Below are 115343 nucleotides of genomic sequence, written 5' to 3' on the forward strand. Positions count from 1 at the left end.
GCTGGTGGACGGCATGCAGCGCGTCCAGCGCCTGGCCGACGAGTTGCGGGTCGGTCGCTCGCGCAAGCGTCTGCTCAAGGTGGGCGTGCCGACCAGCATGACCCAAGAGCTGTTGCCGAAGATCGTCGCCGATTTTCTCAAGAGCCACGAAGACATTGTCGTCGAGTTGCTGACCGGCTCTTACGACATGATCGAGCGGGCGGTGCTTGATCGCTCGGCAGACCTGGGATTCGTGCGATTACCCACCGACCTGCCGGACTTTGACATCGAGCCGGTGCTGGAAACCGAAGGCGTTTGTGTGATGCCGGCGGATCATCCGCTGACCCGCCACACGTTCATCGAAGTCCAGCATTTGCGTGACGTACCGCTGGTGCTGCTGGGTCGCCAACGCGCGCTGCGAGCGGAGCTCAACCAAGTCTTTCGCGCGGCGAACCTGACCCCGCAAGTGCGGATCGAAGTGCACTCGGTCGGCGCGGCGTGCAGCTTCGTCGCCGAGGGTCTGGGGGTCTCGATCGTCAATGGTTTGCTGGCCAGCCACTTCGCTCACCTGCCGATTGTCACCCGGCCGTTTCGGCCTGCCCTGCCCTATGCATTTGGCTTGGCATTCCGCCACGACGAGCCGCGCCCAAGCATTGTCAGTGCCTTTGCCGAGCACCTCAAGCGGCGCCTCAGCGAGTCGTGCGCCGCGGGTAAATGATGACAAACGCATAGCTCAACCCGTTCCGCGCATAACGTTGTGGCCGGCAAGCGTTTGGCCTAGTGTCCGCCTCACCAACAGCCGACACCCAAAACAATAACCGCGAGGACCTCCCTGCCAGTCAGGGCAAGAATCATGAGCGAACTACAGATCACTCTCCCCCCGCCGAGCGCCGCCTCCACGACAGTGGACTCCGGCAAAACCGGCCAACGCAAACCCATCAACCCGGCGATCATCCTGCTGAGCATCGTCTTGCTCGCGGTCGCATTCACGTATGCGGTCAGCTCCGGCACCTTCCAGCGCCAGAACGCGCTGGTGGTGCCGGGTTCCTATCAGGTCCTGGAAAAGAGCCATTCGCTGACGCAGTTGTTCTCCCTGGAGCCGCGCAAAACCAATGACGCCGTGGCCCGACCGGTGTCCCTGGTCGAAGGCTTCATGGCCATTCCCCAAGGCATCGAAAAGCGTGCAGCGCTGATTTTCATGGTGCTGTTCATCGGTGGCATGTTCGGCGTTCTGAACAAGGCCGGCGTGATCGACGCCGGCCTCGAACGCTTGCTGGGGATGACCCGGGGCAACATCTACGTGCTGGTGCCAATGCTGATGCTGGTGTTCTCGGCCGGCAGTACCTTCATGGGGCTGGCCAAGGAATTCATCCTGATCGTGCCGCTGATGGTGGCCATGGCCAATCGACTGGGGTTGTCGAACCTGATCGGGCTGGCCATCGTGTGTATCTCGGTGAAGATCGGCTACCTGGCTTCCATCACCAACCCTGTGGCGCTGTCAGTCGCGCAACCGATGGTCGGCTTGCCGATTTTCAGCGGCATGAGCATGCGGATCGCGGCCTACGCCCTGTTCCTGAGTGTCGGTATTGCTTTCGTGCTGTGGAGCATCCACAAACAGGGCTTCGACGCCAGCGCGAAAATCAACTTCGAACACAAACCGTTGCCGATCCGCCACCTGTTGAACCTGCTGGTTCTTGGCAGCGGCATCGCGTTCATGGTCTTTGCCTCAACCCGCTGGCAGTGGAAGTACCACGAGCTTTCGGCGTTCTATCTGTTGTTGAGCATCGCCTTCGCCGCCATCGCCGGTCTTGGCGCCAGTGCCACTGCAAACGCGTTCGTCGACGGCATGAAAAAAGTGCTGATCGCCGGCGTGCTGATCGGCCTCGCAACCGCGGTTGAAATCATCCTCACCACCGGACAGGTGCTGGACACCATCGTCAACGGCCTGGCCAGCGTAGTGAGTGATCATGGCCCGATCGTATCGGCCTATGGCATGTTCTTCTCGCAACTGGGGCTGGACGTACTGATCCCTTCGACGTCCGGTCAGGCCGCGGTGACCATGCCGATTTTCGGCCCGCTCGGCCAACTCTCCGGTGTCAGCCCGCAAACCACCGTGTATGCGTTTCTGCTGGGCAACGGACTGACCAACATGATCACGCCGACCTCCAGCGGCTTGCTGGTGCTGCTGGCCACCGCGCAAGTCGGCTGGGGCCAATGGGCGCGCTACGTCCTGCCGCTGTTCCTGATTTACCTGGTGCTGGCGATGATCCTTCTGGCCATCGCCGTGACCACCGGCTACTGACCGACCGATGGCACCTGCGGTGATGCCGCAGGTGCCCGCGTCAACAAGGTTTTGATATGAACTTCCTTTCTGAACAAGCGATACCGGCCATGCAAATTTTGCGCGACCAGTCGGTCCCCATGCGCGATGGCGTGTACCTGGCCACCGACATCTATCTGCCTGCAAACATTGAAGGTCCGTTTCCGGTCGTGATCGAACGCACGCCTTACGACAAAAGCAAACCGTCGCGCTCGGAGAGGCAGCTCGACGGGCAGCACATTTCCCGCCAGGCGATGGCGGCACGGTTCACCGAGCAAGGGTTTGTAGCGATCTTCCAGGACTGTCGCGGGCGTTACGCCTCCGAAGGGGTATTCACCAAGTACACCGCTGAAGGCGAGGACGGCTTCGACACGCTCGCCTGGATCGTCGAGCAACCCTGGTGCAACGGCCGGATTGGCAGCATGGGTTTGTCTTACGCGGCCCACACGCAACTGGCGATGGCTTGCCTGCATCCACCGGGGCTGAGCAGCATGGTGCTGGACTCGGGTGGTTTTGCCAACGCGTTCCAGTGCGGCATCCGTCAAGGTGGCGCGTTCGAGCTCAAGCAAGCGACCTGGGCCTGGCGACAGGCCAAGGAAAGCCCGGCAGCGCTGGCCGATCCACAGATTCGCGAGGCGCTGGAACAGGAGGATATTCATCAATGGTTTGCCCGCATGCCATGGCAACCGGGCCAGTCACCCATTCGCCACGTGCCGGAATACGAAGCCTATCTGCTTGAACAATGGGCCCAGGGCAGCTTCAGCGATTACTGGCGTAAACCGGGAATTTACGCGGAGGGGCATTACCATGACCTGCCGGATATCCCGGTGCTGTTCATGTCCAGCTGGTATGACGCGTATGTCAGTTCGACCCTCGCCAACTACTGCGCATTCAAACTTCATAACAGCACACCGCAACATTTGATCATGGGACCTTGGCTGCACGGTGATCGCAACATCAGTCACAGCGGCGATGTCGAGTTCGGCGCAGCTGCATCCTTCGACGGCCGAGTGGCCGAGAACTGGCTGACGTGCCGGCTGAACTGGTTCGAGCGCTCACTCAAGGACCAGCCCACCAAAGCGCTGGCCGACGCGCCGGTAAAAGTGTTCCTGATGGGTGGCGGTGACGGTACGCCTGATGACAAGGGTCGTCTGCAACACGGCGGTCGCTGGTTGCACAGCCAACAATGGCCACTACCTGGCAGCCAGCCACTGAGTCTGTATCTGGACCATGAGCGGCAGTTGAGCCGGGAACGTCCGGTCATGCGCGAGGCAACGCTGAGCTATCGCGCTGACCCCGACCACCCGGTCCCCACCATCGGCGGCGCATTGACGTCCGGTGCCCCGGTGTTCGCGGGCGGGGCTTTCGATCAACGTGAGCGACCCGACTTTTTCGGCACCCGCGGCAACAATCAACCGCTGTCGGAGCGCGAAGACGTACTGAGTTTTCAGACGCCGCCGCTGACCGAAGACCTGATCATTGCCGGCCCGCTGTACATCGAGCTATGGATTGAGAGCGACGCGCCCGACACGGACTTTACCGCCAAACTGGTGGACATCTACCCGCCGAGCGCGCACTACCCCGACGGCTACGCGATGAACATTACCGATGGCATTCGTCGCAGCCGTTACCGGGACTCATGGGAAAATCCCGAGCCACTGCAACCGGGTAAAAGGGTCAAAGTGGTGATCGAGCCGTTCGCGACCTGCAACGTATTCAAACGCGGCCATCGCTTGCGCCTGGACATTGCCAGCAGCAATTTTCCGCGCTTCGACGTGAACCCCAATAGCGGTGAAGCCGAGGGTCAGGCACAAAACAAACGCATCGCCATCAACACCGTGCACCTGAGCCAGGACTTTGCCTCCCGGCTGGTGCTGACGACGCTCCCGGCAGAGGCATTGCCGGCACTGGAGCGTCAGCCGGCAGATTCCGGCTGAGCCATCAATGCCGGTTCTTCATGCTTTTGCAGAACCGGCAGCTCCAGCCGCGCTCGCCCATAAAACGCCAGCGCCGTCAGCAAACACGCCAGCCACACGAAGATCCCGGCCCAAAAGGTGTGGGACATGTAATGCCAGCCTTGCAGAACCCGCGTCGTGCCGTAGACGAAACCGAGTGCCAGCGAGCCGTACATCACCGCTTTGGAATAGCGCCAGCGATAGCGGCGTGCGACGAAGTACAACGCCAGCATGGTAAAACCACCCGAAGCATGACCGCCCGGCCAGCAGCGCCCTTTCCCGGCAACCTTCAGCAGATCGAAATTCTGATACCACTCCTTGTGTTCAATCTTCCCCCCATACTGGGTCGTTTCGATCGGGCAATACACACTGGTATGGCCCTTGAGGTAGTGGATTACGCCGGTGCTGATGGAAAACGCGAGCACCACGTACAGGAAATCACGGCGGTGCCTGTTGGCAAACCGCAGCACCGGCGCGACTTTGATTTTTTCCAGAAACGCGATGATGGTCGAATGCTTTTCAGCCTTCAGGCGCGGCCAGAGAAACGACAGCAAGGCGCCGACGATGGCGATCTCGCCGGTCCAGTTCGGGATGATCCGCGCCCATTTATGGGTGATCTTTTCGAACCAATACACATGGTCCAACGGAAACGTCTGCGTCACCGGATCATAAAAAAGATCGTTGAAGGCGATGTCGATGCGGGTCAGGTCGAACAGCAGGAACACCACGAGCGCACAGGCCAGCGGGATACCGAAGTTCATCCAGTAGAAACGTGAGCGGGAGGAAGTCAGCATTGAGCGCCCTGATTGAGAAAGTGAATTCATTCGCGGGTCACCGAGCCCCAGTCCGAGGCTTCGATGAAACCGAGCATGCGCGGTGCCTGTAACGTTTCGGCGAAAATGAACAAGGAAGCGCCGTACCCCAGGGTCGAGGTTGGCAACTTGAGGTCTTTCAGCAGTTGCGACATGCATTCGCTGTGGGTGACCAGAATCAGATTGCGGCCGGCCACTTTGTGCGCCAGGGCGTCACGCAACATGGTTCCCTTGCAGTTGATCAACCAGTCTTCATCGAAACTGATCTTGTTGAACATGTAGCCGGCGCTCTGCGCTGTCCGCATGAGCGGGCTGTTGTAGATGTCGGCCTTGTCCAAGCCCAGTTGCTCGAACTGAGCACCCACCGCCACTGCCACGCTGCGAGAACGCTCGGTGATGCCATCATTTCCGCTCAGGCAGGCTGCCGAGGAGTGATCGCAACGCTCGACGTGGCGCACCAGCACGATCATGTCACCTTTGGCCCAGCCGGTCGCCAACGCACGGGCGCCGGCTACATTACCGTCAGCCAGGTCCGGCACGGCGGCGGGTTGCAACAGCCATACCGTCAACGGGATCACCAGCAGCGCCGAGGCCAGCACCACAGCCGCGTTGCGATAGCGGGCCAGGCGGCTCAGGTCGAGGGAGCGTTTAATCCCGAATAGACTCAGTCTCAATTCCACATCAAGCCGACCCGCCGGCATGCCTCACTGTCATTAATGCCGCGAGGGTAGAGAGGCGCGCGTTGGCTGGGAGTGAAACGATTGTGAAAAAAAGCTTAAAAACAACGGCAAAAGATCTTTCTTCAGTTCCCAACCTCACTGCCGATACACACCTGCTACCTACCTTGCTGGCGCCCAAAAACAACAATCTTCCAGCCAACCGACGATCAAGAAACACAACGTTCCTGGAGGAATTCGATGAATAGCTGGTTCGGTAATATCAGCGTGAACCTGAAACTGGGCCTGGGGTTCGGCCTGGTCCTGACCCTGACCTGCATCCTCGCCCTGACCGGCTGGACAAGCCTGGGCGGTTTGATTGACCGCAGCAACTGGATGAGCGACATCACCCAGCTCAATGCCGGCCTGACCAAACTGCGTGTGGTTCGGCTGCAATACATGCTGACCAACGGCGACGAAACCGCCGCGCAAAACGTACAGACCACCCTGGACGCGTTCTCCGCCCAGCAGCAAGCGCTGCTGGCGAAATTCAAGAGCCCGGACAACCTCACCTTGTTGAGGGAACAAGGCGCCGTCATCGAGGCTTACAAGGCGTCCCTGAACAAGATGCGCAGTGCCTACCGCACCGGTAACAGCGCCCGCGACGTCATGGGCAGCAACGCCGAAACCGCCAGCAAACTGATCGACGCCATCAACTCCGCCGTGCAGCAAATGCCCCCGAGCGATCAGCGCTTCGAACAGTTCCAGGCCATCACGGCCGCCAAGGAAGCCTTCTTGCTGACCCGCTACGAAGTGCGCAGCTACACCGCCACCACCAACCCCGAGACCGAACAGAAAGCCGTCCGCCAACTGGATGTGGCGATTGCCAGCGTGAAGTCACTGGGCGGGCATTTCGCCGAGACTCAGCCAGACACCCTGCGGCAGCTGGAAGCCGCGCTGGGCAACTACCGCAGTGCCTTGCAGGCGTATAAAAACGCCAGCGACGACGCCGTCCAGGCGCGCAAGGAAATGACCGACCAGGGCGCCGCGATCGTGTCCCTGAGCGATCAGCTGTATCAGATTCAGCTCGAACGCCGTGACGCCGAAAGCGCCCAGGCCCGTACCCTGCAACTGATCAGCACCCTGCTGGCCTTGTTGGTGGGCATCATTGCTGCCGTCATCATCACTCGCCAGATCACCGGCCCGTTGCGCGACACCCTGGCCGTGGTCGAGCGCATCGCCAGCGGCGACCTGTCCCACGACGTCAAGGTGACTCGCCGCGATGAACTCGGTGTGTTGCAGCAAGGCATTGCGCGCATGGGCGTTACCCTGCGCGACTTGATCAGCGGCATTCGCGATGGCGTCGCCCAGATTGCCAGCGCCGCCGAAGAGTTGTCGGCCGTGACCGAGCAGACCAGTGCCGGGGTCAACAGCCAGAAGATCGAAACCGATCAGGTGGCCACGGCCATGCACGAGATGACGGCCACGGTGCAGGAAGTCGCGCGCAATGCCGAGCAAGCCTCCCGGGCCGCGGCTGCCGCTGACGGCGAAGCTCGCGAGGGCGACAAGGTGGTCAACGAAGCCATCGCCCAGATCGAACGCCTGGCCAGCGAAGTGGCGCGCTCAACCGAAGCCATGAATGTGCTGCAACAGGAAAGTGACAAGATCGGCAGTGTCATGGACGTGATCAAGGCCGTCGCTGATCAGACCAACCTGCTGGCGCTCAACGCCGCCATCGAAGCCGCCCGTGCCGGTGAAGCCGGTCGAGGTTTTGCCGTGGTGGCCGACGAAGTCCGTGGCCTGGCCCAACGCACCCAGAAATCCACCGAAGAAATCGAAGGTCTGGTCGCCGGTCTGCAAAATGGCACCCAACAGGTGTCGGCCGTGATGAACAACAGCCGCACCCTGACCGACAGCAGCGTGGCGCTGACCCGCAAGGCCGGCGTGTCACTGGAAAACATCACCCGCACGGTGTCCAACATCCAGTCGATGAACCAGCAGATCGCTGCCGCCGCCGAGCAGCAAAGCGCGGTGGCCGAAGAAATCAGCCGCAGCATCGTCAACGTGCGCGACGTGTCCGAACAGACGGCGGCCGCCAGCGATGAAACGGCTGCGGCCAGTGTTGAGCTGGCGCGGTTGGGTAATCAGTTGCAGATGATGGTGAGCCACTTCCGGGTTTAAACACACCTGATCGTTCCCACGCCCTGGTGGGAGCGATCTTTTACCTGTGTCAGGTATCCCACGGATTGATCACCTCGATCCCGGGAAATTCGAAGTCTCGAACATTGCGGGTGGCGATCGGTGCACCGTGAGTCCGGCATATTGCAGCAATTTGCGCATCAGCCATGGACACCGCTCGCCCCTGTGCTTCACAACCCGCTACCAGCGTTGCGTACTCGACGGCGGCGTGAACATCAAAAGGCAATATCCTTCCAGCGAAATCCTCTTCAAACATCTCCATCGCATGAGCTTCAAGTTTTTGCTTGCGCTTTCCGTAAGGTAATCGGGCAATTCCATGAAGTATTTCTGCCACGGTCACTGCGCTGATCGCCAGATCCATCGCTGGCTGCCGATCAACCCAGGCCACTACTCGAGCCTCGGGCTCGGCCCGCATAAACTCGGAAAGAACATTGGTATCGAGCACTATCATTCAGAGAAATCCACCGCTGTAGCTTTCTCCGAACGTATGGGTAAATCGAGGTCCACGCCACCGACATCGTTGAATCTGTTGCGGATCCGGCTACCAAGCCCTCCAGCCCGGTCAACGGTAGCCAGCGCTCTCCCAAGAATCAGGCGGACCTCTTCTTCCATGGAGTGGCCGTTGTGAGCAGCGGCAATACGCAGCTGTTCTTTTATGGCGTCGTCCAGATTACGGATGGTGATACTGGCCATGGCGCGGCCTCCTGCAATCAATGAAATCATTGATTGCAGGCTAACACATAATTCTCAGTGAAGCGCGGAATGTGTTTTCCCTGTAGACGCTGCAAGGCAACGATCTTTGGGTGTCGCCACGATCAAAGAAAGCCTGTGCGCAACTCCCCCTCCCGCGCCAGGAATCGTCCTGCCCTTCTGCCGTTCGCCTGACCTTCGCTGTAACTCAACACCCCATTGATCCAAACCCCATCAATCCCTTCCGCTGCCCGTTGCGGGTCATTGAAGTCCGCCACGTCGCGAATGGTCACGGGATCGAACAACACCAGGTCCGCCCAGTGTCCTTCGCGGATTTCGCCCCGTTGCTTCAAGCCAAATCGCGCCGCCGACAATCCGGTCATCTTGTGCACGGCGGTGTGCAGTGGAAACAGCCCCACATCGCGACTGAAATGTCCCAGGACTCGTGGGAACGCGCCCCACAAGCGCGGATGCGGAAACGGGTCTTCCGGCAATCCGTCGGAGCCCACCATCGACAGCGGATGCGCGAGGATTCTTCGTACATCGGCCTCATCCATCCCGTAATACACCGCGCCGGCCGGTTGCAGGCGGCGGGCGGCATCGAGCAGCGGCACGCCCCACTCGGCGGCGATGTCCATCAGGTCGCGGCCACCCAACTCCGGGTGCGGCGTGGACCAGGTGATGGTGATGCGATGGGCATCGGTCACTTGCTTGAGGTCCAGGGTCGATGAACTGGCCGCGTAGGGATAACAGTCGCAGCCCACCGGGTGGGTTTTCGCCGCGTGTTCCAGGGCCGCCAGCAAGTGCGCACTGCGCCCCCAGTTACCGGCGCCGGCACATTTGAGGTGGGAAATGATCACCGGGGTTTTCGCATGGCGGCCGATCTGGAACGCTTCATCCATGGCCTCCAGTACTGGCTCGAATTCGCTGCGCAAATGGGTGGTGTACACCGCGCCGAATGCGCTCAGCTCTTCGGTCAGTTGCATCACTTCGTCGGTGGAAGCCGAGAACGCGCTCGCATACGCAAGACCTGTGGACAAGCCCAATGCACCCGCCTCCAGGCTTTCACGCAACTGTTCGCGCATCGCGCCGATTTCCTCGGGCGAGGCGCTGCGAAACAGGTCGTCGAGGTGATTGCTGCGCAACGCAGTGTGGCCGACCAGGGCCGCCACGTTCAGCGTGGTATTCGCCGCTTCGACGGCTGTGCGGTAGTCGCGGAACGTCGGATAAACAAACGCCGCGGCGGTGCCGAGCAGGTTCATCGGGTCCGGCGGATCGCCGCGCAAACTCACCGGCGAAGCGCTGATCCCGCAGTTGCCAACAATCACCGTGGTCACCCCCTGGCTGAGCTTGGGCAACATCTGCGGCTGGCGGATCACCACCGTGTCGTCGTGGGTGTGCACGTCGATGAACCCTGGCGCCAAGACGCGGCCGGCGGCGTCGATTTCTTCGGTGGCGCCGGCATCGTGCAGGTCACCGATGCGCTCGATGCGGCCGTGCAGGATCGCCACGTCGGCGAGATAACCGGGGGTGTTGCTGCCATCGATGATCAGGGCGTTGCGAATCAGCGTGTCGTACTTCATGTCAGTCTCCCAGCGGCAACGCCACATGCAGGACATTTTTTTCTATTGTCGTGTACCTTCACATTCGGCCAATCTCGACACTGTATGTGCAGTTTTCAAAAACTCGCCGTTCGCCAATGTTTCACCCACTCTCAAGAGCAAAGGAATGCAGATCATGCAATGGAAGACCGTGGTGTTCGCTGCGTGTTTGCTGCTCATCATCGCCTGCCACGCCAGGCCGTTTCAGCCACCGCCCGCGGAGTCGACCCAGTGGCTAAAAGCCGGTGCCAGCGAGGATGACGCGTTTCAGTCGATGCTGGCGTGCGGGTACATCAATGGCTCTGGCACCGATGCCAAAGCCACAATCGAACAAAGAGTTGAGCGCTTCCAGTGCATGAAACTCGCAGGCTATAGCCGTCGCGACGGTCTGGATCTGTGTACCCAGCCAAGTTTTCACCCGCTGCAGGCTTGCGCGCCTGCCCATTGAAAAGACGAAACGGGTGCCGAGCCTCGTGCGAGCGATGATCAATCAAGTCAGTTAAGTTCGCCCCCTGCCCGCTTGAGCATTTGCTTGCAGCGCTCCGACAAGTGAAACACATGCAGATGTTTGCCCGCCTTGGCGTAGCGCTCACGCAGGGTTTTCAGCGCGGCGATCGCCGAGTAGTCGACAAATCTCAGATGACGACAGTCCAGGGTCACGTGCGCAGGGTCGTTGGCTGGGTCGAACTGATTGAGGAAAGGTGCGGTCGAGGCGAAGAACAGCGTGCCATGCAAGTGATACAGCTTGCTGCCGTCGGCTTCGATATGAGCGTCGGCATAGAGCTCACGAGCCTGTTGCCAGGCGAAGTTCAGCGCGGCAATGATGATCCCGCAGAGCACGGCGGTGGCCAGGTCGGTGAACACCGTAATCACCGTGACGGCGATGATTACCAGCACGTCGTTCAGCGGGACTTTGTTCAGCACTCGCAACGAAGCCCAGGCAAACGTCTGCTGCGCCACCACGAACATCACCCCGACCAGGGCCGCCAGCGGGATGCGCTCGATCAGCGGCGACAGGAACAGGATGAACAATAGAATCAGGACCCCGGCCACTACCCCGGACAGTCGACCACGACCACCGGAGCTGAGGTTGATCACCGTCTGGCCGATCATCGCGCAGCCGCCCATGCCGCCGAACACGCCGGAGACCATGTTGGCCGCGCCCAGCGCCACGCATTCGCGATCCGGAAAACCACGGCTTTCGGTGATCTCGTCGGTGAGGTTCAGGGTCAGCAGGGTTTCCAGCAGGCCGACCAGCGCCATCAAAATCGCGTAGGGGGCGATGATGTGCAGGGTTTGCAGATCCCAGGGGATGTCCGGCAGCGCAAAGGTCGGCAAGCCACCGGCAATGTGCGCCATGTCGCCCAGGGTGCGGGTGGGCAGGCCGAGCAGATACACCGCGAGGCCAACGCCCAGGATCGCCACCAGCGCCGGCGGCACGGCACGGGTCAGGCGCGGCAGCAGGTAGACGATGGCCATCGTCACCGCCACCAGCCCCGCCATCAGGTACAGCGGCGCCCCGCTCAGCCAGGCGTCACCGCTCTTGAAGTGCTCAAGTTGAGCCAGGGCAATGATGATCGCCAGGCCGTTGACGAAGCCGAGCATCACCGGGTGCGGCACCATGCGCACCAGTTTGCCCAGTTTCAGCAGACCGAACGCCAGCATGATCAGCCCACCCAGCAGCACAGTGGCCAGCAGGTACTGCACACCGTGCTGCACCACCAGCGCGACGATCACCACCGCCATCGATCCGGCGGCGCCGGACACCATGCCCGGCCGCCCGCCGAAGAGCGCGGTCAGGGTGCAAATGATGAAGGCGCCGTAAAGCCCCATCAAGGGATTGAGGTGGGCCACCAGGGCGAAGGCGATGCATTCGGGCAGCAAGGCGAAAGAGGTGGTGAGCCCGGCCAGGACATCGGCGCGCAGACGTTTTGGTTTCATGACTTACCCAAAAATTTTGGCCGTAGGGAATGGCCAGCAAAGAGGGTGCGGATGTTACGGAATTGAGGGCAGCCCGGCCAGTTGTTGGGCTGCTGAAAACGCCTTCGCGAGCAAGCCCGCTCCCACAGGGTTATGTGCCGTTCGCCGATTTCGTGAACGACACATTACCGGTGGGAGCGAGCTTGCTCGCGAAGGCAGCGATGCGGTCTAGAGCGAACTCAAACCATCTCGTCCCGAATCCACTCAACCACCGAAGTCCGCTTCGGCGCCCAGCCCAGCAGTTCACGCGCATGCTTGCCGCGAACCCGGCTGTTGGAACCCAGGCCATAGTTGGCCATTTCATAACCCCACTCGGCTTCGGCGTCTTTCAGCGGCCAGTCTTGTGGCGCCCCCAGCTTAAGCGCTTGGGCAATCGCCGTGGTCATGTCGATGAACGACGCCTCACCGCTTTCGACGAAGTAGAAGGTGCCCGGTACGTTGTTGGTCAGCGCCAGCAGATACAGGGCCACCACGTCTTCGATGTGCACGTTGGACCAGATGTTCTGGCCCGGGCCGACATGCCGGACCACACCGCTTTTGCGTGCCTGCTTCAGCAAGCGCGGCAACTGCACGCTGTCACGATTGACGCCCAGGCTGTGACCGTAGATCAGGGTGTTGCAGATAACGGCTGAGTTCACCCCGTCTTTGGCGGCGGCGAGGATCAGGTTATCGATGGCCACGCGAGCCGCCTTGTCGACCGTCGGCTCCGGCAGGCTGTCTTCGTAATAGACGACGTCACTGGATTTACCGCCCGACGCATCGCCGACAATGCTCGACCCGCTGGTATGCAGGAACACTTTGTTGGAACCGCGCAGTGCATCGAGCAAGGCGTCCACTGCGCCGCGATGGTCGCTGCTGGCGGCATTGATCACGGCATCGGCAGCCTTGGCCTGTTTGGCCAGCAGTGCGCTGTCGTCCAGCGTGCCGATCACCGGGGTGATGCCCAGTGCGCTCAGTTCATTGGCTTGTTCGGCGCTGCGCACCAGGCCGGTAACCTTGTGACCTGCCCGGACCAGACCGGTAGCGATGGAGCCGCCGATAAAACCGGCAGCGCCGGTAATGAATACGTTCATGGAGAAACTCCCTGCGTTAATAAGTGATGCAGCCAGTATCGGGGAGCGATGCCTGGGGAAACAGGCGGCACAGCCCAATTCACTCTTGCGCAGGGATCACGAATCAACCCGAGAAGTCCGCTATCGCGTAATCCGCCAATTTGCCCTGGATGAAGTCCAGGAAGCACTGAATGCGCAGGGCCAGTTGCGAGTTACGGTAGTACACCGCATTGATCGGCTGACGATAGCCGCTGTTGAACTCCGCCAGCAGTACCTGCAGGCGCCCCGCGCGGATGTCGTCGATCGTCATGAAATGCGACAGGCTGGCGATGCCCTGCCCTGCCAGTGCCAGGTGCCGGATGGTCTCGCCGCTTGAGGCGCTGATCGCCGCCTGGATCGGCCAGCGATCACCGTGCACATAACGCAGCGGCCACTGGTTGAGGCCTTCGTTCTGGGTAAAGCCCAACAGCGTGTGCCCGGACAAATCCGCCACCTCAACCGGTACGCCGTGTTTTTCCAGGTACGCCGGGCTGGCGACAATGTGCAGCGGGCTGCAGCCCAGGGAGCGGGCGTGCAAGGTCGAGTCGGCCAGCGTGCCGATGCGGATGGCGATGTCGGTGCTTTGCTCGAGCAGGTCGATGATCAAATCGTTGCTGTTGAGTTCGAGCTGGATGTCCGGATAGAGACTGCGGAACTCATCGATATACGGCACGATGGCGTGCAGCATGAACGGTGAGGCCGCGTTGATCCGCAGGCGCCCGGACGGGGTTTGCTGGCGTGAAGTCAGGCGCTCTTCGAGTTCGTCCATCTGATCGAGAATCAGCTTGGCGTGCTCGAAGAAGTACTTGCCCTCCTCGGTCAGGTCCATGCGCCGCGTGGTGCGGTTGATCAGAGTGGTATCGAGCTTGGCTTCCAGCCTGGACAAGGTGCGGCTGACTGCTGAAGGCGTTTGCCCGACCTGCTCGGCCGCAGCCGAAATCGACCCGCATTCAATCACGCAGACGAAAATCTGCAATTCATCGGATCTGGCTTTCACGGGTGTCCTCTCACAAATAGGCGTGGCTTGAATCGCCAAGATCGCAGCCTTCGGCAGCGCCTACAAGGATTGCTCCTCCCCGAATCTGGGGAGTACGCCATCTGTAGGAGCTGCCGCAGGCTGCGATCTTTCCCGCCGTTGCGACGGATACTAGCCGGAAAAATTCAGGCAGGCAGGCCAAACACCTCGGTCAAATGCTGCGCGTAACGCGCCACGTCGGCTTCGATATTGGGGCGCTTCATCACGTCAACACTCAGGAACGTCGGCAAGCCAGTCATGCCGAGGAATTCGTTGGCCTTGTGAAACGGGAAGTACACCGCGTCCACGCCCTTGGCTTCGAAGAAGTCGGTGGGGTCGTCGAATGCTTGCTGCGGCGCGTTCCAGGTCAGCGACAGCATGTATTGCTTCCCCTGTAACAGACCGCCGCTGCCGTACTTCTGCGAGGCATCGGAACGGGTACGCCCGTCGCTGGCATAGAGGCTGCCGTGACCTTCGGTGAAGACTTCATCGATGTACTTTTTGACAGTCCACGGTGCGCCCATCCACCAGCCCGGCATCTGATAAATGATCACGTCGGCCCAGAGGAATTTGGCGACTTCTTCGGCGACGTCGTAACCCTCGTCGATGAAGGTGGCTTTCACGTCCACGCCGCCGCGATCCAGCACACTCAGCGCGGCGTCATGCAGGGTGGCGTTGTAGCGGCCATCGGAGTGGGCGAACTTTTTGCCGCCATTGAGCAACAGGACTTTTTTCATCAAAGGTCTCGGAAGGTTGGAATTCGATGGCGGCAGAGTATCGATCTGCCTCGCGTGGAATAAGCGCTGAATTCACAAAAATCATTTGACCCATACGCAAGAATCGACAGGCGATTGTTGCCATAAACTAGTGCCGATTCTTAACTGGAGGACATTCCTGATGAGTGACATGCAAGGCTTCATCCTGCACGCCAAGACCCGCCCGGAAAAATCAGACGCCTTTGAAGCGTTTTTCAGCGCGCATGTGCAAGCGAGTCGCAACGAGCCCGGCTGCATCGAATACCACATGCTGCGCGACAAACAGGACCCGACGCTGTTTATCTTTTATGAGATCTGGCAATCCCAGGCTCACTTGGATGTGCACTCGAACCTGCCGCACATGAAACAGTTCCTCGAGCAGCGCGATGAGTACCTGGAACGGGACTTCGAGATTCGCGCCATCGACATGCTCAGCCCGTCGTCCGCTACCCGCTGATCAGCAAGTGGCCACCGAGTACGCCGAGGCCGATGAAGAACACTCGCTTGAACAGCACGGCGCTGATCCGCTGGCGCAGCCATTGCCCCAGCAACATGCCAAGCACCGCCGGGATCAGCGCCAGCAACGACGCACTCAACTCGCCACCGCCCAGGGCGCCGCGCCATGCCAGGCCGGCGGCCAGGGCCAGGGTCGAGACGGTGAATGACAGGCCCAGCGCCTGCACCAGTTCATCCTTGTTCAAACCCAGCGCTTGCAGATACGGTACCGCCGGAATCACGAAGACCCCGGTGGCCGACGTGATCACACCCGTCACCAGGCCGCAAAGCGGAGCGAGCCAGCGCTCGCTGCTACCGCTGACGCGCAAGGGCGGCAGGCACAGACCGCTCAATGCGTACAGCAACAACGCCGCCCCCAGTCCTCGCACCACCCAGTGCCCCCCCGTCATGCCGATCCACACCGTGCCGGCAGCGGTGCCGATGAATATCGCCAGCAGCATCGGCCACAACCGTTTGACCAACCCCGATAAATGCCCGCCGAAGGCCAATTGCCAGACGTTGGTGAGGGTCGCGGGGATGATCAACAATGCGGCAGCCTGCGATGGCGCCATAGCCAGGCCGAGCAGGCCCATGGCGATGGTGGGCAGGCCAAGGCCGATCACGCCTTTGATCATGCCGGCCAGGAGGAAGGTGGCGATGACCATTAAAGAAAGGGTCAGGCCGAGGTTTTGGTAGAAGGTTGCGAGCGTATTCATGGGCTTATCCTGGGCCTGAATGGGCTGCTTGGAAATCTGTCATATACTGAGACTGCCTCTTGATTTGGCAGAGGCTGAAGTTTTTGCTGCGGCTATTGACGCCCTCGCTGGCAAGCCAGCTCCTACAGGTTTTTTGTCGTTCACCCATTTCGCGACCGGCACAATATCTGTAGGAGCTGGCTTGCCAGCGAAGGCGCCCCACCCAGACAACAATCATCCAGAGGCCGTACCCATGCACTTCGACTTCACCGACCTGCGCCTCTACCTCAATATCCTCGACACCGGCAACATCACCGCCGGCGCTGCCCGCAGTCATCTGTCCCTGGCCGCAGCCAGCGCACGCATCCGCGCCATGGAATCCTCTCTCGGCATCGATTTCCTGGAACGCGGTCGACGCGGTGTCACCCCCACACCCGTCGGCAAAGCGCTCGCGCAACACGCTCGCGTCTTGCTGCAACAGGCCGAACGCATGCAGCAGGATCTGGCCGACTACGCCCAAGGCGTCAAAGGCCAGGTACGGCTGTTGTGCAACACCACGGCGATCACCGAGTACCTGCCAGAGTTGCTCGCGGACTTCCTGCGCGAGCACCCCAACCTCGATATCGACCTGCAAGAACTGCCCAGCACCCGCATCACCCACGCCTTGCGCGAGGGCGCGGCAGACCTCGGAATCGTGTCCGACGCCGTAGACATCGACGACCTGCAGACCCGCCCGTTTCGTGACGATCCGCTGGTGCTGATCATGCCGCGCGATCATCCCTTGGCAGACGCCGGCTCAGTCAGCTTCAGCGACACCTTGCACCACGACTACGTCGGTCTGAACGCCAACAGCGCCATGGCCGTCTACCTTGAAGAACAGGCACTGCACGCAGGCGTGCGCCTGCAGATCCGCATTCGCGCCGATGGTTTCGACGGGGTGATGCGCATGGTCGCCCGGGGAGCGGGGCTGGCGATCGTGCCTCTCGCTGCAGTCGAACGCAGGGCCAGTGAAACATCCTTCAAGCACCTGGCCCTGCAAGAACCCTGGGCCCAGCGCAAGCTCATGCTCTGCGCCCGGGACTTCGCGGTGTTGCCCGGTTACGCCAAGGCCTTGCTGCACGCCTTGACTCTCCCCTGAGGGGCAGACGCTGCGTGAAGGCTATCAACCGGTTCAACCACTGGAAACGGACTTGGGCCAGGCCCAGGCAGACATCCTGTGGCCCCGGATCGATTGTCCGCTGGAAAGTCTTTGAGGGTATGGCGCGTTTCTGGACAGTTCGATGTCGACCCCAGACAACTGACCGGCGAACCGACGCTATAGGGTGCGTGTTCAGTTCTCGAACGCTACTTCTTATCGCTCAAGGCCCGGAGTCCACATGACCGCATCCATTACCGTTCTTCGCGACACCCACCCGCTACCGATGCTCGACGCCTGCAAATGGGAAAAACTCGAAGGCGACCCGCACACCGTCAACCTCAATGCCTACACCAGCGAAGACGGCAGCAAGATCATGGGCACCTGGATCTGCACGCCGGGCAAGTGGTACGTGGAATACGTGAAGTGGGAATACTGCGATTTCCGCGAGGGGTACTGCATTATCACCCCAGAAGGAAAGGAGCCGATCCATCTGCGCGCCGGTGATATTTTCGTCATCGAGCCGGGCATGAAAGGCACATGGGAAGTGGTGGAGACCGTGCGCAAGTACTTCGTGTTTGCCTGATATAAAAAACCGGGAGATCACCCGACGTGATCTCCCGGTAAATGTCGATAAGTACATGCAGTCTCTGTAGGAGCCGGCTTGCTGGCGATGGCGTTGGATCAGTCACCATTGATGTTGAATGTGCCGGCCCCATCGCCAGCAAGCCGGCTCCTACAGTGGTTTGCGATAGCTGTTGATGATCGCCGAGAAGTCCTTGCCACCCTCCCCACGCTGACTCATCGCCTGATACAACTGCTGCGCCACCGCGCCCAGCACCACCGGCTGGTGAGCCTGGCGTGCCGCTTCCGTGGCCAGTCCCAGGTCCTTGAGCATCAGTTCGGCACCGAAACCGCCGGTGTAGCCGCGCGATGCCGGCGCCGTTTCAACGATGCCCGGGTACGGGTTGTACATTTCCGAGCTCCAGCAGCGTCCGGTGGAACTGTTGATGACACCCGCCAGCACCGTGCTGTCGATCCCCAGGGCCTCGCCCAGCGCCATGGCTTCGCTGACGCCGACCATGGAAATCCCCAGCAGCAGGTTGTTGCAGATCTTGGCGATTTGCCCGGTGCCGACTTCGCCGCAACGGACGATGTTACGGCCCATCTGCGCCAGCACCGGTTGCAGGGTGGCGAACAATTCAGGCGTGGCACCGACCATGAACGTCAGGGTCCCGGCGGCCGCACCGCCGGTACCGCCGGAAACCGGCGCATCGGCCATGGCCACGCCTTGTTTGGCGGCGGCCGCGGCCACGTCACGGACGGTCTGCGGATCGATGGTGCTGCAATCCACGGCCGGCACGCCCTTGGCGATACCCGCCAGCACGCCGTCTTCGCCCAGCCAGACGCTGCGCACATGCACCGCGGCTGGCAGCATGGTGATCACCAGTTCGGCGTCTTGCGCCGCTTCACGCGCCGAAGCGCTGATGCTGCCGCCCAGTTGCTCCAGCTCCGCCAGTACGGTTGTGTTCAGGTCGACCAACCGCAGCGAATGGCCGGCCTTGATCAGGTTGCGCGCCATCGGCGCACCCATGTTGCCGAGACCGATAAAAGCGATTTTCATGTCCGGCTCCTTAACGCAAGTTGATGGTGGTGTTCACACCGTCGTTGACGCTGTCGTCATCGAACCAGCGACTGGTGACAGTCTTGGTCTGAGTGTAGAACTGCACCACTTGCTTGCCATACGGGCCGAGGTCGCCGAGTTTGGAACCGCGTGAACCGGTGAAGCTGAAGAACGGCACCGGCACCGGAATCGGGATGTTGATGCCGACCTGGCCGACGTCGATTTCGGTCTGGAATTTACGCGCCGCCGCACCGCTCTGGGTGAACAAGCCCGTGCCGTTGCCGAACGGGTTGGCATTGACCAGCGCGATGGCCTCATCGAGGGTGTCGACTTCCAGCACTACCAGCACCGGGCCGAAGATTTCCTGGGTGTAGATCTGCATCTCGGGCGTCACGCCGGAGAACAGGGTCGGGCCGACAAAGTTGCCCTTCTCGAAGCCTGGAACGCTAACGTCGCGACCGTCCAGTTCAAGCTTGGCGCCTTCCTTGATGCCGCTCTCGATCAGATCCAGAATCCGTGCCTTGGCTTTTTTGGAGATCACCGGCCCCACATCGGTGCCCGGCTCGCTGCCGGCATTCACCTTGAGTTTCTGTGCCAGTGCCTTCAGGTCCGGCAGCCATTGCCTTGCCGCGCCCACCAGCACCACCACGGACGTGGCCATGCAACGTTGACCGGCGGCACCGAAACCGGCACCCACCAGCGCATTGAGTGCCTGGACGCGGTTGGCATCCGGCAGCACCACGGCGTGGTTTTTCGCGCCCATCATCGATTGCACGCGCTTGCCGTGTTTGCCGGCCAGGTCATAGACGTGGGTACCGACTGCAGTCGAACCGACGAAGGACACCGCCTTGATGTCCTTGTGAGTGCAGAGCGCATCCACCACATCCTTGCCGCCGTGTACGACGTTGAGCACGCCCGCCGGCACGCCGGCTTCGATCGCCAGCTCCACCAGCAGCATGGTCGACATCGGGTCCTGTTCGGACGGCTTGAGCACGAAGGTGTTGCCGCAAGCGATGGCCATCGGGAACATCCACAGCGGAATCATCGCCGGGAAGTTGAACGGGGTGATGCCGGCGCACACGCCGATCGGCTGGCGCAGGGTGTAGGTATCGACGCCGCCGGCGACGTTCTCGGCGAATTCGCCCATTTGCAGGCTGCCGATGGAGCAGGCATGTTCGACCACTTCCAGGCCGCGGAAGATATCGCCTTCAGCGTCGGCGATGGTTTTGCCCTGTTCGTTGCTGAGCACCACGGCGATGCGCTTGGAGTGCTCGCGAATCAGCGCCTGGAGCTTGAGCATGATGCGCATCCGCGCGCCGATCGGCGTCAGCTTCCAGGTCTGGAAGGCGCGGTGGGCGGCGCTGATCGCGGCGTCCACTTCCTGCGCGGTGGCGAACGGAACCTTGGCCAGCACTTGCTGGGTGGCCGGGTTGATGATGTCGTGCCATTCGGTGGTCTGGGACTCGACCCACTCGCCGTCGATCAACAGCTTGACCTTTTGAACGGTAGTGTCGTTTGGCGTGAGCGATGCGTTCATGCTGGTCTCCTGGACATTGTTGTTATCTAGAGAAGTATCGGAGAAGCCAAGGCGAAACAGCCGCCTTGCGATTAGACGTGTGTCGCGAATTGGTTGTCGGACTGTTTTTGGAGTATAGATGTGCAAACTTCTAATAAGAACGCACATAAAAGCCGGTCCATCATGCAAAAAAACATCACGTCCTTAGGTTCGCTGAACTGGGATGACCTCAAGTTTTTTCTCGAAGTCGCCCGCACCCGCAAGGCCAGCACCGCGGCCAAGCGCCTGGCGGTGGACTACACCACCGTGTCGCGGCGCATCAGCTCGCTGGAAGCGGCGCTGGGCACCTTGCTGTTCGAGAAGTCCCGGACCAGCGGATTCGTCCTGACCGCCGAAGGTCAGCGGCTGCTCGGTTACGCCGAGTCGATCGAAAGCACCCTGCACATGGCCTGCGAGCAGGTCTCGGGGTCTGGCGTGGCGTTATCCGGCCATGTGCGCATGGGCTGCACCGAAGGTTTCGGCAGTTTTTTCATCACCCCGCAGCTGAGCCATTTCGTCGACGCTTACCCGGCGATCTCGGTCGACATCCTGCCGCTGCCGCACTTCATCAGCCTGTCCAAGCGCGAGGCCGACATCGTGATCGCCCTGGAGCGACCGGAGCATGGCCCATACGTCTGCTGCAAACTCTGCGACTACCGATTGCAGCTCTACGCGACCCAGGACTATCTGGACAAGCACCCACCGATCCGCCGCCCGGCAGATCTGGGTAAACATTCATTCATCAGTTATGTCGACGACCTGGCGTTCAGCTCGGAGCTGTTGTACCTGGCCAACGTGCTGCCGGGCGCCAGCGCCAACCTGCGCAGCACCAGCGTGATCGCGCAATTCGTCGCGGCGCAGCAAGGACGGTCGCTGGCGATTCTGCCGTGCTTCCTGGCAGCGCAGGACCCACGGCTGCTGCCGGTGTTGCCGGCAGAAATCAACATCACCCGACAGTTCTGGATGTACTGCCGGGAGGACCTGCGCAAGCTCAAGCGGATCACCCTGTTGTGGGATTACATCCGCCAAGTTACAGAGCAGAATCAGGACCTGTTGATGGGGGAAACTCGGGAGATGTTGTTCGCCGACTGACAGATCTTCAAGGAATCAGGTACCGGCATCGCAACGAGGCCCGCAGGCCTTTGCCAACGGTTTGTGTCAGGGATTGCTACGCGACTTGTAATACTTCGAAGCCGACTTTTAGAGGCGAGCAGGGACGTGGAAAGCCTCCCAACCGGGCATCCTTCGCCCCCCTGCAACTGACAAGGAATACAGGGAATATTCAGTATGGCTTTTGGGATTTGTCCTACAGCCAACGCTTGAGCTTCCCCGTAAGGTCGATGCTGCCCAGCTACAGGCTGGAGTTCCCCAAGGACGAACAAGGACGCAGAATGGCCCGTGACAAGGACCTACCTCAGGTTTGGCAATCTTATAGTGGCGGTGGTGGTTCAGGAATTGGCGGGCGTTACCTGCGCGACATGACAGGGTCCGAGATCGCCGCGCGTGAATCCCAACAAAAACCCTATGCCGACATGCTGGCCAGACAACAGGCGTATGAAGATCGTTACATCAAGAAACCCCAAAGCGAGGATGCCAAGCCCGACATAAAGGGTTGCGTGTTTGCCAAGAGCTGCAACCTTCCTGACGGTGTAATCAACCATAAGAACCCATCCGGGTTTGTGCCTGTAGAGACACTTGCCGACTACGGACTGTGGGCTGTGCTTGGAACCGGGGCAGCTATTACCTCCCAAGGCACCCCACTGCAACTGGTGGGCGGGTCTGCTACTGGCAGTGCAATTGCTCAACGTCTTGGCGGGTCGCTATCACTGGGCCTGCTGAAAGGATCAGGCGTTGTTGCTGCTGGCGCTGCATTGGGCACTGTTGCATTGCTGATCCCGAACACCAGCATTTCACCTGACAGCGCCTTCTACAAGAATGATCAGTACGCCACCCTTGATGCTGGCCGCACTCGTGTTCGTGTCAACGTGAAGACTTTGCCGGATGGCTCCGTTAACGCTTACGGCTTCTACACTGGTGGCAAAACTGACTGGGAAGACGTTCCGGTCATCAAGGCAGAGAAAGACGGCGAAAACTACGTTGCTGATATTGGCAACGGCATTGGCCTCACTTGGACGCCAGCGGCAAGTCCAGACGGTGTTATGGGTATTCCTGCACTTGAGGGTGCCCCACAGTTGCCACCTATCTGGGTGTATCCTCCAACCGAACAGGCCAATAAGATACTGGTCAATCCGGTTCATCCGCCAGATTACCAAGACGCAATTATCACGTTTCCTAACACCGGCATTCAGCCGATTTACATCTCACTGAGCGTATCAGGTGACCATAGTTATCACCCCGCTCCCACTGACGGGCTGGCAGCATTTCCCGACGCAGTAAGCACGAGAAGCAAAAGCTCTGTTCAAGGCGGCGGTAAAAAACGCGCTCGCTGGAAGGACAGTAAGGGCCGTATTTACGAATGGGACAGCCAGCACGGAGCCGTTGAAATGTACGACAAGCAGGGCAAGCACTTGGGGGAGTTCGACGCGGAAACAGGCGAGCAAACCAAGGCAGCAAAACCCGGAAGAACTACCCCTAAATAGAGAAAAAAACCATGCATTTATGGATCAGCGGATTTTTGGACGAAGATAACGAAGACGACTCGTTGAAGTACTCTCTAACCGTTCTGCCTGAGTTTGAACAAGCGGTAATGGATATTCTCGGATGGCAAAGTCTTGCTGCTGAATGTGATGGTGAGCTTCTTCTAACGACTGAGCAAGTCCGGCAAATTTCAACAGTAATAAATGAGCAATTGCCAACTGAATTAGATCTTTTTATCGGTGTGCGAGGCTGAAACTTTTCGATTGCCAGTCCTCTCGTGCGAACAGGAAAAGCACCAAAGGCATGCGACAGGGATAGAGCAGGGAAACGGGGGATCATTCGAACTGCATCATGCTGACGAAGTAGCCAAGGGCGGAAAAGTATACGATGTCGATAACTTGAACGTCGCACCCCCTAAACACCACATCGATATTCACAGAAACAGATGACACAGAACAATGAAAACCGATATCACCGACTTCACAGAAGATGAATTCATCAGTTTCACGAAGGAACTGTTAGCCGAAAACAAGGCGGAAACTGATGATGTGCTTGATGTCCTTCTGGAACAATTCTGTGAGATTACTGGTCACCCAGACGGCACCGACCTCATCTACTATCCAGAGGATGGGGCAAGCGGATCAGCAGAAGACGTTACGCGTGTAGTGAGGGAATGGCGTACTGCTCAAGGCCTGCCGGGATTCAAGGAGGATTGATTTCCAGCTCCTGAGAGAAGGTGTGACGACAAGGGCACAGCTATCGAAGTAGGATCGAAATATCCCCGAGGAGAGGCTGCCCTGTAATCATTGGGTTAGACCTCACTTCCTTGCAGTTCTGGATGTACTGCCGCGAGGACCTGCGCAAGCTCAAGCGGATCACCCTGTTGTGGGATTACATCCGCCAAGTTACAGAGCAGAATCAGGACCTGTTGATGGGGGAAACATCGGGAGATGTTGTTCGCCGATTAGTCGGCGATCATCACGATCGACACCCGGCGATTCTCGGTGCGGCCAGCGGTCGTGTCATTGGAGGCAACCGGCTCAGTGCTGCCGAGCCCCTGAAGCTTGATGTTCTCTTCCTTCATCCCGACCGCAGCACGTTGCCGACGCTTTTCGCCCGGCGCAGGGACAACTGCTGGTTGTAAGTCTCTTTGCCCGATGCATCGGTGTGGCCGTCGACCCGCACCCGCTCAATACCGACACCCAGCAGCGCCTTGCCGATCCGTTGGACGATCTCGGTGCTTTGCGCATTCAGGCTTTCAACGTCGCTGCCGAACAGCACTTTGCCGGACAGGCCAAACACCCAGCCTTCGTCGGTCAACTCGAAACCTTGTTGCTTGAGTACGGCGATCTGCGCCGGGGTCAGGCCTTTTTGTGGCGCAGTCTGGCAACCGGTCAACGCCAATAAGCCCATGAACAGAATGAGCGTGAAAAATCGCAGGGAACGCTGAGGGATTGAGAACACAGAAATTAGCTCCTGGTTTGAATATGGACGTCAGGGTGCTCCGACCCGGCCGTGTGCTGTGCGCCTCGGGACAGGCGCTTGGCTTGGTACATCGCCGCATCGGCGGCGTTGAGCAGGGCACCCGGTGTGGCGCCATGATCGGGATAGACGCAATGCCGATACTGAGTGAGGTCAACACCGAGGTATTGCCTGGCAACGAAATGGGCGCCGCCATGCTGGCAATGATCTTGTCGGCAATGCGCTCGGCGTCTTCGGTCTTGTGCAACGGCGTCAGCAGGACAGCAAACTCATCGCCGCCCAGACACGCCACCAGATCCTCTTCGCGCAACTGCGCACGCACCCGCGTGGCCACCGCCACCAGCACCGCATCGCCAGCGGCATGGCCGAAGTTGTCGTTGAACACCACTGCGGCTTCGACGGTGTAGTTGATCGAGCGCGCAATCAGGTGCAGGTTGTGGTCGGCATAGACCCGCAACGCCAGAACCCCGAGCAACGTCAGCGAGACGCTGGCCATGGCCACGCCGACCAGCGCGACGATCAAATGACCGCGACCGATGACCGAACGCAAGGTTGGGCGCGTATCCGATTTGAATAGTTTCATGGTGCCGCCGGCTTGCGGCGCGATAGTTGCAACACGCTGGGGTGAATCCGCACACCGCTGCGGGCTACGGAGTCGAGGTTGACCTCGAAGGACACCTGATCGTCGCTGCCCCACAGACAGAAAAGGCTGCCGACGGTGCATTGATCGCTGCCTTCGCTGATGCTCAGCACCGGGCGACCGATCAACGAGGTGAACAAGCGATTGCGCTCATCGGCGGTCAACTTGCCGATATAGACGGCATCGTACTCACTGGCAATTGCCGGATTATCGGCCAGCAGTCTGGTTACGGTGACAGGTCGACCGGTGGCCTGGGTCGAGCCCTTGACCAGATCGTCGGTGTATTAGGTCGGGCCGACCACACACAGTCGCAACTGCGCAGGCTCCACGGGCCAGCGGGCATAACTGAGAATTCCGAGCACCACTTGGGTGACCGCTTTGGCACGCTGATCGGCCATGCTGACGGCCGTTTCAGGCTGAGCGGACGCGACGCCAGTTAGCAAACAGAGTAGACCGACAAGCAATACGCGCTTGCAGCCTATAACGCACTCTGTCGCTCGGACAGCCACCTTCATGCAGGATTCTCTTCGATCTTAACGGAATGATGCCGCAACGATAGCACAGCACCGAAACACCAGCGAGGCCGCGGAACAGGGCACTTCGGACAGATATCCGTCGTCAACCGATTGGCATTCTAAGGGCTAGACTTATCACCCGCCTCCAACTCCAGCATCAACCCGCTCAAACGCTTCACTTTGCGTTGTACGGCCTCCTCGAACACGCCGGCACGCGGCTCGATCAGCGTGAACCAGTCCTTGGCCCGGGTGATCCCGGTGTAGATCAGTTCTTTGGTCAGTACTGGGTTCAGGGCATCAGGCAGAATCAACGCTGTGTGGGCAAATTCCGAGCCCTGGGATTTATGCACGGTCATTGCGTACACCGTCTCGACATCATTGAGCCGGCTCGGCAAAACAAAGCGCACGCCGCCCTGTCCGTCATTGCGCGGGAACGCCACACGCAGCACGTGCTTCCCGGCGTCGGGACCATCACGTTCCGGCAACTTGAGCGCGATACCGATATCGCCGTTCATCAGGCCCAGGCCATAGTCGTTACGGGTCATCAACACCGGGCGGCCTTCGTACCATTGGTGGTCACTGTCAATCAGCCGCGCCTTGAGCAGTGCGGCGGTGACCCGTTGATTCAAGCCCTCCACGCCCCAGGGGCCTTTGCGCACGGCGCACAACAACTGGAACGCGTCGAAGGCTTGCAACACGCTGCGTGCCCAATCGACCCAGGATTGATCATGCAGGGGTCGGTCGAGCGCTGGCCTCTGGCTGCGCAGCAAGGTCAGGTAATGCCGATAACCTTGCGGCCCGTCGCCATGCCCCTCCAGCAGCAGGCGTTCCAGCGCCCGGTCCTGCTCGCCCTTGAGCGACAGGCAAAACACGTCGTCGTGACTTCGCGCCGCCAAGAGCTTGCGCGCTTGTTCGGGGTGCTGCTGGTTGACCCAGCGCGCCAGTTGTCCAATGCCGCTGCCCTCGCCGAACCGTCGCGAGTGGCGCAGCATCACCACTTGCTGGGCGAGTGGATGAGTCCCATGGATGTCTTCGTGCAAACCGCTGGCGTCCAGATTTTCACCACTGACCGACTCCAGCCACTGCCGGGTCTGCGGGCTGTACCAACCGGCCTCGGCATCGCGGCACAGGTCGCCGAGCACGGCGCCAGCCTCCACTGAAGCCAACTGGTCCTTGTCACCCAGCAGCACCAGGCGGGCATGGGCCGGCATGGCGTCGAGCAGGTTGGCCATCATTTCCAGGTCGATCATCGAGGCTTCGTCCACCACCAGCACATCCAGCGGCAGGCGATTGCCCGCGTGATGCCGGAAATGGCGGGTCCCGGGACGGCTGCCGAGCAGGCGGTGCACGGTGGTGACGTCCGACGGGATCTTTTCCCGTACCGCTTCGGCGACTTCCAGGGTGCGGACCTGGGCACTGATGGACTCCGTCAGCCGCGCCGCGGCTTTGCCGGTGGGGGCGGCGAGACGGATGCGCAAGGGTTTGCCTGCCTCCACCGCTGGCGCCTGGAGCAGCGCCAACAAGCGCACGACGGTCGTGGTTTTGCCGGTGCCCGGGCCACCGGTGACAATGCTGAAAGCGCTGCGGGTCGCCAGGGCGCAGGCGAGTTTCTGCCAGTCGATCACTTCACCGGGCCGGGCCGGACCGAACAGGCCGTTCAGGCGTTGGGATAAATCATCGGGGGTTGTTTCGTGCTCCGCCAAGCGCTGGCGCAGCGAGTGATCGATTCGCCGTTCGTAAGCCCAGTAGCGACGCAGGTACAGGCGCTTGCCGGACAATACCAAAGGCCGCTGTTGCGCCGCCTCACGGCCATCGACTGCCAACGCGACCAGATTGCTGGCCGCCAGCACCTTGCACCAATGAGCGCCGTCCAGCGCCTCGAGCAATTGCGACGGCAACAGCATCGCATCACTTTGCAGATCCCCTTCGGGCGGCAACGACAGGGCGAAGTCCGGCTCTTTGAGGGTCTCGAACAGATCCAGGCAGACATGCCCGTGGCCGAGCTGGTGACTGGTCAATGCCGCGGCCAGCAGCACCAGCGGATCATCATCGGGTGCGAGCTCATGCAGAAAGGCGACGAAGGCCTTGTCCAGCGCCCGCAACCAGCCGCGTTCGACCCAGCGCGTGAGCAACAGCAACAGGTCATCGGCGCGACTCAACGGGGCCAGGTCCGCCAGGCTGTCGGCGGCCAATGGCGTGGGCAGCAAATCGGCGAAGGTGCGACTCATAGCAGTTCTCCCTGTTCCCAGGCCGGTTCTGCCTTGGGCTCTGGCTTGCCCTGGAACATCCGGTCCAGGCGCTCGATCAGTGCTTTTGGCGGACGGGCGAAGTACACGCCCTGGCTGGGTGCGCGCGTTCCCCGCAGGAACAGGTACAACGCACCGCCGACATGCCGGTCGTAATCGTAATCGGCAAGCCGCACCTTGAGCTGACGATGCAGGGCCAGCAGGTACAGCACGTATTGCAGGTCGTAACGGTTGTCGAGGATCGACTGCTCCATGGCCTGCTCGGTGTAGGCCATGTCATCGACACCCAACCAGTTGGATTTGTAGTCGGCGACGTAGTAACGGCCGTCGTGCTCGAATGTCAGGTCGATGAAGCCCTTGAACATGCCGTTGAGCAACACCGGTTCGGCCGCCACCCGCGCCACACCGTTGTGGGTGTATTGGCGCACGAGCTCATCGAGCTTGAGCACATCGACCTTGTGGCTGGCGAACCAGAATTCCATCTCGACCCGGTATTGGCTCAGTTGGCCGAAAATCACCGGCGTCTGTCCGGCGCCGATGTGCAGCGGGGATTTGAGCAGATGCTGCAGCCAGTCGCTCAAGGCGCTGATCCAGCCTTCCCAGCCGCGACGGTTGCAGCGCCGGGCGATGGCGTCTTCCACCGCTTGCGGTGTGGCGGCAAAACCTTCATCACCGGCCCATTCCAGCAAGCCATGGAGAAACGTACCGGGGCCCGGGCCACGGGGGAATCGATGGATGTCCGCGCCACCGGCCACCACGTCTCGCGGTGCTTGCGGGTCGAGGCGTTCGTCGTCGAAGAGATTTTGCGCTTGCGGACTTTCGGGTGCTTCGTCACTGCCTGCGCTCAGGCGCTCGCCAATACGCAAGGCACTGTAAGAGGCGATCCACCAGTTTTCACTGGCCTTGCGCTTGGGGATCCGTGCAGCGAGCAGTGCCGCTTCGTTGTGTGGCGGATGGTAATGCCCGGCGCTCGCTTCCGGCATTTCACCGTAGCTCAGTGCCGGGCAGTCCTGCTGCAGGTCTTGCAGCCAACGCGTCAACCCGGCCGACTCGGTCAATGGCGCACCGCCCCCCAGCAGATAACCCAACGCCGACAGGTGCAGCACCGAACTGTGGTTATTGCCGCGCTTGAGGTCGGTCACCCCGAGCCAGCAGGCATGTTGCGCCCGGGTCAGGGCCACATAGAGCAACCGCAGATCTTCTGCCAGACGCTCGTCGTCGGCCAGGGCAATCAACTCGGCCGTCGGTTTCAGAGTCACCTGGGCCTTGCCGCTGGCGTCGTGGTAATGCAGCGGCAGACGGCTGCCATCCACCGGCTTCGCCGAGCAAATGAACGGCAGGAACACCAAGGGGTACTCAAGCCCCTTGGACTTGTGAATGGTCACGACCTTGACCAGTTGTTCATCGCTCTCCAGGCGCAGGATCTGCTCTTCACCGGCCTGACCGGACAACGCCAGGTGCTCGGACAAATGCCGGATCAGCGCCTGCTCGCCATCGAGTTCGGCAGCCGCCTGTTGCAGCAACTCGGACAGGTGCAGCAGGTTGGTCAACACGCGCTCGCCATCGCTGCGCGCGATCAATGCCTGGGGCAAGCGGAAGTCATGCAGCAAGCGCCGCAGCATGGGCAATACACCCTGCTTGCGCCACAGCTCGCGATAACTGCGGAACTGCATGACCCGGGCTTCCCAGGCCAGTTCGTCCTGATTCAACCGTTCCAGTTCGGCCAGCGACAGGTTCAGCGTGATGCACGCCAGCGCCGCCCGCAGTGGACGCTCGACATCCGGCTCGGCGCACGCCTTGAGCCAGGTCAACACGTCGTGGGCTTCCTGGGCGGCGAACACCGAGTCCTTGTCCGACAGGTAAACGCTGCGCACGCCCCGGGCCGAGAGTTCGGCGCGCACGGCCTGGGCTTCCTTGCCGTCGCGCACCAGGATCGCGATATCCGCCGGCAACAGGCCGCGAAAGTCTTTGCCGTCCTGGATGAAGCCGGCACGACCTTGTTGCCCGCCGTTGAGCAACGCCGTGATTTCACTGGCGCACGCGGCGGCCAGTTGTTGCCGGTACACCGCACCGGAAAGTGGCTGTTCGGCAGACAGGTGCCAGACATTCAGGGCGGGGACAGCCCGGCCGTCAATGTGCAGCGCCTCTTTGCGGCCCTGGGACTCGACGGGCAGGAACGGTACCGGGTTCTCGCCGTTGTTTTCACGAAACAGGAAAGCGCCCCGCCCGGACTCGCGCGACTCGGCACGCTCGAACACGTGGTTGACCGCATTGACCATGCCATGACTGGAGCGGAAGTTGGTGCCCAGGGTATGCAGGCGGCCCGCAGTGGCCTGGCGGGCGCGCAGGTAGGTATAGATGTCGGCACCGCGGAAGGCATAGATCGCTTGCTTCGGGTCGCCGATCAGGAACAGGCCGCTTTCAGGGTTGTTGTCTTCGATGCGATAGATGCTTTCGAAGATCCGGTATTGCACCGGGTCGGTGTCCTGGAATTCGTCGATCAACGCCACCGGAAACTGTTCGCGGATCAAGGTGGCCAGGCGCTCGCCGCCTTCGGCTTGCAAGGCGGCATCGAGGCGCAGCAGCATGTCATCGAAGCCCATCTCGGCGCGTCGGCGTTTCTCTTCCTCGAACCGTGTACCCACCCATTGGGCGGCATGTTGCAGGACCGCCGCATCGGGCGTCGGCAATCCATCGAGGCTGAGCTTCAGGCCAGGCATCGCCTCCAGTCCGGGATGACGGGGCGCCTCACCTTTCCAGGCTTCAGCCATGCCATCGGGCGTCAGGCGTGTGAAACCGGTGCCGATATCCAGTTGCTCGAGGGATTCGTCTTCGGCCCAGGCTTTTATTTTTTCGAACCAGGGCTCGAAGTAACGCGCCTGCATCTTGCGCCCGTCGACGCTCTTGCTCGACACGCCCTGATGACACAGGGCAAGCAACTCGTCCGCCCATTGGCGCCAGGGCATCTTGAGTTCGAGCAAGGCGGCCCGGCGTTCCAACAGGCATTGGGCGATCAGTTCGGCGGGCGCCGGACCCGCGACATTGTCACGCTCGCTGGCAAACAGCCCGCGCACTCGCGGCAACAAGGCCGCCGGGCCGCCCCAGTTGCTGCGAACCCAGTTCAGCGCATCGCCTTGCATCGGGTAGCAGAACATTCGCCAGTAATCGCGCAGGACCTCGCCCAGCAAATCGCTGTGATCGGTTTCCAGGGTCTGGGTAAACAGGCTGCCACTGTCGAACGCGTGCTCGCGCAACATGCGCTGGCACCAACTGTGGATGGTCGAGACGGCGGCTTCGTCCATCCATTGGGCGGCGATATCCAGGCGGTTGGCGCAGCCGGACCACTGCTCGGGCAGGTATTGATCACGCAGCTCGGCGATCAGCGCATCCGGCGCCGGGGTTTCCTCGCGGAAGAACCGGGCAGCCTCGGCCAGACGCGTGCGAATCCGTTCACGCAGTTCTTTGGTGGCCGCATCGGTGAAGGTCACGACCAGGATGTGCGGAGGCAACAGCTCACGTCCGAACCCGCTCGGCTCCCCGCCGTGGCCCAGGACCAGGCGCAGATAGAGCGCGGAAATAGTGAAGGTCTTGCCGGTCCCGGCGCTGGCTTCGATCAGTTGGCTGCCACGCAGCGGGAAGGCCAGGGCCAGCGATGTTTTCGTGGTCATGGGCGCGCTTCCTCGCTGGTCAGTGAACGCCAGGGCGCTTCAAGCAGTGGCCGATACAAGGCGTCGCACCAATCGGGGAATGTCTCGTCGGCCATCAGCACGTCGTAGTCGGCGAACTGACGACCCAGTGCCGGGCTTTCACGGCGCTCGCCATCCGTGGTCAGGCCATCGCCTTCATAGGCCTTGCGTGCAGCGGCCTGGGCTTTGACCGGATCGGTCTGACCCAGCCAGGCAAAAGCCGTTTTTACCGCAATCGGCAGCGGTTGGCGCATACCGGTTTGCCAGGCCAGCAGCAGGTTGCCCAGAATCCGCGAAGCGGCACCCTGCTCCATCGGCGCGAGCAGCAGGCTGTCGTCGCTGGCCACCAACGCCGTGGTCAGCGCCATGCCACTGGCGCAAGCCACCAGGTGGTTGACCCATGGCCGCGTCAGGCGATGCCATTTGCGCGACTTGATCGAACCGATGCTGTTGGGGATCGTCGTGACCGACAGCAAACCACCGTCGGCACGCTGATGCAGGCCGCTGAGCCAACCTTCCAGGCGCAGGCCTTGCAGCTCCAGACTCACCGGCAGCGCGCTGGTGAGCGGTGTCGGCCATAACGCCAGCAGTTGCCGGTAACGCTGCAGCAGATCCGGCAAGGGCTCGATCAATTCTCGCTGCAGGCATTCGCCAAACCCGGCCATGGGCAGCAACCCGCTGTGCTGCAGACGCCTGGCCTGCGCCTCCAGCGCCTGATCGGTGTGCTCCGGTTGGCCCAGCGCCGCTTCGAGCAGCCTGTCGCTGAGGCTGTAGCGTTGCAGCGCGTCGAGGACAAAGGGTTCTTCATCGGCCAGGGGTACGTCCGCCGCTTCGAAGAACACCTTCAGGCGCTGACTAAAGAAATGTCGTACCGGATTGCGCAGGAAATCCTGCAATTGACCGAGGCTCAGCGGCTCTTCCTGAAGGTAGGCATCGAGGACTTCGACCTCAGTCCCGGGCTCGCTGGCTTGATGGAGCACCTGCCATTCGCTGGCATAGCTGAACAGGTCATCGCCTTCGTGGAAATAACGGGCGCTAAAGGGTTGCAACGGGTGTTCCTGAGTCATCGCTTCCAGCAGGTCTGCGTCTGCTGCGTGCAATCGCCAGCCGCTGGCCAGATGGTCGCGCAGCTGGCCGATCAGCACCGATGCGGGTCGCTCGCTGTTGTCCCGGATGCTGCGGCCGACCCAGCTGATATACAGTTGGTCACGTGCCGACAGCAGGGCCTCCAGCAGCAGGTAGCGGTCGTCTTCGCGCCGGGAGCGATCGCCGGGGCGGTAATCGCTGCCCATCAGGTCGAAGTCCAGCGGCGGTTGCGCCCGCGGATAATCGCCGTCATTCATGCCCAGCAGGCAGACCAGCTTGAACGGGATCGCACGCATGGGCATCAAGGTGCAGAAGTTGACCGCACCGGCCAGGAATCGCTGGGACAAGCGACCTTGATCCAGCCCGGCCAGCCAGGCTTCACGGACGACGGTCAGGGGCAACTCGTCGCGCAAACCGACTGATTCACAGGTCTCGAGCCAGGTTTCACGCAACGCTTCGAGCTGGGACAGCAAGTAATCGTCATGCTCGTTGCTCGCCAGGAAGAACAACTGCACCAGCGCCTGCAAGCGCATGCCCCACTGCTTGGGGGGAGCAGGCCGGGAGAGTTCCTGGTGGGCGATCTCCAGCGCATCCAGCAGCGCGACCAGCGGACCGATGAGCGTGGCATCCAGACCGCCGATCTCATCGTAGGGCTCAATGCCCTCGCAGGCACCGGCGCTGCCCACGGCATAACCGAGCAGCATCCGACGCAGGCCGAAACGCCAACTGTTCTGCTCCAGCTCCGCCGGCAGACCGAGACCCGCACGCTGCTCGGCGTTCATGCCCCAGCGAATGCCGGCGCCTTCGATCCAGCGGTGCAGGGTGGGCAGGTCACGCTCCTCCACCGCGAAACGTGCGCGCAGTGCCGGAACGTCCAGCAAGTCGAGGATTTCGCTGACCGGGAAACGACTGTCAGGCAGTTTGAGCAGATGCTCGACAGCGATCAGTAGGGGATCACGGCCACGTTGCCCCTGGTCTGCCAGCGTGAAGGGAATGAAGCGCGGATCCTGGCGCTCGAGCTGGCCAAACACCGCACGAATGTGCGGTGCGTAGCTGTCGATATCCGGGACCATTACGATCACGTCGCGCGGCCGCAACTGCGGGTCGGCACTGAAGCGCGCGAGCAATTGATCGTGGAGGATTTCCACTTCGCGCTGAGCGCTGTGGGCAATGTGAAAACGGATCGATTCGTCCTTCGCCAGATCGATCGCAGGCCAGCGCTCGCGAGTCTCGTTCAGGGGACGTAATTCAAGAATGTCGTCCTGCAGTTGGTTGAGCATGTTCTGCGGTTGGCTGTCGCTGAACAGGTCAATGCGCCCATCGCGAAATGCCGAGCGATAGCTGTTGGGATCATCGTAGCTGTCGAGCAGGTTGATGTAGTCCCGCCCCTGCTTGCCCCATGCCGCCAGTAGCGGGTGGGCATGTTGATGCAGGGTTTGCGGATCGAGCACCACCGGCATGCCGTGCTTGCGCGCCTGCCGCTTGTATTGATGCCGCAACAGGTCTTTATCGGCGACGATGTCTGCCCAATGGTGACGACAGGGGTTATGCACGCACAGCAGAACCTGGCTGAAACGAGACAGTCCGGCCAGGGCTTCAAGGGCTTGCGCCGGCAGCGAGGAAATCCCGAAAACGATCACCCGGGAAGGCAATCCGTCGGGCGCCACTTCGAGCTTGTTGATGCGTTCGATGAACCGCTGATGGACACCGGCACGGCTTTGCGCCATGCCTTGTTCCCCCACATCCAGCAACAGTGCACGCCACAATTCTGCCTGCCAGCAGTTGGCCGGGGTCAGGGGTGTGGTCTCGCCTCTGCCGTTGCGTAATTGATGGCGGCCTTCGGCCCAGTCTTCGAGCCAGTCGGCCCGGTATACCTGGTATTGGTCGAACAGATCCGCCAGGCGCTCGGCCAACTGGTAGCGCTTGCGTAAATCGCTGTCATTGGCCAGGAAGCGCTGCAGGGGCTCAAAATGCGGTTGATTGATCAATTGCGGAAGCAGGCGCATCAGGCGCCAGGTCAGCGGCGCTTTGTCGAGCAGGGATTTGACCGGGATTTCGTCACGGCCAAGGACCATGCGATAGAGCTGCCACATGAAGCTGCCCGGCAACTGCACGTCGATGGCGGCGGCGATGCCACAGCCTCCCATGTCGTCATCTTCCGGGTCTTCGGCCAATGCCAGCTTCAGCCATTGGGCGATGCCGTTGCTCTGGACCAGGGCGATTTCATTTTCCAGCGGCGCCAGCGGGTAGCGCCGCATCCAGCTGACCACCAGGCTGCGCAATTCGTCCAGGCGGTTGCCGTGAACCACCATAAAACCAGCACTGAGGGACGTCGCGTCCGGCATAAAGGCTTCCTTGGGGAAAGCAAAATCGAGAAATGGACTTTAGCATTGAAGGCGACGTGAGTAGGAGCGAGCTTGCTCGCGAAAAACTTCAGGACACCGCGGGGTGTCAGGAGGCCAGCGTCATCGTTGGCGACCTTCGCGAGCAAGCTCGCTCCTACATGTACATGGAGGTCGTCGGGGGGTTGCATTTCGGTCGCGGCGGATTTTCGGCGGACAAAAACAAAACCCCTACCTGCATACGCAGATAGGGGTTTCGGAATTTAATCTTGACGATGACCTACTCTCACATGGGGAAACCCCACACTACCATCGGCGATGCATCGTTTCACTGCTGAGTTCGGGATGGGATCAGGTGGTTCCAATGCTCTATGGTCGTCAAGAAATTCGGGTACTGAGTCGTAGCCAGTCGGCTTCGCTTCAGCAAATCGGGTATGTGATAGCTTTCGGTGTTTAGTGAGATTCGAACTTTCGGTTCATTTCGTCTTCACACACCGCAATCTGGTCTCTTTCGTCTTTTCAACTAGGAGCATCAAATTGCTTGGGTGTTATATGGTCAAGCCTCACGGGCAATTAGTATTGGTTAGCTCAACGCCTCACAGCGCTTACACACCCAACCTATCAACGTCGTAGTCTTCGACGGCCCTTCAGGGGACTCAAGGTCCCAGTGAGATCTCATCTTGAGGCTAGTTTCCCGCTTAGATGCTTTCAGCGGTTATCTATTCCGAACATAGCTACCCGGCAATGCCACTGGCGTGACAACCGGAACACCAGAGGTTCGTCCACTCCGGTCCTCTCGTACTAGGAGCAGCCCCTCTCAAATCTCAAACGTCCACGGCAGATAGGGACCGAACTGTCTCACGACGTTCTAAACCCAGCTCGCGTACCACTTTAAATGGCGAACAGCCATACCCTTGGGACCGGCTTCAGCCCCAGGATGTGATGAGCCGACATCGAGGTGCCAAACACCGCCGTCGATATGAACTCTTGGGCGGTATCAGCCTGTTATCCCCGGAGTACCTTTTATCCGTTGAGCGATGGCCCTTCCATACAGAACCACCGGATCACTAAGACCTACTTTCGTACCTGCTCGACGTGTCTGTCTCGCAGTCAAGCGCGCTTTTGCCTTTATACTCTACGACCGATTTCCGACCGGTCTGAGCGCACCTTCGTACTCCTCCGTTACTCTTTAGGAGGAGACCGCCCCAGTCAAACTACCCACCATACACTGTCCTCGATCCGGATAACGGACCTGAGTTAGAACCTCAAAGTTGCCAGGGTGGTATTTCAAGGTTGGCTCCACGCGAACTGGCGTCCACGCTTCAAAGCCTCCCACCTATCCTACACAAGCAAATTCAAAGTCCAGTGCAAAGCTATAGTAAAGGTTCACGGGGTCTTTCCGTCTAGCCGCGGATACACTGCATCTTCACAGCGATTTCAATTTCACTGAGTCTCGGGTGGAGACAGCGCCGCCATCGTTACGCCATTCGTGCAGGTCGGAACTTACCCGACAAGGAATTTCGCTACCTTAGGACCGTTATAGTTACGGCCGCCGTTTACCGGGGCTTCGATCAAGAGCTTCGCGTTAGCTAACCCCATCAATTAACCTTCCGGCACCGGGCAGGCGTCACACCCTATACGTCCACTTTCGTGTTTGCAGAGTGCTGTGTTTTTAATAAACAGTCGCAGCGGCCTGGTATCTTCGACCGGCATGGGCTTACGCAGTAAATGCTTCACCCTCACCGGCGCACCTTCTCCCGAAGTTACGGTGCCATTTTGCCTAGTTCCTTCACCCGAGTTCTCTCAAGCGCCTTGGTATTCTCTACCCAACCACCTGTGTCGGTTTGGGGTACGGTTCCTGGTTACCTGAAGCTTAGAAGCTTTTCTTGGAAGCATGGCATCAACCACTTCGTGTTCTAAAAGAACACTCGTCATCAGCTCTCGGCCTTAGAATCCCGGATTTACCTAAGATTCCAGCCTACCACCTTAAACTTGGACAACCAACGCCAAGCTGGCCTAGCCTTCTCCGTCCCTCCATCGCAATAACCAGAAGTACAGGAATATTAACCTGTTTTCCATCGACTACGCTTTTCAGCCTCGCCTTAGGGACCGACTAACCCTGCGTCGATTAACGTTGCGCAGGAAACCTTGGTCTTTCGGCGTGGGTGTTTTTCACACCCATTGTCGTTACTCATGTCAGCATTCGCACTTCTGATACCTCCAGCAAGCTTCTCAACTCACCTTCACAGGCTTACAGAACGCTCCTCTACCGCATCACCTAAGTGATACCCGTAGCTTCGGTGTATGGTTTGAGCCCCGTTACATCTTCCGCGCAGGCCGACTCGACTAGTGAGCTATTACGCTTTCTTTAAAGGGTGGCTGCTTCTAAGCCAACCTCCTAGCTGTCTAAGCCTTCCCACATCGTTTCCCACTTAACCATAACTTTGGGACCTTAGCTGACGGTCTGGGTTGTTTCCCTTTTCACGACGGACGTTAGCACCCGCCGTGTGTCTCCCATGCTCGGCACTTGTAGGTATTCGGAGTTTGCATCGGTTTGGTAAGTCGGGATGACCCCCTAGCCGAAACAGTGCTCTACCCCCTACAGTGATACATGAGGCGCTACCTAAATAGCTTTCGAGGAGAACCAGCTATCTCCGAGCTTGATTAGCCTTTCACTCCGATCCACAGGTCATCCGCTAACTTTTCAACGGTAGTCGGTTCGGTCCTCCAGTTAGTGTTACCCAACCTTCAACCTGCCCATGGATAGATCGCCCGGTTTCGGGTCTATTCCCAGCGACTAGACGCCCTATTAAGACTCGCTTTCGCTACGCCTCCCCTATTCGGTTAAGCTCGCCACTGAAAATAAGTCGCTGACCCATTATACAAAAGGTACGCAGTCACCCAACAAAGTGGGCTCCCACTGCTTGTACGCATACGGTTTCAGGATCTATTTCACTCCCCTCTCCGGGGTTCTTTTCGCCTTTCCCTCACGGTACTAGTTCACTATCGGTCAGTCAGTAGTATTTAGCCTTGGAGGATGGTCCCCCCATATTCAGACAAAGTTTCTCGTGCTCCGTCCTACTCGATTTCATGACTAAGAGATTTTCGCGTACAGGGCTATCACCCACTATGGCCGCACTTTCCAGAGCGTTCCGCTAATCTCAAAGCCACTTAAGGGCTAGTCCCCGTTCGCTCGCCACTACTAAGGGAATCTCGGTTGATTTCTTTTCCTCAGGGTACTTAGATGTTTCAGTTCCCCTGGTTCGCTTCTTAAGCCTATGTATTCAGCTTAAGATACCTAACTTATGTTAGGTGGGTTCCCCCATTCAGACATCTCCGGATCAAAGTCTGTTTGCCGACTCCCCGAAGCTTTTCGCAGGCTACCACGTCTTTCATCGCCTCTGACTGCCAAGGCATCCACCGTATGCGCTTCTTCACTTGACCATATAACCCCAAGCAATCTGGTTATACTGTGAAGACGACATTCGCCGAAAATTCGATAATACTCAATTAAGAGCAACTCACAAATTTTACCTTAGCCTGATCCAACACCAGTGAAAGTGTTGTCCAGTCTATCTTTCTATCACATACCCAAATTTTTAAAGAACGATCTAATCAAAGACTAGAAATCAATATTCATCTGCGAATATTCATTTCTAAACTCTAACGAAACAGACAACCTGATGGATGTCTCTCGCCTCTACAGTGAATCAAGCAATTCGTGTGGGAACTTATGGAGCAGCTGATGTCGTCGATTAAGGAGGTGATCCAGCCGCAGGTTCCCCTACGGCTACCTTGTTACGACTTCACCCCAGTCATGAATCACACCGTGGTAACCGTCCTCCCGAAGGTTAGACTAGCTACTTCTGGTGCAACCCACTCCCATGGTGTGACGGGCGGTGTGTACAAGGCCCGGGAACGTATTCACCGCGACATTCTGATTCGCGATTACTAGCGATTCCGACTTCACGCAGTCGAGTTGCAGACTGCGATCCGGACTACGATCGGTTTTCTGGGATTAGCTCCACCTCGCGGCTTGGCAACCCTCTGTACCGACCATTGTAGCACGTGTGTAGCCCAGGCCGTAAGGGCCATGATGACTTGACGTCATCCCCACCTTCCTCCGGTTTGTCACCGGCAGTCTCCTTAGAGTGCCCACCATTACGTGCTGGTAACTAAGGACAAGGGTTGCGCTCGTTACGGGACTTAACCCAACATCTCACGACACGAGCTGACGACAGCCATGCAGCACCTGTCTCAATGTTCCCGAAGGCACCAATCCATCTCTGGAAAGTTCATTGGATGTCAAGGCCTGGTAAGGTTCTTCGCGTTGCTTCGAATTAAACCACATGCTCCACCGCTTGTGCGGGCCCCCGTCAATTCATTTGAGTTTTAACCTTGCGGCCGTACTCCCCAGGCGGTCAACTTAATGCGTTAGCTGCGCCACTAAGAGCTCAAGGCTCCCAACGGCTAGTTGACATCGTTTACGGCGTGGACTACCAGGGTATCTAATCCTGTTTGCTCCCCACGCTTTCGCACCTCAGTGTCAGTATCAGTCCAGGTGGTCGCCTTCGCCACTGGTGTTCCTTCCTATATCTACGCATTTCACCGCTACACAGGAAATTCCACCACCCTCTACCATACTCTAGCTTGTCAGTTTTGAATGCAGTTCCCAGGTTGAGCCCGGGGATTTCACATCCAACTTAACAAACCACCTACGCGCGCTTTACGCCCAGTAATTCCGATTAACGCTTGCACCCTCTGTATTACCGCGGCTGCTGGCACAGAGTTAGCCGGTGCTTATTCTGTCGGTAACGTCAAGACACCAACGTATTAGGTTAATGCCCTTCCTCCCAACTTAAAGTGCTTTACAATCCGAAGACCTTCTTCACACACGCGGCATGGCTGGATCAGGCTTTCGCCCATTGTCCAATATTCCCCACTGCTGCCTCCCGTAGGAGTCTGGACCGTGTCTCAGTTCCAGTGTGACTGATCATCCTCTCAGACCAGTTACGGATCGTCGCCTTGGTGAGCCATTACCTCACCAACTAGCTAATCCGACCTAGGCTCATCTGATAGCGCAAGGCCCGAAGGTCCCCTGCTTTCTCCCGTAGGACGTATGCGGTATTAGCGTCCGTTTCCGAGCGTTATCCCCCACTACCAGGCAGATTCCTAGGCATTACTCACCCGTCCGCCGCTCTCAAGAGAAGCAAGCTTCTCTCTACCGCTCGACTTGCATGTGTTAGGCCTGCCGCCAGCGTTCAATCTGAGCCATGATCAAACTCTTCAGTTCAAACATCTTTGGGTTTTTAAGAAACCCTAAACTTGGCTCAGCAATCGTTGGTTACATCTTTGATTTCTCGCGGAGTAACTTGTGATGCTGATAATCTTGTTGACTATCAGTCTGACTCCACAAGCACCCACACGAATTGCTTGATTCAGTTGTTAAAGAGCGGTTGGTTAAGATCTTTCGTCTCAACCGAGGCGCGCATTCTACGCTTTCCTCTGCTGCTGTCAAGCGGTTATTTTCAGAAGTTTTCAAAGTTTCCTTTGCAACTTCAACCACTTGCGCTTCCGATCTCTCGTCAGCGGGAGGCGAATTCTACAGCGTTACTCGCTGCTGTCAACACCTCTTTTACTCCGCTTTCGACCGAGAAGATCGAACCGTTGATAAGGCGACAACACACTGCCTGATCAACTCCTTCTGGGCTTCGATGAACTGAAGCAACTCACTGTCGAAAACTGCGTAACTCTTTGTTTACCAAGGAGTTTTCCGTTTCGACTGCGCCGGAAGTGGGGCGAATTATAGACTTCCAGAATCTGCCGTCAACACCTAATTTAACAATTCTGTCATATAAGGCAAAAAACCCCGGAAACACGAAGGCCGGCCCCCCTTCAAGAGAGGGTGCCGGCCTTGTTCCCTTCTATTTACAAGCTAGGGAATGCGAATTGCGACGCCTCATGGCTCGCCCGTTGCGGCCAGCGCTGGGTAATGGCCTTGCGACGAGTGTAGAAACGCACGCCATCCGGACCATACGCATGCAAGTCGCCGAACAGCGAACGCTTCCAGCCACCAAAGCTGTGATACGCCACCGGCACCGGCAAGGGCACGTTGACGCCAACCATGCCGACTTCGATCTCATCGCAGAACAGCCGCGCCGCTTCCCCATCACGGGTAAAGATGCAGGTGCCGTTGCCATACTCGTGATCGTTGATCAGCTGCATGGCCTCTTCCAGGCTGTTGACGCGCACAACGCACAGCACCGGCCCAAAGATCTCTTCTTTATAGATGCGCATTTCTGGCGTGACGTTGTCGAACAGGCAGCCACCCAGGAAGAAACCTTCCTCATGACCGGCCACGCTCAGACCACGACCATCGACGACCAGCGACGCACCCGCCGAAACGCCGTCTTCTATATAGCCACTGACTTTGTCACGAGCCTGACCGGAAACCAACGGCCCCATGTCCAGACCACAGGTCGTACCGGCACCGATTTTCAGCGCCTTGATCTGCGGCGTCAGTTTGGCCACCAACGCATCCGCCACCTGGTCACCGACGCACACCGCCACCGAGATCGCCATGCAACGCTCACCGCAGGAACCGTATGCCGCGCCCATCAGTGCGCTGACAGCGTTATCCAGATCCGCATCCGGCATCAGCACCGCGTGGTTCTTCGCCCCGCCCAGCGCCTGCACGCGTTTGCCGCGCTTGGTGCCTTCGGCATAGATGTATTCGGCAATCGGCGTCGAGCCCACGAAGCTCAGCGCTTTGACTTCCGGCGCTTCGATCAGCGCATCCACCGCCGCCTTGTCGCCATGCACTACGCTCAAAACGCCTTTAGGCAAACCGGCTTCCACCAACAGCTGGGCGATCAGCAGCGTCGAGCTTGGATCACGCTCGGAAGGCTTGAGAATGAAGCAGTTGCCGCAGACGATCGCCAGTGGATACATCCACAGCGGCACCATGGCCGGAAAGTTGAAGGGAGTAATACCGGCGACCACGCCCAACGGCTGGAAGTCCGACCAGGCATCGATGTTCGGGCCGACGTTGCGGCTGTATTCACCCTTGAGGATTTCCGGCGCCGCGCACGCGAACTCGACGTTCTCGATACCGCGCTTCAGTTCACCGGCAGCATCCTCGAGAGTCTTGCCATGTTCTTCGCTGATCAGCTGCGCGATACGCGCTTCGTTCTGCTCCAGCAGTTGCTTGAAGCGAAACATCACCTGGGCACGTTTGGCCGGTGGCGTGTTACGCCAGGCCGGAAACGCAGCCTTGGCCGAATCAATGGCCTTCTGAATGGTTTCGCGGCTGGCCAACGGCAGCTTGTGAATGGCCTGGCCGGTCGACGGGTTGAACACGTCGGCGGTGCGACCATCTTCAGTGAACAGTTCGCCGTTGATCAAATGCGGGATAAGGCTCATGCAGGGCTCCAGAAAAGTTGTCCACAGGCGCCCATTCGAGGACGCCTGTGTAAAAAGGCTACTGTAGGAGCAAGCTTGCTCGCGATGGACGTCAACGATAATGGGGGCTGCCTGGATGAACGCGGCGCCCTCGTATCCTTCGCGAGTAAGCTCGCTCCTACAAAGGTTTTGTCAAATCAGTCGATTTTGTTCAGCACTTCGCCGACCGCGTCGAACAGACGATCAAGGTCTTGCGGCTTGCTGTTGAAGGTTGGGCCGAACTGCAGGGTGTCGCCGCCGAAGCGTACGTAGAACCCGGCTTTCCACAGCGCCATGCCGGCTTCGAACGGACGCACGATGGCGTCGCCGTCACGCGGTGCGATCTGGATCGCGCCGGCCAGGCCGTAGTTACGAATGTCGATAATGTTCTTCGAACCCTTCAGGCCGTGCAGCGCATTTTCGAAATGCGGTGCGACTTCGGCCACGCTCTGCACCAGGTTTTCCTTTTGCAGCAGGTCGAGTGCCGCCAGGCCCGCGGCGCAAGCCACCGGGTGCGCGGAATAGGTATAGCCGTGGGGGAATTCCACCGCGTACTCAGGCGTCGCCTGGTTCATGAAGGTCTGGTAGATCTCGGAGCTGGCAATCACCGCGCCCATCGGGATCGCGCCGTTGGTGACTTGCTTGGCGATGCACATCAGGTCCGGGGTCACGCCGAAGGTATCGGCACCGAACATTTTGCCGGTACGGCCGAAACCGGTGATCACTTCGTCGAACACCAGCAGGATGTTGTGCTGATCGCAGATCTCGCGCAGACGCTTGAGGTAGCCCTGTGGCGGAACCAGCACGCCAGCGGAACCGGCCAACGGCTCGACGAACACGGCGGCGATGTTGGAAGCGTCATGCAGCTCGATCAACTTCAGCAGTTCATCGGCCAGGGCGATACCGCCCTGCTCCGGCATGCCACGCGAGTAAGCGTTGCTCGCCAGCAGGGTGTGCGGCAGGTGATCGACGTCCATCATCGCCTGACCGAACATTTTGCGGTTGCCGTTCACGCCGCCGAGGCTGGTGCCGGCGATGTTCACCCCGTGATAACCACGGGCACGGCCGATCATTTTGGTCTTGGTCGACTGACCTTTCAGGCGCCAGTAGGCGCGGACCATTTTCACTGCGGTGTCGGCGCACTCGGAACCCGAATCGGTGAAGAACACGTGATTCAGGTTGCCCGGTGTCAGGTCGGTGATTTTCTCGGCCAGCTGGAACGACAGCGGGTGCCCGTACTGGAAGCCTGGCGAGTAATCGAGGGTGCCCAACTGCTTGGCGACCGCTTCCTGGATTTCCTTGCGAGTGTGACCGGCGCCGCAGGTCCACAGACCGGACAGCGAATCGTAGACCCTGCGGCCCTTGTCATCGATCAACCAGCTGCCCTCGGCACCGACGATCAGGCGCGGGTCGCGCTGAAAATTGCGGTTGGCGGTGTAAGGCATCCAGTGAGCATCGAGCTTCAGCTGGCTAGCCAGGGAAGACGGGGCGTTTTCGGGCAAGTTCATGAGCAAAACCTCGCAGGGCAATAAGCGGCATAGAGATCAAAAGCGTTCTTGCAGCTAAATTGCCACGGGGATAAAGTCGGTGAAATCCAACTTTTCTAACGTTCAGTCGGCCACCCACTAAACTTTGAGTCATTAGCGCATGAGCAGCCGCCGTCCCGATCCGTTGGCACAAGTCAGCGACTTTGATATCCGCCTGCTGCGGATTTTTCGCAGCGTGGTCGAATGCGGCGGTTTCTCCGCGGCAGAATCGGTACTGGGGATCGGCCGTTCGGCCATCAGCCAGCAAATGAGCGACCTGGAGCAGCGCCTTGGCCTGCGGCTGTGCCAACGTGGGCGTGCCGGGTTTTCCCTGACCGAAGAAGGTCGCGAGGTTTACCAGTCGGCATTGCAACTGTTAAGTGCCCTGGAAAGTTTCCGCACCGAAGTCAACGGTCTGCACCAACACTTGCGCGGCGAGTTGACCATCGGCCTGACCGACAACCTGGTCACCCTCCCCCACATGCGCATCACCCACGCCCTGGCGCAACTGAAGGAACGGGGCCCGGATGTGCAGATTCAGATCCGCATGATTGCGCCCAACGAAGTCGAACAAGGCGTACTCGACGGTCGCTTGCATGTCGGCGTGGTACCGCAGGCCAGTGCGCTGTCGGGCCTGGAATATCAGCCGCTCTACAGCGAACGTTCGCTGCTGTATTGCGCGGTCGGTCACCCGTTGTTTTATGTCGACGACAAACAATTGGATGACGAACGCCTCAACAGCCAGGACGCCATCGCGCCGACCTTCCGTCTGCCGGCCGAGATCCAGGCCCATTACCAGGCACTCAATTGCACCGCCAGCGCGTCCGACCGTGAAGGCATGGCCTTCCTGATCCTGACCGGACGTTACATCGGATACTTGCCGGACCACTACGCCAGCCTCTGGGTACAGCAAGGTCGCTTGCGTGCGCTGAAACCGACAGCGCGGTTCTATGACCTGAGCCTGGCGTCGGTCACACGCAAGGGCCGCCGCCCGCATCTGGTGCTGGAAAGCTTCCTCGAAAGCCTGGCCGCGACGCGCTGAAAGCGATGGAAACCGGTAGGAGCGAAGCTTGCTCGCGAAAGCGGTATGTCAGCTGTATTTGATATCGACTGACACGCCGCCTTCGCTCCTACAGGGTTGTGGCGTTCGGGTTTTATCGCATCAGGACTTGTCTGATCCCCATGGGTACGCTATCAACGCACTGGTTGCGCCCACCCACCTGTTCGGAAGTGCCTATGACCTTTGAAGTCCCAGCCCACGGTGGCAAACCCGCCAGCCGCATTCGCCAGAAGAATGAAGAGACCATCATCAAAGCTGCCGAAGACGAGTTTGCCCGTCACGGGTTCAAAGGCACGAGCATGAACACCATCGCCCTGAATGCCGGGCTGCCCAAAGCGAACCTGCATTACTACTTCACCAACAAACTCGGTTTGTACGTGGCGGTGCTGAGCAATATCATCGAACTGTGGGACAGCACCTTCAATACCCTGACGGCCGAGGACGATCCGGCTGAAGCGCTGACGCGGTATATCCGCGCCAAGATGGAGTTCTCGCGACGTCAACCTCAAGCCTCGCGGATCTTCGCGATGGAAGTCATCAGCGGGGGCGAATGCCTGACCGAATATTTCAACCAGGACTACCGCGCCTGGTTCCAGGGGCGGGCGGCGGTGTTCCAGGCGTGGATCGACGCGGGCAAGATGGACCCGGTCGACCCGGTCAACCTGATCTTCCTGTTGTGGGGCAGCACCCAGCATTATGCTGACTTCGCCACGCAGATCTGTCGTGTCAGCGGACGCAGCAAGCTGACCCGGCAGGACATGGAAGACGCCGGCAATAACCTGATCCGAATCATTCTCAAGGGCTGCGGCCTGACCCCTACTGTCTAAGACACTTATGCCTTTTACCCTCAGCGACTTCTGTGAATACCGCGAAGAGATTCGCAAAAGCCGCTTCATCACCCTTGCCTCCCCCATCGGCAGCCCGGCTGACGCCCAGGCGTTCATCGAGCAGCACAGCGATTTGAATGCCACGCACAACTGTTGGGCGTGGAAGCTCGGCGATCAATACCGCAGCACCGACGATGGCGAACCTGGCGGCACCGCCGGGCGACCGATTCTGGCGGCGATCGAAGCCCAGGATTGCGATCAGGTCGCAGTGCTGGTGATCCGCTGGTACGGCGGTATCCAACTGGGCACCGGTGGCCTCGCCCGGGCGTATGGCGGCGGTGCCAACAAGTGCCTGCAAGCGGCGCCGAAAATCGAGTTGATCAGTCGGGTGCCGGTGAGTTGTGCCTGTGCGTTTGCCGAGTTGGCACTGGTAAAACTTCGGGTAGCCGAGGCAGGGGGTTTGATTGTGGAGGAAACCTTCACCGCCAATGGTGTCGAGTTGCAACTAGCCGTTGGCGCGGCCCGGATCGACACCCTGCAATCGCAACTGGCTGACCTGAGTCGCGGACGCATTCTGTTGCAGCACTAATCGCACCAACAACGTTCACTGCCCGTTCGTCACAGCGATGTACTTGCCCACAACTGCTGTGCACCCGGCTGTGGATAACCTGAGCACATCCGGCTGTAACCCTTCTGTCATGCGGCTTTGCGGCCGTTGTACACTTTTCGTCCAATGTGCCATCAAATTAGCTAAATCCATGCAAAAACAAACAGTTAGCTTGGTTTATCACCTTTAGGACAAAGCCGCACTTTGCTTATGCCCGGGCCCGGCGCTTGCGCACAAATACTGTGGAGCAATCTGTGGATAACCCGTTCATGAGTGTCGCCGCCCCACATCCGGCATGGGCTGGTTGCGGCTGCTCGTTTTTTGACCAGAGCCCCTGAGCAAAACCGGAGCCTGATCAAGGGTTTTGCGCTTAAGTAGTGCCTGGTCAGGGATCGACATAGTGCAAGGCGCCTCGCACAGCCTCCTGCTGTGCACGACGTTTCGATTTGCTCCATAAATACAGGGAGCAACAAGGCTGAAGCCTGGAGTATGCTCCAGGGCCAAGCCCCCTCGAGACGTGCGCGCCCTCACGTAACTGCTGCAACATAAGCTCAAGCTGATCGAAACCCGCATGGCCGGACTCGACACGTTGCGACATGAGTTGCAGCAACGTATCGGGCAGCATTGTCCTTTGAATCCGTGATCTTCATTCATCAAGGAAACCACTCATGTCTACGGCAAAAACCGCACTCATCATCGGTGCCTCCCGGGGCCTGGGCCTCGGTCTGGTGAAAACCCTGCTGGCGGATGGCTGGCAAGTCACCGCCACCGTGCGCAACCCACAGAACGCCGAAGCCTTGCAGGCGTTGGGCGCGGTGCGGATCGAAAAACTCGACATGGACGATCAGCAGGCGGTGATCGCCCTGAGCCAACGACTCAAGAACGAAGTGTTCGACCTGTTGTTCGTCAATGCCGGGGTCAAGGGGCCGGACGTTCAAACACCGGGTGGCGCGACGCTGGCCGAAGTCGGCCAGCTGTTCTTCACCAATGCGGTGGCCCCGATCAATCTGGCACAGCGCTTTTCCGCGCAGATCCGTCCAGAGACCGGCGTGCTGGCATTCATGAGTTCGGTGCTGGGCAGCGTGACCATGCCCGACGCGCCGGAACTGGCGTTGTACAAGGCCAGCAAGGCGGCGCTGAACTCCATGACCAACAGTTTCGTGACGCAGCTGGGCGAGCAGAAACTCACGGTGTTGTCGCTGCATCCGGGCTGGGTGAAAACCGATATGGGCGGTGAAGGTGCGGATATCGATGTGCAAACCAGTACTCGCGGGTTGGTTGATCAGGTCAACGCGTACACCGGCAAGGGCGGGCATCATTTTGTGAATTACCGGGGTGAAACCATTCCCTGGTAAACACCGCGGTGCCCCTGTAGGAGCTGGCTTGCCAGCGAAGGCGGTGGGTCAGTCGACATCTATGTAGCTGACACACCTTCGCTGGCAAGCCAGCTCCTACAGGGGTTTGCGTCGTCTGGTCAGGGTGGGCTTGCCCGCAGCGCAGTTTTGTTCGAAACTGCGCACCTCGTCCCCCGCGGCGACCCTGGATCAGCAGACAGGGCAACACTGAGCTGGCAACCCTGAACCCAACTTTCAGAGGAGCCGGCCACTATGCCTGCGACCCGTACCTGGTTAAAAAACCCCCTCGCGATTTTCACGGCCAACGACCTCGATGCCCGTGGCGGCCTGGTGCTGCAAGACGGTTTGATCGTCGAAGTGCTCGCTGCCGGCCAGCAGCCTTCCATACCCTGTGGACAAGTCTTCGATGCCCGCGAGCATGTGATCCTGCCGGGGCTGATCAACACCCATCACCACTTCTATCAGACCCTGACCCGCGCCTGGGCGCCGGTGGTCAATCAGCCGTTGTTCCCGTGGCTGAAAACCCTGTACCCGGTCTGGGCCCGCCTCACCCCTGAAAAACTCGCCCTCGCCAGTAAAGTCGCGTTGGCCGAGCTGCTGCTGTCCGGCTGCACTACCGCTGCCGATCACCATTACCTGTTCCCGCAAGGCCTGGAAAATGCAATCGACGTGCAAGTCGAGAGCGTTCGCGAACTGGGCATGCGCGCCATGCTCACTCGCGGTTCGATGAGCCTCGGCGAAAAGGACGGCGGCCTGCCACCGCAGCAGACCGTGCAGGAAGGCGAAGTGATCCTGGCCGACAGCCAACGCCTGATCGCCGAGTACCACGAACGGGGTGACGGCGCACAGATCCAGATCGCGCTCGCGCCCTGTTCGCCGTTTTCGGTGACCCCGCAAATCATGTCGGCCAGTGCCGAACTGGCCAATAAACTCGATGTGCGCCTGCACACCCACCTGGCGGAAACCCTCGATGAAGAAGACTTCTGCCTGCAGCGTTTCGGCCTGCGCACCGTGGATTACCTGGACAGCGTCGGCTGGCTCGGCCCGCGCACCTGGCTGGCGCACGGTATCCATTTCAACCCGGATGAAATCGCCCGTCTCGGCGCGGCGGGCACCGGAATTTGCCATTGCCCGAGTTCGAACATGCGCCTGGCTTCCGGTATCTGCCCGACCCTGGACCTGACCGCCGCCGGCGCCTTGCTCGGCCTGGGCGTGGACGGTTCGGCCTCCAACGATGCCTCGAACATGATGCTCGAAACCCGTCAGGCGCTGTACATCCAGCGGCTGCGTTACGGCGCGGAAAAGATCACCCCGCAATTGGTGCTGGGATGGGCCACCAAGGGCTCCGCGCAATTGCTCGGGCGCACGGACATCGGTGAATTGGCGGTAGGCAAGCAGGCGGATCTGGCGCTGTTCAAGCTCGATGAACTGCGCTTCTCCGGCAGTCATGATCCGGTGTCTGCGTTGTTGCTGTGCGGCGCGGATCGGGCGGATCGGGTGATGGTGGGCGGCAAGTGGCGGGTGATCGATGGGCAGGTTGAAGGGCTGGATTTGAAGGGGTTGATTGCGGATCACAGCCAGGCGGCTCGGCAGTTGATAGCCGGCGTCTGACACAACACAAATCTCCCACAGGGGTTTGTGGTGGTCCTAGAGACCGATCAGCGACAACATGATGAAGGTCGCAAACAATACAAAGTGGGTCATCCCTTCGATGGCATTGGTTTCGCCATCGTTGAGGTTGATCGCGCTGACGATCAGGGTGAGGAAGACCATGACGGTCTGCACCGGAGTCATCGCCATCTGGAATGGCTGGCCCGTGTAGAGCGCCATCGCTTCCATCACCGGCACTGTCAGGATCACCGTCGACAGCGACGCGCCCATGGCGATGTTGACCACCGACTGCATGCGGTTGGCCAGCGCCGCGCGCAACGCCGTCAGGATTTCCGGTGCCGCGGAAATCGCCGCCACCAGGATCGCCGTGATCACCGGCGGTGCCCCCGAACCTTCCAGCCCCAGGTCGAGGGTCTTGGACATCACTTCGGCCAGAGCGCCGATCACCACCACACCAAATACCAACGTCCCGATGCTCAATGTCAGGTTGATCGGCTCCGGCTCTGCGGTCAGCTCCTTCTTGCGACGTTTTTCCGGATAGCTGTAGCTGAAGAAATAGCTATGCGGCCCGACCTGCATGCGCAGGAACAGGGTGTAGAGCACGACCATCGCGCCAATGGTGAAAGCCGAATAGAGTTTCCAGTTCGCCTCGGGAATGAACTCCGGCACCACCATGGACACGCCCATGGCGGTGAGGATCATCACGCTGTAGCTGCGTGCCGAGTCGTCGTTGTAGGACTGCTCGCCATGCTTGATCCCGCCCATCAACGCAGCCAGACCGAGGATGCCATTGATGTCGAGCATCACCGCCGAATAAATCGTATCGCGCACCAGCGTCGGCGACGCTTCATTGCTCATCATGATCGCCAGGATCACCACTTCCACCAGTACCGCGGCCAGGGTCAGGATCATCGTGCCGTAGGGATCGCCGACTTTTTCGGCGAGCAGTTCGGCGTGATGGGCGACGCGCATGGAGGCGATGACAATGAAAGCGACCAGCACCAGGCCGGCGGTCAGCGCGATGGGCTGGCCGCTGTGCAACATCCAGTGCTCCAGCGGATAGGCGACGAAGGCGGCAATCAGGGCCAGCAGCAGAAATTTTTCTTGCTTGATGAGTGTGAGCATTGCGAGCCTTTTTGCCGGGTGAGGCGAAATCGGTGGGATGAGCTACTGACTGCGGGGCGGCGCTAACGTTTCGTTACACTTTAGCGTACCCGTGGCTGGCAACCGCGCCAGTCCATGCACTTTTATTGGCCTTTCGGGCCTCTTCGCGAGCAGCCGGCGGCGCGATGAACCGCCTGGTCAGGTTTTGCCAATTGTCGCCACGGGCACCTGTAGAATGCTCGCCATCTGCACCTGATGAGAAAAGACTATGTACGACTGGCTGAACGCCCTGCCCAAGGCAGAGCTGCACCTGCACCTGGAAGGCTCGCTTGAACCCGAGCTGCTGTTCGCCCTCGCCGAGCGCAACAAGATCGCCCTGCCGTGGGGCGATGTCGAAACCCTGCGCAAGGCGTACGCCTTCAACAATCTGCAAGAATTTCTCGACCTCTATTACCAGGGCGCCGACGTGTTGCGCACTTCCCAGGATTTCTACGACCTGACCTGGGCCTATCTGTTGCGGTGCAAGGCGCAGAACGTGATTCACACCGAACCGTTCTTCGACCCACAGACCCACACCGACCGTGGCGTGCCGTTCGAAGTGGTGCTCAACGGCATCGCCAGCGCGCTCAAGGATGGCGAGCAGCAACTGGGCATCACCAGCGGCTTGATCCTGAGTTTCCTGCGCCACTTGAGTGAAGAACAAGCGGAGAAGACCCTCGACCAGGCGCTGCCGTTCCGCGATGCGTTTGTTGCCGTGGGCCTGGACAGTTCAGAAATGGGTCACCCGCCGAGCAAGTTCCAGCGCGTGTTCGATCGGGCCCGCCACGAAGGTTTCCTGACCGTCGCCCACGCCGGTGAAGAAGGTCCGCCGGAGTACATCTGGGAGGCTCTGGACCTGCTGAAGATTCAGCGCATCGACCATGGTGTACGCGCCATCGAAGACGAGCGCCTGATGCAGCGGATCATCGACGAACAGATTCCGTTGACCGTGTGCCCGTTATCGAACACCAAGCTTTGCGTGTTCGACCACATGTCCCAACACAACATTCTCGACATGCTGGAACGCGGCGTGAAAGTGACCGTGAATTCGGATGACCCGGCGTACTTCGGTGGGTATGTGACCGAGAACTTCCACGCGCTGTATACCGATCTGGGCATGACCCAGGATCAGGCCAGGCGATTGGCGCAGAACAGCCTGGATGCGCGGCTGGTCAAACCCTAACCATCACCGCAACCCCTTGTAGGAGCTGGCTTGCCAGCGAAGAGGCCATCACATTCAACATTGATGTCGCCTGACACGCCGCCTTCGCCAGCAAGCCGGCTCCTACAAAACCCCAAGCCCCTCGACGCCGCTTGCGTTACGGCACCACCTGCAGCTCGCTCTCCTTGGCAAATCGATGAATTTCCCGCTGCCCCGCAGCGGTGATTTGCACGGCTGGCGACTCATTGGACACACTCACCCAACCAGACTGCATGAACAGTTGCAGCAACGCCGCGCCCAGTGAGCCGCCCATGTGTGGACGTCTTTCGCTCCAGTCAGGACAAGCGCAGGCGGTTCTACTGGTTTTGTTCGCCAGCGCCTGGACGAACACTCCGCGTTTCGCCAGTTGCGTGGCGCCCTTGTGAGTGATCGACACCCGCTGATCGAACTGTTCGATCCAGCCCGCATTCAGCAGACGCTGGTAGAGGTCGGCGGCCAAAATACCGCCCAGATGATCGTGGCACAGCCTGGCGCGCAACAATGGCGAAGGCGCTGCCTGAGTCCTGGAGAGGGGTGCATTGCGCTTGAAAATAGCCGGGATGTCCCTTGGCGTGCTGGCAATCGTCGCACTGGCCAATGCATCGATAGCAGCAGCGACTTCGGGTCCGGCAAGCCGAAAAAACCGCTTGCGCCCGCGAATTTCGACTTTCAACAGGCCACCGGCGGACAGACGCCCCAGGTGGGCACTGGCCGAAGACGGTGACACGCCGGCCAGCAAGGCCAGCTCTTCGGATTGTCGCGCCGAGCCGTCCATCAAAGCCCACATCATTGCGCTGCGCTTTGGGTCAGCCAGCAATGTGGCGATCTGGCTGATGCAAGGTGCATGTTCCATGTATTCACTCCCTGTTGAATCGTTTCGTCTACTGCTCAATGGCATAGTATAAGCGTGTTAATCGCTGGATCCTGCCCTGCGTAACCCAAGGGTGGTGATAGTTCCTGAGGGAAATTTCGCTATTTTCCTGCGATTAATGACCTTCGCCCGAGAACGTCGGAAATCGACTACTTGAACTGGCGCAGCGGCTGACGAGCATTTCCCGCAGCAGGTTCACCGGTTTACTCAATTGCGCGCGATGGGCGCACAGCAGGTTCAGGGGGGCGCGCTCACACTGCAGCTCCGGCATCAGCACCTTTAACCGACCGGCCAGCACATCGGCGGCGACATCGAGCCAGGATTTGTAGGCGATTCCGGCACCCGCGACAGCCCACAGTCGCACCACATCGGCATCATCGCTGAAGCGATCACCGCTGACCGTCAGGCTGACCTCGCGTTTGCCGTCATGAAAACTCCAGTGATCGTGGACCCGGCTGCCGAGCATGAACAGCAGGCAATTGTGTTGCGCCAATTGCTCAAGCTGTCGAGGCTCACCCTGCCGGGCAAGGTAACTCGGGGCGGCGCAAAGAACGCGGCGATTCTGCGGAGCGATGGGCAGCGCCACCAGGCTCGAGTCTTCCGGCTCGCCGTACCTGAGGGCAATGTCCACCGGTTGGCGGAACAGGTCGGCGATGCGGTCCCCCAGTAGCAGGCGCACCGTGAGTCCGGGATGCTCGCGCTGAAACTCGTCGAGCCACGGCAGCAGCAGGTTTCGACCGAAATCCGAAGGCGCCGACAGCTGCAGGATCCCACTGACCTGATCCTGACTACCGGCCAACAACCGGCGACCCTCGTCGAGATTGCTCAACGCCGCCCGGGCGTATTCGAGAAATCCCTCGCCCTCGGCCGTCAGGCGCAAGCTGCGTGTGGAACGGGCAAGCAAACGGGCGCCGAGTTGCTGTTCGATGCGCTTCAACGCCGCGCTGGCCACCGCAGCGGACATGTCCATCCCGCGCGCCGCCGCCGACAGACTGCCCAGGTCCGCTGCCCGGACAAACAATTGCAAATCATCGAAACGCAGCATTTCCAGCCTCGATTATCAAAAAAATATTGAAAGAGACTGCTCTTTTAGCGGGTTTTATCTTGCGTAGAAATAGCCAATCATCTGCCCATCGAAAACACCCCCCTCTTCCGGAGTCGAATATGTCCCAGCCGTTCACCGCCATTGCCACCCTGATCGCCAAAGCCGGCCAGCAGGGCGCCCTAGAACAGCATTTACGCGCGCTGCTGGAACCCACCCGTGCCGAGGCCGGTTGCGGTCAATACGACCTGCATCAGGACCTCGCCAATCCACTGGCCTTCTACATGATCGAACAGTGGAGCAGCGACGAGGCCCTGCAAGCCCATGACGCCAGCGCCCATATCCAGAATTTTCGGGCCAGGGCCGGCGATTTCCTCGAACACTTCGAACTCAAGCGTCTGCGCACCCTGGCCTGATCGTTCTGTTATCAATTTTCGGAGTTCTCCATGAAAGCCATTGCTTATTACGCCTCCCTGCCCATCAGCGACGAGACCTCCCTGCAGGACATCGAACTGCCGGAACCGGTTGCCGGTCCGCGCGACCTGCTGGTGGAAGTCAAAGCCATCTCGGTCAACCCGGTCGATACCAAAGTCCGCCAGAACGTCCAGCCGGAAGGTGGCATGGCAAAAGTACTGGGCTGGGACGTGGCGGGCGTGGTCAAGGCCGTCGGCAGTGAAGTGACCTTGTTCAAGGCCGGCGACAAAGTGTTTTATGCCGGATCCATCGCTCGCGCCGGCGGCAACAGTGAGCTGCATGTGGTGGATGAGCGGATCGTCGGCCATATGCCCACTTCCCTGGGTTTCGCCGAAGCCGCCGCCCTGCCGTTGACTGCCATTACGGCCTGGGAGCTGCTGTTCGAACGCTTGCAAGTGCACGAAGGCCAGACCGATGAAGGTCAAAGCCTGTTGATCGTTGGAGCGGCCGGCGGAGTCGGGTCGATCCTGACTCAACTGGCCAGCCGGCTGACCGGGCTGAAAGTCATCGGCACCGCCTCCCGTGCGCAAACCCGGAGCTGGGTCAGCGAGTTGGGTGCCGATCTGGTGATCGATCACAGTCAGCCGCTGAGCGAAGAACTCAAACGTGCCGGCATCGAGCAGGTTACCCATGTGGCCAGCCTGACCCAGACTGATCATCACCTGGATCAACTGATCGAGGCACTGGCGCCACAAGGCAAACTGGCGCTGATCGATGATCCGAAGGCCCTCGACGTGACCAAGCTCAAGCGCAAGAGCCTGTCGCTGCACTGGGAGTTCATGTACACCCGCTCGCTGTTCGAGACCGCGGATATGATCGAGCAACATGAACTGCTCAATCGCGTCGCGCAGCTGATCGACGCCGGGACGCTGAAAACCACGGTAGGCGAGCATTTCGGGACGATCAACGCGGCCAACCTGCGCCGTGCCCATGCGCTGCTGGAAAGTGGTAAATCAAAGGGAAAGATTGTGCTCGAAGGGTTCTGAGGATCTAAAAACCTGAAAAAGATCGCAGCCTGCGGCAGCTCCTACAGGATCCGTGAATATCCGAAATATTCGGATACACATCGACCGATGTAGGAGCGGCTGCAGGCCGCGATCTTGCGCGCTCGAACCGTCAGTCAGAGAGTTGACCGCTGTCACAATTGCGACCGTATTCGGGTCTACAATCGTGGCCACTGCAAAGCAATCTTTTACATAAAGGAGGTCAGCAATGAAGATCCTGATAAAAGAATTGGCAAAATCCCAGTGGCAGGTCCGCCTGGACCAACATGCCGTGACCTTCCGCAGCGAAGCCGAAGCTCGCGCCTTCACCCGAACCCTCGAAGCGCGCTTGCACGCGCCCCATCAATTTCCCGACCAGCAGCAGCGCGCGGCTGGCTGAGCCTGTCCTCAGGCCTGGGCTTGCGCCAGTGCCCGGGCATTTTGCATACGTCGGGTGAGCATCGCCACGCTCACCACCAGAATCCCGCACAGACTGATGACCATGGCCATCGGCACGGCGCTGCCATCGTGCAAAACACCCACCAGCGCCGCAGCGCCGGCGGCGACGCTGAACTGCAGGCAACCGAGCATCGCCGATGCACTGCCGGCCCGGGCGCCCTGCCCGCTCATGGCACAGGCCGAGGCGTTAGGCAGGATGCAACCCAGGCTGGAGATGCAGATGAACAGTGGAATCAGCAGTGGCCACAGTTGCGCGGTGTGCATCGAAGTGACGGCCAGCAGCGCCAGGCCGGCACCGAGGTAGATCCAGACCGTGCGGGTCAGCAAAAATGCCGGGCCACGCTTGGCCAGCAAGCGTGCATTGACCTGCGCCACCAGGATGAATCCCGCCGCATTGGCACCGAACAGCCAGCCGAAATGCTCGGCCGGCACGCCATAGAGTTTGATAAACACAAAGGGTGAGCCGGCAATGTAGGAAAACATTCCGGCGATGGCGATGCCACCTGTCAGGGCGTGGCCGAGAAACACCGGGTCCGCCAATAGCCGACCGTACTGACGCAGCGCCCCGGACAATGGTTGGCGTGGCACATGGGCGGGCATGCTTTCCGGCAGCCCGAGGGCGACGGCCAGCCCCACCAGCGCACTGAAAAAGGTCAACGCGAGAAAGATCGACTGCCAGCCTGTGGTATTGACCAACAGCCCACCCAGCATGGGTGCCAGAATGGGGGCCAGCCCCATCACCAGCATCAGTTGCGAAAAGACCTTCGCCGAACCCACCGCATCGCATTTATCGCTGACCACCGCGCGGGAGATCACCATCCCCGCGCAACCACCCAGGGCCTGAACGAAGCGCGCACCGATCAGCCATTCCAGGTTCGGCGCAAACGCGCAGGCCAGGGAGGCAGCAATGAACAGGCCGACACCGGCCAGCAAGGGAATGCGTCGCCCGAAGCGATCCGCCACCGGGCCATAGGCCAGTTGACCGATGGACAAGCCGAGAAAATAGGCCGCCAGGGTCATTTGAATATGCTGTTCATCGGTGCCAAACGCGAGCGCCATTGCCGGGAAGGCCGGCAAGTAGAAATCGATCGCCAACGGGCCGAAGGCGCTGAGGGCGCCAAGAATCAAAATGGTACGAAAGTTCATCAGGCATCCAGTGGGACAGGTCGGCAGCCCCACAGTCTAGCCGCGCATGGATCCCTTGAACATTCTGTTAGGTCGCTAACTAATAAAGAATCACCCTATTGAACGCAAATACCCCGTGTAGGAGCTGGCTTGCCAGCGAAGGACTCAAGGACGCCGCGTTGATTCAGGAATACACGCGTTATCGTTGACGACCTTCGCTGGCAAGCCAGCGCCTACAGGGGGATCGCGCTTGGCCTCAGGCGACTTTCACTGGGTAGCCTTCTTCGCTAATCAACGCGATCACTTGCTCCGCCGTCAGCGCACTCTCGACCCCGACTTCTTTCGCCGCCAGATCGACCCGTACACTGGCCGCCGGATCCTTCGCTTGCAACGCCTGAGTGATGGCTTTGACGCAGTGACCGCAGGACATGCCTTGAACGTTGAACACTTGCATGGGAGAACTCCTTTCAGTGGATTGCGAGCAGTCTGGAGCTTGCCACCATGGCAAGGTCAAGTACTGCAGCCACTACCGGACTGGCAATCATCGCCGCGCTCGGCCAAGCTGCGCCCATCAGTGATTCGACTTCAGGAGGTTCAGCCATGCGCTGGTCAGCTCTCAGCCTGTTTGGCTTCATCAGCCTGTTTGCCGCGACACCTGCGGTACACGCCGCCGGGGAGGACTATGGCGTGCTGATCATTTCCCGCGAGCGCCTGGAAATCGCGACCTCCTGCGAGATCGGCGTGTACATCCAGGACCAGTTGGCCGCGCGGCTGTTCCAGGAACAGAGCACCGCGTTCAACCTGCCGCCGGGCAATGTGTCCCTGCGCTTGAAACTCCTGCCGGGACAGGCCCCGGGGTGCAACCCGGGGATGCTGGCGCCGGGCTCACAGAACGTCACGCTCAAGGCCGGGGATGTGTTGAAGTTCCGGATTGCGATGACGCAGGAAGGGATGTACCTCAAGCCTACGGCCCTCGATTATTGAGTAGTCTGTAAAAAGATCGTCCGAACGCGGCCCGAGCCTGCGGCAGCTCCTACGGAATCGGGTTGACACGCAGTCTATGTAGGAGCTGGCTTGCCAGCGAAGAGGCCATCACCTGCGAGATTGATATCGCCTGAAACGCCGCCTTCGCCAGCAAGCCGGCTCCTACAATTGTGCAGTCAACACGATCCCTGCAGCTGCCGCAGGCTCGGGCCGCGTTCGGACGATCTTTTGATCTGAATCATGGCGCTTGACCTTGCCCGTATGGCAAGGTTGATCCTGTAGGCATCTTCTACAGGGAGCGCGACCGATGTCCGAATCCACCACTTTCGATCTGCCGATTGCCGGCATGACCTGCGCCAGTTGCGCCGGACGTGTCGAGCGTGCCTTGAGCAAAGTCATCGGCGCCAGTGCCGTCAGCGTCAACCTCGCCACCGAGCAGGCCCGGGTTCAAGCGCCCAGCGACAGCCTGCAGGCCTTGATGGACGCCGTGGAGCAAGCCGGCTACAGCGTGCCGCAACAGACCCTGGAGTTGAGCATCGACGGCATGACCTGCGCCTCCTGTGTCGGCCGGGTCGAACGTGCGCTGGCGAAGGTGCCGGGGGTGAAGCGCGTCAGCGTCAACCTGGCCAATGAACGCGCCCACCTCGAGTTACTCGGGCAGATTGATCCGCAGGCATTGATCGCCGCCGTGACCAAGGCGGGTTACGGCGCCAGCGTCTGGGAAGTCGAACACCCGCCAACCGACCATCAGCAACAGCGTCTGCACCGCGAGCGTTGGGCCTTGATCATCGCAATCGTCCTCGCCCTGCCGCTGGTGTTGCCAATGGTGCTGCAACCCTTCGGCGTGCACTGGATGCTGCCGGCCTGGGTGCAATTTGCGCTGGCGACGCCGGTGCAATTCGTCTTCGGAGCGCGTTTTTATATCGCCGCGTGGAAAGCCGTGCGTGCCGGTGCCGGCAACATGGATTTGCTGGTGGCCTTGGGCACCAGCGCCGGTTATGGCTTGAGTCTTTACGAATGGGCCACCGCCGCCGGGCGCACGCCGCACCTGTACTTTGAAGCCTCGGCGGTGGTGATTGCCCTGGTGTTGCTGGGCAAATACCTGGAAAGCCGCGCCAAGCGCCAGACCGCCAGCGCCATCCGCGCCCTTGAAGCCTTGCGTCCGGAGCGAGCGATTCAAGTGATCGACGGCCGTGAGCAGGACGTTGCCATCAGCGCCTTGCGCCTCAACGATCTGGTCATGGTCAAACCCGGCGAACGTTTCCCGGTGGACGGCGAAGTCGTCGAAGGCCAGAGCCACGCCGACGAAGCGCTGATCAGCGGCGAAAGCCTGCCGGTGCCGAAACAGCCCGGCGACAAGGTCACCGGCGGCGCCATCAATGGCGAAGGCCGGTTACTGGTTCGCACCCAGGCCCTGGGCGCGGAAACGGTACTGGCGCGGATCATCCGCCTGGTGGAAGACGCTCAAGCGGCGAAGGCGCCGATCCAGAAACTGGTGGATAAAGTCAGCCAGGTATTCGTCCCGACGGTGTTGCTGATCGCGTTGGCGACCTTGATCGGTTGGTGGCTGTACGGGGCGCCGATGGAAACGGCGCTGATCAACGCCGTGGCGGTGTTGGTGATTGCTTGCCCTTGCGCACTCGGGCTGGCCACGCCGACGGCGATCATGGCCGGCACCGGTGTGGCGGCGCGCTACGGGATTCTGATCAAGGACGCCGAAGCGCTGGAGCGTGCCCATGAAGTCAGCGCCGTGGTGTTCGACAAGACCGGCACGCTGACCTCGGGCGCGCCGCGCATCGCCCATTTGAGTGCGATCGACGCTGACGAAGCCGCTCTGTTGCAAAGGGCCGGGGCGCTGCAGCGCGGCAGTGAACATCCGTTGGCCAAGGCCGTGCTGGACGCTTGCGCCGAACGTGGCTTGAATGTGGCCGATGTCAGTGACAGCCAGTCCCTGACCGGGCGCGGCATTGCCGGCACCCTCGAGGGTCGGCGGCTGGCGCTGGGCAATCGGCGCCTGCTGGAAGAGAGCGGTTTGAGCGCCGGTCCATTGGCTGATAGCGCAACCGCATGGGAAACCGAAGGCCGGACGTTGTCCTGGCTGATCGAGCAAAGCCCCGAACCGAAAGTGCTGGGCTTGTTCGCCTTTGGTGACACCCTCAAGGCCGGCGCGCTGCAAGCGGTGCAACAACTGCGCGCTCGCAACATCAGCAGCCACCTGCTGACCGGCGACAATCGCGGCAGTGCCAAAGTGGTCGCCGAGGCGCTCGGCATTAAAGATGTCCACGCCGAAGTATTGCCCGCCGACAAAGCCGCCACCGTCGCCACCCTCAAGAAAACCGGGGTGGTGGCAATGGTCGGCGACGGCATCAACGATGCCCCGGCCCTGGCGGCTGCCGACATCGGCATCGCCATGGGCGGCGGCACCGACGTAGCCATGCACGCCGCCGGAATCACTTTGATGCGCGGTGATCCACGGCTGGTGCCGGCGGCGCTGGACATCAGCCGCAAGACCTACGCGAAGATCCGGCAGAACCTGTTCTGGGCCTTCGTCTACAACCTGATCGGCATTCCGCTGGCAGCCGCAGGCTTGCTCAACCCGGTGCTCGCCGGCGCGGCCATGGCGTTGTCGAGCGTCAGCGTGGTGAGCAATGCGCTACTGCTGAAAACCTGGAAGCCCAAGGAACTGGAGGAACACCCATGAACATCGGCCAAGCGGCCCGCCAGAGCGGACTGAGCGCCAAGATGATTCGTTATTACGAATCCATCGGCCTGCTGAAGGCCGCCCATCGTACCGACAGTGGCTATCGAGTGTATGGCGACGACGACCTGCACACCCTGGCGTTCATCAAGCGCTCCCGCGACCTGGGATTTTCACTGGAAGAGGTCGGCAAATTGCTGACCCTCTGGCAGGACCGTCAACGCGCCAGCGCCGACGTCAAGGCGCTGGCCCGCCAGCATATCGAGGAACTGGACCGCAAGATCCTCGAGCTCGGCCAACTGCGCGACACGCTGCAGGACCTGGTCGAGCATTGCCAGGGTGATCACCGTCCCGATTGCCCGATCCTCAAAAATCTTGAGTCGGGCTGCTGTGGCGTGCCCGCTCGCGCCTGACTGCCTCATTCCTTGAAGATTGGTAGCCAACCAATGTAGGGGGATTTGCGTCCTGCACAAAAAACCCGGCCGAAGCCGGGTTTTTTATTGACCTGTCACTGCATCCAGGGCGGAGGCGGTTCTTCGGTCTTGCCGGGTGGTGCGTCGTCTGCGGCGCGTACCGCCTGCTTACGTTCTTCATCGAGGCGTGCGGCCTCGATTTCACGCAGGATGCCGCCAACGTCGGCCATCTCTTCCGGCTCGTCGAACTCACCGGTCAAAGCACTGGCCGGGTGCAAGGTGCCGGCTTCGTACAGCGCCCACATTTCCTTGGCGTACCGGGTCTTCTTCAACTCCGGGGCAAACCGCCCGAAGTAGGACGCCATGTTGCCGACATCCCGCTCCAGCATGCTGAACGCGTGGTTGTTACCCGCCGCATCCACCGCCTGCGGCAAGTCGATGATCACCGGCCCCGTCGGGGTCAGCAGCACGTTGAATTCCGACAAGTCACCGTGCACCAGTCCCGTACACAACATCAGCACGATCTGCGAAATCAGGAACGCGTGGTATTCGCGCGCCTGGTCCGGCTCCAGCACGACGTCGTTCAGGCGTGGTGCGGCATCGCCGTATTCATCGGCTACCAGCTCCATCAGCAGCACGCCTTCCAGGAAGTCGTAAGGCTTGGGCACCCGAACGCCCGCACCGGCCAGACGGAACAATGCCGCCACTTCGGCATTCTGCCAGGCGTCTTCGGTTTCTTTCTTGCCGAACTTGGAACCCTTGGCCATCGCCCGGGCCTGACGGCTGTTGCGTACCTTGCGACCTTCCTGATACTCGGCCGCCTGACGAAAACTGCGTTTATTCGCCTCCTTGTAGACCTTCGCGCAACGTAACTCGTTACCGCAGCGCACCACGTAAACAGCTGCTTCTTTACCACTCATGAGTGGGCGCAGCACCTCGTCGACCAGACCGTCCTCGATCAGGGGTTCAATGCGTTTTGGAGTCTTCATCAGCTTTTATTGTGGGTCCTTTATTACCAAACACGCGAAAGTCATTCGTTATACGGCAATCCACTCATTCGGGGGAGGGGTTGCCGACCTATGAACAGTGCAAACACCCACAATGTGTCGGAAAAAGTTGCCCTATAGACAAAACCACAACTTCGGCAGATTATTTTCCCCGTCCCATCCCCCTCACTCAAGAGATCTGTTCATGAGCAAAAAGCCATCGAAAAATGGCCCGAACAAGGCCAAGTCCATCATCGCCCAGCCACTGTTCCGCAGCCGTCAGGAACGAGCCGGCAAAGGCAAAGGCAGCTACCGCCGCGAAGCCTTCCAGTCTGACAACTGGGAGGCTTCTTACTTTCTGGCGGCCTGAAAGGCAAGCAATCGCTCAACATGTTAAGGTCTGCACCTGATTCGTACTCCCTGGACCTGTGCATGCCCCTTTGTCTTTCCCGTCGTTGGCACGTTCGCCAACTGATAGCTGCCTCCAGCCTCATTTTGCTAGTCGCCTGCGCGGAAAAACCGACCGCCGCCGACGCCCAGCCGCTTCAGACCCTCCCCATCGCGACAGCCCCTGCGGTGATCCCGCCCGTGGTGCCGACCGGTGACAACCTCGACATCCAGCCGACCCAGACCTTCGCCGAATGGCAAGCGGGTTTTCGCAGGGACGCTCTGGCCGCCGGCATCCGCGCCGATCTGTTCGACCGCGCCTTTGCCAATGTCAGCCTGGACACCAGCGTGATCCGCGCCGACCGCAGCCAGCCGGAGTTTTCCCGCCCGGTGTGGGAGTACCTCGACGGTGCTCTTTCGCCACTGCGGGTACGCAAAGGCCAGGCGCTGGTCGGCCAATATGCCGACATCCTGCAAAGCATCGAGCAGCGTTATGGCGTCGATCGTCAGGCACTGGTTTCGGTGTGGGGCATGGAGAGCAACTTCGGTCAGTTCCAGGGCAGCAAGTCGGTGATCAACTCCCTGGCGACCCTGGCCTATGAAGGCCGGCGTCCCGGGTTCGCCCACGCGCAATTGATTGCCGCACTGCAAATCCTGCAACAGGGTGATATCGAACCGGAAGCGATGCTCGGTTCCTGGGCCGGGGCCATGGGCCAGACCCAGTTCATCCCCACCACGTACAACACCCACGCCGTGGACTTCGACGGTGACGGCCGGCGTGACATCTGGGGCAGCCCGGCCGATGCCCTGGCCTCGACCGCGCACTACCTGCAAAGCTCGGGCTGGCAGAAAGGCCAGCCGTGGGGCTTCGAAGTACAACTGCCCGGCAGCTTCAACTACGTGCTGGCCGATGGCACGATTCGCAAGAGTGTTGCCGAATGGCTGCAATTGGGCGTCACCCTGCCCAATGGCGCCCAGGTTCCGCCTGGTTCCGAACAGCTGTCCGCGGCCCTGCTGCTGCCGGCCGGTTATCGCGGCCCGGCGTTCCTGGTCCTGGACAACTTCCGCGCGATCCTCAAGTACAACAACTCGTCGTCCTACGCGTTGGCTGTCAGCCTGTTGTCCGAACGTTTCAACGGCGCTGGCCTGATCAACGGCACCTGGCCGAAAGACGATATGCCGCTGAGCCGTACCGAGCGCATTGAACTGCAAAGCCTGCTGAGTGCGCAGAACTACGATGCGGGCACCGCCGACGGCATCATCGGCGCCAACACCCGCAAGGCGATCCGCAGTGCACAGCAGTCGTTTGGCTGGCCGGCCGACGGGTATCCGACGCACAAGTTGCTCGAAGGGCTGCGTAACCGATAGACAACCGTATGGCGAATGCCGCTTTCGCGAGCAAGCCCGCTCCCACATTTAATTTCTGGCGTTCACAATTTATGTGTTCACAGAGAATCAGATGTGGGAGCGGGCTTGCTCGCGAAGGCGGACTATCAGGCGACTAACATCTACCGCTTGACCACCACATCCTGCTCCAACAACAGTTCTTTCTCCCCTGCATCCAGCCGCACCAAAGCCCCCATCGGCAACGTCAGGTTCGGATCGCAATGCCCGCTGCGCCACCCGGACAACACCGGTATCCGCAACGGTGCGAAAGTCTGCTTGAGCAAGCGCTCCAGCGCCGCGACATCAACCCCCGCTACATCCCCCACCAGCACCCCGCGCAGCTTGTGCAGCGAGCCTGCCAGTCGCAGATGGGTCAGCAGCCGATCAATGCGATACAGCGGCTCGTTGATGTCCTCGATGAACAGGATGACACCCTCGGCATCCATTTCATAAGGCGTGCCCATGGTCGCGGCAATCATCGACAGATTGCCCCCCAACAAACGCCCGTGAGCGATGCCAGGCTCAATGGTGGTCAACGGGTAACCCACCGGGTGCGTCAGCACACTGCCCGCCTTCAGCTGCCCCCTGAGCATATTGAAAAACGACGACTCGGTCGGTTTTTGCTTTTCGCCCAACAGGTCCGCGTTGAGCATCGGACCATGGAAGGTCACGAAGCCTGCATAACGGCTGATCGCCAGGTGCAGCGCGGTGATGTCGCTGTAGCCGATGAATGGCTTGGCATTGTTGCGCAATAGCTCGAAGTCGATGCGATCAAGCAATCGCGGCGTACCGTAACCGCCGCGAAGACAGATGATTGCCTCGACCTCGCTGTCGGCAAATGCGGCGTGCAGGTCATTGAGCCGCACTTCGTCGCTACCGGCCAGGTAGCCATCCCGCTCGTACACGCCGGGATACACCCGCACCGAATAACCGCGCGCGTGCATCCAGGCAATGGCTTTGTCGGTGTCCAGCGCTGCCGGACCGGCAGGTGCGATGACACCGATCAACCCTTGCGACGGCAAGGCCGGAACAGGCGCATGAGGACAAAGCCTGTGAGTGGGTCTAACAGTCATCCATGAATCTCCCTGCGTGAAAGCGATAAGCACACAGTAGTCAGGAACGGGGACAAACAGAAGAGGGACAGTCGCCCCGCAGGTTGCAGGAAAAATCTGCAATGGCTGTAGGCCGGGCAAAAAAACGCCCGCAAGAGGAACATCCTTGCGGGCTGTTTTTACGTCGTCGGTATCAGGACGACATCAGCTCGGCCTTGACCAGCTTCGCCTGCTCGTCGGCGTGGTACGAGGAACGTACCAGCGGGCCGGAGGCGACGTTCTTGAAGCCCATCTTGTAACCTTCCTCGGCGAACCAGGCGAAGATGTCCGGGTGCACGAAACGTTGCACCGGCAAGTGGCTGCGGGACGGTTGCAGGTACTGGCCCAGGGTCAGCATGTCGATGTCGTGTTCGCGCATGCGCTTCATGACTTCGATGACTTCTTCGTCGGTCTCGCCCAGACCCAGCATCAGGCCGGACTTGGTCGGAATGTGCGGCATCATCTGCTTGAAGCGTTGCAGCAGGGTCAGCGACCACTGGTAATCCGAACCCGGACGCGCGGCCTTGTACAGGCGCGGCACGGTCTCCAGGTTGTGGTTGAACACATCCGGCGGCTCGGCAGCGGTGATGTCCAGCGCGACGTCCATGCGGCCACGGTAATCCGGGACCAGGGTTTCGAGCTGCACGTTCGGCGACAACTTGCGGATCTCGCGGATGCAGTCGGCAAAGTGCTGGGCACCGCCGTCGCGCAGGTCGTCGCGGTCTACCGAGGTGATCACCACGTATTTGAGCTTCAGGTCGGCGATGGCGATGGCCAGGCTCTGCGGCTCGTTGACGTCCAGAGGTTTCGGACGACCATGGCCGACGTCGCAGAACGGGCAGCGACGGGTGCAGATGTCACCCATGATCATGAAGGTCGCGGTGCCGCCGGAGAAGCACTCGCCCAGGTTCGGGCAGGACGCTTCTTCGCACACGCTGTGCAGCTTGTGTTTGCGCAGCAGGGCCTTGATGCGGTCGACTTCCGGCGAAACCGGGATGCGCACGCGAATCCAGTCGGGTTTCTTCGGCAGTTCGGTGGTCGGAATGATCTTCACCGGGATACGTGCAACCTTCTCGGCGCCGCGCAGCTTGACGCCGGCTTCAACCTTGGCACGCGGGGCCGGACGCTCGGTAACATCCAGCGTCGGGATCATGGTTTGCACTGCATCAGTAGTCATATCAGTCGATTCCGCCCGTTAGGGTCGTCTGCTCAGCATAGTCGAGGTGTTTGACGAGCTGCGCGCGCAGCCGGGCACTTACCTCGGCAAATTCAATCGATCCTGCGTGATCGCTCAGCTGGGTCATCGCCAGCCCGGCGTAGCCGCAGGGATTAATCCGTCGAAACGGTTCCAGGTTCATATCCACGTTCAGGGCCAGGCCATGAAAGGAACAACCGTGGCGGATCCGCAGACCCAGAGAAGCGATTTTCGCCCCGTCGACGTAGACGCCCGGGGCATCCGGCTTGGCCGCGGCCGTGACGCCGTAGCTGGCCAGCAACTCGATCAGGCAGTGTTCCATGCGGGTGACCAGGTCACGCACACCGAAACCCAGCTTGCGCACGTCAAGCAACAGGTAAGCCACCAATTGGCCGGGACCATGATAAGTCACCTGACCACCGCGATCGACCTGCACCACCGGAATATCCCCCGGCAGCAACAAGTGCTCGGCCTTGCCGGCCTGGCCCTGGGTGAACACCGGCGGGTGCTCGACCAGCCAGATCTCGTCCGCGGCATCGCTGCCGCGTTCGTTGGTGAAGCGTTGCATGGCATGCCAGACCGGCTCGTAAGCCATCTGGCCAAGCTCGCGAAAGCCCAGCGTGCCGGACATCACAGCACCATGTGCACGAAACCGGTGGCCCGCAACTCGCTGTTGATGTCGTACAGCTGCTCTTGACCGGTGGCGATGATGTGCAGCTGGATGGTCGTGTACTTGCCGTTGGTACTCTGGCGCTCGGCCAGGGTCTCGTGGTCAACGGTGGCGTGTTTCTCAAGGATCGCGATGATCTTGTCCTTGAAACCCACACCCGTGTCGCCGATTACCTTGATCGGGTAATCCGCGCAGGGAAATTCGATTTTTGGCGCCTTTACTTCGGTGTCTGTCATGGCGTAACGGCCTCGTAAGCCGTGGCAACGGACATGGCCCCGCTCCGGATTGGAACGGGGCCATGCGAGTCCACACTAATTCAGTTGAACAAGCCGTAGAAGAATAGACGGATGCTATCCCACATGCGGCGGAAGATACCACCCTCGTCGACCGCGTCGAGGGCGATCAGGTCGGCGCTGTGCACCACCTTCTCGTCCAGCTTCACTTCGACTTTACCGATCACGTCGCCCTTGGCGATTGGCGCCATCAGTTGCGGGTTCATGGTCATGCTGGCGGCAAGCTTTTTCAGCTGGCCCTTCGGCAGGGTCAGGGTCAGGTCCTGGGCCAGGCCAGCCTTGACTTGATTGGTGGTGCCTTTCCAGACAGGTGCCTGAGCCAGCTCGGCGCCTTTCTGGTAGAAGGTCTGGGTTTCGAAGAAGCGGAAACCGTAGGTCAGCAGCTTCTGGGTCTCGGAGGCACGTGCCACTTCGCTGTTGGTGCCGAACACCACGGCGATCAGGCGCATGCCATCACGCACGGCCGAAGACACCATGCAGTAGCCGGCTTCGTCGGTGTGGCCGGTTTTCAGACCGTCGACGGTCTTGTCGCGCCACAGCAGCAGGTTGCGGTTAGGTTGCTTGATGCCGTTCCAGAAGAACTCTTTCTGCGAGTAGATCGCGTAGTGAGCCGGGTCTTCGTGGATGATCGCGCGAGCCAGCACGGCCATGTCGTGAGCCGACGAATAGTGCTCAGGGTTCGGCAGACCGGTCGGGTTCATGAAGTGGCTGTTGGTCATCCCCAGGTCGGCCACTGTCTTGTTCATCATGTCGGCGAACGCGTCTTCGCTGCCGGCGATGTGTTCGGACAGCGCAACACTGGCGTCGTTGCCCGACTGGATGATGATGCCGTGCAGCAGGTCGCTGACGGTGACTTGCGAGCCGACCTTGATGAACATCCGCGAACCGCCGGTACGCCAGGCGTTTTCGCTGACGGTCACCGGATCGTTTTCACCGATCTGGCCACGACGGATTTCCAGGGTCGCGATGTACGCGGTCATCAGCTTGGTCAGGCTGGCCGGTGGCAGACGCTGGTCACCGTTGTTCTCCACCAGCACATTGCCGCTGCTGGCATCCATGAGCACATAGGATTTGGCGGCCAATTGTGGTGGCGACGGCATCATCTCGACCGCGAACGCGGCAGGCGAGAGGAGCAGCGGGACTAGCAGGCACAGGCGTTTGGCAAAGGTGGTGATGTTCATCCGTCTCTCGAAATCGCTAATGGAAACTGCCCGAAGGCAAAACTAATCAGACAGCTTTCTAACGAGCTGTCGCGTGTTCAGTTGTTCACTCAGAACCCTTGCCGGGCTTTTGTTCTAAAACGAGCCAACAACCAGGTTCACCCCCCAAAACCGCAAGTGAACCTTCAATCAAGTACTACGTGTTACTCGGCGGTGACCAGGCTCGGCGAACCGAGATTGGCCAAGCGCACGCTGTTCTGCACTTGCTGGATTTCACCCGGCGAGCCGATCGGCCCCAGGCGAACCCGATGCAGTGTCTGTTGATTGCGCACGATCGAGCTGATAAACACCGGAGCGCTCACCATCCCGCTGAGCTTCGATCTCAGGAGTTCTGCAGCGTCCGGGTTGGCGAACGCGCCCACCTGCAGATACTGGCCAGAGGCTTGTGCAGAAGCGTTTTTTTTTGCATCGATCGGCACAGGAACGACCGCCGCGGCGTGTTGCTGCGGCGGTGGCGTCCATTGTTCAACGGTGCCGGCCGAAGCCGTGATCACCGGGGCGTTATTTTGCGTGGTTTTCGGCTCGTTAAGCATCAACGGTGCCGGACGCCCTTTGGCGGCCCACCATTGCTGCGGGTCGATGCCTTCGACCTTGACCCGCGCCGTACCGGATTCGGCATAACCGAGCTTCTTGGCGGCGGCATAGGACAAGTCGATGATCCGGTCAGAGTAGAACGGCCCGCGGTCGTTGACCCGCAATACGACGGTCTTGTTGTTGTCCAGGTTGGTCACCCGAACGTAACTGGGCAGCGGCAACGTCTTGTGCGCGGCACTCATGCCGTACAGGTCATAGACCTCGCCATTGGCGGTGTTCTGGCCGTGGAATTTGGTGCCGTACCAGGACGCCGTGCCCGACGCGACGTAGGACTTGGATTCTTGCTGCGGGAAATAAGTCTTGCCCAGCACGGTATACGGGTTGGCTTTATAAGGACCCGTGTGCAGGGTCGGTGTCGCATCAGGGATGCGCGCTACGTCGACGTCCCACCAAGGCGCACCGTCTTTGTGCGCGCGGTTGATGTCCAGGCCTGGCGTTGCACGCACGACGGCGGGAGAAGACTTTGTTGGCGTCGGCGAGCGGCTGGTCGAACAACTGGCGACCAGCACCGTCAACGCGGCGAATGCCATCAGCTTCAGGGGTTTATTCATAGGCAATGCCCGCATTACTTGACGCCCCGTGCTTGGACCAGCTGTTCAGACAGTTGATGTACGGCCATGGCGTACATCACGCTGCGGTTATAACGCGTGATCGCGTAAAAATTCGTCAGACCCATCCAGTATTCAGGACCCTTGTCACCTTCCAGGCGGAATGCCGTGACCGGCATATCATCGCGCAGCGCATCATGACTTGACCACCCTAGCGCTCGCAACTCCCCGACGGTTTTAGTCGGTTCGATACCGGTGGTCAAGCCGCTGTCCACCTGATCGCCGCGCACATCGGCGCGGCTGACCACGGGCTCGCCGGCCACCCAGCCGTGGCGCTTGAAGTAGCTGGCGACGCTGCCGATGGCATCGTCCGGGTTGTTCCAGATATTGATGTGGCCATCACCGTCGAAGTCCACCGCATACGCGCGAAAGCTGCTCGGCATGAACTGCGGCAAGCCCATCGCCCCGGCGTAGGAGCCCTTGAGGGTCAACGGATCGACCTGCTCTTCACGGGCCAGTAGCAGGAACTCACGCAATTCCTTGCGGAAAAATTCGGCACGGGGAGGATAGTCGAAACCCAGGGTCGACAAGGCGTCGACGACCCGGAAATTCCCGGTATTACGTCCGAAAAAGGTCTCGACACCAATGATCGACACAATAACCTGCGCCGGCACGCCGTATTCCTGTTCCGCACGAGCCAGTACCGCCTCGTGCTGACGCCAGAAGTCCACACCACGGGCGATGCGCGCATCGGTGATGAACATCGGGCGGTATTCGCTCCACTGCTTGACCCGCTCGGCGGGCTTCGAGATCGCGTCCAGGATCGACTGCTTGCGCTCGGCTTCGCGGAACACGCCCATCAGCTGCTCACCGGCAAAACCGTAGTCGCGGGTCATTTCACCGACGAATTCGGCCACCTGGGGTGAGCCTTCGTAATCGCCGGCAAACGCGTCCTGCGCTGTGCCAAGGATGCTTACCAGGCCGACCCATGGCGCGTATCGAGTCGCCCAGCCACGCATTACTTGCATTGAAATCTTCACCTTATTCAAACTTGTGCGATCCACTTACGATGGGTATGGATCGACATCAAAACCCCAAACGCTGACAGCAGCGTCACCAGCGAAGTTCCTCCGTAGCTAATGAACGGCAACGGCACCCCCACGACCGGCAACAGGCCACTGACCATACCGATGTTGACGAAAACGTAAACAAAAAACGTCATGGTCAGGCTGCCCGCGAGCAATTTGCCGAACAATGTCTGGGCCTGGGCGGTAATAACCAGCCCGCGACCGATCAACAGCAGGTAAATCAGCAGCAGTGCGCAGATGCCCACCAGGCCGAATTCTTCACCCATGACCGCAATAATGAAGTCGGTGTGGCTTTCCGGCAGGAAGTCCAGGTGCGACTGGGTGCCCAGCAGCCAGCCCTTGCCGAACACGCCGCCGGAACCGATGGCGGCCTTGGACTGGATGATGTTCCAGCCGGTGCCCAGCGGATCGCTCTCCGGGTCGAGGAACGTCAGGACTCGCTGCTTCTGGTAATCGTGCATGACGAAGTACCACATGGCGACAGCCACCGGCACGGCGGCGGCGAGCACGCTGAGGATCCAGCGCCAGCGCAGGCCGCCCATGAACAACACGAACGCACCACCCGCCAGGATCAGCAATGAGGTGCCAAGGTCGGGTTGACGCACGATCAGGATGAATGGCAAGCCGATCAGAAACAAACTGACGCCCACGTGCTTGAGCTGGGGCGGCAAGGTGCGTTTGGACAGGTACCAGGCGATGGTCGCCGGCATCAGGATCTTCATGAATTCCGAGGGCTGGAAGCGGATCACCCCGGGAATATTGATCCAGCGCGTGGCGCCCATGGCGTTGTGGCCCATGATGTCCACCACCACCAGCAACAGCACGCCGAGCACATAACCGACCGGCACCCAACGGGCCATGAACCTCGGCTCGAACTGGGCAATGACGACCATCGACACCAGGCCGATACCGAACGAAGTGGCTTGCTTGGCCAGCAGGTCCCAGCTCTTGCCGCTGGCCGAATACAGCACGAACAGGCTGCCGGCGGCGAGGGTCAGCAACAGGATCAACAGCGGGCCGTCGATGTGCATGCGTTGCAACAGCGTCGCACGACGCCGCATCACATCCTCGCTGGAGAGAATGCGATCGAAATTACTGTTCACGGGCCGTAGCCTCCGCGCTGATTGGGCTGGCGTATTCGGCTTTCAACCGACCGTTCTGGTCCAGGAGCCAGGCATCCATGATTTGACGCACCACGGGTGCCGCAACGCCGGAACCGGACTCGCCATTCTCGACCATCACCGACACCACGATCTTCGGGTTGTCGGCCGGCGCGAAGCCGACGAACAAGGCGTGGTCACGGTGGCGTTCCTGGACCTTGGAACGGTCGTATTTCTCGCCCTGCTTGATCGCGACCACCTGGGCCGTACCACTCTTGCCGGCGATGCGGTATTGCGCACCGAGCGCCGCTTTGCGTGCCGTACCCCGGGCGCCGTGCATCACCTGCTGCATGCCGTGGTTGACCTTGGTCCAGTCGGACGGGTCGCGCAGGATGATGTCCGGCATCGGATTCTCGTCCTTGGGCCGCTCGCCTTCGACGGTCTTGGCCAGATGCGGCCGGTTCCAGATGCCTTTGTTGGCCACCAGCGCAGTGGCCTGGGCGAGTTGCAGCGGAGTCGACTGCATGTAGCCCTGGCCGATCCCCAAAATCAGGGTTTCGCCCGGGAACCAGGCCTGGCGCCGGGTCGCGCGCTTCCATTCCCGGGTCGGCATCAGCCCCGGCGACTCTTCGAACATGTCCAGCGAGACCTTCTGGCCGATGCCGAACTTGCCCATATATGCCGACAACCGATCGATCCCCAGTTTGTGGGCCAGGTCGTAGAAGTAGGTGTCGTTGGAACGCATGATCGCCGTGTCCAGGTCGACGTAGCCATCGCCACTACGGTTCCAGTTACGGTATTTGTGATCGTAGTTGGGCAACTGGTAATAGCCGGGGTCGTACACCCGACTCGACGCGGTCACGACACCGGCATCCAGGCCGGCAATCGCCACCGCTGGCTTGATGGTCGAACCCGGCGGGTACAGGCCCCGCAGGACCCGGTTGAACAACGGCCGGTCGATCGAATCACGCAGCTCGGCATAGGCCTTGAAGCTGATGCCGGTGACGAACAGGTTCGGATCGAAACTCGGCGCACTGACCATCGCCAGGACTTCGCCGGTTTTCGGGTCCAGCGCCACTACCGCGCCGCGGCGACCGCCCAGTGCGGCCTCGGCCGCTTCCTGCAATTGGATGTCCAGGCTCAGCACGATGTCCTTGCCGGGAATCGGATCGGTGCGCTTGAGCACGCGCAATACGCGGCCCCGGGCGTTGGTCTCGACCTCCTCGTAACCCACCTGGCCGTGCAATTCAGGCTCGTAGAAACGTTCGATGCCCGTCTTGCCGATGTGGTGAGTGCCGCTGTAGTTGACCGGGTCGAGGGATTTCAACTCTTTCTCGTTGATCCGTCCCATGTAACCCACCGAATGCGCAAAGTGCGCGCCCTGCGGATAGTGCCGAACCAACTGCGCGACCACTTCCACACCGGGCAGACGGAACTGATTGACCGCAATGCGGGCGATCTGTTCTTCAGTCAACTCGAACAGGATCGGCACCGGCTCGAACGGCCGGCGCCCCTGTCGCATGCGTTTCTCGAAGATCACCCGGTCCTCGGGCGTCAGTTCCAGCACCTCGACGATCACGTCGAGCACTTGCTGCCAGTCACCGGAGCGCTCGCGGGTCATGCTCAGGCTGAAGCTCGGCCGGTTATCGGCCACCACCACGCCATTACGGTCGAAGATCAGCCCGCGAGTCGGCGGAATCGGCTGCACATGGACGCGGTTGTTTTCCGACAGGGTCGAGTGGTACTCGTACTGAATCACCTGGAGGAAATACAACCGCGCGATCAGCACACAGATCAGCACCACCACCGCAATTGCCCCGAACACGACGCGGCCACGCACCAGACGGGCGTCTTTTTCGTGGTCCTTGAGGCGAATCGGCTGGGGCATGAGGGCAGAACTACTTGTGGTAAGGGTGGCCGGACAGCACTGTCCAGGCACGATACAGCTGCTCGCCGATCAGAATGCGTACCAGCGGGTGCGGCAAGGTCAACGGCGAGAGCGACCAGCGCTGATCGGCCCGGGCACAGACTTCCGGCGCCAGCCCTTCGGGGCCGCCGACCATGAAATTCACCGTGCGCGAGTCCAGCCGCCAGCGATCGAGCTCGACCGCCAACTGCTCGGTGCTCCAGGGCTTGCCGTGGACTTCGAGGGTGACAATCCGCTCGTTCGGCCCGACCTTGGCCAGCATGGCTTCGCCTTCCTGACGGATGAAGCGCGCCACGTCGGCGTTCTTGCCGCGGGTGTTGAGCGGTATTTCCACCAGTTCCAGCGCCAGTTCGGACGGAAGACGCTTGGCATATTCATGCCAGCCTTCTTCCACCCACTTGGGCATGCGTGAACCGACGGCGATCAGTCGCAGTCGCACAGCGGTCCCTTATTGCTGGTCTTTGTTGAGCTTGACGAAGTGCTCATGGGTGTTTTCCGGGCTGTGGTGAGCCGCGTTCAGCGCACGGCTCTGTTCTGCACCAGACCACAGACGCTCCAGGTCGTAAAACTGACGAGCCGAGGCGGTCATCATGTGGACGATGACATCGTCCATGTCCAGCAGCACCCAATCGCTGTCGCCCTTGCCTTCTTCACCCAACGGCTTGACGCCCTGGGCTTTGACGGCTTCGCGGACTTTGTCCAGCATCGCGCCGATCTGGCGGTTGGACGTACCGGTAGCGATGATCATGAAGTCGGTGATGCTCTGCTTTTCACGAACGTCGATGACCTGGATGTCCTGGCCCTTCACGTCTTCCAGGGCTGCTACGGCAACCTTGACCAGTTCTTCGCCACGCAGCTCCGGCCCGGTTGGAGCCTCTACTGGCAGCGGGGCGCTCTTGAACGTGCCTTTGCGCTTTACTTTGGTTTGGTCTTTGTCAGTCATATAAAACTCGTTTTGCTCGTATGTTCAGGCGCTTCAATACACGTTGTTGCTACGTGCCTTGAAGCACTCCTATTCAGTTCGACGCACGGTAAAGTCCGTGCGCATCGATGTAGGCCAGGACCGCGTCGGGCACCAGGAAACGTACCGACTTACCGCTGGCCAGCAGTTGACGGATCTGGGTGGCGGATACCGCAAGCGGTGTCTGCCAGACGAATGCAATCTGTCCGCTCGGCCCTTTGAGGGCCAGCGGGTCGCTCACCGAGCGCGCTGCCAGCAGGTTGCGCAAGGCATCCGGCGGTTCGCTGTCGGCATCCGGGCGTTGCAGCACCAGGATGTGGCAATGCTGGAGCAACTCTTCCCAGCGGTGCCAAGTGGGCAGGCCGCAAAACGCGTCCCAGCCCAAAAGTAGAAAAACCTGGTCCTGCGCGGCCAGTTCGGCACGCATCAGCTCCAGGGTATCGATGGTGTAGGACGGTTTGTCCCGCTGCAATTCGCGGGCATCCACCACCAACGGCGCCACACCGGCCACCGCGCACTCGACCATTGCCAGACGGTCCTTGGCCGACACTTGCGGCGTACCGCGATGAGGCGGTCTGGCGCTGGGTGTCAGGCGCAGCTCATCGAGCGCCAGCGATTCGGCGACTTCCAGCGCACCACGCAAATGGCCGATGTGCACTGGATCGAACGTCCCGCCCAGCATGCCGATGCGCCGAGGCGCAGGTTCGCGGGTGGTGACCGGGGCGGACGATTTGAGGTCGCCCAACTCAGACCGACGCCTGGCCGCGCAACTGACCGTCCCCGACCACGATGTACTTCTCGCAGGTCAGACCTTCGAGGCCCACCGGGCCGCGGGCGTGCAGCTTATCAGTAGAAATGCCGATCTCGGCACCCAATCCGTATTCGAAGCCATCGGCGAAGCACGTCGGGGTGTTGATCATCACCGACGACGAATCGACTTCCGCCACAAAGCGGCGGGTGTCTGCCAGGTTTTCGCTGACGATCGAGTCGGTGTGATGCGAGCCGTACTGGTTGATGTGCTCGATGGCCTGGTCCAGCCCGTCGACCACGCGGATCGAGAGGATCGGCGCCAGGTATTCGGTGCTCCAGTCATCGATCGTAGCGACTGTCGCGTCGATGATCGCCCGCGTGCGTTCGCAACCGCGCAGCTCGACGCCTTTTTCGCGGAACTGTGCAGCCATCGACGGCAGGAAATCCTTGGCAACGGTTTGATCCACCAGCAGCGTTTCCATCGCACCGCAGATGCCATACCGGTAAGTCTTGGCATTGAACGCGATGCGCTGGGCCTTCTGCAGGTCGGCGTGGGCGCTGACGTAGACGTGGCAAATGCCGTCCAGGTGCTTGATCACCGGCACGCGGGCATCGCGGCTGATCCGTTCGATCAGGCCACGGCCGCCTCGGGGAACGATGACGTCGACGTACTCAGGCAAGGTGATCAGCGCGCCAACGGCGGCGCGATCGGTGGTTTCGACCACTTGCACCACGGCCGCCGGCAGATCGGCCTCGGCCAGGCCGCGCTGGATGCAGGCGGCAATGGCGCGGTTGGAATTGATCGCCTCGGAGCCGCCGCGCAGGATGGTCGCGTTGCCGGACTTCAGGCACAGGCTGGCCGCATCGATGGTCACGTTCGGCCGCGATTCGTAGATGATCCCGATCACGCCCAGCGGCACACGCATCTTGCCCACCTGAATGCCTGAGGGGCGATAACTCATGTCGCGGATCGCCCCGACCGGATCCGGCAGCGCCGCCACCTGGCGCAAACCGACGATCATGCCGTCGATGCGTTCCGGGGTCAGCGCCAGACGCTCCAGCAGGGCCGGTTCAAGACCGCTGGCGCGGCCAGCCGCCAAATCCAGCTCGTTGGCGGCTATCAGCTCGGCGCGTGCAGCGTCCAACGCCTGGGCAGCAGCCTCCAGCGCGCGGTTTTTCTGCGCAGTGCTGGCACGGCCGATGACGCGGGAAGCTTCACGGGCAGCGCGACCCAAACGGGTCATGTAGTCAAGAACGGACTCAGTCATGGTCTGAAGTGGTCTTTGATAAGGTCTTGGTAAAGAGTAAAGCGGCAGATTATAGCTGTCGCGTCCCGGGACTAACAGCGGTGACAGGCGGATGGTCGAAATCGAGGGCAATTTGCCGACGTTCAGCCGTGATTAAGCTGCAAATTGTTATCATCACGACTCAATCAGCCCTGATAAACGCCGTTCATCATGACCAACCTGACTGTTCGTGCGTCCGAAACGAGCCTGCCCACGGCACTCCCGGACGCATTTTTCGACCGAGACGCCCAAACACTGGCCCGGGAATTACTGGGCAAAGTGATCCGGCATCGGGTCGGCGAACTCTGGCTGAGCGCTCGAATCATCGAGACCGAAGCTTATTATTTCGAAGAAAAAGGCAGCCATGCCTCCCTTGGCTATACAGAAAAGCGTAAGGCTTTGTTTCTGGATGGTGGTCACATCTATATGTATTACGCCCGTGGCGGTGATTCCCTGAACTTCAGCGCCCAGGGTCCCGGCAATGCGGTGTTGATCAAATCCGGCTACCCCTGGGTCGATGAATTGAGCGGACCGGCGAGCCTGGCGCAAATGCTGTTGAACAATCCGGATGCCCAGGGCCGCCCTCGTCCCTCGCAAAAGCTCTGTGCCGGACAGACCTTGCTGTGCAAGGCGCTGGGCCTGAAGGTGCCGGTCTGGGACGCCAAGCGCTTCGACCATGAAGTACTGCTGGTGGAAGATATCGGGCCCGCCCCCGCCCACATCATTCAAACCACGCGCCTGGGCATTCCCCATGGGCGTGACGAACACCTGATGTACCGCTTCGTCGAGGCCGCCTACGCTGCCTATTGCACGCGCAACCCGCTGCGACGAGGGCAAGTCGAAGGCCGCGATTACTTTTTGCTGTAAACACACCCCCCGCAGGGGCTGACGAGTGAAACGAGGCTGCGATCCTTTGATCTTGCTTTTAAAGGATCAAAAGAACGCAGTCTGCGGCAGCTCCTACCGGGATTATCGATAAGTTGGGAGATGTTTTTTATGGGCCCATGGCTCGATAGCGTGACCGGATGGTTGACGGTCAACCCGCAATGGCTGGCCGCCGCGGTGTTCATAGTGGCCTTTGTGGAATGCCTGGCAATTGCCGGGCTGATCGTTCCCGGCACGGTATTGCTGTTTGCCGTCGCGGTCCTGGCCGGCAGCGGGGCGCTGTCGTTGAGCGAAACCCTGCTGCTGGGGTTCGTCGCAGGCGTGCTGGGCGACATTGTTTCGTACTTCGTGGGGCGACATTTCCATCAGAACATCCGGCGCCTGCCCGGGCTGCGCCATCACCCGGAATGGATCGCCGGGGCCGAAGCCTATTTCCAGCGTTATGGCATTGCCAGCCTGTTGGTCGGGCGCTTTATCGGCCCATTGCGACCCATGCTGCCGATGGTCGCCGGGATGTTCGACATGCCTTTCCCGCGCTTCGCCGCCGTCAGCCTGCTGGCCGCCGCCGGCTGGAGCGTCGCCTATCTGCTGCCAGGGTGGGCCACCGGCGCGGCGTTCCGCCTGCCGTTACCGGAAGGTTTCTGGCTGCAGGCGGGCATCGTCGCCGGCAGTGTCGCGGTGATGGTCGGCCTGAGCGCGACCAGCAGCCTGCGCCGCCATCGACGCGCCACGACCTGGATCAGTTGCATGAGCCTGCTGATCCTGATTGGCCTGTTCATCGGCTATCCGCACTTGACCGCGCTTGATCAGGGCGTGATGACCCTGGTGCAGGAACACCGCAGCCCGACGCTGGATGAAGTGGCGGTCACCTTCACCCTGATCGGTGAGTTCCGCAACATGCTGCTGTTCTGCGCCTTGCTCACCGGCCTGCTATTGCTGTGCCGGCAATGGCGCCAAGCGTTGTTTGCCGGCGGCACCATGCTCTGCACCGCCCTGGCCAATACCGCGACCAAGCAATTCTTCGCCCGGGTCCGCCCGGAAGTGCTGAGCGATCCTTTGACCAGCTACAGCATGCCCAGCGGCCACGCTTCGGGCGCGTTTGCCTTGTTTCTGACCCTGGCCGTGCTCGCCGGTCGCGGACAGCCGCCACGGATGCGCCTGACCTGGCTGCTGCTGGCCTGCCTGCCGGCGCTGTCGATTGCCTTGTCGCGGGTTTATCTGGGCGCGCACTGGCCAACCGACGTGCTGGCCGGTGCGATGCTGGCGGCGTGCGTGTGCGCCGCGAGTTTATGGCTAAGCCAGCGTCAGACGCCCCTCAATGCCATGCCGTTCAAGGTCTGGTGGCTGATCCTGCCAGCGTTGCTGGCCTTGTTCAGTTTCTTCGCCCTGCGCCATCTGCCCCATGCAATGTTGCGGTACGCGTACTGACACCACGGGTTCGCCGCTCTATTGGCTAACCGCAAAGAGCGCCCTCCTCGCCACGCTTCAAGGATTTCTCCGACGAGCGTGGCGCTTGATCTGGTGAATCGAATATCGGCGGCGCGACCGCGTTTTTTCAGAACATCAGCCTAGCCAACAATCGAAGTTACATATTCCCTCCTAACTTCCAAGGTCTGAGCCTTTCATGACCAGGAAAATCAATTACATTAAAAGCCATCTTGCCGCAAACCAAGCGCGGCAAATACTTCATCAATGCACGACTTACAAGTCACTTTATCAAACTCACCGGAAACACGATTAAACACACTAACAAATTTTATCAATCTTATTATAAAAAGCGAGTTTGTCATGAGTCCAAAAACACCCCGCAAACCACCCGCAACAACTCCGCACAAAGCTGTATCCACGAATGAGCCATCGATAAGGCACGACTTGGATACTTCAGTATTCGTGCCTCATGGAGTTTGGCCAGCCGATGCAAATATTCCTTCGACGTCCAGTCAGGGTCATGTTGCACGCCCGGATATTGATACCCCTCCCTTCCCTTCCATTGAAACAACCGACTTGCCGACTCGAACGATCACCGACTATTCGCAGCGCGATAACTCATTGGACAAATACTGGTTATCGGAGAATTTTCTGCGCGGCATGCAAGCACCGAATGCAGACGGTTTGCGCTTCATCGTCGGGCGCAAATTTGTCGATGTAGACGATCAAGGCGTTATGCATACAGCACATGTCGGCCTTGATGAAAATCTCGGCGTTTATCGAATGAAGTTACTGACGGAGCAAAACCCGTCCGGCCCGGTCCTTTATAAAAACGACGGAAGCCCTACCTGGCGCCTGACAGCGCAGATCAGTGAAAGACCTGCGGTCAACCATGAACCACAGACAGCAAGCGGGTCCGCCCCTAAGCGGCCGGCATCGTCAACGAGCGAACAGTCCGCTACAACAGGCACACCTAAACGACCGCGCATTTTCGACACGCCGACTTACATCAATCAAAGACTTTACACCGCATCGTCACGCCCGCCGGACGCGCAGGGTTATCACGAATTCAAGCCAAGGTCGGGGGATGGATCCGGCGCACTATTTGCGCTCGTAGATCGGTTCGGAAACTTCATTCAGGTCGACCCTCCTGCAGGAGGCTTCGGCTCGCAACCCTCCCACCTGAAACACTGGACCGACCAGGAGATCTGGCAGCTCTATGGCATTCAAGGTCGGGATATCGAGCGTTTCCGGAGCGAAGCACAGGTCTCGGGCAAGCCCCCGCAATGGGTCGAACCGAATGTTACGGACGACCCGGTCGCCAACCTGCTGCGCGATTCACTCCACTGGCTGCACCCGACCCTGACCTGGAGCGAACGCAAGGCGCTCTTGCAGTCCTACAACCTGCTGCCGAGCCAGCTGTCTCGCTTGCAACAACACATGAAAACCGAACTGACGCTGCCTCAATGGGCACAAGCGCACAAACGCATGACTGAAGATGTTGGCAATCCGCACTACCTCGATCAATTCAGCCATGACATCACCAACGAGCTGAATCTCAAGCGTCATGCCCGGCATGACTGGTATGACCCCGAGACCAGCCTGACCCACGAATTGCGCGAGGTGCTTCTGGTTAAAATGGGTTATCTGCGCAACCAGAATAACTGTCTGTATCGAACTGACATCCCGGCCCTGTTCAGGGGCGACGAGCGCACCCCGTTCGAACTGGCGAACGACAACGCCATGCTTCCTCGCTATGACCACCAACCCGGTGCTACCACCCATAAGCCGATGAGCGCCACCTTCAGCCTCAAGGAAGGTCAGATGTACGCCAGCGCGCCAGACCCTGAGTATTTGCGTTTCAACACGCAGACCAACAAATACCCGGGTAAAAGTGCTGACAGCGACAACAGTGACACAAGCGACACGGAAAGCAGCGCCTCCTCCGACTGGTCGGATATCGGAAGCCCGGTCGACTGGGATCGAGAACGCAACTACCAACGCACCAGAGAGCAACAAGAGGTCATGTTTCTATATGCGCTGGATACCCGCAACCTGGAAGTCGTCCCGCATGAAGAAAACCATATGTTCAATTCAACGGCCAGTGACACACCCCCCACCTGGTTCCCCTCGGATAACCACGAAGGATTGATTTCGGTCACGAAGAAAGGGCTGGAAGCAGATCGGATCTGGTTGTTGAACTCGTCCCTGACAAAAGGAGCAAACGTCCATGACATCGAGGAACTGGCCGGCAGGTGGGGCGAACGTATCGAAGCCTCTACTCATGCGGGAGACTCTAATAAACATGAATACGACCTATTGATCGAAAAAGTGGACGCAGCGGGAAAACCGATACTCAGGTTGTCGGGCAATAAAGACGAATTCGCCTATGACGTGGTATGGCCCGACCAAACCACTGCTTAATCAACTATCAACCCGGTCATTATTTAAAGGATTAAACAATGGCACAACTTATCGAACCCGCCGTAGAAAACTCAACCCGCCGCACCATTCAAGTGACGGCGATCAGTGCCTCGGCCAACAATCATGCACCCGCCTCCGGCCGAATCGACACCTCGCCCAGCGCCCCACCGTTAACACCTGTGGAACAGCCAGCGCCGGACACAGCGGTCCCAGGCCAATTATCCCGTCGCTCACTCAAAATCCTTGATGAGCACTTCGGGGCTTTGCGTTTTGGCAATTCCACCGTCACCCGCGCAGAACTCAAGGCCATGGGCGCGAGGGTGCATGGCCAAGCCATCAGCTCGGCCAATGCGAACATGCCAGCGCCCGACCAAGACTTTCTCGACGGACTGAGTTTCGACTCAGCCAAGGTCGAGGCCCGGGTAAGATCGGCGAAAACCCCAGACAGCAGTACTGTCGCCACACTGTTCTACGAAATTACTCTTAGCCGCTCGGTCGACGCCCCGCCCCTGTTCATTGCCGCCGATCCGCTTATGCCCGCCAGCTCGATGGATCGCCTCAACAAGCTTGGCAATGCCGCGCAAAAAATGGACATACATCACCTCGAGACCAACGAAAATCATCCCCGATGGGTCAATCGGGGCAAAAGCCTGGCGAGCGTCACGGGCGTAGGGCTGCAGGCCTACGGAATCTATAGTGGCTTTATAGGGACCCTGGACGCCCTCAAGGCTGGCGACTTGGGCGAAGCCGCGTTTAACAGCGGATCGATTGCGAGTGAGGTCGGCTCATTGATCATCGAACGAGGCCTGGCCAAGGGCGGCGTAACGATGATCGAGAGCGGCTCCGTGGTATTCAGCCGGTTTTCCGCCACATCGGCAGGTGCAGTATTCAGTCGGGGGGCCGGGTTATTCGCCAGCTTGATCACCTTGCCGTTCGATATTGCAAGTGCGGTCAAATCCTTTAATGCGGCCGCGGCCGCGCACGGCAAGGAAGCTCAGGACCATTATGTCAGCGGTGGCCTGAGCGTGGCCGGCGCCGGCGTCAGCCTGGTGCTGGGCGCGGTGGCGCTGGCCGGATTCGGAACCCTTGCAGGCGGTCTTGGCCTCGCCGCCGCCGCCGTGCTCATCCTGGGTTCGGAAATCTACCGGGCCGTACGGGTCGTGGATGATATCGATGACTACATAGAACTGACCGCTCACGAACGGTTGCGCTCAGGCTGGTTCGCCTTCACCCGGCAGGAGCTGGATCAGGACGTCATGGATCGCTTCAAGATCGCCAAGGCCTACAGTGACCACACCAAAGAATTGGAAGTGTCCGCAAAGGACTTGCTTGAAGGTGCTTACAAACATTACGTGGAATACGTGATCAACGGCAGCTTCAACATAGAGTTGAAGCCCGTGCAAATCTGGCGCTATCAATGGAACGAGGATGCGGGGGAGCGGCCGTTCGAGCTCGATAAGGTTCCGGTCATCGTTGGCGGGGATGACATCATCGATGCTCGCGATGGGATCGCGCCCAACCTCAAGGGCAGCGTCAAAGGCAGCCCGGGTGAAGACAAAGGTGTTTTATGGCGACTCGGCGATGGCAACGACCAGGTCTTCGGGGTCACGGACCAGCCCAATCTCTTCAGCTATCGGGAGGGCGCCAAGGCACTGACAGGCGGTGACAAGGATGACGGGTTCTACTTCGAAACAACCGAAGCGCAACTGAACCGGCCACTGAAACCTGCACGGACCAGTACTCTTGAGGGGGGCGAGGGTTCCGACACGCTGGCCTTCGAGGGCACCCTCCCCGCCAAGGATACCCGCCATGTCGGTTACGACATCAATCTGCAGACCGGCAAGGTTGCCTTGCGAAACCACGACCCTGCGACAGACGACATCCTGATCGCGCAGGTCAAATCCATCGAAAACATCTCGACCTTGCGACGCGGCTCAAACCGGGTCACCGGGAGCGACATGGCCGATCGGATCTCGGCCAACGGTAACGACCACATCAATGCCGGACCAGGTGATGACAGCATCGCCATCCGCGGGGCGGACTGCCGGGTTGATGGCGGCCCCGGGACGGATCGTTACTACATTGCCGAAACATCTGCCCAGGCAACGATTATCGAAGATGGTGAACAACCGAGCCTCATCGCGTTCGGCTGGCCAATGGAGAGGATTCAACGCTGGCGGATCGTCGACAGCTCGCTGGTCGTCAGCTCGTTGCGCGGCAAGGATGGCGAACTTTCCGAACACGTGTTGACCATCGAGAATGTCTACAAACCTGTCGACGGTCAGCGTCAAGTGAACAATAGCCAGTTGCAATTCAGAACCCGGGACGGTTATGGGCTGGTTCCTCAGCTACCTGCTCATCTGACTGATTCACTCCCTCACGACATCGAATGCACAGTGACCGTCATCGGTGACCGCGCGCCCGCTCCGCAGATCGTCAACAGCGGGGCCGTTGTGATCGCTGAACAGGAATCAAGGCACCACTTTGTTTCACGCGATGGCCGCAGGGTCGATTTTTTTGCGAAAGCCAACACGCCTGAAACATCCAGAACCCTTCACCTTGATTACAAATACGAAGAGATATTGGACATCAAGTACAATTACGAGGTAGAGGCGTACGAAGGCGTTACGGGCGATACATTTCTGAGTTATAGCAACTTCCGTATATGGTTTTATCTTCCATCGAAGATAATCGTTTTCGTGGATTTCATAAGCGAAAACCAACAGAAAAAAACGTCAGCCAACGGTTTTCCAAATATCAAGACTGCCGACATACAGGGCGTGCATGACATCGTGCTGGTTATGCAGGACGGCGAATCCTATCGATTGACCCACCCGTACATTCCCTTTCAAGAGGATGCCGCCGCCCCGGGTTACAAAATACGTTCCGGCGCAGCGTGCCTGAGGCGTCGACACGGCAACTACAGATTTATCCGACCACAACGGATCAAACCCTTCTTGCTCGCAGCCACCCCTCAGAAGATTAACTTTCCATCAGCTTCCCTTGCCGGTATCCATGCGCTGCACGGCCAAGCCTCGTCCTATGATGTGTATCCCGCCAGCAATACAACTTTTAGCCTGTCGACACCAGGCGCCGTGACACAAACCTCCAATGCATCGACCTGGACCATCTACAGTTCAGAACTGACAGAAACCGTAACACGCAACGAAATACAGCTGACGTCGGAAAACCTGCAAGTCGGTAGCGCAGTGATCGAGTTGCCGAGCCTGGACCACCCGGGACCGGTGGAGTCCATCAGCGTGGCGACTTCGTCCGGAAATATCTACTCAGTCGAACTTTTATTTGAAGTGCTGCAACTCTACCTGATCAACGCACAAGGCTACACCAGCGTCGATGCCTTGTTGGCTGACATCCGTGCGCACCAGGAGCGAAACGAACTGGCCGTAAAAGTGAGCGTTAACAATATTGGCGTCACATCACGAATTGGCGCCAGGGTGTATTACAACTCGACGAACGATTACTGGGGTATCGATACGGATCTGACGTTGCGCATCAAACCCGAGGATTTGATCATAGAACCGGCCCAGAACACTTGACCCCGAAATAACCGACTTGGCAATGCAGACCCGGCGTGACGTTTATCGGCACGCCGGCGCTTGCCTCATTCAGCCGACGGACTGGCTGACCTGAGCCAGCGCCTCATGCAAACAACTCCCCTTGCAACTCATCCAGCAGCGCCTGGATCGCGTCCAGCCGCTGCTGCGGATCGTCAAGTTGAAGCAGGTCAATCTTGTCCAACTCGGCGAATGGCAGCAGATACGCCAACTGATTGGCCAGCGACTGTTGCCCGGTCGCTTCGTTGCCCATGTTCAGCGCTTCGACCATCGGGTGTTCCGCCAGAGCCTTGAGCAGCGCAACCAGGTCGGCATCCTCGTCCTGGAGCGGTTGTTCGGGTTCGTCTTCCAGCCATTCGACCTCGGCGACAATCAACTGATCGCGCTGCACTTCGGTGCGCACAACGTGGAAACGCCGCCCGCCCTGCACCCGAATGCCCAGCAAACCATTGTCCTGCTGCTTGAAATCGGTGATCAGCGCTTCGCACCCGACCAGCGCATAGCCCGCCGGAGCGATGCCGACTTCTTCGCCATCGAGAATGCACACCACGCCGAAGCCGCCGCCCTGTTTCATGCAGCGGCCAATCATGTCCAGGTAGCGCGCCTCGAAAATCTGCAAGTCGAGGATGCAGCCAGGAAACAGCACCGTGTTCAGCGGAAAAAGCGGCAAGCTCATAGACATTTCCTTACACCACCATCGACACCGCCAACGGCAGGAACACCGCCGTGGCCACGCCCATCAGACTCATCGCCAGCGCCGCGAAAGCGCCGCACTCTTCACTTTCCTGCATCGCCACCGCCGTGCCGACCGCGTGGGCGGTCATCCCCAGAGCCATGCCGCGGGCTTCAGGACTGTGGACACCGAGCCGGGTCAAAAGACTCGGCCCGAAAATCGCTCCGATCACCCCGGTGATCAACACGAACACCGCCGCCAACGCCGCGACGCCACCGATCTGCTCGGCCACCAGCATGGCAATCGGCGAGGTCACCGACTTGGGTGCCATGGTCATCAGGATCATGTGTTCGGCGCCAAACCACCACCCCAGCAACACGCCCATACCCGTGGCGACCACGCCACCTATCACCAGCGTAGTAAATATCGGCCAGAACAACTGCCGAATCCGTCGCAGATTGAGGTAAAGCGGCACAGCCAGTGCGACTGTTGCGGGGCCGAGCAGGATACTGAGGATCTCGGTGCTCTTGCGGTATTCGGCGTAGGTCAGGCCGCAACCCACCAGCACACCGATTACCAGCAGCATGGACACCAGCACCGGCTGCAGAAAGATCCAGCGGGTTTTCTCGAACGCCGCCAGCACCAGTTGATAGGCGCCCAGGGTCACGCCAATGCCGAACAACGGATGATGAATCACCGACGTCCAGGCCCCGTGCCAGTCGAAGATCATTGGCCATCCTCGTGCGGAGCGTGACGCTTGATCATGCGTTGCATCAAGACACCGGCAAACGCCAGGGACAGCACCAGCGACAGCACCAGCGCGCCGACGATGGCCCAGAAATCCGCCGCGATATCGGCGGCGTACACCATCACGCCCACGGCCGGCGGCACCAGCAGCAACGGCAGGTAACGCAGCAGACTGCTGGCCGCCAGGTTCAACGGCTCACCCACCTGGCCACGACTGATCAAAAACACCAGCAACAGCAGCAGGCCGATGATCGGCCCCGGCAGCACCGGCACAAACAAATGGTTGAGGGCGGTGCCGAGCAATTGGAACAGCACCAGCCAGGTCAGGCCACGTAACAACATCCTTCATCTCCCGCAAAACCCGTCACCCGCAGTGACGGGTCGAACATTATAAGCATGCCGACGCTATGGATCGGCATTCGCAAATAGCATGGACAGTTGACCGGAGCCATTTGCCATGTTGATCTAAAGTGGTAATCCGGGAGGTCAAATCCCCCCACCTCAAAAACTATAAAACCGATGAACCCAAGGAGAGTCTCAATGCCCTATGTTCCCGTTGCAGAGCTCAAAGATTATGTCGGCAAGGAACTCGGACGTTCCGAATGGCTCACCATCGATCAGGCGCGTATCAACCTGTTCGCCGAAGCCACTGGGGACTACCAGTTCATCCATGTCGACCCGGTCAAAGCCGCGCAAACGCCATTTGGCAGCACCATTGCACACGGTTTCCTGTCGCTGTCGTTGATCCCCAAGCTGATGGAAGACATCCTTGTCATGCCTGAAGGCTTGAAAATGGTGGTCAACTACGGCCTCGACAGCGTGCGTTTCATTCAGCCGGTCAAGGTCGACTCGAAAGTGCGGCTCAAGGTCGAGCTGACCGAAGTCACCGAGAAAAAACCCGGCCAATGGTTGCTCAAGGCCACCGCCACCCTGGAAATCGAAGGCTCGGAAAAACCGGCGTATATCGCTGAACCCCTGTCCCTCTGCTTCGTGTAACCCATCCCGGAAGCGAAGCAGCTCATGCTGTTTCGCGCCCTCTCCTTTCTCCTGGCTATATAAGGGCACAGAGCTGCGGCATACTCGGTCGCCTAATTGCCCGGATCCCGCTATGCGCTCACTAGCACTCCTTGCCCTGACCCTGTTGCTCACCGCTTGCGGCGATGGCGAATCACTGTTGCCTCCCGACGCCCGCCTGCCGGATGGCGGTCGCTATCGCGGCGATCTGGTCAATGGCTTGCTGCAAGGCCAGGGCCGCGTCGATTATCCGAACGGCAGCTGGTATGCCGGCGGGTTCGACCAGGGCCAATGGCATGGCCAGGGCGAATGGCACGGCAGTAACGGCGAAGTCTATCGCGGGTCCTTCAATCAGGGGCTGTTCGACGGCAAGGGGCAACTGAGCACCAGCGGCAGCAGCTATTCCGGCGGCTTCAAAGGCGGGCGCCGGGACGGTGAAGGTACCCTCAAAGAAAACGGCATGACTTATCGCGGGGAATTCAAGGCCGATCAATACTCGGGGCTCGGGCGTCTAGAGCTCGAAGACGGCAGCTCGTATCAGGGCCAGTTCGCCCACGGCAAACCCAATGGCGAAGGCCAGCGTGGCGATGCCAGCGGCAATCAGTTCACCGGCCATTTCGTCGACGGCCAGCTGGAAGGCAACGGGACCTTCAATAGTGCCGATGGCGACATCTACGTCGGTGGTTTCAAGAACAATCAACTGCACGGCAAGGGCCGCTACGAGAACGCCGACGGCGATGTCTGGCTCGGCCTGTTCAAGGAAGGTTCGCTCAATGGCAAGGGCGAGATGATCGGCGCCGACGGCAGCCACTATATCGGCCATTTCAACGACTGGCGTTTTACCGGCCAAGGCCGATTGAACCTGCCCGATGGCAGCTTCTATATCGGCCAGTTCGACGTCGACAATTACAACGGCCACGGCACACTGGTGCTGACCGATGGCACGGTGCAGAGCGGTACATGGGTCAACGGCCAGCGCGTGCGCGATGCCGGCGGCAAGTTACTGCCCGACCCGCTCGAGCTCGGCTTGCTGGCCCAGGGCCGCCTGCTCGACGACGCGCTGGCCAACATACCGGCCTCGACCCCGGCGATCGAGCTGTACACCCTGACGCTCGGCGGTGACGGCAAGCAAAGCGTGTTCCTGCGCGAGTCCGATTACGTCAGCAACATGCTCGCCAGCCGCTTCGGTGCCTTTGGCCAGATCCGCCTGGTCAACCATCGCGACCACCTTGTGGACCGGCCGATGGCTACCCGGGAAAACCTGCGCCGCGCCGCCCTGAAGCTGGCCGAGCGCAGCGGCCCGGAAGATCTGATTTTCCTTTACCTGACCAGCCACGGCACCAGCGAGCATGAACTGGTGCTCGACCAGCCGCGCATGGAGCTGTCCGACCTGCCGGCCGATGAACTCGCTGCCGTCCTGGCACCGCTGAAAAATCGCGACAAGATCATCGTGATTTCGTCCTGCTACTCCGGCGGCTTCATCCCGGCCCTGAAAGACGAACGCACCCTGATCATGACGGCCTCGCGAGCCGACCGGGTGTCTTTCGGTTGCTCTGAACAAGCCAACTTCACTTACTTTGGCGATGCCTTGTTTGCCCAGGCGCTGAACCAGACCGACGACTTGGAACACGCCTTCAAGCTGGCCAGCGCCACCGTGGTCGAGCGCGAACTGGCAGACAGCTTCGAAGCGTCCGAGCCGCAGATCTGGGCCCCCAAAACCGTGCTCTCGCACTGGCAACTGCTGCGCAAACAGCAAGCACGAAAGGCATTGCAAAGTGCCTCTATCCCCAGCAAGGATGCAAAGAGCAACTAAGCTGAACAGTATCAAGGGAGAAACACTATGTACTTGACGCCTCAGCACGTATTGCTTGCCGGAGCTACCGGTTTGACCGGTGAGCATCTTCTCGACCGTCTGCTCAATGAGCCCACGATTACGCGAGTATTGGCGCCATCACGCCGGCCATTGGCCAAGCACCCTCATCTGGAAAATCCGGTCGGCGACCCGTCGGTGTTTCTGCCGCAATTGAACGGTCGCGTCGACATCGCCTACTGCTGCCTCGGCACCACGATCAAGCAGGCCGGTTCGGAACAGGCGTTTCGCGCGGTGGACCTGGACATGGTGGTGGCGTTCGCCAAACGTGCGCGGGAGATGGGCGCACGGCACCTGATCGTGATCAGTGCCTTGGGGGCCGATCGCAGATCCTCGATTTTCTACAACCGGGTCAAAGGCGAGATGGAATACGCATTGCGCGCGCAGGACTGGCCGCAACTGACCATTTGCCGACCTTCGTTGCTGCTGGGCGAACGCCTTGAACCGCGGATGGCCGAGCAATTCGTTGGGCCCTTGTCCCGCTTGATCCCCGGCAAATATCGCGGCATCGAAGCCTGTCAACTGGCGCGCGCCATGTGGCGGCTGGCGCTGGAAGAACAGGATGGGCTGCGAATTGTCGAGTCGGATGAGTTGCGCAAGTTAGGCAAGTAGTCAGGTGGCGTCTGAAATGACGCCTTCGCTTGTAGGAGCGAGGCTTGCCCGCGAAGGGCGCGACGCCGATCCAAAGCCGAACGCTACAAGCCGCCAGTCGCCTGAAAACTGACTCCTATCACAGTCAACAGCGACAACGGCAACAACAATGTATCAAGCAAGGCGCTGGCCGGCAGGTCGACGCCTGGGTAGGTCGGTGCTTCTGCACCGAAGCGGTCCATGGCGCAGCAACCGCCATTCATGGCATACAAATCCAGTCGAGTCCCCGAGTACACCATTGGCGCCCCCGGCTTGGCGGCATCCAGCGTGCGCACCGTGGCACAGCCCGCCAGTTGCAACGCCAGCACCATCACCAGCAACTTATTCATCGCTGGTCAGATGGTGCTCGCCCCAACGCGGCAGCATGTCCTGGGGAATGTTCAGCAGGTTGAGAATCCGCGCCACGACGAAGTCGATCAGGTCATCGATCGTTTGCGGCTGATGATAGAAGCCGGGCGATGCCGGCAAAATCGTCACGCCCATGTTCGACAACTTGAGCATGTGCTCCAGATGGATGCTCGAATACGGCGCCTCGCGCGGCACCAGGATCAACTGGCGACGCTCCTTCAGCGTGACGTCGGCAGCACGCTCGATCAGGTTATTGCAGGCTCCCGTCGCAATGGCCGACAAGGTACCGGTGGAACACGGCACCACCACCATTGCCGCTGGCGCGCCGGAGCCCGAAGCCACTGGCGACATCCAGTCTTCCTTGCCGTACACCCGAATCTGCCCGGCGGCCGCGCCGGTGTATTCGGTGAGGAAGGCCTGCATCATTTGCGTCTTGGGTGGCAACGTAACGTCGGTCTCGGTGGCCATCACCAGTTGCGCCGCCTTGGAGATCAGGAAGTGCACCTCGCGGTCCTCGCGAATCAGGCAGTCCAGCAGGCGTAAACCATACTGGGCGCCCGAAGCGCCGGTCATCGCCAGCGTGATGCGTTCCGGACCATTGTTCATTGCAGCGCCTCGGCGAGTTTGCCGTGCAGGCCGCCGAAGCCGCCGTTGCTCATGATCACCACGTGGGTGCCGGGCTGGGCCTGGCTCTTCACGCGCTCGATGATACCTTCCAGCGAGTCGCTGACGATCGACGGCACCGTGCACAACGCGGCGGTTGCGCCCAGGTCCCAGCCAAGGTTGGCGGGCGCGTACCAGATCACCTGGTCGGCATCGACCACGCTTTCCGGCAAGCCATCACGGTGAGCGCCGAGCTTCATGGAATTGGAGCGCGGCTCGATGATCGCAATCAACGGCGCGTCGCCGATGCGCTTGCGCAGGCCGTCGAGGGTGGTGGCGATGGCGGTCGGGTGATGCGCGAAGTCGTCGTAAATAGTGATGCCCCTGACTTGCGCGACGATTTCCATCCGGCGCTTCACGCTTTTGAAGGCACTCAGCGCGGCGATGCCCATGGACGGCACGACGCCGACGTGACGGGCCGCCGCCAAAGTGGCCAGCGCGTTGGCCACGTTGTGCTGGCCGGTCATGTCCCACTCGACGACGCCCTGGGCGACGCCTTCGAACATCACTTCGAATGCCGAACCGTCTTCGCTCAGCAACTTGACCTGCCACTGACCGCCAGCACCGGTGGTTTGCACTGGCGTCCAGCAGCCCATTTCAATAACGCGCTGCAAGGCAGGCTCGGTGGTTGGATGAATCACCAGGCCTTCGCTCGGAATCGTCCGCACCAAATGGTGGAACTGCCGCTCGATGGCTGGCAGATCGGGGAAGATATCGGCGTGATCGTACTCAAGGTTGTTCAGAATCGCGGTGCGCGGGCGGTAATGCACGAACTTGGAGCGTTTATCGAAGAAGGCGCTGTCGTATTCGTCGGCTTCGATGACGAAGAAAGGCGTGTCACCCAGGCGCGCCGACACCGAGAAGTTCTGCGGCACGCCGCCGATCAGGAAGCCCGGGCTCATGCCCGCATGCTCCAGCACCCACGCAAGCATGCTGCTGGTGGTGGTCTTGCCGTGAGTACCGGCAACGGCCAGCACCCAGCGACCTTGCAGCACGTGATCCGCCAGCCATTGCGGGCCGGAGACGTAAGGCAGGCCTTTGTTCAGCACGTATTCGACGGCCGGGTTGCCGCGGGACATCGCGTTGCCGACCACCACCAGATCCGGGGCCGGATCGAGCTGCGCCGGGTCGTAGCCTTGGGTCAACTCAATGCCCTGCGCCTCCAGCTGAGTGCTCATCGGCGGATAGACGTTGGCGTCGGAGCCCGTCACGTGATGACCCAGCTCTTTGGCCAGAACCGCCATCGAACCCATGAAAGTGCCGCAGATACCAAGAATATGAATGTGCATAGTCGACCTCGTAAAACATGGCCGCAGGTTAGCGTAGGGTGGGAAAATTCGCACTCAGTGTTTGAAGATCACCGCCGTCTCTGTAGGAGCGAGGCTTGCCCGCGAAGGCCATTACGCGGTTTAACGGATGGACCGCGTTATCGTTTTTCGCGGGCAAGCCTCGCTCCTACAGGGGCGGCGTGGCCTAGCGGGCGATACCGTGTTTACGCAATTTTCTATAGAGGGTATTGCGGCTCACACCCAGCTGTTCCGCCGTGTGGGTCATATGCCAACGTGTCTGCTCCAGCGCATTGAGCAGCGCCAGCCGCTCGGCATCCTCCAGCGGATGCTCGGACGGCGCTTCGACGGCCACCACCTGCGCCGGCCGAGCCTGGCGAATCATCGCAGGCAAATCCTCCAGCCCGATCCGCCCGCCTTCACACAACGCGGCCAACGTACGCAGCACATTGCGCAACTGCCGCACATTCCCCGGCCAGGCAAACCCCAGCAACGCCTGGCGTGCCGGTGCGTCGATGATCACCGTTTCGCCGCCTGCCTCTTCGGCCAGCAAAAAATCGAGCAGCTGGGATTTATCACTGCGCTCGCGCAACGCCGGCAGTGCCACTTCCAGCCCATTGAGCCGGTAATACAAATCCTCGCGGAAGCTGCCGTCCTGTACCCGTTCCAACAGATTGCGGTGAGTGGCACTGATGATTCGGACATTGACCGACTCCGGCTCGCCGCCGATCGGTACCACCTGACGATCTTCCAGCACCCTTAACAGCCGGGTCTGCAAGGCCAGCGGCATGTCACCGATTTCATCGAGAAACAAGGTACCGCCATCGGCCTGCTGCAACTTGCCGCGCATGCCTTCCTTGCGCGCCCCGGTGAAACTGCCGCCGCGATAGCCAAACAACTCGCTCTCGATCAGGCTTTCGGGAATGGCTGCGCAATTGAGCGCGACGAAGGCTTTTTCGGCCCGTTGACTGGCGTGGTGCACGGCTTTGGCGAAGGCCTCCTTGCCGGACCCGGTTTCGCCGTTGATCAGCACTGGCACGTCACGCTCGAAGACTCGCAGGCACTTGCGAAAATCGTCCTGCAAGGCCGTGTCACCCAGACAGATCCCGGACAGCCGGGGACGCTCGGCAACCATCGGACTGCGCACCAGCGGCTCCGGAATGCTACGTGGTTGCCCTCGCAGCAAGGCAAACAGGCTCCGCCCGTCACGGGTGCGCAGCGGCCAACTGGCGCTGGCATTGACGCTCGCACGGCCGAGCAGTTCGTCCAGCGAGCAATCGAAAAGCGCCTCGACCGGTTTGCCCAGCAATCCACCGCGAATATGTCCCAACAGGTTCAGTGCGCTCTGGTTGACGGCGCTGATTCGCCCTTCCCCGTCGAATGCCAGCAGTCCTTCGCTGAACAAGCCGACGGATTCGGCCTGAAGATGAAAGCGCAGCAACCATTGATTGTCGAAATACCGCAGGAAATAGCAACTCTCGATCATCTTCGCCGACAGGTTGACCAGGGCCATGGTGTGGAACTGGCTCTGCCGCGAAACTTCATGGCGCGCCGAGGACACGTCGAGCACCGCCAGCAGTTCACCATGAGGATCGAAGACCGGGCTTGCCGAGCAGGTCAGGCCTGTATGGCGACCGCGAAAGTGTTCGTCCTGGTGGATGGTCAGGGACTGACGCTCCACCAGGCAAGTGCCGATACCATTGGTGCCTTCACAGGCTTCGCTCCAGTCGGCGCCGAGCCAGAGCCCGGCGCGTTCGAAGATTTTCCGCTCGGCCGGCGCGGTGACGCAGTTGAGAATGACCCCGCGGGCATCGGTGAGCAGCACCGCGTGGCCGGCACCGGAGAGTTGCTGATGCAGGCTGGACATTTCATTGCCGGCAATGTGCAACACCTGCTGCAAGCGTTCGCGACTTTCCAGGAGGCGCCCATGTTCCAGCACCGTCGGGGCCATGGTCAGGGCCGGGTCGAGGTGGTAGTCCTCAAGACAGCGCAGCCAGGAGCGGGCAATGGATGGATCGCTGCCAGGCCCCTGCAGGTGTGATTTTCCCTGAGTGACGGTCAAGACTTGCTGGGCATGGCGACTCAAATGGTTGTCGTGCATTTTCTTATTGTTCTCTCCGAGCGGTTTACACCGCCACCGAGCATCCTCCAGCCTGGCCTGCATTGCAATGCTGGCAGGACCACCCGGTCACAAGCTGTGCCATAACCGGTACAAAGTGTCACAGAGGCTGTACCGAAAGCGTCACAGGCTGCGGCCGCCTGTCCGACAAAAATCGCGCAAGGCCTTGATTTCCCTGAGTTGCAGCGCAGTGGCCCGACCTTTGCTCTACGCTTATAACAAGCGCACATGCGCTCTCCCTTATAAGCACAAAAGCCAAGGAGAAATCACCATGCGTTACGCTCACCCCGGTACTGAAGGCGCTATCGTTTCGTTCAAGAGCCAATACGGTAACTACATCGGCGGCGAGTTCGTCGCGCCTGTCAAAGGTCAGTACTTCACCAATACCTCGCCAGTAAATGGCCAACCGATTGCCGAATTCCCGCGCTCCACGGCCGAAGACATCGAAAAAGCCCTGGACGCTGCCCACGCCGCCGCCGATGCCTGGGGCGCCACGTCCGTCCAGGCGCGCTCGCTGGTGCTGCTGAAAATCGCCGACCGCATTGAACAGAACCTGGAACTCCTGGCGATTACCGAGTCCTGGGACAATGGCAAAGCCGTGCGTGAAACCCTCAACGCCGACATCCCGCTGGCCGCCGACCACTTCCGCTACTACGCCGGTTGCATCCGCGCCCAGGAAGGCAGCGCCGCCGAGATCGACGGCAACACCGTGGCCTATCACATCCATGAACCGCTGGGCGTGGTCGGGCAGATCATCCCGTGGAACTTCCCGATCCTGATGGCCGCCTGGAAACTCGCGCCGGCCCTGGCCGCCGGCAACTGCGTGGTGCTCAAGCCTGCCGAACAAACCCCATTGGGCATCACCGTGCTGATGGAGCTGATCGGCGACCTGTTGCCGCCGGGCGTGCTCAACGTGGTGCAAGGTTTCGGCAAAGAGGCCGGCGAAGCCCTGGCCACCAGCAAGCGCATCGCCAAGATCGCCTTCACCGGCTCGACCCCGGTCGGCTCGCACATCATGAAATGCGCCGCCGAAAACATCATTCCGTCCACCGTGGAGCTGGGTGGCAAGTCGCCGAACATCTTCTTCGAAGACATCATGAAGGCCGAACCGTCCTTCATCGAAAAAGCCGCCGAAGGCCTGGTGCTGGCGTTCTTCAACCAGGGCGAAGTCTGCACCTGCCCGTCCCGCGCCCTGGTACAGGAATCGATCTACGACGAGTTCATGGCCGTCGTGATGAAAAAAGTCCTGCAAATCAAACGTGGCGACCCGCTGGACACCGACACCATGGTCGGCGCCCAGGCCTCCGAGCAGCAATTCGACAAAATCCTCTCGTACCTGGAAATCGCCAAGGGCGAAGGCGCCGAGCTGCTGACCGGCGGAAAAATCGAAAAACTCGAGGGCAACCTGGCGACCGGGTATTACATCCAGCCGACCCTGCTCAAGGGCACCAACAAAATGCGCGTATTCCAGGAAGAAATCTTCGGCCCGGTGGTGAGCATCACCACCTTCAAGGACGAAGCCGAAGCCCTGGCCATCGCCAACGACACCGAGTTCGGCCTGGGTGCCGGCCTGTGGACCCGCGACATCAACCGCGCCTACCGCATGGGCCGCGCGATCAAGGCCGGGCGTGTCTGGACCAACTGCTACCACCTGTACCCGGCGCATGCGGCGTTCGGTGGCTACAAGAAGTCCGGCGTCGGCCGTGAAACCCACAAGATGATGCTCGACCACTATCAGCAGACCAAAAACCTGCTGGTGAGCTACGACATCAATCCGCTGGGCTTCTTCTGATCGTTCCTCCCGGCGACTTCGGTCGCCGGGAGGCGCTTTACTATCAGCCCCCTACTTTTTCTCGCATTGGATTCGGCGCTTATCAGCAGCTGAATGCAATGCAACAACCGCAAATCCCCAAACGGCACTGCGCCAGTCGTGCACGCAGCGTCCGCGCATAAAAAAAACAACAATAAGGAAGCACCACGCATGGATCAGATCGGCAATTACGTGCTCTATCTCATCATGCTCTGCGCCGTACTCGGCGCCTTCGCGGCGATCTACAACAGCGATGAAGGGCTTGGTAAAGAATTCATGGAAGGCATCCACGCCACTGGCCACATCTTCGTGCCGGCGGCGGGCATCATGGCTTCCATCCCCTACCTGACTGTGGTCATCGAAAAAGCCTTTGGTCCCTTCTTCAGTTCCCTGGGCGCCGACCCGGCCCTGGCGGCGACCATGATCATCGCCTCGGACATGGGCGGCTATCACCTGGCCTCGGCGCTGGCGGCTAGCAAAGAAGCGCTGGTGATGGCGCTGATCACCGGTTTCATGGGCGGTGCGACCATCGTGTTCTCGATCCCCATGGGTCTGGCGATGCTCGACAAGCGCGACCACAAATACATGGCCCTGGGCATCATGTCGGGCATTTTGACCATCCCACTGGGCGTACTGATCGCCAGCGTCATCCTCGCGTTCAGTAACCCGCTGGTACGGGACCTGGTGTCCACCAACGGTGAAGCCACCTATCAATTGGCCTTGGGCCTGGGCAGCATCTTCGCCAACCTGTTGCCGATCCTGATCTTCGTCGTGGGCCTGGCCCTGGGGCTACGGTTCTTGCCCGACCTGATGATCAAGGGTTTCATCATCTTCGGCCGTACGATGGACGCTGCCATCAAACTGGTACTGGTGTTCTCCATCGTCGAGTACTTCACCGGCGTGTTCACACTGGTGTTCGGCAGCTGGGGCTTTCACCCGATCATCGCGGACGCCGAAGACCAGACCCGCGCCCTGGAAACGGCCGGCTACATCGGCATTATGCTGGCGGGTGCGTTCCCGATGGTTTACTTGCTGCGCAAATACCTGGGTAAGCCGCTGGAAAGCCTGGGCAGCAAGATCGGACTGAGCGCCGTCGGCAGTGCCGGCATGCTGGCAACTATCGCTAACATCCTGGCCATGTTCCGCCTGGTGCGCTTCATGCCACCCAAGGACAAAGTGATCAACATCGCCTTCGGCGTCTGTGCCGCGTTCCTGCTGGGCGATCACCTGTCGTTCACTGCGAACTTCCAGCCCACCATCATCCTGCCGGTGCTGATTGGCAAGATAAGTGCAGGTTTCATTGCCGTGGGCCTGGCGTATTGGCTGTCGGTGCCCAAGGCCTTGCAACTTGAAGCTCAGGATCGCGCCGCCGGGATCATCGCCGAGGGCGAATACCTCGGCCTGCCCCTGCCCGAGTCCCTTGCGCCGAACGGCATCAAGGCGACGGCCTGAGTCAGCTGCATTGAGGTGCGTTGATGACACAGGGCGTGGCATTCTGAGGAATCGCCAGCACTGGGCAGCGCACCTTCCTATTTGAAACGGAGACAGAAATGGCACGTTTTTCCCATACCGTCGGCGCCCAGGTCTACTGCTTCGACGATCTGAAGGAAGTCATGGCCAAGGCCAGTCCGGCGCGCTCCGGGGACTTTCTGGCGGGTGTCGCGGCACTCAACGATGGCGAGCGGGTGGCCGCGCAGATGGCGCTGGCGAATATCCCGCTCGCCCACTTCCTGCAGGAAGTACTGATTCCCTACGAGTCCGATGAAGTCACCCGGCTGATCATCGACACTCACGATAAACAGGCGTTTGCGGCAGTCAGCCACCTCACGGTCGGCGGTTTTCGCGACTGGCTGCTCAGCGATGCCGCCGACGAACACAGCCTGCGCGCCCTCGCCCCCGGCCTGACTCCGGAAATGGCCGCCGCCGTGTCGAAAATCATGCGCGTGCAGGACCTGGTGCTGGTGGCGCAGAAAATCCGCGTGATCACCCACTTCCGCGGCACCCTGGGCTTGCGCGGCCGGTTATCCACGCGCCTGCAGCCGAACCACCCCACCGACGAGCCCGCCGGCATCGCCGCGAGCATTCTCGACGGCCTGTTGTACGGCAATGGCGATGCGATGATCGGCATCAACCCGGCCACCGACAGCATCAGCTCGATTTGCGCCATGCTGGAAATGCTCGATGCCATCATCCAGCGCTACGAGATTCCCACCCAAGCCTGCGTGCTGACCCACGTCACCACCTCGATTGAAGCCATCAATCGCGGTGTTCCACTGGACCTGGTGTTCCAGTCAATCGCCGGCACCGAAGCGGCCAACGCCAGTTTCGGCATCAACCTCAACGTCTTGCAGGAAGGCTACGACGCCGGCCTGAGCCTGAACCGCGGCACCCTGGGCCAGAATCTGATGTATTTCGAGACCGGCCAGGGCAGCGCCCTGTCGGCCAATGCGCACCACGGCATCGATCAGCAGACCTGTGAGACGCGTGCCTACGCCGTGGCGCGACATTTCAAGCCATTCCTGGTGAACACCGTCGTCGGTTTCATCGGCCCGGAATACCTCTACAACGGTAAACAAATCATCCGCGCCGGCCTCGAAGACCACTTCTGCGGCAAGCTTCTGGGCGTACCGATGGGCTGCGACATCTGCTACACCAACCACGCCGAAGCCGATCAGGATGACATGGACACCCTGCTGACCCTGTTGGGTGTGGCCGGGATCAACTTCATCATGGGCATCCCCGGTTCCGACGACATCATGCTCAACTACCAGACCACTTCGTTCCACGATGCGCTCTACGCTCGCCAGACCCTGGGGCTGAAACCGGCGCCGGAGTTCGAACAATGGCTGGCGAAAATGGGCATCTTCACGCAGGCGGACGGCAAAATTCACTTCGGCGACAGCCTGCCGCCGGCCTTCCGTCAGGCCATGGCGCAACTGGGATGAGTGTTGTAATGGATAAACCACCTGCTGATCAGCAAAACCCGTTGCTGGAGCTGCGCCGCCTGACGCCCGCGCGGATCGCCCTGGGCCGCACCGGCACCAGCATGCCCACCCATGCGCAGCTGGATTTCCAATACGCCCACGCCCAGGCCCGGGATGCGGTGCACTTGCCGTTCGACCATGCCGCGCTCGGTGCGCAACTGGCGGCGCGCGGACGGGAAAGCCTGTTGCTGCACAGCGCGGCAACGGACCGTAACAGTTACTTGCAGCGCCCCGACCTGGGGCGAAAACTGAGTGATGCATCGGCGCAGACCCTGCGCGATCTCGCAGCGACCAATCCCGGCGGTGTCGATCTGGCCATCGTCGTCGCCGACGGCTTGTCGGCCCTGGCCGTTCATCGCCATACCGTGCCATTTCTGACCCGGATGGAACAACAGATCGAGGCTGAGGGCTGGTCTGTTTCACCTGTGGTGCTGGTTGAGCAAGGCCGCGTTGCCGTGGCCGACGAGATCGGCGAGTTGCTGGGCGCCAGGATGGTCGTCATCCTGATCGGTGAACGCCCTGGCCTCAGCTCGCCAGACAGCCTGGGGTTATATTTCACCTACAATCCAAAGATCGGCCTGACGGATGCTTATCGCAATTGCATCTCCAATGTGCGACTCGAAGGCCTGAGTTACGGCATGGCGGCCCATCGTTTGCTGTATCTGATGCGCGAAGCCTGTCGGCGGCAGTTATCGGGGGTCAATCTCAAGGACGAGGCCCAGGTTCAGACGCTGGAGTCGGACACTGGTGCAGATACAAAAGGTAATTTCCTACTCGACCCGCCGCATGCCTGAACCGTTTCCGCATTGCGTTTCCATTCCAGTTTCAGGCAGGATCGATGCACGGCCGCCAGGGGTTTCCCATCGCCGTCACGACGTAAGACAGCCACTTGAAGACGAGACCTACCATGCGGATTATTCAAGCGACCCTCGAACACCTGGACCTGTTGACCCCATTATTCGTCAAATATCGCGAGTTTTATGGCTCGTTGCCGTATCCGGACTCGTCCCGGGCGTTCCTCGAGAAACGCTTGCGTCGCAAGGAGTCGGTGATCTACCTGGCCCTGGCCGATGACGACACCCAGCGAGGGATGGGGTTCTGTCAGTTGTACCCGAGCTTTTCTTCGCTTTCGCTCAAGCGCGTGTGGATTCTCAACGACATCTACGTCGCCGAAGATGCCCGCCGCCAGCTGGTGGCTGACAACCTGATCCGCACGGCGAAGAAAATGGCCAAGGAAACCAATGCCGTGCGCATGCGTGTATCCACCAGCAGCAACAACGAAGTGGCGCAGAAAACCTACGAATCCATAGGATTCAAGGAAGACACCGAGTTCAAGAACTATGTGTTGCCGATCAGCGACGAGCTCTGATTCGCCTTACATCTGCAGGAGCAAGCTTGCTCGCGATAGCCGTCTGGCTTGCGATACATGTGTTGAATGACACACCGTCATCGCGAGCAAGCTTGCTCCTACAAAAAAAACGCGCCAATCCCCGCTGTCCTGTGCGAAATCCCCCGCTACAAACTCGACGCGCTTTTCACCCTCCAGCCCGTATAATGCTGACCTTTCCGGCTTGTAAGAAAAACTACCCCCATCCGTAGGCTTTCGCGAAGTCATCCGCACAGGCCTGCCGAGTCGGGCCGACACCACAGGTGCCCTCCATGGATTTCAACCCGCTCGACCTTATCCTGCATCTCGATGTTTACCTCGACTTGCTGGTGAACAACTACGGGCCATGGATCTACGCCATCCTGTTTCTGGTGATCTTCTGCGAGACCGGCCTGGTGGTAATGCCCTTTTTGCCGGGCGATTCCCTGCTCTTCATCGCGGGCGCCGTCGCAGCCGGTGGCGGCATGGACCCGGTGCTGCTGGGCGGTTTGCTGATGCTGGCGGCGATCCTCGGCGACAGCACCAACTATGTGATCGGACGAACGGCGGGCGAAAAGCTCTTCAGTAACCCGAACTCGAAGATCTTCCGTCGCGATTACCTGCAACAAACCCATGATTTCTACGACAAGCACGGCGGCAAAACCGTGACCCTGGCGCGATTCCTGCCGATCATCCGCACCTTTGCCCCGTTCGTCGCCGGTGTGGCGAGAATGCCGTACCCGCGTTTCTTTGGCTTCAGCGTCCTCGGCACCATCCTGTGGGTCGGTGGCCTGGTTACGCTCGGGTACTTCTTCGGTAACGTACCCTTCATCAAGCAAAACCTGTCGTTGCTGGTGGTCGGCATCATCCTGCTGTCGCTGGTACCGATGATCATCGGCGTCGTCCGCAGCCGCTTCGGCAACGCCGCGTCCAAAGCCCACCCGCGCTGATCCGGCATGTGGTCGCTTAGCGCCTGGCGTCGCCGGCGCATACTGGGCAAGCACCCGATTGCCGACGACATGTGGCAGCGGGTGCGCCATCACCTGAGTTTCCTCGATGGCATCAGCGCCGCCGAAGACCAATGGCTGCGCGAAGCCTGCGTGCTGTTTCTCGACGACAAACACCTGACCGCCCTGCCCGGTGTCGAACTTCACCAGGAGCAACGCCTGCTGCTTGCCGCCCAGGCGCAACTGCCGCTGCTGCATCTGGGTGATCTGAACTGGTATCAGGGATTCCACGAAATCGTTCTGTACCCCGACGACTTCCTCAGCCCCCAACGCCATCGTGACGCCAGCGGCGTCGAGCACGAGTGGGATGGCGAGCACAGCGGCGAGGCCTGGCAACAAGGCCCGATCATCCTCGCCTGGCCCGGCGTGATGGCCAGCGGCGGCTGGGAAGGCTACAACCTGGTGATCCACGAACTCGCGCACAAACTCGACATGCTCAACGGCGACGCCAACGGCCTGCCGCCGCTGCACGCGGACATGCGAGTCAGCGACTGGGCCAAGGTCATGCAAGAGGCCTACGACGACCTCGACCGCCAACTGGAGCGCAATCCCGACGCCGAAACCGCCATCGACCCGTACGCAGCGGAAAACGCCGCCGAGTTTTTCGCGGTCACCAGCGAATACTTCTTCAGCGCCCCGGATTTGCTGCACGAGGCGTATCCTGAGGTCTATCAGCAGCTGAAGCTGTTTTACCGGCAGGACCCACTGGCCCGGTTGCGGCAACTTCTGGCCGAAGACCCGGTCTATCAGGCACACGACTAAGGTCTACACGACCTCTGGTCCATAGCAACGGTGGCGGAATATGCCTATAATCGCCGCCACTTTTTGGTCAATCCGGCCAAGTGTTTTTGGTCAACTAACGGGGGCACCGCCCAATGAGCTACAGCAAGATTCCGGCTGGCAAAGACCTGCCGAACGACATCTACGTCGCGATCGAGATCCCGGCCAACCACGCGCCGATCAAATACGAAATCGACAAAGACAGCGATTGCCTGTTCGTTGACCGTTTCATGGCCACCCCGATGTTCTACCCGGCCAACTACGGTTTCATCCCGAACACCCTGGCCGACGACGGTGACCCCCTCGACGTGCTGGTCGTGACCCCGTACCCGGTTGCTCCAGGCTCGGTCATCCGCGCTCGTCCGGTCGGCATCCTGCACATGACCGACGACGGCGGCGGCGATGCCAAAGTCATCGCAGTCCCACACGACAAGCTGTCCCAGCTGTACGTCGACGTGAAGGAATACACCGATCTGCCGCCGCTGCTGCTGGAACAGATCAAGCACTTCTTCGAGAACTACAAAGACCTCGAAAAAGGCAAATGGGTGAAGATCGAAGGCTGGGGCGACGCAGAAGCCGCTCGCACCGAGATCATGAAGTCGGTTGCCGCCTACAAAGGCTAAAGCCAGCTGTCAGCGTTTGTCTGCAAGCTGCAAGAAAACCCCGGTTGATCCGGGGTTTTTTGTGGGCGCCTGAAAAACCTTCTTTAAACACGCCGTATAGGAGTCTGTGAACATGAGTTTTGTTGTTTAATTTCCCCCAAACGCGTCTTACATCCGGTCGAAATTTCCCTCGTAAATTGAACAGTTCGTTTATTCAAAGCCCCACCCGGCGCCAGTAGACTCGCTTTCATGAAAAAGAACACTAGCGGTCCACGGTTTAAAGCGCTCCTCGAAGCGGCGAACATTACGACAACAGGATTCGCCGAATTCCTGGATACGGCGCCGCAAAACGTCCACAACTGGTACACCCGCGGTGTGCCCGCCCACTGCATGGAAGAAGTCGCCAGAAAACTGTCCGTGAACAGTCAGTGGCTGAAAACCAGCGAAGGCCCGAAAGACCCCAAGGAACTGCGTCTGCTCGACGAGTCCGGCAACACCTTCGACGCCCAGGCGATCCGCGGCACCTACCGGGTCATCGAACCGACCGATGTCGAGCTGCCTTTCTACAAAGAAACAACCATCACGCCCGGCACCCACAAAACCCAGGTCGTGAAGGACCCCAGCCAATCCATCCGCCTGCCTCGCGTCGATCTCGACTCCCTGGAAATCAACCACGCCGACGCCATCTGCGCGCGCATGATCGGCAACAGCATGGCCGAAAAGATTGAAGACGGCTCTCTCCTCGCCATCGACCGCGGGCTCACGCAAATTATCGATGGCGAGATCTACGCCATCGAGCACGACGGCATGTTGCGAATCAAATATCTGCATCGGATCCCGGGCAACGCATTACGCATGCGCAGCCACAACAGCGCCGAATACCCGGATGAAATCTTCAGGGCTTCGCAAATCGAAGAGCAAAACATCAGGGTATTGGGCTGGGTCTTCTGGTGGTCGACCCTTAACAAACGCAGGCCGCCGGTGCCGTTCTTATAGCTTTTTTCATGGGCAAGCCACCCTCAAGGACAGCACAACCTTGTAGGAGCGGAGCTTGCCCGCGAAGGCGATGGAACAGTCACCATCGAAGCTGTGATTGCATTCAGCCCAAAGCAACCAGTGCTCTATTGCGCACACCACACTGGGAATTTCCCAAAAAAATCAGTATGCTGCGCCCCACATTTGCGCATCGACCCTTCCCAAGGCTCAGATCGCACCGACCCGGCAGATCACTTTCTCGCCGAGTCCCACAGCCGGACGCAAGATCCGGGTGTACGTTTTGAAGGCTGTTGCGGTTTACCAAAAATAAACCAAGCCAGTCCCCGAGAAGCCGGCCACAAGCCGGCTTTTTAATGTCCGGAAAAAAGACGTTATCAGAGGTATTTCTTTTATGCCCCTCACCATGCACCCTGCCGACAAAGACTCAAGACAGCATTCAATGGCCGAGGGCTAGTATGGCAAAGTGGAAGACGCGCTCGTAACGACGGTTAAAGACCGGCTCGTAGCGCCTCAGCGAGTCAAAGTAAGTCTGGACGAGCTAGACACATTTAACGACGAATGATCATGCGTTAATTGGGGCAGCAAGCCTCAGCCTGATTCACTTCTCCGACAGCATGCTGGAAAATCTCTTCTCACGGATAACTAAACCCCTTAACCAACGTCAACTCCCCCACCGCTCGCATTGGCACCAGAAACGTCTCCATCTTTTCGTCAGACGTCCCTTCCTCCGTAATCACCGTCACTTGCGCCGTGGTCAGTGCCTGAACCGCCTCCTCTTGCCCCGACTCATCACTCCGATACCCGCCCCCAAAGTAATTCACATACACCAGATACTGCCCCTTGATCGGTGCCGGCATGGCGAAGATCTCCGGGCCGTAGCCTGTCGTCACATCGACATCGAGCGCCGCACCATTGGGAACTGCGCGATCGCCGTACCAGATGTGCGCGCCATCCGGGGTTATCAGGTGCAGGTCCAGATCCGTGCCATCGCTGTCCCATGCCAGCAACACCCGCAACTTGGCCGGTGTAGCACCGCCACTGGTGTTGAGGAACTGCGTGCGGTGGCGTTGCTGGCCATCGGGGCTGCGCACTTCGACGCTGTTGCTGCCGTTGGGGAATGAGAACGGCCGATCAAAACGGCCAGCGGGGTCGATCTTCAGCGGCATGCTGACGCCATTGATGATCAGCCGGCCGGGTTCATCGGTCTTGGGCGTAGCTTTGATCTGACCAGTGATGCGTGCGGTGTTGGCTTGCCCGACCGGGGTGTTCACCGAGGACGCGGGGTAGTTGATGACCTGGGGGAAGGTTTCGCCTTCACCTTCGGGGGCACCGGTACGCCAGCCGCCCATTGGCGTGTCGAGTTTGACGGCGGCGTCGGCGGCCATCGTCATCGGCAATACGCAACAGGCGTAAAGGAACAGCAAGCCCTGTGGATAACGGAGTTTCATGGTCTATTCCAGCAAGAGGTGGCGGGCGAGCCCTTCGATGTAGGTTTCATCCTGGCCGTTGGGGTGTGCTTCGAAGGCCAGGTGCAGGTATTCGTGGGTCAGGTCGAGACGGTCTTGCAGCGACAGCACGCCGCGCACATAGATGCGCTGGCGTTCGCGGTCGACGTAGGGGCGGCCGAAGGTCAGGCGGCAGACGGCGAAGGTGTTGACTTCGTTGTAGCCGGTTTCGCTTGCCAGGCGTTGGCGCCAGCCGCGGCGCTGTTGTTGTAGCCAGTTTTGGGCGGCTGGGAGTGCTTCGCAGGAGGCCACGGGATTGTCCCAGCGACTGAGGCTGGCGCGTGGATAGGCGTGCAGCAGAATGGCGTCGTAGCGTTGGCCGGCGCTGGCTTGTTCGACGGCTTGTTGCCAGGAGAGCTGGTCCGGACCGGGTTGGTCGGAGTGGTAGGTGACGGCGCTGCCGGCGAGGACCAGGTCGCTGGTCCAGGCGGCGATGTTGCGCGACTCGGTGGTGGCCGGTCGTGGGGCGACACGCTGACGATTGCTGCTGTCGTCGATGCGCAGGCAGTCGCCGTTGCGGCTGGCGTTTTGCAGGAGATAGGTGCGGATGGCGACGGCCAGGGCTTTGGAGGCTTCGGCGGGTTCGGCCCTGGCTTCGCGCTGCAGGACGCGGGCGACGTATTCTTCACGGTCCAGGCGCGCGACCAGCTTGTCCTTGAGCAGAAAGAGTTCGCCGTCGCTGTGGATATCGAGTTGGTTGCCGTTGGCGAATTCGACCCGGTAGTCGCCCTGCATGGGCCCGGATTCAACCACCCGATCCCCGGCGAGAACGCGTCCGATCGGATAGCGGGAAAACAGCCCGACTTCGACGCAACGCCCCGCGTCTGCTGGCCACTCAACAGGCAGCACCGAAGACAGTGCTTCGCCGTAATCGCGCAACACCCTCTGACTGGTTCCTCGGCCACCGGCCCATATCGGCGTTCCATCCGCCAACCACCCGGCAAACCCACCCTGGCGCGACCCAGGATCCTGATCGTCCAGCCAACTCCAGGTTTTCACTCGCAATCGGCCGCCAAGCTCGCCCACGACATTGCCGTCGGCGGCGTGCAAAACCACATCGAGTAGCACCCGCCGTGCCTGATCCTGCGCTGGCATCATGCTCAGCGCCTGCAATAACTCAGTCACTGAAACCCGAGTGGCAGGCTGCAACGACGGCAAGTTCAGCAACCACTCCGGCGCCTGGCGCGCCTGCCAGTACTGGCGCCACTCAACGCCAGTAATGCGCAAACGCTCAGGGTCAAAATACAACCCGCAGGACTTTACCAGCGCTTGATCACGCTCGATCTTGCCACCCGCCGCGCAGCAATAAACTTCCTCTGTCGACTGCCCGCGACATTCATAAGCCGGTTCACGCGCGCCGGTGTCCACCAGCCAGCCATAAACAAACAACTTCCATACACTGCCCAGCGGAGTCTCCAGCCCGGAAGGCAATGTTTCCCGGGAGATCAACCGGGTCTGGTTCAAGGACAGCAATTGCCCCTTGAAGCCCAGGCGCAGCGACTCATCCTGTGCAGTGGCCAGCGCAGGGATCAAGCACAGCAGCAACCAGACCATGGACCGGGCCATGTCAGTGGACCGTGACCTGGCCCAGTGCCGGCTTTTGTTCCTGGGCCTGATGCTGTGGCGCATAGACCTGGGTGAAGCGAACCGGCGGCAGGTTGAACTGACCTTTTTGCGAGAAGCGCACCAAGTGACGCAGGCGCAGTTCGCCGCTCAACGCATCAACCGGAATCGCATAAGCCATTTGCCCCGGCTCGAAACGCGCTTTTTCCAACGCGGTCGGCTCAGTGCCAGCCTTGCCGATGAGCTTGATGCCCCACGTCGTGCGCTCGACGTCCGCACCCGGTGGCAGCGGCACTTCGAGCATGCCGTAGCGCAGCGGCTGCGCGGCTTTGCTGGTGATGATCACTTCGTCCAGGTAGAGGCTGTCGCTGGACAACGGCTTGTTGCCGACCGCTTCCAGTTTGAAGTTGAACGCTTCGTCACCCGGCACCAGACGGGACAGGCGACGGGTGATGGTCACGGCCGACGGTTCGACCGGAGGTTGCAGGGTCTGATAACTCAACGCGGCCCGCACCGGACGCTCTTGCGCCCCGTCCAGGGACAGCAGCGCAGGCGCGGACGAAGCACCCTGCCACGTCCAGTAAACTTCACCGGTCGCCCCCTGCTCCGGCTTCCAGCCGTCACCCGGTTTGAGCGCGACGGCGGGCGACGCCTGCTCGATACTGTGCTGCAACCAGGTCAGCGCCAGTGCGCGTTCCAGCGTCGATTGCCGGGGGAGCAAACGCTGCAACAACGCGTGAGCGTGAGCCTGGTCGAAGGTCTTCAGCGATAGATTCAACGCTTCGGCAAACGGCTGGGAACTGACGTCCAGGCGCTGCTGCGCATCCGCCAGTTGCCGAGTGAACGCCTGCGGCATATCGACCTTCGCCTGGCGCGCCAAAGACGCGGTCAGCACACGAGCACTGGCCAACCCAAGCGCCGAATCCGGATCGCTCATGACGATGCTGTCCTCGCCATCTTCCATCAGGTTTGCGGCATGGCCCTCGCCGGCGTTCGCCAGGTCATCCATCAATCCACTGAGCAAGGTGTTCACCGGCAGTTGCATCTGTTTGGCGAAGGACACAATCAGCGCCCGCTGCAACAGCGGCGTGTTCTTCGCCTGTTTCGCATAGACCTCCAGCACTCGCTGCCAATGCTCCGGCGGCAGGCTCAGCGCCAGCGCCTTGCTGGCGTGCCAGTCGGCGTAATAGGCGTAAGCGGTGAGAAACGCATCCGGCTCGCCATCCATGCCCCACCAGGTGAAGCTCGCCGACGGCCCGGCCATTTGCACCAGGCGTAGACGGCTGTTCTGCATGATCAGACGCAAGCGATCGCGGATCCGCGGGTTCGATGACAGCGTCGGATAGGCAATGCTCAATGGCAGCAAACGGCTGGCGGTCTGTTCAACGCCGCCGTACGGATAACTCAGCAAATCGTCCAGCGCCGAACGGAACAGCGCTTGTGCACTGTCATCCAGGCGCAGGCGAATATCCGTCGCGTCCGCGGGCAAAGCCAGCGGCGTATCACCGCTGGCGACGTCCAGGCTTTGGCTCTGGATCACCTGCCAACCTTCACCGGTCGTGGTCAGGCGCACGGCCAGGGCGTCAGCGGTTTTGCCGTCTTGCACCAGCTCGGCGGCCCACTCGCCATTGGCCAATTCGAACGCGGGTAGCGCGACGTAATTGATACCGTTATTCAACGTCACCGGGACACGCTGTTCGGTGCCGCCGTAATGAATCACCAGTTCAGCCGCCACCGGTTGCTCGCCCTGGCTGAAGGCGAACACACCGAGATCCGGTTTATCGCCGCGCCGGAATCGGCTCGGCCCGCTCCACTTCAAGTACAGCGGCTTTTCCGAGCGCACGAACTGCTTTTTCTGCCCGACCTGACCGTCATCGGCGATGGCCCGGGCGGTGATGCGCCAGCGGGTCAAGGAGTCCGGCATCTTGAACGTGAAGCGGGTTTTGCCGTTGGCATCGGTCAGTAGTTCCGGTTGCCAGGCGGCGGTGTCGACGTCTTCGCGACGCGGGCGCTCCAGCACTTTCACCCCGCGCTCGCTGCGGTTGGCCTTGCCCGGCGCGCCTGGGCTGCCCGGCAATGCCACGTCATAGCTGATGAACGACAGGCTGGCGCTGGTGCGCACGTTGTTGCGGCGCGGGTGATAGAAGAATTGGTCGATGCTCGGCGCGACTTCCGGTTGCAGCGCGTAGACCATTTCGTCCACCACACTGACCGTCAGGTGCGCCGGAATCGGCTTGCCGTCGAACTCGGTGGTGAGGTCAACCGACACGGTATCGCCCGGCTGATACGACTCTTTATCGGTGGCGATGGCGACGTCGATCTGCGGGGCAATCACCTTGATGCCAGCGTTCTGGAAGCTGTATTGACCACCCTTGGTGTAGAGCACGGAGAAGGTCAGGTTTGGCGCGAAGCTGTCTTTCACCGGAATCCGCGCGCGGTATTGCGTCTCACTGAGTTTTTCCACTTGCAGCCAATCGTCGCCCTTGGACAGCAGCGCCGTGGCCTCGACTTTGTCCCGCTCCAGCGACAGCAATGCATCGCTGACCGGCTCAGGGAAAGTGATCAAGGCCAGCGCTTCATCGCCGGCCTTGTACTGCGGTTTATCGAGGACGATCTCAACGGTACCGGGCACGGCCTTGACGCCCTCGCCGGTGACCGAATGGCCCGTGGCGCCGATGACTCGGCCCTGATCATCCTTCAAGGTCAAGTTGTAAGTGCCCGCACGCTCGAACGCCAGCGTGAAGCCTTTGTCGGTGGCCACCAGCTGGCCCTCGCCGGTGCTCTGGTCTTCCAGACGCACCCAGCCATAACTGCTCGGCGTGACGGCTTTGCCCTGCTCGCTGCCACCTTCATTCAGATAACTGAACGCGACCTTGTCGCCCACCGCACTGAAACGCTGGGGCGCGCTTAGACTGAAACTCGCGGCGCCGCGGTCGATGAGGATTTCCTTGGTGGTCTTGACCCGATACGCCGCGCCATCGCTGGCAAACACGGTGAGCATATAGCGGCTCGGTTTCTCCGCCGCCGGCAGGTCGAGGGTCGCGTTGCCTTTGGCATCGGTCGTCAGTTCGGTACTGGTCAGCTCCACCGGGAATTGCCCGAGGTACTGCAGCTCATTGTCGACCATCGACAGTTGCTGGGCGCGCAGGCTGAGGCTCAATTTGGCATTGGCCACGGGTTTGCCGTCCGGGTACAGCAGCACCAGGCTACCTTTGACCGGTTCACCGGTGCGGTAATCCTGCTTGGCCAGGTTGAGCGAGATTTCAAAGTGCGGCTTGATGTATTCGGCGACGCGAAAGGCACTGCTGTAGGCCTGGTCCTTGTAGCTGAAACGCAATTCATAACCGCCGGCCACGGCGTTGTCCGGCAATTGGAAGCGACCTTGGGTCCCAGCCTTGGAATCGAGTTTCAGCGCCAGGGATTGCAATGCGGTGCCGGTTGCATCGAGCACGGTGACGTTGACGTCGGCGGCGGTCGGCTGCACCGAGTCACGAGCATTCTTGAACTCGCGACCGACGATTTTCAGCGACACCCAATCCCCCGGCCGATACAGCGGCCGGTCGGTAAAGGCATAGAGTTTGGTGTCGTAGATTTCGCTGTCGTAGTAGAAATTTTCGGAGACGAACACCCCACCCTCTTCGTCCTCGCCAATCACGAACGAACGCTCCGGGCTGACGTGTTTCAACCGTAGCAACCCATCGGCATCGGTGGCGCCACTGCTCATCACGCCCAGACCATCGGTCCACAGCACATTGACCTTCGGCACCGAACTGCCTTGGTGTTTGCGCGCGGCCCAGACCAGCAACTCGTCACCGGCGATCTTGCTCACCGCCACGGTGTTGGAGACGAAGACCATGGTGGTCGCGCGGTACTTGCCGATCAGTGCTTCCACCAGATATAGACCCGGCTTCAGGTTGCCCAAGGGAATGTACACGTTGCCCGGTGCAACACTGACGAATTCGCTGGAAGAGCCGGCCAGGTTCACCCCGGCTGGCGGCTGGATCGGTTTGGCTTGCCACAGCGGATAACGGAATTGGCTGATCACCGGCAAACCTGGAATCAGCGCAAATTGCGGCTGCGCGTCGTAGGGCGTTGGCGCGGCGATGGCCGTACCCATCTTCAATTCCGGCACTTCTTCGGTGACTTGTTTACGCGACTCGTAGGAAAACGCCCGTTGCATCACTCGACGGGATTTTCGGTACCAGTTGTCCCACAGGTAGGCGAGGGTATTCGACAGGCCTTCGCCTTTGAATTGACCATCACTGACCACCCGGTGCAGGTTCTTCTGACGCTTGAGGAAATCCAGCGGCTTGTCGATCCGATACACGCGAATGTCGGCGCCGCCGTAAGGCTCCATGCGAAATCGGCGATAGTCACGGCCCGGCGCTTCGAGGCGCACCATTGCCTGTTCATCGCTGGCAAAGCTGCTGTCGGCCAACAGGAAAAAGCTTTCACCGGCCACTGGTGTGTAGCTGCTTGGCTCGACGGTGTCTTCGGCCTTGACCACCGAAAAAGGCAGGGCCCATACCAACAGCAGAGACAAAAGACGCAGCATGCGGGCACCGCTCATTGGGAGAGAAAATTCAGTCGATAGACGCCGATGAAGTTGGGGTTGGCTGCGTCGGGAATCCATCGGGTGTCCTTCCATGTCATGAGTTGCTGCAGGCTCGCGGAACGCATGCCGTTGTCTGTAGGGGTGGTGGTGCCGGTGTGATAGGCGATGTAGCGGCCCATCCAGATCATCAGGTGCTGGTCGTCGCCCTGATCGAAAAACATCAGGTCGCCGGGCCGGGCCTGACCTATGTCGCGGCCGACCAGATGGCTGTTGAACTGGATCAGCTTGATCGCGTTGACGTAAGGCCCGACCTTGCCGCCGCCCTGCTGCCATTGCCGGGCGAGGCTTCGTTGCGTATCGCTCAGTAGCAGTTCCGGTGGCAGGTAGCGGTTGGACAGGCCATTGCTGCGCAGCCATTTATCGTCATGGACTTTCAGCGCTTCGTTGGCGGCAAACCGCACCAGGCCGGCGCAGTCCTGCTGGTACCAGCGCGGGCTCGGCCCCTGGGTCAGTTGTTCCTGGGCGATGCGCACGAACCAGGCGCGGAATACCTGGGATTGCTGCGGGTCGAGCGCTGCAGCTTCGTTGGCAAAGACGCGACTGCCCAGCAGCATCGCCAGCAGGCCGAGGCCTCGGATGAATGCGCTCACAGGGCTTTCCACTCCAGCGGCAACCATTGCCAGTGGCCGTCGGGCTCGCTGCCTTCGGGCAAGGTCAGGGCATACTTGCCGTAGCCGCCGAGCTTGCGCAGTTTCGGGATCAGGTAAGTTTGCGCGGCGTTGTAGAACACCGGCTCCATGTCCTGCGGCAGGCTGTCGAGGGTTTCCCGCTGCATCAGTTGCGCCATGGAATCCGGGCCGAAGTAGACCGGCATCAGCAGGTCTTTGGGTAAGACGTCGGCCATGGGCGGGAAGCGTTTGTCGAGGGTGCCGAGGGCTTTATCCACCAGCTTGTCGTCGAGGGAGAACAGTAGCGTCGAACCGTGGCGCGCCAGGCTCACGCGCATGAATGCCTTGCCAGTAATCGCGTCCGGTTGCTCGGCATCCCGGGCTTTATAGGGGCCGAAGTTGGAGCTGACCTGGCGCTGCCACTGATGGCTGTCACCTACCTGCTTCTCGACCACCGGGAATATATGCGCGTCGACCTTGCCTTCGTAAGCACCGACCATGGAGCCGAACAAATTGCCCAGATCGCCGTCGAGCTTTGCGCTGTCATCGTCGTTCAGGCTGGCCACCAACAATGGCGTATACAGCCGCGAATCGGCATACCAGCACAAGCCGGCGGCACCTGCCATGTGTTCGGTCAGGGCCTGTGCAACCGCATCGTCAGCGCCGAGTTTTACCAGCAATGGTTGCTGTTGCTCGGCGGCCAAGGGCAAGGCCACACAAGCGCTGGCCCCCATGGGCATGGCTTGCCAGATCGGCTTGAAATCGAAGTCCGGCTGGTTTTCCAGCTCATCCATGGCGAGAAAGCTGTGCCAGCCCTTGTCGTCCATGTCGAAACGCAGGCCGGCGAAGTTGGGGATAAAACGCTGATAACCCATGGCCAGGACGCTGGCATTGACTGACAAACGTTGTTTCACCTCAGGCGCGCGAGGTTGCAGGCCGAAGGCTTCGGGGAACAATTGGTCACCGTTGAGCAATGCGGCGATGGCCTGGGTCGAGACGCTGCCCGGTGCTTCAGGTGTGCCGCTGCCTGGATCGTAGAGCCTGGACGGATTCGACAGCACCACCAGCTTGTCGCCATGGGAGGCGAACACCATGGCTTTGCTGGCGTTGTAGTTGAACTGATAAAGCGCCACGTCGTCGGCGCCGACTTTCACCTCGCCAAGCCTGCTCAGCTGCGTATCATCCAGCGCCACTTTGGCCAGCGGTTCCAATACCTTGGCCAGGCCACCGCGATCCATCACCAACAGGAAATCCTTGAGCCGGCCATCCGCCCCGCGCCACAGCGCCACGTCCGCCGGTTGATCGAACAGCTGTTCGATCAGGCTGTCCTGCAGTTTCAGGTCATGCTCGTAAATGATCCGCCGCAGACTGCCGATCAGCCCGAGACGATCGGCATGGGTTTGGTAATAGAAGACGAAATCTTCGGTGAGGGTTTCCTTGAGAAACGGCACCGCCAGCAAGTCCTTGGGCAATTGGCTCAAGGAATGGGTTTCGAGCAGACCGTCCGGCCGGCTCATGCCTAATTTGTCGCTGGCCAATTGCGCCGGTGGCGCCTTGGACTGGTGCATGAACCAGCCCAATCCACCAGCCGCGCCAGCCACCAGGCACAGTCCGCCCAACAGCACCGGCCAGCGCCGGGTAGGTTTGGCGGCGGGTGCGGTGGCGGCCGGCGTCACAGTGTTATCGCTCATTTCACAACACCCAATTCATCCGTGGTGCGGGATGTTCAATAGTTGAAAGTCTTGACCAGCAGCAGATCACCGATCGCGCGCAGGGGCACGATGAAGGTCTCACGTTTCTCGTCGACAGTGTTTTCGTTCAGTACCAGGTTGATTTGCGAGGTGATCACCTCGTTCTGGTTGCCGCGCTCATCGAAGTTATAGCCGCCACTGCCGAAGTTGCCCCAATAGTTCACATAAACCAGATAGGTGCCATGCATCGGCGCGGTCATGGTGAACATTTCCGGGCCGGGGCCGTCGACACCATCCGGGTCCAGGCCACCGCCGTTGTTCATCGCCGGGCGCGCCCAGAATGCATGCTGGCCGTCGGGGGTAATGATATGCAGGTCGAGCTCGGCCTTCGGATCGTCCCAACCCAGCACCAGGCGAATCCGCGCCGGCGTGCGCAGGTTGTTGGCTTCATAGAATTGAACGCGCTTGAGCGATTGGCCTTCGGCACTGCGCACTTCGACGCTGTTGGAACCGGCGCCAAAGGCATACGGCCGGGCGAAACGTCCCTGGTCGTCGGTGTACAGGTTGAGGGGATTGCCGTTGACCGCCAGGGTATGGGGCCCGCGTTGGGTGCCTATGGCCTTGAGCTGGCCTTCGATCATCGTGCGATTGCGCTGCACGCCGCGGTCGATGGGCGGCGTGGGATAGGCAACCTGAGGCTGTTCACTGCGGTCCAGCAGGCCATGGTAGCGCCAGCCGCCTACCGGTTCCGACAGTTCGGCCGTGGGTTCGGCCCTGGCAGCGGTGGCGCAGACCAGCCCCATCAGCAACAGCAGCAATGAACGCATGTGACGCCTCCTGCCATGCCTGACGAAACCTTGCGCCTGATCCTCGGCGCGTTACAGATCCAAGCCCTGCGTTTCGTCTGAAAGCCCCGTGACCGTGGGGTTGTAGAAGACCCGAAGATTAGCCATTCAGCGGTTTTTTAACAATCAGACAGCTCTCTATTTACTGTAGGAATTATGGGATTTGCCGGGCGTGAGCCGAATAGCGCGCTTATTCGGCTCACAAAATGAGCCGAATAACCAAAATCACTCTTGGAGGCGCCGCAAACTGCAACTCCCAATACCCCGCTCATTTGCCCATACCCCCCATGTCTGCTAGTGTCGCGCCGGTTTAACGTCAACCGGAAATAGCCGCCATGGCCCGCAAAAAAGCTGCACTGGATTTCGAACAATCGCTCGCTGAACTGCAAACGCTGGTCGAGCGTCTGGAGAATGGCGAATTGTCGCTGGAAGACTCGCTGACGGCTTTCGAGCAAGGCATCGGCCTGACCCGCGATTGCCAGGCGGCGCTGGCCCAGGCCGAACAAAAGGTTCAAGTGCTGCTCGAGCGTGATGGCGAGTTGGCCGAGGAACCCTTCGACGCGGATTTGCCAGAATGATTGCAGCGTATTCGGCCACCAGCCAGGACCGTGTCAATGCGGCACTGGAAAGCCTGTTCATCGCGCCAGGCCCCGAGCTTGCACGTCTTTACGAAGCCATGCGTTACAGCGTGATGAATGGCGGTAAACGGGTGCGTCCGTTGCTGGCCTACGCCGCCTGCGAAGCGCTGGGCGGCAAGGCTGAGCACGCCAACGGCGCAGCGTGTGCCGTGGAGCTGATCCACGCCTACTCCCTGGTGCACGACGATTTGCCGGCC

Annotated in this window: 94 protein-coding genes, 3 rRNA genes and 6 pseudogenes (2 of these 103 running past the window's edge); 48 read left to right on the forward strand and 55 right to left on the reverse strand. The window is 60.1% G+C overall.

Going from position 1 to position 115343, the window contains the following annotated elements:
- The 3 genes from ELQ88_RS30500 to ELQ88_RS30510 all read left to right on the forward strand — a co-directional run.
- Positions 1-697, forward strand: partial view of a LysR family transcriptional regulator gene (locus ELQ88_RS30500; protein WP_138969175.1) — the 3' portion only. Its footprint begins 209 nt before the window's first position; the window shows 697 of its 906 coding nt (coding positions 210-906); its start codon lies off the left edge, out of view; it ends in the stop codon at positions 695-697.
- 135 nt (positions 698-832) lie between these two features.
- Complete coding sequence (locus ELQ88_RS30505; protein ID WP_138969176.1) at positions 833-2281, forward strand: AbgT family transporter; 1449 nt, start codon at positions 833-835, stop codon at positions 2279-2281.
- An 89-nt stretch (positions 2282-2370) separates the two neighbouring features.
- Positions 2371-4236: a CocE/NonD family hydrolase gene (locus ELQ88_RS30510; protein WP_138969177.1), complete on the forward strand. Its 1866-nt coding sequence runs from the start codon at positions 2371-2373 to the stop codon at positions 4234-4236.
- On the opposite strand, the gene ELQ88_RS30515 is transcribed toward ELQ88_RS30510, so the two are convergent.
- Entirely contained in the window at positions 4215-5048 is an 834-nt protein-coding gene (locus tag ELQ88_RS30515) for a phosphatase PAP2 family protein (RefSeq protein WP_138969178.1), read from the reverse strand. The genes ELQ88_RS30510 and ELQ88_RS30515 overlap by 22 nt on opposite strands.
- A 26-nt stretch (positions 5049-5074) precedes the next feature.
- Entirely contained in the window at positions 5075-5746 is a 672-nt protein-coding gene (locus tag ELQ88_RS30520) for a histidine phosphatase family protein (protein WP_138969179.1), read from the reverse strand.
- Between the two features lie 237 nt (positions 5747-5983).
- Here ELQ88_RS30520 and ELQ88_RS30525 point away from each other — a divergent pair, with 237 nt between their 5' ends.
- Positions 5984-7903 carry a methyl-accepting chemotaxis protein gene (locus ELQ88_RS30525; protein WP_138969180.1) on the forward strand — a complete coding sequence of 640 codons (1920 nt, stop codon included), beginning with the start codon at positions 5984-5986 and terminating at the stop codon, positions 7901-7903.
- A 49-nt stretch (positions 7904-7952) separates the two neighbouring features.
- On the opposite strand, the gene ELQ88_RS30530 is transcribed toward ELQ88_RS30525, so the two are convergent.
- The 3 genes from ELQ88_RS30530 to ELQ88_RS30540 form a co-directional block, all read right to left on the reverse strand.
- A complete protein-coding gene (locus tag ELQ88_RS30530) occupies positions 7953-8372 on the reverse strand; it encodes a type II toxin-antitoxin system VapC family toxin (RefSeq protein ID WP_138969181.1) in 420 nt (139 codons plus the stop codon).
- A complete protein-coding gene (locus tag ELQ88_RS30535) occupies positions 8369-8614 on the reverse strand; it encodes a plasmid stabilization protein (RefSeq protein ID WP_128871156.1) in 246 nt (81 codons plus the stop codon). Before ELQ88_RS30535 ends, ELQ88_RS30530 begins: the two co-directional genes overlap by 4 nt.
- 122 nt (positions 8615-8736) lie before the next feature.
- On the reverse strand, positions 8737-10194 hold the full coding sequence (locus ELQ88_RS30540) for a D-aminoacylase (RefSeq protein ID WP_138969182.1): 1458 nt from the start codon (positions 10192-10194) through the stop codon (positions 8737-8739).
- Positions 10195-10219: 25 nt separating this feature from the next.
- On the opposite strand from ELQ88_RS30540, the gene ELQ88_RS30545 reads away from it, so the two are divergent.
- A complete protein-coding gene (locus ELQ88_RS30545) occupies positions 10220-10660 on the forward strand; it encodes a hypothetical protein (RefSeq protein ID WP_178084669.1) in 441 nt (146 codons plus the stop codon).
- Positions 10661-10707: 47 nt separating this feature from the next.
- Here ELQ88_RS30545 and ELQ88_RS30550 read toward each other — a convergent pair whose 3' ends face one another.
- The 4 genes from ELQ88_RS30550 to ELQ88_RS30565 all read right to left on the reverse strand — a co-directional run bounded on the left by ELQ88_RS30550 (position 10708) and on the right by ELQ88_RS30565 (position 15035).
- A complete protein-coding gene (locus ELQ88_RS30550; RefSeq protein ID WP_138969183.1) occupies positions 10708-12153 on the reverse strand; it encodes a SulP family inorganic anion transporter in 1446 nt (481 codons plus the stop codon).
- Between the two features lie 218 nt (positions 12154-12371).
- Positions 12372-13265 carry an NAD-dependent epimerase/dehydratase family protein gene (locus ELQ88_RS30555; RefSeq protein WP_128871158.1) on the reverse strand — a complete coding sequence of 298 codons (894 nt, stop codon included), beginning with the start codon at positions 13263-13265 and terminating at the stop codon, positions 12372-12374.
- Positions 13266-13368: 103 nt separating this feature from the next.
- Positions 13369-14280 carry a LysR family transcriptional regulator gene (locus ELQ88_RS30560; protein ID WP_128871159.1) on the reverse strand — a complete coding sequence of 304 codons (912 nt, stop codon included), beginning with the start codon at positions 14278-14280 and terminating at the stop codon, positions 13369-13371.
- Positions 14281-14444: 164 nt separating this feature from the next.
- Positions 14445-15035, reverse strand: coding sequence for an NAD(P)H-dependent oxidoreductase (locus tag ELQ88_RS30565; RefSeq protein ID WP_138969184.1), 591 nt, complete (start codon positions 15033-15035; stop codon positions 14445-14447).
- A 160-nt stretch (positions 15036-15195) separates the two neighbouring features.
- Between ELQ88_RS30565 and ELQ88_RS30570 the strand changes: the two genes are divergently transcribed.
- The gene (locus ELQ88_RS30570; RefSeq protein ID WP_138969185.1) at positions 15196-15510 is read left to right on the forward strand and encodes a putative quinol monooxygenase; all 315 of its coding nucleotides are present in this window, start codon (positions 15196-15198) and stop codon (positions 15508-15510) included.
- Here ELQ88_RS30570 and ELQ88_RS30575 read toward each other — a convergent pair.
- A complete protein-coding gene (locus tag ELQ88_RS30575) occupies positions 15500-16264 on the reverse strand; it encodes a sulfite exporter TauE/SafE family protein (protein WP_138969186.1) in 765 nt (254 codons plus the stop codon). The genes ELQ88_RS30570 and ELQ88_RS30575 overlap by 11 nt on opposite strands.
- Before the next feature lie 232 nt (positions 16265-16496).
- On the opposite strand from ELQ88_RS30575, the gene ELQ88_RS30580 reads away from it, so the two are divergent.
- From ELQ88_RS30580 to ELQ88_RS30590, 3 genes and pseudogenes are all read left to right on the forward strand, one after another.
- A complete protein-coding gene (locus tag ELQ88_RS30580) occupies positions 16497-17381 on the forward strand; it encodes a LysR substrate-binding domain-containing protein (protein ID WP_128871163.1) in 885 nt (294 codons plus the stop codon).
- 10 nt (positions 17382-17391) lie between these two features.
- A pseudogene (locus ELQ88_RS35085) lies at positions 17392-17463 on the forward strand (flavodoxin family protein); the annotation flags it as partial.
- Positions 17464-17619: 156 nt separating this feature from the next.
- Positions 17620-17964 (forward strand): cupin domain-containing protein, encoded by a 345-nt coding sequence (locus tag ELQ88_RS30590; RefSeq protein ID WP_138969187.1) that lies wholly within the window; start codon positions 17620-17622, stop codon positions 17962-17964.
- A 150-nt stretch (positions 17965-18114) separates the two neighbouring features.
- Here ELQ88_RS30590 and mmsB read toward each other — a convergent pair whose 3' ends face one another.
- Both mmsB and ELQ88_RS30600 read right to left on the reverse strand, forming a co-directional pair.
- Entirely contained in the window at positions 18115-19002 is an 888-nt protein-coding gene (mmsB, locus tag ELQ88_RS30595; RefSeq protein WP_138969188.1) for a 3-hydroxyisobutyrate dehydrogenase, read from the reverse strand.
- A gap of 10 nt (positions 19003-19012) precedes the next feature.
- Positions 19013-20539, reverse strand: a complete 1527-nt coding sequence (locus tag ELQ88_RS30600) for a CoA-acylating methylmalonate-semialdehyde dehydrogenase (RefSeq protein WP_128871167.1) — start codon at positions 20537-20539, stop codon at positions 19013-19015.
- A 162-nt stretch (positions 20540-20701) separates the two neighbouring features.
- On the opposite strand from ELQ88_RS30600, the gene ELQ88_RS30605 reads away from it, so the two are divergent.
- The 6 genes and pseudogenes from ELQ88_RS30605 to ELQ88_RS30630 all read left to right on the forward strand — a co-directional run.
- Positions 20702-21649, forward strand: coding sequence for a LysR family transcriptional regulator (locus tag ELQ88_RS30605; RefSeq protein ID WP_138969189.1), 948 nt, complete (start codon positions 20702-20704; stop codon positions 21647-21649).
- A 299-nt stretch (positions 21650-21948) separates the two neighbouring features.
- Positions 21949-23157, forward strand: a complete 1209-nt coding sequence (locus tag ELQ88_RS30610) for a colicin E3/pyocin S6 family cytotoxin (protein WP_224791010.1) — start codon at positions 21949-21951, stop codon at positions 23155-23157.
- Between the two features lie 11 nt (positions 23158-23168).
- Complete coding sequence (locus ELQ88_RS30615; RefSeq protein WP_138969190.1) at positions 23169-23408, forward strand: pyocin S6 family toxin immunity protein; 240 nt, start codon at positions 23169-23171, stop codon at positions 23406-23408.
- The gene (locus tag ELQ88_RS35090; RefSeq protein WP_346342810.1) at positions 23395-23604 is read left to right on the forward strand and encodes a hypothetical protein; all 210 of its coding nucleotides are present in this window, start codon (positions 23395-23397) and stop codon (positions 23602-23604) included. Before ELQ88_RS30615 ends, ELQ88_RS35090 begins: the two co-directional genes overlap by 14 nt.
- A 9-nt stretch (positions 23605-23613) precedes the next feature.
- A complete protein-coding gene (locus tag ELQ88_RS30625; protein WP_138969191.1) occupies positions 23614-23871 on the forward strand; it encodes a bacteriocin immunity protein in 258 nt (85 codons plus the stop codon).
- Positions 23872-23978: 107 nt separating this feature from the next.
- Positions 23979-24123: pseudogene (locus tag ELQ88_RS30630) on the forward strand (LysR family transcriptional regulator); the annotation flags it as partial.
- Here the strand turns inward: ELQ88_RS30630 and ELQ88_RS30635 are convergent.
- The 11 genes and pseudogenes from ELQ88_RS30635 to ELQ88_RS30690 all read right to left on the reverse strand — a co-directional run bounded on the left by ELQ88_RS30635 (position 24120) and on the right by ELQ88_RS30690 (position 44100).
- A pseudogene (locus ELQ88_RS30635) lies at positions 24120-24568 on the reverse strand (OmpA family protein). The pseudogenes ELQ88_RS30630 and ELQ88_RS30635 overlap by 4 nt on opposite strands.
- A gap of 56 nt (positions 24569-24624) precedes the next feature.
- Positions 24625-25220: pseudogene (locus tag ELQ88_RS30640) on the reverse strand (diguanylate cyclase).
- Positions 25217-25792 (reverse strand): annotated as a pseudogene (locus ELQ88_RS30645) (YfiR family protein). The pseudogenes ELQ88_RS30640 and ELQ88_RS30645 overlap by 4 nt, the downstream one beginning before the upstream one ends.
- 119 nt (positions 25793-25911) lie before the next feature.
- Entirely contained in the window at positions 25912-28020 is a 2109-nt protein-coding gene (gene recD, locus ELQ88_RS30650) for an exodeoxyribonuclease V subunit alpha (RefSeq protein ID WP_138969192.1), read from the reverse strand.
- Positions 28017-31706, reverse strand: a complete 3690-nt coding sequence (recB, locus tag ELQ88_RS30655) for an exodeoxyribonuclease V subunit beta (RefSeq protein WP_138969193.1) — start codon at positions 31704-31706, stop codon at positions 28017-28019. Before recB ends, recD begins: the two co-directional genes overlap by 4 nt.
- Positions 31703-35155 carry an exodeoxyribonuclease V subunit gamma gene (gene recC / locus ELQ88_RS30660; protein WP_138969194.1) on the reverse strand — a complete coding sequence of 1151 codons (3453 nt, stop codon included), beginning with the start codon at positions 35153-35155 and terminating at the stop codon, positions 31703-31705. Before recC ends, recB begins: the two co-directional genes overlap by 4 nt.
- A 264-nt stretch (positions 35156-35419) precedes the next feature.
- A 5S ribosomal RNA gene (gene rrf, locus ELQ88_RS30665) occupies positions 35420-35535 on the reverse strand.
- A gap of 169 nt (positions 35536-35704) precedes the next feature.
- Positions 35705-38596 (reverse strand): 23S ribosomal RNA (locus ELQ88_RS30670).
- A 312-nt stretch (positions 38597-38908) separates the two neighbouring features.
- Positions 38909-40445: ribosomal RNA gene (locus tag ELQ88_RS30675) — 16S ribosomal RNA — on the reverse strand.
- Together the 16S, 23S and 5S rRNA genes form the textbook arrangement of a ribosomal RNA operon.
- A gap of 635 nt (positions 40446-41080) precedes the next feature.
- Positions 41081-42574, reverse strand: a complete 1494-nt coding sequence (locus tag ELQ88_RS30685; protein WP_138969195.1) for a CoA-acylating methylmalonate-semialdehyde dehydrogenase — start codon at positions 42572-42574, stop codon at positions 41081-41083.
- Positions 42575-42750: 176 nt separating this feature from the next.
- Complete coding sequence (locus tag ELQ88_RS30690) at positions 42751-44100, reverse strand: aspartate aminotransferase family protein (protein WP_128870467.1); 1350 nt, start codon at positions 44098-44100, stop codon at positions 42751-42753.
- Positions 44101-44239: 139 nt separating this feature from the next.
- Between ELQ88_RS30690 and ELQ88_RS30695 the strand changes: the two genes are divergently transcribed.
- From ELQ88_RS30695 to ELQ88_RS30715, 6 genes and pseudogenes are all read left to right on the forward strand, one after another.
- The gene (locus tag ELQ88_RS30695; protein WP_064679855.1) at positions 44240-45160 is read left to right on the forward strand and encodes a LysR family transcriptional regulator; all 921 of its coding nucleotides are present in this window, start codon (positions 44240-44242) and stop codon (positions 45158-45160) included.
- 194 nt (positions 45161-45354) lie between these two features.
- Positions 45355-46005: a TetR/AcrR family transcriptional regulator gene (locus ELQ88_RS30700; protein ID WP_128870468.1), complete on the forward strand. Its 651-nt coding sequence runs from the start codon at positions 45355-45357 to the stop codon at positions 46003-46005.
- Between the two features lie 7 nt (positions 46006-46012).
- Positions 46013-46594 (forward strand): YigZ family protein, encoded by a 582-nt coding sequence (locus ELQ88_RS30705; RefSeq protein WP_128870469.1) that lies wholly within the window; start codon positions 46013-46015, stop codon positions 46592-46594.
- Positions 46595-47135: 541 nt separating this feature from the next.
- Positions 47136-47255: pseudogene (locus ELQ88_RS34900) on the forward strand (MerR family transcriptional regulator); the annotation flags it as partial.
- A gap of 25 nt (positions 47256-47280) precedes the next feature.
- Positions 47281-47967 carry an SDR family oxidoreductase gene (locus ELQ88_RS30710; RefSeq protein WP_128870470.1) on the forward strand — a complete coding sequence of 229 codons (687 nt, stop codon included), beginning with the start codon at positions 47281-47283 and terminating at the stop codon, positions 47965-47967.
- Positions 47968-48219: 252 nt separating this feature from the next.
- Positions 48220-49578 (forward strand): 8-oxoguanine deaminase, encoded by a 1359-nt coding sequence (locus ELQ88_RS30715; protein WP_128870471.1) that lies wholly within the window; start codon positions 48220-48222, stop codon positions 49576-49578.
- Positions 49579-49614: 36 nt separating this feature from the next.
- Here the strand turns inward: ELQ88_RS30715 and ELQ88_RS30720 are convergent, their stop codons facing one another.
- Positions 49615-50703 carry a calcium:proton antiporter gene (locus ELQ88_RS30720; protein ID WP_138969196.1) on the reverse strand — a complete coding sequence of 363 codons (1089 nt, stop codon included), beginning with the start codon at positions 50701-50703 and terminating at the stop codon, positions 49615-49617.
- Between the two features lie 247 nt (positions 50704-50950).
- Here ELQ88_RS30720 and ELQ88_RS30725 point away from each other — a divergent pair, with 247 nt between their 5' ends.
- Complete coding sequence (locus ELQ88_RS30725) at positions 50951-51904, forward strand: adenosine deaminase (protein ID WP_128871456.1); 954 nt, start codon at positions 50951-50953, stop codon at positions 51902-51904.
- 136 nt (positions 51905-52040) lie between these two features.
- Here the strand turns inward: ELQ88_RS30725 and ELQ88_RS30730 are convergent, their stop codons facing one another.
- Together ELQ88_RS30730 and ELQ88_RS30735 are read right to left on the reverse strand one after the other, a co-directional pair.
- Positions 52041-52775, reverse strand: coding sequence for a winged helix-turn-helix domain-containing protein (locus tag ELQ88_RS30730; RefSeq protein WP_128871455.1), 735 nt, complete (start codon positions 52773-52775; stop codon positions 52041-52043).
- 133 nt (positions 52776-52908) lie between these two features.
- Complete coding sequence (locus ELQ88_RS30735) at positions 52909-53838, reverse strand: LysR family transcriptional regulator (RefSeq protein WP_128871454.1); 930 nt, start codon at positions 53836-53838, stop codon at positions 52909-52911.
- Between the two features lie 119 nt (positions 53839-53957).
- Between ELQ88_RS30735 and ELQ88_RS30740 the strand changes: the two genes are divergently transcribed.
- From ELQ88_RS30740 to ELQ88_RS34395, 3 genes are all read left to right on the forward strand, one after another.
- Positions 53958-54251: a putative quinol monooxygenase gene (locus ELQ88_RS30740; RefSeq protein ID WP_128871453.1), complete on the forward strand. Its 294-nt coding sequence runs from the start codon at positions 53958-53960 to the stop codon at positions 54249-54251.
- Positions 54252-54281: 30 nt separating this feature from the next.
- Entirely contained in the window at positions 54282-55295 is a 1014-nt protein-coding gene (locus ELQ88_RS30745; protein ID WP_138969197.1) for a zinc-binding alcohol dehydrogenase family protein, read from the forward strand.
- Between the two features lie 226 nt (positions 55296-55521).
- Entirely contained in the window at positions 55522-55692 is a 171-nt protein-coding gene (locus tag ELQ88_RS34395) for a hypothetical protein (RefSeq protein WP_168187361.1), read from the forward strand.
- Positions 55693-55700: 8 nt separating this feature from the next.
- Here the strand turns inward: ELQ88_RS34395 and ELQ88_RS30750 are convergent, their stop codons facing one another.
- Positions 55701-56897 carry a multidrug effflux MFS transporter gene (locus ELQ88_RS30750; RefSeq protein WP_128871451.1) on the reverse strand — a complete coding sequence of 399 codons (1197 nt, stop codon included), beginning with the start codon at positions 56895-56897 and terminating at the stop codon, positions 55701-55703.
- A gap of 235 nt (positions 56898-57132) precedes the next feature.
- A complete protein-coding gene (locus ELQ88_RS30755; RefSeq protein ID WP_128871450.1) occupies positions 57133-57330 on the reverse strand; it encodes a cation transporter in 198 nt (65 codons plus the stop codon).
- A gap of 146 nt (positions 57331-57476) precedes the next feature.
- On the opposite strand from ELQ88_RS30755, the gene ELQ88_RS30760 reads away from it, so the two are divergent.
- From ELQ88_RS30760 to cueR, 3 genes are all read left to right on the forward strand, one after another.
- Positions 57477-57860, forward strand: a complete 384-nt coding sequence (locus ELQ88_RS30760) for a hypothetical protein (RefSeq protein WP_128871449.1) — start codon at positions 57477-57479, stop codon at positions 57858-57860.
- A 307-nt stretch (positions 57861-58167) separates the two neighbouring features.
- On the forward strand, positions 58168-60561 hold the full coding sequence (locus ELQ88_RS30765) for a heavy metal translocating P-type ATPase (RefSeq protein WP_138969198.1): 2394 nt from the start codon (positions 58168-58170) through the stop codon (positions 60559-60561).
- Positions 60558-60971, forward strand: coding sequence for a Cu(I)-responsive transcriptional regulator (gene cueR, locus ELQ88_RS30770; protein ID WP_128871447.1), 414 nt, complete (start codon positions 60558-60560; stop codon positions 60969-60971). Before ELQ88_RS30765 ends, cueR begins: the two co-directional genes overlap by 4 nt.
- 95 nt (positions 60972-61066) lie before the next feature.
- On the opposite strand, the gene ELQ88_RS30775 is transcribed toward cueR, so the two are convergent.
- Complete coding sequence (locus ELQ88_RS30775) at positions 61067-61960, reverse strand: PA4780 family RIO1-like protein kinase (RefSeq protein WP_128871446.1); 894 nt, start codon at positions 61958-61960, stop codon at positions 61067-61069.
- Between the two features lie 202 nt (positions 61961-62162).
- On the opposite strand from ELQ88_RS30775, the gene arfA reads away from it, so the two are divergent.
- Both arfA and ELQ88_RS30785 read left to right on the forward strand, forming a co-directional pair.
- Positions 62163-62327 (forward strand): alternative ribosome rescue factor ArfA, encoded by a 165-nt coding sequence (arfA, locus tag ELQ88_RS30780; protein ID WP_017340991.1) that lies wholly within the window; start codon positions 62163-62165, stop codon positions 62325-62327.
- Between the two features lie 62 nt (positions 62328-62389).
- Positions 62390-63712, forward strand: a complete 1323-nt coding sequence (locus ELQ88_RS30785) for a lytic murein transglycosylase (RefSeq protein ID WP_138969199.1) — start codon at positions 62390-62392, stop codon at positions 63710-63712.
- A gap of 140 nt (positions 63713-63852) precedes the next feature.
- Here the strand turns inward: ELQ88_RS30785 and ELQ88_RS30790 are convergent, their stop codons facing one another.
- The 13 genes from ELQ88_RS30790 to ELQ88_RS30850 form a co-directional block, all read right to left on the reverse strand.
- Positions 63853-64803, reverse strand: a complete 951-nt coding sequence (locus tag ELQ88_RS30790) for an LD-carboxypeptidase (RefSeq protein WP_138969200.1) — start codon at positions 64801-64803, stop codon at positions 63853-63855.
- Positions 64804-64975: 172 nt separating this feature from the next.
- Positions 64976-65974: a lipoyl synthase gene (lipA, locus tag ELQ88_RS30795; protein WP_168187364.1), complete on the reverse strand. Its 999-nt coding sequence runs from the start codon at positions 65972-65974 to the stop codon at positions 64976-64978.
- Between the two features lie 25 nt (positions 65975-65999).
- Entirely contained in the window at positions 66000-66647 is a 648-nt protein-coding gene (gene lipB, locus ELQ88_RS30800; RefSeq protein ID WP_128871443.1) for a lipoyl(octanoyl) transferase LipB, read from the reverse strand.
- A complete protein-coding gene (locus ELQ88_RS30805) occupies positions 66647-66922 on the reverse strand; it encodes a DUF493 domain-containing protein (protein WP_064679955.1) in 276 nt (91 codons plus the stop codon). Before ELQ88_RS30805 ends, lipB begins: the two co-directional genes overlap by 1 nt.
- A gap of 80 nt (positions 66923-67002) precedes the next feature.
- Positions 67003-68160 carry a D-alanyl-D-alanine carboxypeptidase family protein gene (locus tag ELQ88_RS30810; protein ID WP_138969201.1) on the reverse strand — a complete coding sequence of 386 codons (1158 nt, stop codon included), beginning with the start codon at positions 68158-68160 and terminating at the stop codon, positions 67003-67005.
- Between the two features lie 182 nt (positions 68161-68342).
- Positions 68343-69359, reverse strand: coding sequence for a septal ring lytic transglycosylase RlpA family protein (locus tag ELQ88_RS30815; RefSeq protein WP_138969202.1), 1017 nt, complete (start codon positions 69357-69359; stop codon positions 68343-68345).
- Positions 69359-70369 carry a lytic murein transglycosylase B gene (gene mltB / locus ELQ88_RS30820; RefSeq protein ID WP_138969203.1) on the reverse strand — a complete coding sequence of 337 codons (1011 nt, stop codon included), beginning with the start codon at positions 70367-70369 and terminating at the stop codon, positions 69359-69361. Before mltB ends, ELQ88_RS30815 begins: the two co-directional genes overlap by 1 nt.
- A 17-nt stretch (positions 70370-70386) precedes the next feature.
- Complete coding sequence (gene rodA, locus ELQ88_RS30825) at positions 70387-71490, reverse strand: rod shape-determining protein RodA (RefSeq protein ID WP_168187363.1); 1104 nt, start codon at positions 71488-71490, stop codon at positions 70387-70389.
- 31 nt (positions 71491-71521) lie between these two features.
- Positions 71522-73417: a penicillin-binding protein 2 gene (mrdA, locus tag ELQ88_RS30830; protein WP_128871438.1), complete on the reverse strand. Its 1896-nt coding sequence runs from the start codon at positions 73415-73417 to the stop codon at positions 71522-71524.
- Between the two features lie 10 nt (positions 73418-73427).
- Positions 73428-73895, reverse strand: a complete 468-nt coding sequence (gene rlmH, locus ELQ88_RS30835; RefSeq protein ID WP_003185785.1) for a 23S rRNA (pseudouridine(1915)-N(3))-methyltransferase RlmH — start codon at positions 73893-73895, stop codon at positions 73428-73430.
- Positions 73896-73904: 9 nt separating this feature from the next.
- Positions 73905-74399 (reverse strand): ribosome silencing factor, encoded by a 495-nt coding sequence (rsfS, locus tag ELQ88_RS30840; RefSeq protein WP_128871437.1) that lies wholly within the window; start codon positions 74397-74399, stop codon positions 73905-73907.
- 73 nt (positions 74400-74472) lie between these two features.
- Positions 74473-75162 (reverse strand): nicotinate-nucleotide adenylyltransferase, encoded by a 690-nt coding sequence (nadD, locus tag ELQ88_RS30845; RefSeq protein ID WP_138969204.1) that lies wholly within the window; start codon positions 75160-75162, stop codon positions 74473-74475.
- A gap of 1 nt (position 75163) precedes the next feature.
- Positions 75164-76435, reverse strand: coding sequence for a glutamate-5-semialdehyde dehydrogenase (locus ELQ88_RS30850; RefSeq protein ID WP_128871435.1), 1272 nt, complete (start codon positions 76433-76435; stop codon positions 75164-75166).
- Positions 76436-76624: 189 nt separating this feature from the next.
- Between ELQ88_RS30850 and ELQ88_RS30855 the strand changes: the two genes are divergently transcribed.
- From ELQ88_RS30855 to ELQ88_RS30870, 4 genes are all read left to right on the forward strand, one after another.
- The gene (locus tag ELQ88_RS30855; protein WP_128871434.1) at positions 76625-77320 is read left to right on the forward strand and encodes a DNA-3-methyladenine glycosylase; all 696 of its coding nucleotides are present in this window, start codon (positions 76625-76627) and stop codon (positions 77318-77320) included.
- Between the two features lie 129 nt (positions 77321-77449).
- Positions 77450-78766 (forward strand): bifunctional DedA family/phosphatase PAP2 family protein, encoded by a 1317-nt coding sequence (locus tag ELQ88_RS30860; protein ID WP_138969205.1) that lies wholly within the window; start codon positions 77450-77452, stop codon positions 78764-78766.
- 444 nt (positions 78767-79210) lie between these two features.
- The gene (locus tag ELQ88_RS30865) at positions 79211-81190 is read left to right on the forward strand and encodes a hypothetical protein (protein WP_228761578.1); all 1980 of its coding nucleotides are present in this window, start codon (positions 79211-79213) and stop codon (positions 81188-81190) included.
- Between the two features lie 38 nt (positions 81191-81228).
- Positions 81229-84747 (forward strand): calcium-binding protein, encoded by a 3519-nt coding sequence (locus tag ELQ88_RS30870; protein WP_138969207.1) that lies wholly within the window; start codon positions 81229-81231, stop codon positions 84745-84747.
- Between the two features lie 103 nt (positions 84748-84850).
- Here the strand turns inward: ELQ88_RS30870 and ELQ88_RS30875 are convergent, their stop codons facing one another.
- From ELQ88_RS30875 to ELQ88_RS30885, 3 genes are read right to left on the reverse strand one after another with little or no spacing between them, the layout of a single operon-like run.
- Complete coding sequence (locus ELQ88_RS30875) at positions 84851-85441, reverse strand: LON peptidase substrate-binding domain-containing protein (protein ID WP_128871430.1); 591 nt, start codon at positions 85439-85441, stop codon at positions 84851-84853.
- A gap of 10 nt (positions 85442-85451) precedes the next feature.
- A complete protein-coding gene (locus ELQ88_RS30880) occupies positions 85452-86168 on the reverse strand; it encodes an LrgB family protein (protein ID WP_138969208.1) in 717 nt (238 codons plus the stop codon).
- Positions 86165-86527, reverse strand: a complete 363-nt coding sequence (locus ELQ88_RS30885; RefSeq protein WP_128871428.1) for a CidA/LrgA family protein — start codon at positions 86525-86527, stop codon at positions 86165-86167. Before ELQ88_RS30885 ends, ELQ88_RS30880 begins: the two co-directional genes overlap by 4 nt.
- Positions 86528-86725: 198 nt before the next feature.
- Here ELQ88_RS30885 and ELQ88_RS30890 point away from each other — a divergent pair, with 198 nt between their 5' ends.
- The 3 genes from ELQ88_RS30890 to ELQ88_RS30900 all read left to right on the forward strand — a co-directional run bounded on the left by ELQ88_RS30890 (position 86726) and on the right by ELQ88_RS30900 (position 89681).
- Positions 86726-87181 carry a MaoC family dehydratase gene (locus tag ELQ88_RS30890; protein WP_128871427.1) on the forward strand — a complete coding sequence of 152 codons (456 nt, stop codon included), beginning with the start codon at positions 86726-86728 and terminating at the stop codon, positions 87179-87181.
- A gap of 112 nt (positions 87182-87293) precedes the next feature.
- Positions 87294-89012 (forward strand): C13 family peptidase, encoded by a 1719-nt coding sequence (locus ELQ88_RS30895; RefSeq protein ID WP_138969209.1) that lies wholly within the window; start codon positions 87294-87296, stop codon positions 89010-89012.
- 27 nt (positions 89013-89039) lie between these two features.
- Entirely contained in the window at positions 89040-89681 is a 642-nt protein-coding gene (locus tag ELQ88_RS30900) for an oxidoreductase (protein WP_128871425.1), read from the forward strand.
- Positions 89682-89764: 83 nt separating this feature from the next.
- Here ELQ88_RS30900 and ELQ88_RS30905 read toward each other — a convergent pair whose 3' ends face one another.
- The 4 genes from ELQ88_RS30905 to ELQ88_RS30920 all read right to left on the reverse strand — a co-directional run bounded on the left by ELQ88_RS30905 (position 89765) and on the right by ELQ88_RS30920 (position 94118).
- Positions 89765-90049, reverse strand: coding sequence for a YceK/YidQ family lipoprotein (locus ELQ88_RS30905; protein WP_138969210.1), 285 nt, complete (start codon positions 90047-90049; stop codon positions 89765-89767).
- Positions 90042-90674 (reverse strand): flavin prenyltransferase UbiX, encoded by a 633-nt coding sequence (ubiX, locus tag ELQ88_RS30910; RefSeq protein WP_128871424.1) that lies wholly within the window; start codon positions 90672-90674, stop codon positions 90042-90044. Before ubiX ends, ELQ88_RS30905 begins: the two co-directional genes overlap by 8 nt.
- Complete coding sequence (gene mpl, locus ELQ88_RS30915; RefSeq protein ID WP_138969211.1) at positions 90671-92020, reverse strand: UDP-N-acetylmuramate:L-alanyl-gamma-D-glutamyl-meso-diaminopimelate ligase; 1350 nt, start codon at positions 92018-92020, stop codon at positions 90671-90673. Before mpl ends, ubiX begins: the two co-directional genes overlap by 4 nt.
- Before the next feature lie 184 nt (positions 92021-92204).
- A complete protein-coding gene (locus tag ELQ88_RS30920) occupies positions 92205-94118 on the reverse strand; it encodes a sigma-54-dependent Fis family transcriptional regulator (protein WP_128871422.1) in 1914 nt (637 codons plus the stop codon).
- Between the two features lie 289 nt (positions 94119-94407).
- Between ELQ88_RS30920 and ELQ88_RS30925 the strand changes: the two genes are divergently transcribed.
- From ELQ88_RS30925 to ELQ88_RS30965, 9 genes are all read left to right on the forward strand, one after another.
- Positions 94408-95928 carry an aldehyde dehydrogenase family protein gene (locus tag ELQ88_RS30925; RefSeq protein ID WP_138969212.1) on the forward strand — a complete coding sequence of 507 codons (1521 nt, stop codon included), beginning with the start codon at positions 94408-94410 and terminating at the stop codon, positions 95926-95928.
- Positions 95929-96117: 189 nt separating this feature from the next.
- On the forward strand, positions 96118-97398 hold the full coding sequence (eutH, locus tag ELQ88_RS30930) for an ethanolamine utilization protein EutH (protein ID WP_128872452.1): 1281 nt from the start codon (positions 96118-96120) through the stop codon (positions 97396-97398).
- A 98-nt stretch (positions 97399-97496) separates the two neighbouring features.
- Positions 97497-98891 (forward strand): ethanolamine ammonia-lyase subunit EutB, encoded by a 1395-nt coding sequence (locus ELQ88_RS30935; RefSeq protein ID WP_128872453.1) that lies wholly within the window; start codon positions 97497-97499, stop codon positions 98889-98891.
- A gap of 8 nt (positions 98892-98899) precedes the next feature.
- The gene (gene eutC, locus ELQ88_RS30940) at positions 98900-99724 is read left to right on the forward strand and encodes an ethanolamine ammonia-lyase subunit EutC (protein WP_178084721.1); all 825 of its coding nucleotides are present in this window, start codon (positions 98900-98902) and stop codon (positions 99722-99724) included.
- A gap of 113 nt (positions 99725-99837) precedes the next feature.
- A complete protein-coding gene (locus ELQ88_RS30945; protein ID WP_138969214.1) occupies positions 99838-100299 on the forward strand; it encodes a GNAT family N-acetyltransferase in 462 nt (153 codons plus the stop codon).
- A gap of 290 nt (positions 100300-100589) precedes the next feature.
- On the forward strand, positions 100590-101246 hold the full coding sequence (locus tag ELQ88_RS30950) for a DedA family protein (protein WP_128872456.1): 657 nt from the start codon (positions 100590-100592) through the stop codon (positions 101244-101246).
- A 6-nt stretch (positions 101247-101252) separates the two neighbouring features.
- Entirely contained in the window at positions 101253-102065 is an 813-nt protein-coding gene (locus ELQ88_RS30955; RefSeq protein WP_138969215.1) for a zinc-dependent peptidase, read from the forward strand.
- A gap of 113 nt (positions 102066-102178) precedes the next feature.
- On the forward strand, positions 102179-102706 hold the full coding sequence (ppa, locus tag ELQ88_RS30960) for an inorganic diphosphatase (RefSeq protein WP_028620880.1): 528 nt from the start codon (positions 102179-102181) through the stop codon (positions 102704-102706).
- A 228-nt stretch (positions 102707-102934) separates the two neighbouring features.
- Complete coding sequence (locus tag ELQ88_RS30965; RefSeq protein WP_128872458.1) at positions 102935-103681, forward strand: S24 family peptidase; 747 nt, start codon at positions 102935-102937, stop codon at positions 103679-103681.
- Between the two features lie 632 nt (positions 103682-104313).
- Here ELQ88_RS30965 and ELQ88_RS30970 read toward each other — a convergent pair.
- From ELQ88_RS30970 to ELQ88_RS30995, 6 genes are read right to left on the reverse strand one after another with little or no spacing between them, the layout of a single operon-like run.
- Positions 104314-105129 (reverse strand): DUF2135 domain-containing protein, encoded by an 816-nt coding sequence (locus tag ELQ88_RS30970; RefSeq protein WP_138969216.1) that lies wholly within the window; start codon positions 105127-105129, stop codon positions 104314-104316.
- Positions 105130-105132: 3 nt separating this feature from the next.
- Entirely contained in the window at positions 105133-106752 is a 1620-nt protein-coding gene (locus tag ELQ88_RS30975; protein WP_138969217.1) for a DUF2300 domain-containing protein, read from the reverse strand.
- A gap of 1 nt (position 106753) precedes the next feature.
- A complete protein-coding gene (locus tag ELQ88_RS30980; RefSeq protein ID WP_138969218.1) occupies positions 106754-111319 on the reverse strand; it encodes an alpha-2-macroglobulin in 4566 nt (1521 codons plus the stop codon).
- On the reverse strand, positions 111316-111918 hold the full coding sequence (locus ELQ88_RS30985) for a DUF1175 family protein (protein ID WP_224790976.1): 603 nt from the start codon (positions 111916-111918) through the stop codon (positions 111316-111318). The genes ELQ88_RS30980 and ELQ88_RS30985 overlap by 4 nt, the downstream gene beginning before the upstream one ends.
- Positions 111919-111950: 32 nt before the next feature.
- Positions 111951-113663: a DUF2138 domain-containing protein gene (locus ELQ88_RS30990; RefSeq protein WP_138969220.1), complete on the reverse strand. Its 1713-nt coding sequence runs from the start codon at positions 113661-113663 to the stop codon at positions 111951-111953.
- A gap of 35 nt (positions 113664-113698) precedes the next feature.
- A complete protein-coding gene (locus ELQ88_RS30995) occupies positions 113699-114490 on the reverse strand; it encodes a DUF2135 domain-containing protein (protein ID WP_128872463.1) in 792 nt (263 codons plus the stop codon).
- Between the two features lie 353 nt (positions 114491-114843).
- Here ELQ88_RS30995 and ELQ88_RS31000 point away from each other — a divergent pair, with 353 nt between their 5' ends.
- The gene (locus ELQ88_RS31000; RefSeq protein ID WP_064680011.1) at positions 114844-115086 is read left to right on the forward strand and encodes an exodeoxyribonuclease VII small subunit; all 243 of its coding nucleotides are present in this window, start codon (positions 114844-114846) and stop codon (positions 115084-115086) included.
- Positions 115083-115343, forward strand: partial view of a (2E,6E)-farnesyl diphosphate synthase gene (ispA, locus tag ELQ88_RS31005; protein WP_128872464.1) — the 5' end (the start) only. It continues 627 nt past the right edge of the window; only the first 261 of its 888 coding nucleotides appear in the window; the start codon lies at positions 115083-115085; the stop codon falls past the right edge of the window. The genes ELQ88_RS31000 and ispA overlap by 4 nt, the downstream gene beginning before the upstream one ends.

Source organism: Pseudomonas sp. MPC6 (assembly GCF_006094435.1).
In the GTDB taxonomy this organism is placed as follows: Bacteria; Pseudomonadota; Gammaproteobacteria; order Pseudomonadales; family Pseudomonadaceae; genus Aquipseudomonas.

Coding starts and splice junctions, on each gene's coding strand:
- ELQ88_RS30505 (WP_138969176.1), top strand. CDS start 833: ATGAGCGAACTACAGATCACTCTCCCCCCGCCGAGCGCCGCCTCCACG.
- ELQ88_RS30510 (WP_138969177.1), top strand. CDS start 2,371: ATGCAAATTTTGCGCGACCAGTCGGTCCCCATGCGCGATGGCGTGTAC.
- ELQ88_RS30515 (WP_138969178.1), bottom strand. CDS start 5,048: ATGCTGACTTCCTCCCGCTCACGTTTCTACTGGATGAACTTCGGTATC.
- ELQ88_RS30525 (WP_138969180.1), top strand. CDS start 5,984: ATGAATAGCTGGTTCGGTAATATCAGCGTGAACCTGAAACTGGGCCTG.
- ELQ88_RS30530 (WP_138969181.1), bottom strand. CDS start 8,372: ATGATAGTGCTCGATACCAATGTTCTTTCCGAGTTTATGCGGGCCGAG.
- ELQ88_RS30535 (WP_128871156.1), bottom strand. CDS start 8,614: ATGGCCAGTATCACCATCCGTAATCTGGACGACGCCATAAAAGAACAG.
- ELQ88_RS30540 (WP_138969182.1), bottom strand. CDS start 10,194: ATGAAGTACGACACGCTGATTCGCAACGCCCTGATCATCGATGGCAGC.
- ELQ88_RS30545 (WP_178084669.1), top strand. CDS start 10,220: ATGCAGGACATTTTTTTCTATTGTCGTGTACCTTCACATTCGGCCAAT.
- ELQ88_RS30550 (WP_138969183.1), bottom strand. CDS start 12,153: ATGAAACCAAAACGTCTGCGCGCCGATGTCCTGGCCGGGCTCACCACC.
- ELQ88_RS30555 (WP_128871158.1), bottom strand. CDS start 13,265: ATGAACGTATTCATTACCGGCGCTGCCGGTTTTATCGGCGGCTCCATC.
- ELQ88_RS30565 (WP_138969184.1), bottom strand. CDS start 15,035: ATGAAAAAAGTCCTGTTGCTCAATGGCGGCAAAAAGTTCGCCCACTCC.
- ELQ88_RS30570 (WP_138969185.1), top strand. CDS start 15,196: ATGAGTGACATGCAAGGCTTCATCCTGCACGCCAAGACCCGCCCGGAA.
- ELQ88_RS30575 (WP_138969186.1), bottom strand. CDS start 16,264: ATGAATACGCTCGCAACCTTCTACCAAAACCTCGGCCTGACCCTTTCT.
- ELQ88_RS30580 (WP_128871163.1), top strand. CDS start 16,497: ATGCACTTCGACTTCACCGACCTGCGCCTCTACCTCAATATCCTCGAC.
- ELQ88_RS30590 (WP_138969187.1), top strand. CDS start 17,620: ATGACCGCATCCATTACCGTTCTTCGCGACACCCACCCGCTACCGATG.
- mmsB (WP_138969188.1), bottom strand. CDS start 19,002: ATGAAAATCGCTTTTATCGGTCTCGGCAACATGGGTGCGCCGATGGCG.
- ELQ88_RS30600 (WP_128871167.1), bottom strand. CDS start 20,539: ATGAACGCATCGCTCACGCCAAACGACACTACCGTTCAAAAGGTCAAG.
- ELQ88_RS30605 (WP_138969189.1), top strand. CDS start 20,702: ATGCAAAAAAACATCACGTCCTTAGGTTCGCTGAACTGGGATGACCTC.
- ELQ88_RS30610 (WP_224791010.1), top strand. CDS start 21,949: ATGGCCCGTGACAAGGACCTACCTCAGGTTTGGCAATCTTATAGTGGC.
- ELQ88_RS30615 (WP_138969190.1), top strand. CDS start 23,169: ATGCATTTATGGATCAGCGGATTTTTGGACGAAGATAACGAAGACGAC.
- ELQ88_RS30625 (WP_138969191.1), top strand. CDS start 23,614: ATGAAAACCGATATCACCGACTTCACAGAAGATGAATTCATCAGTTTC.
- recD (WP_138969192.1), bottom strand. CDS start 28,020: ATGAGTCGCACCTTCGCCGATTTGCTGCCCACGCCATTGGCCGCCGAC.
- recB (WP_138969193.1), bottom strand. CDS start 31,706: ATGACCACGAAAACATCGCTGGCCCTGGCCTTCCCGCTGCGTGGCAGC.
- recC (WP_138969194.1), bottom strand. CDS start 35,155: ATGCCGGACGCGACGTCCCTCAGTGCTGGTTTTATGGTGGTTCACGGC.
- ELQ88_RS30685 (WP_138969195.1), bottom strand. CDS start 42,574: ATGAGCCTTATCCCGCATTTGATCAACGGCGAACTGTTCACTGAAGAT.
- ELQ88_RS30690 (WP_128870467.1), bottom strand. CDS start 44,100: ATGAACTTGCCCGAAAACGCCCCGTCTTCCCTGGCTAGCCAGCTGAAG.
- ELQ88_RS30695 (WP_064679855.1), top strand. CDS start 44,240: ATGAGCAGCCGCCGTCCCGATCCGTTGGCACAAGTCAGCGACTTTGAT.
- ELQ88_RS30700 (WP_128870468.1), top strand. CDS start 45,355: ATGACCTTTGAAGTCCCAGCCCACGGTGGCAAACCCGCCAGCCGCATT.
- ELQ88_RS30705 (WP_128870469.1), top strand. CDS start 46,013: ATGCCTTTTACCCTCAGCGACTTCTGTGAATACCGCGAAGAGATTCGC.
- ELQ88_RS30710 (WP_128870470.1), top strand. CDS start 47,281: ATGTCTACGGCAAAAACCGCACTCATCATCGGTGCCTCCCGGGGCCTG.
- ELQ88_RS30715 (WP_128870471.1), top strand. CDS start 48,220: ATGCCTGCGACCCGTACCTGGTTAAAAAACCCCCTCGCGATTTTCACG.
- ELQ88_RS30720 (WP_138969196.1), bottom strand. CDS start 50,703: ATGCTCACACTCATCAAGCAAGAAAAATTTCTGCTGCTGGCCCTGATT.
- ELQ88_RS30725 (WP_128871456.1), top strand. CDS start 50,951: ATGTACGACTGGCTGAACGCCCTGCCCAAGGCAGAGCTGCACCTGCAC.
- ELQ88_RS30730 (WP_128871455.1), bottom strand. CDS start 52,775: ATGGAACATGCACCTTGCATCAGCCAGATCGCCACATTGCTGGCTGAC.
- ELQ88_RS30735 (WP_128871454.1), bottom strand. CDS start 53,838: ATGCTGCGTTTCGATGATTTGCAATTGTTTGTCCGGGCAGCGGACCTG.
- ELQ88_RS30740 (WP_128871453.1), top strand. CDS start 53,958: ATGTCCCAGCCGTTCACCGCCATTGCCACCCTGATCGCCAAAGCCGGC.
- ELQ88_RS30745 (WP_138969197.1), top strand. CDS start 54,282: ATGAAAGCCATTGCTTATTACGCCTCCCTGCCCATCAGCGACGAGACC.
- ELQ88_RS34395 (WP_168187361.1), top strand. CDS start 55,522: ATGAAGATCCTGATAAAAGAATTGGCAAAATCCCAGTGGCAGGTCCGC.
- ELQ88_RS30750 (WP_128871451.1), bottom strand. CDS start 56,897: ATGAACTTTCGTACCATTTTGATTCTTGGCGCCCTCAGCGCCTTCGGC.
- ELQ88_RS30755 (WP_128871450.1), bottom strand. CDS start 57,330: ATGCAAGTGTTCAACGTTCAAGGCATGTCCTGCGGTCACTGCGTCAAA.
- ELQ88_RS30760 (WP_128871449.1), top strand. CDS start 57,477: ATGCGCTGGTCAGCTCTCAGCCTGTTTGGCTTCATCAGCCTGTTTGCC.
- ELQ88_RS30765 (WP_138969198.1), top strand. CDS start 58,168: ATGTCCGAATCCACCACTTTCGATCTGCCGATTGCCGGCATGACCTGC.
- cueR (WP_128871447.1), top strand. CDS start 60,558: ATGAACATCGGCCAAGCGGCCCGCCAGAGCGGACTGAGCGCCAAGATG.
- ELQ88_RS30775 (WP_128871446.1), bottom strand. CDS start 61,960: ATGAAGACTCCAAAACGCATTGAACCCCTGATCGAGGACGGTCTGGTC.
- arfA (WP_017340991.1), top strand. CDS start 62,163: ATGAGCAAAAAGCCATCGAAAAATGGCCCGAACAAGGCCAAGTCCATC.
- ELQ88_RS30785 (WP_138969199.1), top strand. CDS start 62,390: ATGCCCCTTTGTCTTTCCCGTCGTTGGCACGTTCGCCAACTGATAGCT.
- ELQ88_RS30790 (WP_138969200.1), bottom strand. CDS start 64,803: ATGACTGTTAGACCCACTCACAGGCTTTGTCCTCATGCGCCTGTTCCG.
- lipA (WP_168187364.1), bottom strand. CDS start 65,974: ATGATCCCGACGCTGGATGTTACCGAGCGTCCGGCCCCGCGTGCCAAG.
- lipB (WP_128871443.1), bottom strand. CDS start 66,647: ATGTCCGGCACGCTGGGCTTTCGCGAGCTTGGCCAGATGGCTTACGAG.
- ELQ88_RS30805 (WP_064679955.1), bottom strand. CDS start 66,922: ATGACAGACACCGAAGTAAAGGCGCCAAAAATCGAATTTCCCTGCGCG.
- ELQ88_RS30810 (WP_138969201.1), bottom strand. CDS start 68,160: ATGAACATCACCACCTTTGCCAAACGCCTGTGCCTGCTAGTCCCGCTG.
- ELQ88_RS30815 (WP_138969202.1), bottom strand. CDS start 69,359: ATGCGGGCATTGCCTATGAATAAACCCCTGAAGCTGATGGCATTCGCC.
- mltB (WP_138969203.1), bottom strand. CDS start 70,369: ATGCAAGTAATGCGTGGCTGGGCGACTCGATACGCGCCATGGGTCGGC.
- rodA (WP_168187363.1), bottom strand. CDS start 71,490: ATGCGGCGTCGTGCGACGCTGTTGCAACGCATGCACATCGACGGCCCG.
- mrdA (WP_128871438.1), bottom strand. CDS start 73,417: ATGCCCCAGCCGATTCGCCTCAAGGACCACGAAAAAGACGCCCGTCTG.
- rsfS (WP_128871437.1), bottom strand. CDS start 74,399: ATGACTGACAAAGACCAAACCAAAGTAAAGCGCAAAGGCACGTTCAAG.
- ELQ88_RS30850 (WP_128871435.1), bottom strand. CDS start 76,435: ATGACTGAGTCCGTTCTTGACTACATGACCCGTTTGGGTCGCGCTGCC.
- ELQ88_RS30855 (WP_128871434.1), top strand. CDS start 76,625: ATGACCAACCTGACTGTTCGTGCGTCCGAAACGAGCCTGCCCACGGCA.
- ELQ88_RS30860 (WP_138969205.1), top strand. CDS start 77,450: ATGGGCCCATGGCTCGATAGCGTGACCGGATGGTTGACGGTCAACCCG.
- ELQ88_RS30870 (WP_138969207.1), top strand. CDS start 81,229: ATGGCACAACTTATCGAACCCGCCGTAGAAAACTCAACCCGCCGCACC.
- ELQ88_RS30875 (WP_128871430.1), bottom strand. CDS start 85,441: ATGAGCTTGCCGCTTTTTCCGCTGAACACGGTGCTGTTTCCTGGCTGC.
- ELQ88_RS30880 (WP_138969208.1), bottom strand. CDS start 86,168: ATGATCTTCGACTGGCACGGGGCCTGGACGTCGGTGATTCATCATCCG.
- ELQ88_RS30885 (WP_128871428.1), bottom strand. CDS start 86,527: ATGTTGTTACGTGGCCTGACCTGGCTGGTGCTGTTCCAATTGCTCGGC.
- ELQ88_RS30890 (WP_128871427.1), top strand. CDS start 86,726: ATGCCCTATGTTCCCGTTGCAGAGCTCAAAGATTATGTCGGCAAGGAA.
- ELQ88_RS30895 (WP_138969209.1), top strand. CDS start 87,294: ATGCGCTCACTAGCACTCCTTGCCCTGACCCTGTTGCTCACCGCTTGC.
- ELQ88_RS30900 (WP_128871425.1), top strand. CDS start 89,040: ATGTACTTGACGCCTCAGCACGTATTGCTTGCCGGAGCTACCGGTTTG.
- ELQ88_RS30905 (WP_138969210.1), bottom strand. CDS start 90,049: ATGAATAAGTTGCTGGTGATGGTGCTGGCGTTGCAACTGGCGGGCTGT.
- ubiX (WP_128871424.1), bottom strand. CDS start 90,674: ATGAACAATGGTCCGGAACGCATCACGCTGGCGATGACCGGCGCTTCG.
- mpl (WP_138969211.1), bottom strand. CDS start 92,020: ATGCACATTCATATTCTTGGTATCTGCGGCACTTTCATGGGTTCGATG.
- ELQ88_RS30920 (WP_128871422.1), bottom strand. CDS start 94,118: ATGCACGACAACCATTTGAGTCGCCATGCCCAGCAAGTCTTGACCGTC.
- ELQ88_RS30925 (WP_138969212.1), top strand. CDS start 94,408: ATGCGTTACGCTCACCCCGGTACTGAAGGCGCTATCGTTTCGTTCAAG.
- eutH (WP_128872452.1), top strand. CDS start 96,118: ATGGATCAGATCGGCAATTACGTGCTCTATCTCATCATGCTCTGCGCC.
- ELQ88_RS30935 (WP_128872453.1), top strand. CDS start 97,497: ATGGCACGTTTTTCCCATACCGTCGGCGCCCAGGTCTACTGCTTCGAC.
- eutC (WP_178084721.1), top strand. CDS start 98,900: ATGGATAAACCACCTGCTGATCAGCAAAACCCGTTGCTGGAGCTGCGC.
- ELQ88_RS30945 (WP_138969214.1), top strand. CDS start 99,838: ATGCGGATTATTCAAGCGACCCTCGAACACCTGGACCTGTTGACCCCA.
- ELQ88_RS30950 (WP_128872456.1), top strand. CDS start 100,590: ATGGATTTCAACCCGCTCGACCTTATCCTGCATCTCGATGTTTACCTC.
- ELQ88_RS30955 (WP_138969215.1), top strand. CDS start 101,253: ATGTGGTCGCTTAGCGCCTGGCGTCGCCGGCGCATACTGGGCAAGCAC.
- ppa (WP_028620880.1), top strand. CDS start 102,179: ATGAGCTACAGCAAGATTCCGGCTGGCAAAGACCTGCCGAACGACATC.
- ELQ88_RS30965 (WP_128872458.1), top strand. CDS start 102,935: ATGAAAAAGAACACTAGCGGTCCACGGTTTAAAGCGCTCCTCGAAGCG.
- ELQ88_RS30970 (WP_138969216.1), bottom strand. CDS start 105,129: ATGAAACTCCGTTATCCACAGGGCTTGCTGTTCCTTTACGCCTGTTGC.
- ELQ88_RS30975 (WP_138969217.1), bottom strand. CDS start 106,752: ATGGCCCGGTCCATGGTCTGGTTGCTGCTGTGCTTGATCCCTGCGCTG.
- ELQ88_RS30980 (WP_138969218.1), bottom strand. CDS start 111,319: ATGAGCGGTGCCCGCATGCTGCGTCTTTTGTCTCTGCTGTTGGTATGG.
- ELQ88_RS30985 (WP_224790976.1), bottom strand. CDS start 111,918: ATGCTGCTGGGCAGTCGCGTCTTTGCCAACGAAGCTGCAGCGCTCGAC.
- ELQ88_RS30990 (WP_138969220.1), bottom strand. CDS start 113,663: ATGAGCGATAACACTGTGACGCCGGCCGCCACCGCACCCGCCGCCAAA.
- ELQ88_RS30995 (WP_128872463.1), bottom strand. CDS start 114,490: ATGCGTTCATTGCTGCTGTTGCTGATGGGGCTGGTCTGCGCCACCGCT.
- ELQ88_RS31000 (WP_064680011.1), top strand. CDS start 114,844: ATGGCCCGCAAAAAAGCTGCACTGGATTTCGAACAATCGCTCGCTGAA.